The following is a 115,343-nucleotide window of genomic DNA, read 5'->3' as shown; positions in this document are numbered from 1 at the left end:
ACGCGTCGGCGTCGATATCGTCCAACGCTGCCCCGTTGTATTGCTGCGAGAGCTGATTGCCCAGATTCTCGAGATCGGCAATGTCCTGCAGGGCCCCGGTACCGTCGCCCAGACCCATTCCGTTCTCGCCGCGGAAGTTCTGCGAACCGTCCCAATCCTCACCGGGCCGGGCCTGCTGCAGATTCTGATCCAGTTGATCGAGCTGATCCAGCAGGTTCGAATCACCGAAGGCCTGCTGCGCCAACGCATCCAACTCGGCTCGCTGCTCGGGAGTCAGAGAGTTGCGTAGTCGCTGCGCGGCGGCAGCCCTTTCCGCCAGTGAATCGAGTAGCTCGTCGACATTCTTCGGATTCTCCGGAAAATGCTGACCGTGCTTGTTCATGAACTCGTCGAACTGCTCGTCGGTGTTCTCGCCCTTGTTGTGGGCGTCGAGCAGCTCGTTGAGGTCCTTCAGCATCTCGCTGATGGCCTGACGATCCTGCTCGGTGGCACCTTCGAGAGCCTGCTTCATGCCGGCGAATCGCTGATCGAGCATCTCGCGGCCGAGCAGATCCTTGATCTTCTCGTAGTTCTCGCGCCCCTCCGACGAACGCCAGTCGTAATCCGACAGCTCCTGCACCGCTTGGGCGGTGGACGGAGACAGATCGCCGATCTGCATCTCCTGGAACCGCGCATCGTCGTCGAGGGCACGAGCCAACGCCTTGCGCTCCTCGAGCACCGCCTTGTCCAGCAGCTCACGCACTTCCTGCAGCGTGCCGTCCAAGTTGTTCTTCTTCAACAGATCTCGGCGACGCTTGGCCGCCTGGGCAGCCAGGTCGTCGAGCCCACGCATGTTCTTCGTCCCACGCCGCAGCATCTCTTGCAATGCCCGACGCGGGGACGCCCCCTCGAGCACGTCCTCGCCGATGGCGTCGAGCGCCTCGCGCAGATCCACCGGTGGCGCAAGGGGATCCGGCCCGTCGTGATACGGCCCGTATCTGGAACGACGCATCAGCTGTACACCGTCTGGCCGTCGTCGTCGGGATCCTTCGAGATCCGACGCGCGAGGTAGAGACCTTCGAGTGCGAGTTCGACCGCGGCTGCTTTTTCGCCATCGGACGCGGCGTTCAGCCGTTCGTGGATGTCGCCGATGACCTCGACGTCGGGTAGCTCGTCGAGCAGAGCCTTGGCGGTGATGCGGTCGCCGGTGACGATGGGCTCACCGGTCTCGACTGCCGTTACCAGCGCGGCAAGGTTGATACCGCCGAGGTGTGCCCGGACGGTATCGGCGGTCGCGCGGCGCAACATGTGTTCGAGAACCTCGATCTCGCGGCCTTCCTCACCGGACTCGAATTCGACCTTGCCACGCAGCACCTCGATGATCGTGCCGAGATCGACCGGCCGGGCCACGGGCTCGGCCTCGCCGAGGATCGCGGCACGGTGAACGGCTGCGGCAGCGATGGTTTCGGCGGCTGCGATCGCGAATCGAGCGGACACGCCGGAGCGCTGATCCACCGACGGCGACTCGCGCAGCAGCCGAGTGAAGCGAGCGAGCACCTCGAGCAGGTAGGTCGGGACGGCGGCCTGAAGATCCGCTTCCTGATCGATGACGGCTACTTCGTCGTCCAGCTCGAGGGGGTAGTGCGTCCTGATCTCGGCCCCGAAGCGGTCCTTGAGCGGGGTGATGATGCGTCCGCGATTGGTGTAGTCCTCGGGGTTCGCGCTCGCCACCAGCATGACGTCGAGTGGCAGCCGCAGGGTGTAGCCGCGGACCTGAATGTCGCGCTCCTCCATGACGTTGAGCAGCGACACCTGGATGCGCTCGGCGAGGTCGGGAAGTTCGTTGATCGCCACGATGCCGCGGTGACTCCGCGGAACCAGACCGAAGTGAATGGTCTCCGGGTCGCCCAGGCTGCGGCCCTCGGCGACCTTCACCGGATCGACATCGCCGACGAGGTCGGCCACCGAAGTATCCGGGGTCGCGAGCTTCTCTGCGTACCGCTCGCTGCGGTGCCGCCACTCGATGGGCAGGTCGTCGCCCAGTTCCTTCGCTCTACGAATACTCGCAGGGGTGATGGGCTCGTACGGATGCTCGCCCAGTTCGGCACCGGCGATCACCGGCACCCACTCGTCGAGCAGCAGATTGAGGGTACGCAGCAAACGCGTCTTGCCCTGCCCACGCTCACCCAACAGAACGACGTCATGACCGGCCAGAATCGCGCGCTCGAATTGCGGCAGCACCGTCGACCCGAAGCCGACGATCCCCGGCCACGGATCTTCGCCGTCACGCAACGCCGTCAAAAGATTTTCGCGGAGCTCTTCCTTGATCGACCGCTGCCGATGTCCGGATGCCTTGAGTTCGCCGAGAGTGGAGATGCCAGGTTTGGTGGAGGTCACTTCTCCACGCTACGAGCGTTTGACGATTGCTGCCATCTAGTGGTCCGTTGTGGTTCCGCCGAGTTCGCACTTATGCCACCCGAACTGGACAAATGCCCTGCACAACTGCGATCTCGCTAGATCGGTGCTCCTGCCTCACGGAGCTTGGCCCGAACTCGGCGGACCACTTCGTCGGGACGACGGCGGAGTTGTTCGGAATTGACCCGAACGATATGCCAATCGCACTGCTGCAGGTCCTCGTACCGCTCGATGTCGCGGGTCCGCTGACGCTCGTCGAGCCAGTGCTGCACCCCCTCGTATTCCACCCCGACACGCCACCTCTCCCACCCCATGTCGATCCGCGCGACAAATCGACCACGCGCATCTCGAATGTCGATCTGGGTGGTGGGTTTCGGGAGTCCAGCATCGATCAGCAACAGTCGGGTGCGCGTCTCCTGCGGCGATTCCGCGCCTCCGTCCACCCGACCGAGGGCGTCGAGCAGCACCCGGATACCCCGACACCTCGGACGCAGTGACGCGAATGCACTCACCGCATCCCGCTCGAGGCCGGTCGCGGCCACGAGTGAATCGAGGAAGATCACGGACTGCGGTGGCGGAATCCATCGCCCGATATCGAACGCGGTCCGCACCGGGGTGGTCACCGCCACCCCGCCGACAACGAGCACATCGGCAGGCTCGATCGAGTCGCGCCGGAGGATCAGCCCTGGTATTCGATGTGATTTTTTCAGCGCAAGCACAGTGGGCGGCACCGAGGCGTCGACCCATCGCGCGCCATGTATGGCGGCCGCCGAAGTACCCGCGACAATTGCGCTGTTGCCGACGCACACAGATGCCGCCACAGCCAGGGTCCGCGCATCCAGGGTGGTTCCCGCGGGCACATACGTGTCACGGAACACTCGTACATAGTCGCGGCTCAGTCGATGACGACTCAATGCTCCCGACTGCACTGCAACCGACCCACGAAACGGTCCTGACTCGATCCCCATCGCTCAACCCTGGCAGGGTCGAGCCCCCCGAAACGGCCAGCAGCGCGATCTGTGGACAACTATTCGGTCATCCACAGATCGCCGAGATCGCAGTTATGCGAGCGGAAATGGTGTAAAAGGCTGCACAACTGCGATCTCGACGGAACAGCTAGTGCGCGAAGTGCCGCGAACCCGTCAGATACAGCGTCACGCCCGCGTCTTGGGCAGCAGCGATCACTTCGTTGTCGCGGACCGAACCACCGGGCTGCACAACGGCTTTGACGCCCGCCGTCATGAGGACCTGCAAGCCGTCGGGGAACGGGAAGAAGGCATCGGACGATGCGACCGAACCGACGACGCGATCCCCGGCACGCTGGACTGCGAGGTGGGCGGCGTCGACGCGGTTGACCTGGCCCATTCCGACGCCGACCGACGCGCCGTCGTGAGCGAGCAGAATTGCGTTGGACTTGACGGCTCGTCCTGCGCGCCAAGCGAATTCGAGATCCTTGAGGGTCTGCTCGTCGGCGGGTTCGCCCGCAGCCAGGGTCCAGTTGGCCGGATCGTCGCCGTCGGCGTCGATGACGTCTCTCTGCTGCAGCAGTGCCCCGCCGGAGATCGGCTTGAGTTCGACGCCCGACGTGGGCGGCGCTTCTGCGAGCAGAACTCGAATGTTCTTCTTGCGCTGCAGCACTCCCAGTGCGCCGTCGGCGTAGGACGGCGCGATGATGACCTCGGTGAAGATCTCGGCGACCTGCTCGGCCATCTCGACGGTGACCTCACGGTTGGCCGCGATGACGCCGCCGTAGGCGCTCACCGGATCGCACGCATGCGCCTTTCGGTGCGCCTCGGCGATGTCGGTGCCGACGGCGATGCCGCACGGGTTGGCGTGCTTGATGATCGCGACGGTGGGCTCCGAGTGATCGAACGCTGCCCGCCAGGCCGCATCCGAATCGGTGAAGTTGTTGTACGACATCTCTTTTCCGTGCAGCTGCTCGGCCTGAGCGATGCCGGCAGCAGCGGAGGAGTCGACGTACAGGGCAGCCTTCTGGTGCGGGTTCTCGCCGTACCGAAGTACTGCGGAGCGGTCCCAGGTGCCGCCGATCCACTCCGGGAAAACGGTCTCGGTGTCGGGGGTCAGGACGCTCGACATCCACGACGCCACTGCGACGTCGTACGCCGCGGTGTGCTGAAATGCCTGCGCGGCAAGAGATGTGCGCTCGGCGAGCGTGAATCCGCCACCGGAGACAGCGGTGAGTACGTCGTCGTACCGACTCGGGTCTACGACAACCGCGACCGAGGGGTGATTCTTGGCTGCGGCGCGCACCATCGACGGGCCACCGATGTCGATCTGCTCGACGCATTCGTCGGGTGTCGCACCGCTGGCCACGGTCTCGGTGAACGGGTACAGGTTGACCACGACGAGCTCGAACGCCTCGATGCCAAGCTCGTCGAGCTGAGCCATGTGCTCGGGCTTGCGGGTGTCGGCGAGGACCCCGGCATGGACGCGAGGATGCAGCGTCTTGACGCGACCCTCGAGGGTTTCGGGGAATCCGGTGAGGTCCTCGACCTTGGTGACCGGGATTCCGGCGTCGGCGATCTTGCTCGCCGTCGATCCGGTGGACACCAGAGCGACGCCCGCGGCATGCAAACCGGTCGCAAGTTCGATCAGTCCGGTCTTGTCGTAGACACTGACCAGTGCGCGGCGCACCGCTTTACGTTCACTCATCGGATTATCTGAGCCTTTCGTCCATCGGAGGTGACACCTTTGGCTGCGACCGCTGCGATCACGTCGACCAGCAACCGTCGTTCCACAGTCTTGATGCGTTCGTGCAATGCGGCTTCGTCGTCGCCGTCGAGTACAGGCACGGCTTCCTGAGCCAGGATCGGCCCGGTGTCGACACCGGAATCGACCAGATGCACCGTCGAACCGGTCAGTTTCACGCCGTGGTCCAGCGCGTCTCGAACGGCGTGCGCACCGGGGAACGACGGCAGCAGCGCGGGGTGCGTGTTGACGATTCGGCCGGCGAACGCGTCGAGAAATCGAGGACCGAGGATCTTCATGAACCCTGCGGTGACGATCAGATCGGGCTCGAACCCCAGGGCAGCGTCGGTGAGCGCCGCATCCCAGGCCGACCGATCGGCGAAGTCTCGCAAGCCGATACGAAAATGTGGGATCGCGGCATCGTCGGCATGACGAGCGGCCGCGCACTCTCGATCGACTCCGACGGCCACGATGCGTGCCGGGTAGTCCTCGGCAGTTGTCGCGGCGACGAGCGACTGCAGGAGCGAGCCGGTCCCCGACGCGAGGACGACGACCCGCGCGGGTGTCTCACGCAAGGCAGTCAGCGCACTACTCCTGAGGTATTGAGGGGATCGTTCGAGCCAGCAGAAAGCCTAGTCGCTCCGACCCGCGCCCCTACCGGGCAGGTCCGTCCTCCGCAGTGCTCGACGCGTCGTCCTGGGCCGGGGGCGGAGCGACGATCTCGGCCTCTAGCGGTTCCTCGGATTCGGCGTCTGCCGCGATCGGATCGTCTGCTTCCACTGTCGCGACCGGCTTCTCGTCGACGACCTCGGCCTCGACGACGGTGTCCGCGACAGCCTCGTCCGGCTCCGACGCAGGCGGTTGAATGGCCAGTTCTGCTGCGGGCACGGTCGCCGGCACGGGCTGCTCGGTACCGGATCGGTCGTGGGGTTCGTGGTCGGGTTCCGGGTCTGCTCGACGCCACACGACGAGGGCGGCCGAAGCGGATCCGACGACGCCGAGCCAGGCGAAGGTCAACAGTGCGAAGCTCCACACGGTTACTTCGACTGTTCCGAACGTGCCGAGGTTGCCGCCTGCGGCGTAGCCGAACACCGCGGCGAGGGCTCCGGTGACGGCGGCTACCGCCCACACCGAGGAGACCGCGACCTGGACGTCCACGCTTCGGATCGCGCAGTCGCGTCCCAGGAGTAGCCCGGCTGCGATGGGAACGACGAGCATGACGACCCAGATCGTCTGCGCGGAGCCCTCGGGGAGGACGGCGAGGATCGGGAGCGGTGGGAGCGGCCCGCCGGTCGTCGAGAACAGGCTGACCGATGCGTCTCCGAAGCTCGCCGAGGACCCCGTCGCGACGGCGAGGGCACCGAGGACGATGTTCGGCAGGTACAGCACCGACAGCACGGTCAGTCCCAGCATGCCGACGAGGGTGCGTCCGTTGTCGAGCAGTGAACCGGCGGTGTCCCAGGAGGCGAGCAGAGCCAACAGCACGATGGCGGCGCCGCCGGCCATCAGCACCGAAACGGACCGCACGAGCGGCGCGACGAGTGCGCGTACCCAGTCTGGAAGGTGTCGATCGATCACCAGAGTGTCCCAGCGAGCCAGGACCAAGCCGGTGCCCGACGCCGCTGCGTGTACTCCGGCCACCCACGAGAAGGCGACGAGTGCGTTGGGGCTCGACAGTCCGATAACCGTCGACGCATCCTTGGCGACGGCCAGAGCGATGGCCGTGACGGCGAGGGGTCCGGCCATCGACGCGGCGAACACCCACCTGACCATGCGACGGTCGGTGGTCTCGTCCACCGCGTGGTGAACCGTGCGTGCGACGGACCAGGCGACGACGAGGGTCGGAAGCATCGGGGCGACGCCCATCGACGTGCCACCGATACTCAGCGGCACCAGGTGCACCGCGAACCAGGAACCGGCGATGGCACCGAGGGTTCCGGTGAGATCGCTGTTGACCGAGACAAGGGTGATCAGAACCAGGGTCGTGGCGATGACCACCACCAACCCGGAGGTTTTGAAGGCCACTGCAGCGAGCGTTCGTGACTGATCGGGCGTAGGCCCGGTGCTCACACGGGAACTGCGTGCGGCCGCGCGTCGAGTATCTCGGTTCAATAGATCGCTCATCACTACGAGATTCGCATCAACGACGCGGCACGCCGGTCAGGCGCGCCGCGAAGTCGAGTGTGACGTGCGAAATCAGTCGCGCTTGTTGTCGTCTTCCGCGGGAGTCGCGCCGAACGATTGAGTCGGTGCGCCGTACGGCGTCGACTGTGCGCCCGACTCGGACTCGTCGGGTGTGCTCGACGGCTGACCGTAACCGGACGGCTGGCCACCGTACGGGTACTGGTTCGGCGGGTAGGCCTGCCCTGCGGGCGGACCGCTCGGACCGGTGTACGGCGGCGGTGAGTAGCCACCCTGCGATCCGGTGTTGGGCGCAGGCTGATTGCCGTACGGCGACTGTGCGCCGGGACCGTAGGAATGCTGTCCGGACGTCTGTCCACTCGGCGCTTGCCCGAAGTTCGACGAGCCCGCTGTGTTCGACGGGGCCTGACCGTAGGCCGGCGGGTTGCTGTAGTTCTGCGGTCCGGACGGTCCACCGAACGACGTCGTCGGCGCGTTGTAGGGATTCTGTTGGCCGTAACCGGACTGCTGACCCTGGTTCCCGAAGCCGGACTGCTTGGGTGCCGGGGCCTTGACGATGCCTGCATCGAGCAGCAGCGCAACCACAGCGGCCGCCGCCTGCACGAAGCCCAACACGAGCACCAGGATCGCGCCGATCCCCAGCGAACTGCTGGTGCTGGCGAACTCGTTGCCCTCGGCACTGGGCAGGCTGAACGACTGGAAGACGAGCACCAGGAATCCGGCGATGGCCAGTGCCGCGATCACGGCCTGGTTCCGGGCGTCTTTCTGCAGCAGCGACGCACCTGCGATCAGACCGGCGGCGAGCAGGAACGCGATCGACGCCGCACTTCCGCCGGACTCGAAGAAGTTGGTGCTGAACGAGGTCTGGATGCCGCTGGGCAGTTGCTCGGACGACGACACTTCGGCGGTGACGAAATCGAGCAGGCCGAGCAGGAAGTTGACGATACCGAGACCGAGCACCACGAAGGTCAGGATCTTCGGCAGATTTGCGAGCCCGGCACCGGACGTCTTCGTCGAGTGCCCGGACGTGCCCGGCGCGGACCCGCTCGGAGCGGAGGTTCCTGGCACGGGCGGGCCGAACGGGTTGGATACCGACGGCTGGTGGAACGGCTGGTTCTGACCGGGCTGTGTGTAGGCACCGGATGACGGCTGATTCGGCGTGGACTGATTCGGCGTGGACGGGGGGCCGTAGGACGGTCCGCCTCCGCCGTAGCCACCAGAGTTGGAGCCCCCGTTGTCAGGGCTGCCGGGCGAGTAGGTCATCGCGTCTCCTCATCCTGATAGTGCCGTACCCAGGCTGATAGTGCCGTACCCAGGTCGGTCGGGTCCGAGATCTCACGCTACTGCACGGACCCGACCGCTCGAGGAACTCCAGGTCAGTGGGACGTGACCAACTCGTGGTCGTTCGATTCGGCCGCTTCGAGCTCCCGCACCAGCGGCAGCACCTTCGCTCCGAAGTATTCGATTTCCTCCTGAAAGTGCAGGAAGCCACCGAGAACGAGGTCGACGCCGAGGCGTCGGTAGGCGACGATGCGTTCGGCAACCTGCTCCGGGGTGCCGATCAACTGCGTCTTGAACCCGTCGTTGTACTGAACGAGGTCCTCGAACGTCGAGTCGGCCCACATCCCCTTCTTGTCGGCCGTCGAATTGCCCGCCTGCTGCACCGCACCCCTGAAACCCTCGACGGCAGGCTTGTTGGCCTTGTCGATGATCTCTCGCAACGTATCTCGCGCTTCCTTCTCGCTGTCTCGCGCAATGATGAAGCCGTTGAGCCCGAACTTGACCTCACGTCGGTGATCGCGCGCGACCCGACGCAGGTTGTCGAGCTGCTCGGTGACGCCGTCGAAATCCTTGCCGTTGCTGAAGTACCAATCCGAGTACCGGCCGGCATTCTCCTGCGCGGCGGACGAGTTACCACCCTGGAAGAGTTCAGGATTGGGCCGTTCCGGGGTGTTGAGCGGCTTCGGCTTCAGCGTGAAATCGTGGATCCGATAGAAATCGCCCCGGAAATCCACGTCGTCCTCGGTCCAGATCTTGCGCAGTACCTGCAGGAATTCGGCACTGCGACGGTATCTTTCGTCGTGCTCGAGCCATGGCTCACCGAGGTGGGTGAATTCGTCCTTGAACCAACCACTGACGACATTGACCGCAAAACGGCCGTTCGAGAGGTGGTCGGCCGTCGCTCCCAGCTTGGCCAGCACGGCAGGCTGCCAGAGCCCGGGATGCACGGCGGCAATGACTTTCAGACGTTCGGTGGCCAACAGCAACGCGAGCGAGAAACTCGTCGACTCGTGCTGGAACTCGGCCCCGTAGCTCGCCTCGTAACGGACCTGACTGAGGGCGTACTCGAAGCCGTTGTTCTCGGCGGTCTGCGCCAGCTTCTTGTTGTACTCGTAGTCCCAACTGGTCCGTTGCTCGATGGTGCTGGTGACCAGGCCACCCGAGACATTGGGAACCCAGTACGCGAACTTGATTGCGTCGGCGATCTTTTCGGTGCTCATGTGTGCGTCATCCTTCATCGGATGAATGCGCCATCCACGCACTCAGATGGCGTGGATGGCACATTCATCCGGAAATCGGGGGTCGAATCGGGGCCGGAAATGTCGGGACTACGAGTACCAGGTGGGCTCGGGCAGCTCACCGGTGAGCACCCAGCGGCCCACTTCGCGTCGCTTGTAGGCAACCGGATCGTGCAGGGTGTGGGTACGGACGTTGCGCCAGAAGCGATCGAACCCGTACTTGCTGGCCGTGGCGCGGGCACCGAGGGCCTCGAACACGGTCGAGGTGATCTCGAGCGAGACGTCGGTGGCGCGAGCCTTGACTGCGGCCACCCGGACCTCGTGGTCACCGCGCTCCTCGGCGGTGACGTTCCACGCGTTGTCGTGAATCTTCTGTCCTTCCAACGCAACTGCGTCGGCCAGAGCTTCGACGGCCCACAGTTTGGCGGTCAGATCGCCGTAGATGTCGATGATGTACGGCTCGTCGACTGCTTTGTCCACCGTGCTGTGCAGCCACGCGCGAGTCTTGTCCTTGGTGTACGACGCGGCTTCCTCGAGAGCACCCCTCGCGATTCCGAGGTAGAAGTTGACGAACACCAACTGAATGGTCGGCACGTTGAGGGTGTTGTAGACGCGGGGCTGAAACACTTTGTCCACGAACCCCGCTGCACTTGCCCAGTCGACGCGAACCTTGTCGATCGTGACGCTGCCACTTTCGGTCTGACGCTGGCCGATGTTGTCCCAGTCGTCGTGGAAGGACAGACCCTCGATGTTCGACGGCACGATTGCGAACACGTGATCGGTACTGCCCTCGAGCGCACCTTCGAGCACGGTCACGTCCGAGACACGACTGCCGGTGGAGAACGTCTTGGAACCGTCGAACACGATGGTGTCGCCCTCGTCGGTGACCGACACGTCGTTGTCGCGTGGATTGACGGCACCGCCGAAGAACCACTTGTTCTTCGTGGCATCGGCTTCGACGGCCTCGATCTGCTCGGGAGTACCGACCAGACGCGCGGCCCAGAACCAGAGAAGGTGGTAGCCCAGCAGCTGACCGATCGAGCCGTCGGCCTTCGAGACGGTGCGAATCACCTGGTAGGCCGTGGGCCAATCCTGGCCGCCGCCACCGTGCTCGACGGGACCGAGCAGCGTGACGAGCCCGGCGTCCTTGAGCAACTGAACCTCGGCTGACGGAAGCTCGCGGCCCTTGTCGCGGGCCACGGCGTCGACAGCGAGAAGCTGCGCTACTTCACCTGCGCGAGAAACCCATCCGGCAGCAGTGGTGGGAGCGTCGGGCCAGTTCTTGGCGAGTGCACGATTTTCGGTAGTTGTCATGACGGACAGTGAAGTCCCGCGTCGAAGCAATGACCACAGTTCGATTCAGCGTGATTCTAACGGGATCACCCACGCAGAATTTTCTCCATCTTCTTGCCCTTGGCCAGCTCGTCGATCAGCTTGTCCAGCAATCGGATTTTCTTCATCAGGGGATCTTCGACATTCTCGACGCGGATGCCGCAGACAACTCCGGTGATCAGCGTCGCGTTCGGGTTCAGGTTCGCCGCCGCGAAGAAGTCCTCGAATGTCGTCTCGGCCTCGAGGTGTTCCTTCAGCGTCGCTTGATCGAACCCGGTGAACCACCGGACGATCTCGTCGACCTCCGCTTCGGTGCGGCCCTTTCGCTCTACCTTGTTGATGTAGAGCCGATGGACCGTCACGAAGGCGGTGGTGAAGATGTTGTGCACGGGGCCAATCTAGTCCACCGACGCGCCCGCGAAGTAGGCCCGCACACGAGGCGTGAACAGCAGCACTGCTACCGCCAGCAGGATGACCACTTGAATCGCTTGCACCACGTGGGTCCACGGAAGATTCGGGGTGAAGATCAGGTAGGAGTAGGCAGCCACTCCGAAGACGCTCCAGCTCAACAAGAGCCGATGTTCGGATGGACTGCGCCTGGAGAGTCGCTGGACAAGATACGAGTAGCCGAAGATCAGGCTGACCACAGTGATCACCCGCAGCGAGTAGGCCCCGTAGACGATCGCTTTCGCCGAGGCCGGAAGGGAGTCGTCGCCCATGCCCTGTCGATGCATCTGGAAATCCGCCAGCGACTTCGCCAGCGCCACCGAGGCGAGTGCATACAGACACGAGACCACCATGGCCGCGATCATCAACCGGCCGACCGGTCGTACAGCCGGGTCCGCGTGCCACCCCTGTCGATACAGACGGTGCAGAAATTCCGACATCAGCCCTCCCCGAACGGCGTCACAGAGATTGTGACATGATGTCGTTACTTTAGCTATTGACTCCCCTTTACCTTCATTGTGAGTTTCAATTACTATGCAACACAACACTTTTCAGGAAGAATGGGCAGCGACATCGTCGAACGGGAGGGCAAGACATGACACGCAAGAGGTTCGAGTACTTCAAAGTCGCGTTGTTTCTGATGTCCGCGATCGTCCTGGCATGGGCTGCAGGAACTTTCGAATCGCTCTACTACGCACTCGCGGCGGCGCTGTTCGGAGCGACGACAGTGTTCGTCCTGTGGCGAGTGGACAAGTTCGAGACCGAATAGCGCTGCCCATACGTCGTGCGCGTTTTGCGTACCTTCAGGTACGCAAAACGCGCACAAGGGATTGGGGCACGAAAAAGCCCGCCACCGAATCAGTGGCGGGCTTTCGCGTAGTGAAAGTTACTTCACGGACAGCGATTCCAGGATTTCGCGCGCGAGGGCAGCGGTCTCGGACGGCGTCTTGCCGACCTTGACGCCTGCGGCCTCGAGTGCGTCCTTCTTTGCCTGTGCCGTTCCCAGCGAGCCGGAGACGATGGCGCCGGCGTGGCCCATGGTCTTGCCCTCGGGAGCGGTGAAGCCTGCGACGTAGCCGACGACCGGCTTGGTCACGTTGGCCTTGATGTAGTCGGCTGCACGCTCTTCGGCGTCGCCACCGATCTCGCCGATCATGACGATGACCTTGGTGTCGGGGTCCGCCTCGAACGCCTCGATGGCGTCGATGTGGGTGGTTCCGATGACGGGGTCGCCGCCGATGCCGATGGCCGTCGAGAACCCGAAGTCGCGGAGCTCGAACATCATCTGGTAGGTCAGGGTGCCACTCTTGGAGACCAGGCCGATGGGGCCGGTTCCCGAGATGTTGGCGGGCGTGATGCCGACCAATGCCTCACCGGGAGTGATGATTCCGGGGCAGTTCGGCCCGATGATGCGGGTCTTCTTGCCCTTCTCCACGTTGTAGGCCCACGCGTATGCGGAGTCCTGCACGGGGATGCCCTCGGTGATGACGACGAGCAGCGGGATCTCCGCGTCGATCGCTTCGACGATGGCGTCCTTGGAGAATGCCGGCGGCACGAACGCGATGGACACGTCGGCTCCGGTCTTCTCCATGGCCTCGGCGACCGATGCGAACACCGGCAGTTCGATGTCGTTGCCCTGCGCGTCGACGTGCTTGACCGTGGTTCCGGCCTTGCGTGCGTTGACGCCACCGACGACCTGGGTGCCGGCCTTGAGCATCAGGGCGGTGTGCTTGGTGCCTTCGCCGCCGGTGATGCCCTGGACGATGACCTTGTTGTCCTTGTTCAGAAAGATAGACATTGTTTCCTCTACTTCGCTGCCAGCTCGGCGGCCTTGTCGGCGCCCTCGTCCATGGTTCCGGCGAGCGTCACCAGCGGGTGCGCGGCGTCGGCGAGAATCTTGCGGCCCTCTTCGACCTTGTTGCCGTCGAGACGGACGACCAGCGGCTTGTTGGCGTCGTCGCCCAGCTTCTTCAGCGCGCCGACGATGCCGTTGGCCACTGCGTCACACGCGGTGATGCCACCGAAGACGTTGACGAACACGCTCTTGACCTGCTCGTCACCGAGGATGACGTCGAGGCCTGCGGCCATGACCTCGGCCGAAGCGCCGCCGCCGATGTCGAGGAAGTTGGCCGGCTTGACGCCGCCGTGTGCCTCGCCTGCGTATGCGACCACGTCGAGGGTCGACATGACCAGTCCGGCACCGTTTCCGATGATGCCGACCTGTCCGTCGAGCTTGACGTAGTTGAGGTCGTTCTCCTTGGCCTTGGCCTCGAGGGGATCGGCTGCGTCCTTGTCCTCGAACTCGGCGTGGCCGGGCTGGCGGAAGTCTGCATTGGCGTCGAGCGTGACCTTGCCGTCGAGGGCGAGGATCTGATCGTCGGGGGTGCGAACCAGCGGGTTGACCTCGACCAGGAGAGCGTCTTCGTTGATGAAGACCTCCCACAGCTTCTGGATGGTCACCGCAGCGGCGTCGAGCACCTCGGCGGGCAGCTTGCCCTTCTCGGCGATCTCACGAGCGAACGCGAGGTCGACGCCCTTGACTGCGTCGACGGGGATACGTGCGAGTGCGTCGGGGTTCTCCTCCGCCGTCACCTCGATCTCGACTCCACCTTCGACCGAACACATCGCGAGGTAGGTGCGGTTGGTGCGATCGAGCAGGAAGGAGATGTAGTACTCCTCGGCGATGTCGGAGGCTTCTGCGACGAGAAGCTTCTTGACGACATGGCCCTTGATGTCGAGTCCGAGAATCGCTTCGGCGTTCTCGGTTGCTGCTGCGACGTCCTTGGAGTACTTGACGCCGCCGGCCTTGCCGCGGCCGCCGACCTTGACCTGCGCCTTGACCATTACTGGCTTGCCGATTTCTTCGGCAATCTGTGTTGCTCCGGCGACCGTGTCGGTGACACGACCGGCGGAGGTGGGTACGCCATGCTTGGCGAACAATTCCTTCGCCTGGTATTCGAAGAGATCCATCAGCTCACCGTCTCGTCTACGTTGACGCCCGCTCCAGGGGTGTGAGCGGGTCTGAGCATGGACTTTATCCAGGTGCCCCGACGGCGCATCGGGCGCATGGATGCTATGTGGTCTATCTCACCGCTGTGGCCGCAGTGAAACCGGCGTCACCGATCGGTGCGACGAGCCGAAAGTGCCGCCGCGACACCGAGAACGACGATTCCGGCGACCGATGGCACCACACCGGGTCCCATCTCCGGGTCGGCTGCGCGAGCGGACGTCAGTGGCCACGACGCGAGATGAACGACGCCCGCGACGGCCGCACCGACGAGCAGAACGCTGCCACGCGCGGGGCGGGCCCGGGCGGCAACGAGGGCGGCGACGACGACGCCGACAGCGAGCAGCAGCTGCCCCCAGGTGTCCCAACCCCACGGAAACTCGGTGATGGTCGCCGCGGTCAGATCGCTGCCTCGATACAGGGGCAGGGCCAATCCGACTGCCAGTAGAAGGGCCCCGACGAGCGCAGTTCCCAGCACCGGGAAGTAGGTGGCCGCATCCTCGGACGTGTCGACGTCGTCACGCTCGGCCGATCCGGCGAACAGGGCCAGCAGTCCGGTGACGGCCGCGAACACGACTCCCGCGATGATCAGCAGGGCACCCGTCCCGGTATCGACGCCCGCGAGGTCCTCGGCCAGCACCACCGACTGCAACACGGCCGCCGCGGCCGACACCGCGGCGAGCCAGAAGACGGACAAGAACGGACGAGCCGCCGCAGCGAACTCGGAGAACAGCAGCGGCACCGAGGCCAGAATCGAGACGAAGCCCGCTATGAGCACCACGCGGGTCGCCAGGATCGTGGGCGCAGTTCCCGCGGCGTCGGTCTCGAGAATCGGCAACAGCGACCCCACCACCAGCAGTACGCCGGCAAGTACGCCCGCACTGCCTGCTGCCGCATGCCACCTCGTGGTGCCGGGCCCGGCGACCCCGCGCGGACCCCGACCACCCTCGGCGACGGATCGCGCCGCCGCCAGAGCGCGGCGATCACGGCCGGAGGCAACAGGTGCGAGTACAGCGCCTCCGACGGTCAATCCGAGCCCGGCAACGGTGCCGAGGTATGCCCCGAGGCCGGCCTCGATCCGAGCACCGGTAGCCACTCCAGCGAGCAGACCGACACCCGCGAACGAGAGGACCCCGAGACCCGCGCCGACGGCGGCACCGGACGCGACCACCGGCGAGAGCGACGCCAACGCCGAGGCCGTGACCACGAGTGCGCCGATTCCGACCAGCGCGGACCCCACCGCCACGAACACCGGCGACTCCACCACCGCCGAGACGATCACCACCGGATCGGCCGACCGGTACAGCGAGGCGAATGCCGCTGCGGCGGCCACGACACCGAACGCTCCGAGCAGGATCGACAACAGCGGACCCACCCGGCCCGCCGTCGCCCGTCCCACATGCTCCGAGTAGACCGAATGGCCGTAGCCGTCACCGAGCGCTGCGCGATGCACTGCCGACCACCCCGCCGCACCCGCCAGAACCGACGCAGCGTGACCGGCGAGCAGAACATGAGAGCCGAGGGTGGCGTCGAGCATCGCGGCGCTCAGGGGACGGAACAGCTCGAGCCGGTTCGCATCGATCGGATCGGACAGCACAGCGAGATCGAGGATCGCGATTCCGAGCGTCACCGCGCCGAAGCCTGCGAGCAGAGCGGCACCGAATTCGACGCGTCGCATCGCAGCACTGACGGCGCCGGCAACCGCCACCACGACCGGGAGCGCAACGGCCAGCACAGCGGCCGACGAAACCCCGTCGCCCACCGGCGAACCGTCGACGGCCTGGACAACGCCGATCATCGGAGCTGCAGCGGCACACAGTGCGGCGACGACAGCGAGCACGACGGCGACGACGATGCGCGACGTGGGCGAATGATCCTCCACGCCGCCGCGGGCATCCTGCGGCGCTATACGTTGCGGTTCGGCTCGGTCGGAGCCGTGGGCGGACGAGTCGTCGAAGGTGGGGGTCGGCACCCGTAGGACGGTATCGGCTCGGTCGCGTCCCCAGCCGTCGGTCACGGTGCGTGCCGCATTCGTGTCCGATTACGGATGTGGCGTGTCACCACATAAACCCTGGTCACCCTGTGAGCCATCTCACATATTGCCCTGGTTTCGGCTGTTAACTTGCGCGCGCCGCAACCATTTCGTTACCGTCTGCCGAGTCTTTCAGTAACGGCCAGGTCACAGATATCGGAGGTTGTAGGTCTTGCAGCAGCACCGCGCGTCCTTTACTTCCAGCCGATTCTCTCGCCCGACGGCGGACGACGCGACCACGGTGTACAGCTACGAGCCCACCACCGAGCCGAGTGCATACGAGGCCTATTCCTACCCCACGTACGAGTACGTCGAAGCCGATTTCGCCGGTGCAGTAGCAGCCGACGAGACACCGACCGTCGTCACGACCTACGCAACCACCGCAGACGCCGCACCCGTGGCTCGTCGCGGCGGAGCACATCGCATCCCCGTTCCTCCGACTGCACTGAAGGGTCGCGCCGCCGTGCTGGCCGTGGCCGCCGGTGCCGTCGTTGCCGCAGGGCAAGCCGTCATCAACGACGATGCACCCACCGCAGTCGCCACCTCCGAGTACGCACTCGCCGCGGGTGAAGCACCGGCCGCCGCAGCACTCGCAGCCACCACCGCACCACAGGCCGACGAGCCGGTAGCCGACGGTTCGAGCGCAACTCCCTCGCAGGCACCGCAGATCCTCAGCGTCGCCGCACCGGTCGACCTCAGCCAGTTCAACGACCTGCTCGCCAAGGGCCAGCGTTTCAGCGAAGAGCGGGCCGCACGCGAGGCCGCGGCCCGTCGCCCGCTGTTCTCCCTCCCGGCTCAGGGCACGTACACCTCCAACTTCGGCACTCGATGGGGCGTCCTGCATGCCGGCGTCGACGTCGCCAATGCCATCGGAACCCCCATCTACGCCGTCGCCGACGGCAAGGTGATCGATTCCGGTCCCGCGTCGGGCTTCGGAATGTGGGTTCGCCTGCAGCACGCCGACGGCACGATCACGGTTTACGGCCACATCGACACCTCGACAGTCACTGTGGGCCAGAACGTCATGGCCGGCGACCAGATCGCAACCATGGGCAACCGTGGCTTCTCCACCGGCCCGCACCTGCACTTCGAGGTTCATCTCCCGGGTGAGGTCAAGATCGATCCCCTCCCCTGGCTCGCGTCCCGAGGAATCTCCCTCGGACCCGAAATGGACTGAGTCCTTCTCCACCGCTTCACAACAAAGCCGGACCCCGCTTTCGCAGGGCCCGGCTTTCGCGTTGTCGGGACTTTCTACAGCTTGGTCATCGGGACGCCGCCGATGAGCATCATCTTGACGCGACCTGCCGAGCCGAAATCGATCAGCACCATAGCCTTGACTCCGGCACCCGTGGATTCGAGCACCGTACCCAGTCCATACTTGTCGTGGCTGACTCGATCACCCACGGCCAGAACCAGATTGGAGTTTCGGCCCTTCGCGGCACCGAAGCTCGGAGACGAACTCTGGCCACGACTCGACGACCCGCCGTAGCTACCGGAGCCGTAGTTGCCCGAGCCGTAACCGCCGCCCGAGCCGTAACTGTTCGATCCGTAGCTGCCGGATCTACCGCCGCCGATTGCGCGGCCGCCGCCGGTGCCCGGGTCTTCGCGACGCCAGTCGATCAGATGTTGCGGAACCTCTTGCAGGAAGCGTGATTCCGGGTTGGCGATGGGCTGACCCCACGCCGACCTCATGATCGCGCGCGTGAGATAGAGCCGCTGCCGCGCGCGAGTGATGCCCACGTACGCCAGCCGTCGTTCCTCGGACAGCTCGTTCGGATCACCGAGCGCACGCATGTGCGGGAACTGGCCGTCCTCCCACCCGGTGACGAAGACGACCGGAAATTCCAGCCCCTTGGCGGTGTGCAGCGTCATCAACGTCACGACGCCGGTGCCCGAGTCGGGGATCTGATCGGTATCGGCAACCAGAGAAACCCGTTCGAGGAACGCGGCCAACGAACCGGGCTCGGCCAGACCGTCGACCCCGCCGTCGTCGTCGTTTCGGTCGTCACCTGTCTCGAGCGCCTCTTCCGCCACTGCGGCCTGGTTACGCGCCTCGGACGTGAACTCCCGTGCGACGCTGACCAATTCGTTGAGGTTGTCCAGGCGAGCACCGTCCTGCGGGTCGCTGCTGGCTTCGAGCTCGGCGCGATAGCCGGTGCGGTCCAGAACTGCTTCGACCACATCGCCGATATCGGCGATGTCGTTGCCGTCTCCGTCGGTGGCCGTCAGTACGGCACGCAACTCGTCGAGTAGTTCCATGAACTGAGCGATCAACTTCTGCTGCCGCGAGTTGAGCAACGCCACCTTGCCCGCGGCGGCGTCGTGCAGCGCTCGCGAGAAGCTGATGTCGCGTTGCTCGGCGTGTACGGCCACACACGCCTCGGCGCGGTCTCCGATGCCGCGTCGGGGGGTATTGAGGATGCGCCGCATGCTGACGGTGTCGTCTTCGTTGGACAGCACGCGCAGGTACGCAACGAGGTCACGGACCTCCTTGCGCTCGTAGAACCGGACGCCGCCGACGACTTTGTACGGCAGACCCAGACGAATGAAGATCTCTTCGAGCGCGCGCGAGGAGTTGTTCGTCCGGTAGAACACTGCCACCTCGTCGAAACGCACATCCCCGCTGTCGACGAGACGATCGATTTCCGACGCGACGAACGACGCCTCGTCGTGCTCGTTGTCGGCGACGTACCCGACGATCAGTTCGCCTTCACCGGTGTCGGTCCACAACTTCTTCTCGCGTCGTCCGATGTTGCGCGAGATGACGGCATTGGCCGCCGACAGAATGTTCTGCGTCGATCGGTAGTTCTGCTCGAGCAGAATGGTGCGAGCGTCGGGGTAGTCGCGCTCGAACTCCTCGATGTTGCGAATGGTCGCGCCGCGGAATGCGTAGATCGATTGATCGGCGTCACCCACCACGCAGAGTTCACCCGGCGCGACGGTGCCCTCGAGCGCGCCGTCTGCATCGGGCGTGCCGACGAGTTCGCGAACCAGCATGTACTGGGCGTGGTTGGTGTCCTGGTACTCGTCGACCAGTACGTGCCGGAACCGGCGTCGGTAGTACTGCGCCACCTGCGGGAAGGCCTGCAGAATTCCCACCGTTTCGCCGATGAGGTCGTCGAAGTCCATGGCGTTGGCTGCGCGCAGACGCTGCTGATAGATGCGATAGACCTTCGCGACGAGTCGGGGCAGCTCGGCAGGGTCGCCGTCGGCGTCCTCGGCGGCCTTGTCCGGGCCGATCAGCTCGTTCTTGAGGTTGGAGATCGCCGTCGAGAGCAGACGAGCCGAGAACTTCTTGGTGTCGATCTGCAGGTCTTTGGAGATCATCGTCAGCAGCCGGCGTGAGTCGTCCGCGTCGTAGATCGAGAAGTTGGAGTTCAATCCCGGCAACAATGCCGCCTGGGCGCGCAGGATGCGCACGCAGCTGGAGTGGAACGTCGACACCCACATGGCGTTCGCCCGCGGCCCCACCAGACCTGCCACTCGCTCGCGCATCTCGGCGGCGGCCTTGTTGGTGAACGTGATCGCCAGGACCTGCCCCGGCGACACCCCCCGCTCCGCGAGCAGATATGCGATGCGACGCGTCAGCACCGCTGTCTTGCCCGAGCCTGCACCGGCCACGATGAGCAGCGGCGATCCCGTATGTACGACGGCCTCGCGCTGCTGAGGATTGAGCCCCTCCAGCAGCGCGTCGGACGAGGAGTTCTTACGGGACTCGAGGCCCTGGAGGAATGTGTTCATCGTCTGGCCAGGCTACCGGCGCGTACCGACAAACCCACATCCCGTGGTCGTCGGCGTCATCTCCGACTTTTCAGGACGGTTACCCCGTGGCACACTGGATCGGTGATCGAAAAAGTCGTGCGTCATCGCTTGCGTCGGATCGGCCACTGCGCAGCCGGACGAGCGGGAGCCTGTCGACAGTCGTAACGCCCCAGCTTTCCCGGCGGGAATCTCGTCGATCTCGGTCCTTCGAGACGAAACCCAGCCGACAGCCGCTGCAGTTCCGAATACGAAAGGCGTAACGGTGCCGGACGACGCAACGATCCAAGATGTGACCCGAGGAGAGACGATGGCTATGACGACGAAGATCGATTCAGAGACTGCATTGCCTTCCAGCGAAGCCGAGATCAACGATCTGCGTCAGGAGATCGATCGTCTCGACGCCGAGATTCTCGCGGCAGTGCGGCGTCGCTCCGAGGTCTCGCAGATCATCGGACGCACCCGCATGGCGTCCGGCGGCCCGCGCCTCGTGCACAGCCGTGAGATGAAAGTTCTCGAGCGTTTCAGCAGCCTCGGTCAGGAAGGCCACACGCTGGCCATGCTCCTGCTCCGCCTCGGCCGCGGTCGCCTCGGCCACTGATCGAACCCCGGTTGGGCGCGCAGGATGCACGCCCAACCGATGCTCTACTTCAGTGCGATGTACTTGGTCTCGAGGTATTCCTCGATTCCCTCGGATCCGCCCTCACGGCCGAATCCGGATTCTTTGACTCCACCGAACGGTGCTGCCGCGTCCGAGATCACTCCGCGGTTGACACCCACCATGCCGCTGTCGATCGCGTCGGCCACCCGGAGCGCACGGTCCAGGCTCTCGGTGTAGATGTACGACGCCAATCCGTACTCGGTGGCGTTGGCTGCGTCGATTCCTTCCTGTTCGGTGTCGAATCCGACGATCGGGGCCACCGGGCCGAACACTTCTTCCTTCAGAATGCGGGCCGACGTCGGCATGTCGGTGAGCACGGTCGCCGGGTAGAAGTAGCCGTCGCCACCCGGTGCGCTACCGCCGAGCGCTACCGTCGCGCCCTTCTCCACGGCATCGTCGACGAGCTCCTGCACGGTCTCGAGCTGGTCTGCGTTGATCAGCGGTCCGAGCTTGGTGTCGGGGTCGACGCCGGGTCCGAGCTTCATCTCGGACATCTTCGCCACCAACTTGGTGGTGAATTCCTCACGCACGCTGTTGTGCACGTGCAGACGGTTCGCCGCCGTGCAGGCCTCGCCGCCGTTGCGCATCTTCGCCAGCATCGCGCCGTCCACCGCGTCGTCGATGTTCGCGTCGTCGAACACGACGAACGGGGCATTGCCACCGAGTTCCATCGACGTCCGCAGCAACCTCGTCGCGGACTTCTCGACGAGCGACTTACCGACGCCGGTGGATCCGGTGAAGGTGAGTTTGCGGAGCCTCGGGTCTTCGAGCAGCGGCCCGGTGACGTCGCCGGACTTCGACGTCGTCAGCACGGAGAGCACGCCCTCCGGTAGACCCACCTCGTCGAAGATCTGCGCGAGCAGCAGCATCGTCAGCGGGGTCTCTCGTGCCGGCTTGACCACGATTGTGCAGCCGGCGGCCAGGGCAGGGCCGATCTTCCTGGTGCCCATCGCCAACGGAAAGTTCCACGGCGTGATCGCCAGTACCGGGCCGACCGGAGCCTTTGTCACGAGAATGCGGCCGTTGCCCGCCGGGGCCGGAGTGTAGCGACCACCGATGCGCACCGCTTCCTCGGCGAACCACCGGAAGAACTCCGCACCGTATTTCACCTCGGCCTTCGACTCCGCGAGGGCCTTGCCCATCTCCAGGGTCATCAGCAGCGCGATGTCGTCGGCACGTTCGGTGACCTTCTCGAACGCCGCCCGCAGGATCTCGCTGCGCTCACGAGCAGGTGTTGCCGCCCAACCCTTCTGCGCTGCAGCAGCCGCGTCGAGGGCCTTCATCGCGTCGGCCGGGGATGCGTCGGCCACGTCGGTCAACGGCTTACCTGTAGCTGGATCGTTCACCGCGAACGTCTTACCGCCCTCGGCGTCGACGGCCTTACCGCCGATCCACAGTTTTGCCGGAATCGATTCGATCAATGCACGTTGGTCCATACCGTCCATGATGCCTCCGCAGTGCCCGATGCAAACGACAAACGACGCGCGCATGACTCGGCACCGGATTACTGTTGGTTCGTATGAGCGTCGATATCACCGGCACGGATGCCTGGCAGAAACTGACCGATCACCACTCCGAGATTGCCGATACTCATCTCCGAACTCTGTTCGCCGATGACGCCGACCGAGGGCGCACCTTCACCCTCGCCGCCGCGGATCTTCACATCGACTACAGCAAGCATCGCGTCACCAGCGAGACTCTCGCCCTGCTGATCGAACTGGCCCGCACCGCAGACGTCGAAGGCAAGCGCGACGCCATGTTCGCAGGCGAACACATCAACACCTCAGAGGATCGCGCTGTTCTGCACACCGCGCTGCGCCTTCCCGCCGATGCGTCGTTGACCGTCGACGGCCAGGACGTCGTAGCCGATGTGCACGAAGTCCTCACGGCCATGGGCGAATTCACCGATCGCGTGCGTTCGGGCGAATGGGTCGGTGCCACGGGCGAGAAGATCTCCACCGTCGTCAACATCGGTATCGGTGGATCCGATCTGGGCCCGGTCATGGTCTACAACGCACTCCGTCACTACGCCGACGCGGGGATCTCGGCGAAATTCGTCTCCAACGTCGACCCCGCCGATCTCGTCGGCGCGCTCGACGGACTCGACCCGGCGTCGACGCTGTTCATCATCGCCTCCAAGACCTTCTCCACCCTCGAGACGCTGACCAACGCCACCGCGGCCCGGCGCTGGCTCGTCGACGCACTCGGTGAGGACGCCGTCGCCAAGCATTTCGTCGCCGTGTCCACCAACGCCGAACGCGTCGCGGACTTCGGCATCGACACCGACAACATGTTCGGCTTCTGGGACTGGGTGGGCGGACGCTATTCCGTGGACTCGGCAATCGGACTGTCGGTCATGGCCGTCGTCGGCAAAGAGGCATTCGCCGAGTTCCTCGACGGTTTCCATCGGATCGACGAGCACTTCCGGTCGACACCGCTCGCCGAGAACGCACCGGTTCTGCTCGGCCTCATCGGCCTGTGGTACAGCAACTTCTTCGGCGCGGAAACCCGTGCGGTGCTGCCGTATTCGAACGACCTCTCCCGTTTCGCGGCCTACCTGCAGCAGTTGACCATGGAGTCCAACGGCAAGTCTGTCAAGGCCGACGGCTCCCCCGTCACCACCTCCACCGGCGAGATCTTCTGGGGCGAGCCGGGCACCAACGGTCAGCATGCCTTCTACCAATTGCTGCACCAGGGAACACGTTTGGTGCCTGCGGACTTCATCGGTTTCGCCGAGCCCACCGACGATCTTCCCACCCGCGACGGCACCGGCTCGATGCACGACCTGCTGATGAGCAACTTCTTCGCACAGACCAAGGTGCTCGCCTTCGGCAAGACCGCCGAGGAAATCGCCGCCGAGGACACCCCGGCAGATGTGGTGCCGCACAAGGTGATGCCGGGCAACCGACCGTCCACCTCGATCCTCGCCCCCAAACTGACCCCATCCGTCGTCGGACAATTGATCGCCCTGTACGAACACCAGGTCTTCGTCGAAGGCGTCATCTGGGGAGTCGACTCCTACGACCAGTGGGGCGTCGAACTCGGCAAGACCCAGGCACTCGAACTGACCCCGGTACTCACCGACGCCGAAGCCCCTGCCGTGCAATCGGATTCATCCACCGACGCCCTGGTGCGCTGGTACCGCGATCAGCGGGGTCGCGCGAAGTAGGTCGGTCGGCCTGAGGTCGGTCGGCCTGAGGTCGGTCGGGCCCGGCCGGGACGCAGATCTGCTCCCCAGTTTCGGATTTATGCCTCCGATCGGCGTCGGATATTCGAAACTGGGGAGCTTTTTCGCTGCATAAGGATCCGAATCGACGGTCGGCGCGTCCAAGCATCCATGGACCTACCTCACACCGACCTGTTCACCAGAGCTGACGCACTTACCTTCGGGTTGACCGACGACGACCTGAAAAGGCTGCGCCGCGCCGGTGAATTGTCGGTACTGCGACCGGGCTTCTATGTGCCTACCACGCTGATGGACGAGGCCAGCCCGACCGAACGTCATTTCCTGCTGGCGCGGTCGTATCTGATGTCCGCACCGGCGGACGAAGTGCTCAGCCACGTCTCGGCGGCCATCGCCTGGGGCTTCGACGTCTGGCAGCTGCCGCTCGACAAGGTGCACATGACACACGGTATCGATTACGCGAGCAAGCGTCGCCCGCTCCGAATTCTCCACGGGACTACATTGAACCCCGCCGAACGCACAACCGTCAACGGGTACCCGGTCACCACCGCGGCTCGAACGGTCGTGGACATCGCTCGAACCAGCAGTGTGGATCGATCGGTATGCGTCGGCGACAGTGCACTGAGATCCGGCCACACGGACTCGGACGCGCTGGCCCACGCGGTCGAATCCGCACGATTCCGAACCGGCATCGCAGCCGCCCGACGCGCGGTGTCTCTGATGAACGGGCGTAGTGAGAGCGTCGGCGAATCGCGCAGCCGAGTGCTGTTCGAAACCCTCCCGCTCCCCACACCTCTGCTCAACCAATGGGTGCACGACGGAGCCGGCCGCTTCGTGGGAAGAGTCGACTTCCTGTTCTGGGAGCTGGGTGTCATCGGCGAATTCGACGGCGAATCGAAGTACGACTCGAAACGCGTTCTGTTGGATGAGAAGTATCGCGAGGACCGACTTCGCGAACTGGGTTGGGTCATCGTGCGGTGGAACTGGCGTGAACTCGACGATCCCCGAGCACTGCTTCGCCGCTTCGAGCAGGCCTTCGCCCGCGCAGCTGCGCTACCGGCACCCCGCGGATGGTTCGGCGACCAGCGGATGGCGGCGGATCAGCTCCCCAGTTTCGGATAACCGACTCCGATCGGCGTCACATTTACGAATGTGGGGAGCTGATCCGCAGGACACGAGCCAAATCGTCACACCCGCGCCAACACAGCTGAGGTATCGACTCCGACGGGCAGGGTGCCGAAAGCAATGCCCCAGTCTCGGTCGAGTCGGCTCGCGCAGAAGGCGTCGGCCACTGCGGGGTTTCCGTGCATCACCAGTTGCGCGCCCTGGAAGGTCAGTGCCATCAGTTCGACGACGCGTCGGGCGCGATATTCCATGTCGGAGGTGTCGGAGAGTTCTTTCCCGACGCGGGCGATGGCGTCGTCGAGGCGAGAGTCCACGCCCGACGCCTTGCCGATCTCACCGAAGAAGGCCTCGACGCTGTCGGGTTGACGCGCGAGTGCACGCAGCGAGTCGAGGGCTGCGACGTTGCCCGACCCTTCCCAAATCGACATCAGCGGCGATTCACGGAACAACCGCGGCATGCCCGATTCTTCGACGTAGCCGTTGCCGCCGAGGCATTCGAGTGCTTCGGCGGCGTGGGCCGGCGCTCGTTTGCACACCCAGTACTTGGTGACGGCCAACGCAATTCGGCGTAGGGCGCTCTCCTGCTCGTCGCCGCGGGCGGAACCGTCGGTGGCCTGCGCCAGACGAATCATGGCGGCGGTGGCGGCCTCGGATTCGATGGTCAAGTCTGTCAACACGTTTCGCATCAGAGGCTGATCGATCAGTTGCGCACCGAAGGCAGCTCGGTGACGTGCGTGATGCACCGCGCGGACGGTGGCATTGCGGATACCGGCAGCAGAGCCGATGACGCAGTCCAATCTGGTCATGTTCACCATCTCGATGATGGTGCGCACCCCGCGGCCCTCCTCGCCGACGAGCCAGCCGGTCGCACCGTCGTATTCCAGTTCTCCCGAGGCGTTGGATTTGTTGCCGAGCTTGTCCTTCAAGCGCTGCAGCATCATTCGGTTACGGGTGCCGTCGGGCAGCACCCGCGGCAACATGAAGCACGAGAGCCCGCCCGGTGCCTGGGCCAAGGTGAGGAACATGTCCGACATCGGCGCAGAGGTGAACCACTTGTGGCCGACGATCGAATAGGTTCCGTCCGACGACGGGGTGGCCGTGGTGGTGTTGGCGCGAACGTCCGAGCCGCCTTGCTTTTCCGTCATCGACATACCGGCGATCAATCCGCGTTTGCTCGACGGTTCGCGCAGCCCGAAGTCGTACTCCCGGGACGCGAGCAGAGGCTCGAACTGCGCGGCGAGAGAGGGGTTGTGCCGCAACGCCGGTACGACGGCGTAGGTCATCGAGATCGGGCACATGTGGCCTGCTTCGGCCTGTCCCCATACGTAGAATTTCGCGGCGCGGGCCACGTGCGCACCCACTCGGTCGTCCGTCCACGGGCTGGCGTGCAGTCCGTGCTGCACCGCGACGGTCATCAGATCGTGCCAGTGCGGGTGGAATTCGACCTCGTCGACGCGATGGCCGTACCGATCGTGAGTCCTGAGCACCGGTGGGTTCTCGTTCGCGAGCCTGCCCCACTCCTGGGCCTCGACTCCGCCTGCGAGAGCGCCCAGTTGACGCACCTCCTCGCGCGCCCAGCCGCCGCCGGCTCGGTCGAGACCGTCCAGCAGCGAGGCGTCGTCGGACACGTCGTAGGGCGTCAGGTCGGTCGCCTGATTGAAGACCTCATGTGTGTTCATCTCGAACTCCTAACGCACGCAACGAATAAGCGACGAGACCGGGGACCACGTCCACGGACTCGTGCGAGGACAACGGACCGACCAGCACTTCGCCGACGGCACCCACGAGCCCGGCGGCCGAGATCGCCGCGTCCTGATCGGGAATTTCCCCGGCCGCGATTCCTGCCACGATCGCGTCGGAGAACGCAGCAGTGAATTTGCGCCGGAACACCAACCGCTCGGCGTCCACTGCTGGATCGACCGGTTCGGCGAGCAGCGCGTAGGCCATCGTGCGGTTCTTCAGGGCCCGCCCAGCGAAGGTCTGGACCACAGCGGCGACTCGCTCGGATGTGCTGCCCTGTGCGGCGACGGCGACCACCGCAGCCACTTCTCGGGTGCAGACCTGCCGGAAGATCTCGACGACCAGGTCGGACTTGCCGTCGAAGTGCGTGTAGACGCTGCCCGCGGACACGCCTGCGGCCGCGGCGACCGAGGCCACCGACAGGCCCGCGTATCCCTTGGTGGACAGGACCTCGACGGCGGCAGCAAGCAGTTTCGTTCGGCCGGCATCGAGCCGGGCCTGCACTGCGGGTGTTCGCCGGTAGGGCATTGAAGGATTGAAGCACTGATTCAGTGCTTCACGCAAGGGGACTCGAGTAGGTTCGTAACCATGCCGGTACGGATCGAACGATCAGGCCCCGTCACCACCGTGGTCCTCTCACGCCCGGAGGCACGCAATGCCGTCGACGGGCCCACTGCTCAGGAACTCACTCAGGCCTTCGAGGAATTCGACGCCGACGAATCCGCGTCGGTTGCCGTGTTGTGGGGCGAAGGCGGGACCTTCTGCTCGGGTGCCGATCTGAAGGCGCTCGGCACACCCAGGTCGAACCACGCGACCGAACACGGCGACGGTCCGATGGGCCCGACGCGAATGCGGTTGTCCAAGCCCGTCATCGCCGCGGTGTCAGGGTACGCCGTCGCGGGTGGGCTCGAACTCGCCCTGTGGTGCGACCTACGCATCGCGGAGGACGACGCCACGTTCGGCGTGTTCTGTCGGCGCTGGGGCGTGCCTCTGATCGACGGCGGCACAGTGCGATTGCCGCGCATCATCGGCACCGGACGAGCGATGGACATGATTCTCACCGGACGCGCCGTGGCCGCCCAGGAGGCGTTGGACATCGGCCTGATCACCCGGGTGGTTCCGGTCGGCCGTGCCCGATCCGAGGCCGAGGCGCTGGCCGCCGAACTGGCATTGCTGCCCCAGACCTGCATGCGCGAGGATCGGCTGTCCGTCCTCGAGCAAGACGGCCTCGACGAGGAAGCCGCGCTGAAGAACGAGTTTCGGCACGGTGCCATCTCGATCACCGCCGACGCGCTCACCGGAGCGAGTCGGTTCGCCTCGGGCGCGGGGCGACACGGTACCCCCAGTCCGTGATCTCGACCCGCCTGTCGGTGATCGACGAGATCTTTCTCCGCACACACCGCGGGTACGGCACACCGATTGCACTGCAGGGCATTTGGCGTACTGCCGAGTCGGTGACCCAGGACGAACTCGATCGGGTACACGCTGCGCTCGCACGTGGGCAGCTGGGTCGGCAGGTCGGCGTGCCTCGCATCCCCGGTGCCCGGCTCCGATGGGACGTCTGTTCCACCTCGCTGCCGCTGACGGTCGCCTCCGAGCCGGTCGACGACGCCATCGAGTGGGCCGACCACCAGGCCGATGTGCAGTTGGATCCGCAATACGGACCGGGCTGGCGGTTGACGGCAGCTCCGCTGGCTGACGGCGGTACCGTCGTATCGCTGGTGTGCTCGCATGCGCTCGCCGATGCCCGTGGCCTCATCGACGCTGCCGCACAGTCGTTTTCAGGCTCGGTAGAAAACGAACCGATCGCCTCCCCCGGTTCGGACGCAGCGGACGCTCTGCGCATGATCGTCACCGTGCTCGTGCGGTCGATCGTCGCGACCGCTCGACTGTGGGTGAGCGCGAAGGCTCGGGCCGAGCTGCGCGCGTTCACGGCATCCGACTCGAATCGCACTCGCCCCCACCGTGTTCGACGGGCTTTCTCGGTGGTCGTGGACGTCGATGCAGCGTGGTGGGATTCGGCTGCCGAGCTCGGTGGTGGCTCACCCAATTCGTTGTTCGTGTGCGTCGTCGCCGCGACCATGGCAGAACTCGGCTCACCCACGGTGACCGTCGACATCCCCTTCCGCACCGGATCCGGCGACGCGAACTCGATCGGGATGGCCACCGTCGACGTTCGCGGAGACGATTCACCGGCGGCAGTGCGCGCGGCGTGCAAAGCTGCCTTCGCCGCGCCCGTCGGAGCGCCCGCGGGGTACCCGCCCGAGGTTGTCCAACTGCTCCCCCACCGCCTTGCGGCGAAGTTGACCTCGACGCCGGGGCGCGGAGAAGTGTTGTGCTCCAACATCGGCGACATTCCGCATGCGCTGACGACCCTCGGGCCGCATCGATCCTGCGGTCTGGCCACCCGCGCGATCCACCCCGCGCCGACGGGACCGATCCCGCTGTCGACGATCAGGCTGTCGACCTACCTGTCCCGGATGGACGGGCGCTACACACTCTCCCTGGTGTGCACCGACGACGCGCTGGTCGGATCGGCGGCAGAGCTCACTGCAGCGGTGCACCGCGCTCTGGCGCGGCGAAACCTGGCCGGTACACCCTGGTAGGTCTACCGTTGCAGCCATGAACGAGCACGATATCCACACCAAGATTCAGCAGCTGATCGCCACCGAGCACAAGCTGCGCACCGACACCCAGGCCGGGGAGATCGACCCCGACACCGAGAAGGCGCAGCTCGCGTCACTCGAACACGCTCTCGATCAGTGCTGGGACCTGCTCCGGCAGCGCCGCGCACGCATCGACGCAGGCAAGGACCCCGACTCCGCGACGGCCAACAGCGTCAACCAGGTCGAGGGATACCTGCAGTAGTTCCGGTCATTCCGCAGGCTCCACTCCTGCGCTCAGACCATTCGATCCGTCAGCACGTTCGGCAGGAACCGCAGCGCCGCGTCGATGCCTCGCCATTTCAGGCCGGGCAGCGCGGCGCGGCGCGTTTCGCTCTCGATGGCACGGACCATCGCGGTGACACCTTCGTCCAGAGTGGCTGTGAGAGCAGCACTGTCGCCTGCGCCGGCCGACATGTCGGTGGCGATGAAGCCCGGCAGCAGCGTCGTGACGACGATGTCGGTTCGAGCCAACTCGGTGGCCAACGATTCTCCCAGAGAGGCCACCGCCGCTTTGCTGGCCGAGTAGGTCGCCTTGGCACCGGGCAGACCTCGATCGGCGCTGATGGACGAGACGAATACCAGGTGTCCGTGTTTCTGGGCCCGGAATATCGCCAACGCAGCCTCGGCCTGCGACAGCGCACCGACGAAATTGGTGCGTGCGGTCTGCAGATTGGCGTCCGCGCGACCGGATCCGATTTTCGCACCCTTGCCGAGTCCGGCATTGACGACAACTCGATCCAGGCCGCCCAACTCGTCGCGCAGTTCGCCGAACACCGTCACCACGGCATCGTGATCGGTGACGTCGAGGGCGCGCACCGCCACGGTGATCCCAGGATGCTGCGTCATCAGTTCGGAACGAAGCTCGTCGAGCCGCTCGACCCGTCGCGCACAGAGCGCGAGATCACGGCCCATGGCTGCGAAGCGGCGCGCCATCTCCTCACCGAGTCCTGAACTCCCGCCGGTGATCAGAATCTTGCTCCGAGTGGTCGCCATAAGCGGGGAGCCTATGTCACTGTGGAGCAATGGCCCCAGAGAGCTCGGAATTCGATGTGATCGTCATCGGCGGAGGACCCGTCGGTGAGAATGCCGCGCAGTACGCGATACAAGGCAGCAGCCGCACCGCCGCCATCGTCGAACACGAACTCGTCGGCGGCGAATGCTCGTACTGGGCATGCATGCCCAGCAAGGCGCTCCTGCGGCCGAGCGAGGTGCTCGATACCGCCCGAAACATGCCGGGTGTGAAAGAACTGGTCGGCGATCAGCCCCTCGACGCCGACGCCGTACTGGCCCGACGCGAATCCTTCACCCACGGCCTCGACGACTCGTCGCAGGTGTCGTGGGCCGAGTCCGCGGGCATCTCGGTGATCCGTGGCCACGGACGGCTCAGCGGGGTCAAGACCGTCGAGGTCGACGGCAGAACGCTCACAGCTCGGCATGCGGTGGTGCTGGCCACCGGCACCACCGCGTCGGTGCCGAACACGCCTGGCCTTCGCGATGCCCGACCGTGGATCTCCCGCGACGCCACGAACATTCACGAGACCCCCGGCCACGTGGCCATCATCGGCGGCGGTGTCGTGGCGAGCGAGGCAGCGACGTGGCTGCTGTCCCTGGGGGCGAAAGTCACGATGATCGTGCGCGGCTCGTCCCTGCTGGCCGGCTCCGAGCCGTTCGCCGGGCAGCTCGTCGCCGACGCACTGAAACAACGCGGCGCAACGATCATGCTCGACGCGTCCCTGACGGCCGTGTCGCGGCAAGATCCCGCCGACACCGGCGTCGGCCGAATCCACGGTGGTCCGGTCACTCTCACGGTCGGCGGCGAGGACCTCGTCGTGGACGAGGTGCTGGTCGCGGCGGGCCGCTCCCCGGCGAGCTCGGATCTGGGACTGTCCTCCGTCGGTCTTCCCGACGGCAGATACGTCGACGTCGACGACCACCTCACTGTGGGGGACCACGACTGGCTCTATGCCGTCGGCGATCTCAACGGCCGGGCACCGTTGACGCACATGGGTAAGTATCAGGGACGGGTGGCCGGTGACGTCATCGCCGCCCGGGCCGAGGGAAAGCCGCTCGATCACAAGAAGTTTCGCGCCACCGCCGACCACGGACAGATTCCCCAGGTCGCGTTCACGCCCCTCGAGGTCGCCTCGGTCGGGCTCACCGAGGCCAAGGCGCGCGAAGCCGGTATCGACGTCGAGATCGCGGCCCAGGACATCGCCGTCGCGGGTTCCTCCCTACATCAGGACGATTACTCGGGTCGTGCGCAGTTGGTGATCGACAGGGCCACCGACACTCTCGTCGGGGCGACCTTCGTCGGGCCGGGGGTGGCGGAATTGGTGCACGCGGCCACCGTTGCCGTGGTCGGGAAGGTATCGCTCGACGATCTGTGGCATGCGGTGCCGTCGTACCCGACGGTCAGCGAAATCTGGCTCCGACTACTCGAATCGCGCCGGTGACAGGTTCAGCTCCGCGCATATGCCGCAGCTATGCCTGCGTAAGTTGTCGGGTTGGTTCGCCTCAGGCGTAGAGCCACCAGGACCCCGAGGATCGCTGCGAGGATCAGCACCACCGGTACCGCGTTGACGACGGCAGAATCGGATCCGGTGAGCACGCTGTAATGCGTTCCGGCGAGGATCAATCCAATTGTGAACCCGAGAAATCCGATGCCCGGGGCAATCGCGGTGCGCCACACGGATCGATCGGGATGGCCGATGAAGAACACGACCACCGACAGTGCCGCGGCGGCCTGCAGCGCGATGACACCCAGAGTGCCGAGGCCGATGGCACCGGCCGCATAGCTCAGGTAGGGGTCGGCACCGGCCACCGCGAAGCCCGTCAGCGATACCGCTGCCACCACCGATGCAGTGATGCTACCGATATGCGGGCTCGCGTGCCGCGGGTGAATTCGGCCGAGCCACACCGGAAGTACACGCTCACGCCCCAGCGCGAACAGATAACGACTGGCGGCGTTGTGCACCGCAAGATACGACGCGAGCACGCTGGTGCACAGCAGCACTGCGGTGCCGTCGTACAGCACGGTTCCGCCGTACTCGCGCGCCAGCGTGAACAGTAGGTTGCCCAGTTCGGTCTGGGCCAGCGCCGGAGCGTCGACACCGCCTGCCGCACCGACGACGATCCAGCTCGTCGTGACGTAGAAGACCGCGATGATCGACACCGCAATGAACGTCGCACGCGGGATGCTCCGCCGCGGGTCCTTGGTCTCCTCCCCGTACAACGCTGCGGATTCGAACCCGATGAAGCTCGAGAAGGCGAACATCATGGCGATACCGAGCGAACCGGAGAACACCTGAGTGGGTGTGAACGACTCCAGTGGCACTGCGGCAGCGCCCTTCTGCCCGACGACCAAGCCGTCGAACACCACCAGAAAAGCGAACTCCAGCACCATCAGTGTCCCCAAGACCTTGGCGGAGAGGTCGGCATTTCGGAACCCGAGAATTGCCACGATCACCACGGCAACGCCGGTGAAGACGTACCACGGAATATCGATGCCCGAATCGGCGAAGACCAGATGGGTGAAATAGCCGAATGCTCCCGAAAGCCCGCACGCAAGTGACGTATACGCGACAACTGCGACATATGCGGCAGCAATTCCGGGCGGTTTACCCAACGCGAGACCGATGTAGGTGTAGAACGCACCGGTACTGTAGACCTGCTGCGCGATCGCCGCGAACCCCACCGAGAAGCAGAGCAGCACAACGGAACTGATCGCGTACGCGGCAGGCAACCCAGCCCCGTTTCCGCGAATCAATGCCAGTGGCACATTACCGATCATGGCCGCCATCGGTGCTGCGGCAGCAACCACCAGAAATACCACTCGCCCGGTGGTCAGAGTACGTCGCTCGGACATCGTTGGGACGCTACCCGTACTGGGAGCACAATGCTGACACCGAACGCGATCGCTCGGGTCGCATCCCGCGTTGCCGAGTAGATTGGTCGAGTGACCGAGAATTCGCCGAAGCAGCAGCCGCTTCTCGTGCTGGGCAAGATCACCGAGATTCTCGATGCGTTCTCGTTCGATCGCCCGGCCATGACGCTGGGCGAGATTCAGCAGAGCACCGGGCTGCCCACCTCGACGGTGCAGCGTCTGGTCACCAACCTGGTTCAACAGGGCTTTCTGGATCGAGGCGGCGATCGCATCCGCATCGGGGTGCGGATGGCGTACTGGGCCGCGACCGCGACCAAGGATCTCGACGTGTTGTCGGTCGTCAATCCGATCCTCAAGGACATGCGCGATCTGACGACCGAGACAGCGTGCTTCTTTCGGCCCGAGCAGAACTACCGCGTGTGCGTTGCCATTGCCGAGACACGGCATGCGTTGCGACGAGACATGTACGTCGGCAAGGTCATTCCGCTCAGCGCAGGATCGGCCAGCCGTGTCCTACTGGCCTGGGACTCGGAACTGGCCGAGCGTGTTCTGTCCCGCGAACTCGAATCGTTGACCGAGCAGACGGTGACCGAGGCCGAGACGATGCGGGAACTGTTGGCGCAGACAAGGTCCGACGGCTACGCGATCACCACCGGTGAGCGCGAAACCGGCGCATCGGGGCTGTCCGCTCCGGTGTTCGATTCGGCCTCGGACATCGTCGGTGCCGTCACCATCAGCGGCCCGACATTACGGATGCCGCAGTCGCAGTGCGAGGCCTGGGTGGACCTGCTGATCTCGCATGCCGAACAGATCACCCGGACCCTCGGCGGCCGCTACCCCGCCTGACCCCAGGCCTCGGGATTGACCGGGTGCGGCGGGAGCTCACCGCGCAGCATCGCCACGGCATTGGTGGCGCACAGGCGCGCCATCTCCGAGCGCACCGAGACCGTCGCGCTGCCCACGTGCGGCAGGAGCATGGTATTGGACAGTTCGGCCAGGCCCGGCTCGAGCGCAGGTTCGCGTTCGTAGACGTCCAATCCTGCTGCTGCGATCGATTTCTCACGTAGAGCAACCACCAGCGCTGCCTCGTCGACCACCGGCCCACGCGCGGTATTGATCAGAATCGCCGACGGCTTCATGGCCTCGAACACGGCAGCATCGACCAGATGCCGGGTGGAGTCCGACAACGGGACGTGCAGCGACAGAAAGTCACTCGTTGCGACGATCTCGTCCCACGCCGCATGTTCGACGCGGCCGGCGAACTCACCGAGTTCGTCGTCGGAGACCTCGCGGTAGCCGGGCGGCCGGGGGCAGAACTTCACCGTCATGCCGAAACCCAGTGCCCGCCGAGCGGTGGCCCGCGCGATCCGGCCGAAACCGGCAAGGCCGAGCACACGGCCCGAGACATCGCTGCCCAGCAGCAGTTCGGGCTCCCACCCGGTGAAGGATCCGGACCGAACGAAGGCATCGGCCTCGACCGCGCGGCGGGCCGTGGACAGAATGAGGAGCATCGCGATGTCTGCGGTCGAATCCGTCAGCACACCTGGAGTGTTCGCGGCGGTGATTCCGTGGCGTGTGGCGGCCGAGATGTCGATGTTGTCGAATCCGACGGCGTAGTTGGATATCCCGACGAGTGATGCCGAGGCCAGCAGCTTCGCATCGAACCGGTCGCGTAGCTGGGAGACCACGACGGAGTAGTCCCCCGAAGCGCATGCCTCGACCAACTGCTCGTAGTCCAACGAGCGGAGGTCGACCTCGCCGGCGGCCCGCAGAATGTCCATGCCGGGAGCCGGGATTTCCGACGTGACGAGAATGCGGCTCATACGACCCACTCGAACACGTGCGCCTCGGACCTGGCACCCTGCACGGTTTTCGATCGCATGGGCTCCTCCAGTTCGGCCAGCAGGCCCTCCGACAGAGAGACCATGCGTGCCAGCGTCTTCGGCTCGAACCAGTCCGGCCTCGTCGCGAAGAGAATGTCCTCGGACGAGGTGTTGCCACTGGCACCGGGGGCGAAGGGGCAGCCGCCCAGTCCGCCGAGCGAACCGTCGACCATCGCGGCTCCGGCCGCGATGGCGGCCAGAGTGTTCGCGACGCCCAGACCCCACGTGTCGTGACCGTGGAACACCACCCGGCGGTCCGGAGTTTCCGCGCGTACCCGTGAGATCAGCGACGACACCTGAACCGGCACCGCCTGTCCGAGGGTGTCGCAGATGACAATATCCGTTGCGCCCGTGGCTCGTTCGTCGTTGGCGATCTCGATGACCCGATCCGGCGGTACCTGTCCCTCGAAAGGACAGGTGAACGACGTTGCGATACACAGCTCGATCTGTCCGCCCACCGAGCGTGTGATGTCGACGGCATCGGGCATCGCGGCCAGCGATACCTCGGTGGTGCGCCCGATGTTGGCCTGGTTGTGCGAGTCCGACGCGGAAAAGCAGTACTGGAAGTTGCGAGCGCCTGCAGCAGCGGCCTTCTCGACGTGGCGTGGAGTGGCGACCCACACCCAGCATCGCTCGAGTTCCTCGGCGGTCAGCTCGCCGATGACCTCGAGGGTGTTGGCCATGGGCGGCACTTTGTCGCCGCGTGCCATCGAACCGATCTCGAGGGCCGGCACGCCGAGTTCGATGAGGGCCCTGACGATCTCGAGTTTGCGTTCGGTGGAGAGCATCTTGCCGGTGAGCTGCAGTCCGTCGCGCATCGTGACGTCGCGTAGCTCCGTGGTGGGGGTGAAACGGTACATCTACAGGCCCATCTCTTCGTCGGTCCGGCCGAGCAGCGTCGACAGTACTTCTCTGGTGTGCTCGCCCAGATCCGGCCCGACCGAACGGATCGGCAGGGATGCATCACCGATCACCGGGACAACTCCGACGAACCCGACGTCGGTGGGCTCTCCCTGGCCGGTGTCGACCGGAAAGTGCTGAATCATGTTGCGGGCCGCGTACTGTTCGTCGGCGACGATGTCCGCAGCGGTGTAGATCGGACCCGACGGCACCCCCGCGGCATCGAGTATCTTCAATGCCTCGGCGCGCGAACGCAATCCGGTCCAAGCCGAGATCGCGGCGTCCAGCTCGTCCCGGCGACGCCACCGGCCGGCGTTGGTCGCCAGGTCCGGATCGGCTCCCAGATCGGGTCGGTCGATGGTCTCCATGTAACGCTGGAAGATGGCGTCGCCATTACCGGCGATGATGATCGAGTGACCGTCGTTGCACGGGTACGCATTCGAGGGCGCGATGCCCTCCATCCGGCCGCCCGTCCGTTCGCGTTCGACGCCGTACGCCAGATAATCCGGGATCAGAGACTCCATCATCGACAGGATGGATTCGTTCAAGGCCACATCGATGGAACGCTGTTCGAGCGACAACGGGTCCGATTTCTCTGCTGCGCGCTGCGTCTGTCGTTGGAACAACGCCATGACACATCCGAACGCCGCATAGAGACCGGCGATCGAGTCACCGATCGACACACCGACCCGCACGGGCGGCCTGTCCGGATCACCGACGAGGTTGCGGAAACCGCCGTACGCCTCTGCCACAGCGGCAAATCCGGGTCGCTGCGACATCGGACCGGTTTGCCCGAATGCCGAGATACGCGTGATGATCAGCTCCGGATTGGCGGCACTGAGCACCTCGGGCGAGATGCCCCATTTCTCCAGCGTGCCGGGCCGGAAGTTCTCCAGCACGATGTCGCATTTGGCGGCGAGATCGACGACGTCCTTGCGACCTTGTTCGGTACGCAAGTCCAGCACGATCGATTTCTTGTTCCGGTTGATCGTGCGGTACAGCATCGACGTCGTACCGGAATACAGCCGCCAATTGCGCAATTCGTCGCCGGTACCCGGCCTTTCGACCTTGATCACCTCGGCACCGAAATCGGCGAGCATCCTGGCCGCCGTGGGTGCGGCGATGTAGTTGCCAAGTTCGAGAACTCGAACTCCACTGAGCGGCAATGCCATTGTGTTCCTTTCGGTATTCGCGGAAGAGGTCACAGGATCCAGCTCATCGGCACGATCAAGGCGATGGCGATGACCGATGCCACCGACACGCCCACCGAGCACGTCTTGAGTGTGCCCCTCGTCGACTGGCCCATCAAGGACTGCAGCAGCCAGAACGTGTTACTGGTGACGTGCACGGCGAGCAGTGATCCGGCACCGGCGGCAAGCGCGATGAACACCGGGTCGAGACCGATCAGCGGCGCGACAGGCGCGAGGATGCCGGCCGAGGTGATGGCCGAGATCGTCACCGATCCGACGGCGATGTGCAACGCGGCAGCGATGACCCACACCATCAACAGTGGTGCCGCGGTACTGGCCGTGAAGTACTGGCCGAGTATGTCGCCGATACCCGCCTCGTTGATGACGGCTGCGAGCGATCCGCCGACACCGGTGAGGATGAGGATCTGACCGCTCTCGGCGAAACCACGAGCGAGAGCTTTCTCCACCCGCTCCTGACCGACGTGGTAACGGCCGATGAGGCACGTCCCGACCAGTCCGAGGAGCAACGCGATGACCGGGCTGGCGATGAATTCGACCACCGGAACCGAGATCTCGGCGACTTCGAGAACGGCACCGATCGCGATCAGGACGAGCGCGAGCAGCAACGGCGAGAGCAACACCAGCAGCGAGGTCTGTTTCTCGGTGCGCACCTTCTGGGCCACGCCGCCGCCGGCTTCGAGTGGCTCGTCGTCGGTTTCGACAGGCTCCGGGCCCCCGGGCCCAGTGACTACGGTGATCTGTTGCTCGTCCTTCTCCTCGTTCCACCAACCGTGCCGGAAGACGAACGACATGATGGCCACCGACAGCACGACGACAGGAACGATGAGGATCAGTCCGTAGATCATCATCTTGCCCAGCGGCACGCCGAGCAATCCGGCCAGCGCGAGCGTCGCGACTCCGGGAACCATGAACACGATGCCGCACTCCAGGGCGATGGCCAGCGCCGTGGCCATCCTCGCCGTGCCGTACTTGCCGATCTTGGGGGCGAGGTTGCGAGCGAGCGGTGCGGAGATCACGAGCAACACGTCGAGGAAGATGGACTGCAACAGAGTCGCGATGGTCAGCGACAGCGCGTACGGGAGCCGCTTGGGGCCGAAGGCTCTCAGCAAGGTGCCGACGAGACGCTGGATGGCGCTCATCTCCTGCAGCACCGAACCCATCAGGACGCCGAACGCGATGAGCAATCCGACCTCGGCCATGATCTCGCCGAATCCGCCGGTGATCGTGTCGACAGTGGTCGACACTCCCAGCTTGGTCGCCAGGCCCAGGTACGCAGCCCCGAGCACCAGCGAAATCACCGGGTTGAAATGGAAACGAACGATGAAGACCACCACCGCCAGTACTGCGACGACGGTGTTGATCACGATCCACAAATCGGACATCGGTAGGTCTTTCCACCAGAGAGTGACCGCCGCCATGCATGACGGGCCGGTGTGATGCGTCGCACCATTGCTCACATTATGGGCACAGATTTACTTCGTGAGCAAGAGCGACCCCCGGCTTCGCGTCAGATGGGCTGCGCGCGCCGAATCGACAGCGCAGCTCGCGAGGCATCCAGTTCGACCGGGGAACGCACCGACATCGGCCCGACTCGCAGGATTCCGTCCGAGAGCGGCTCGACCCGCAATCCACCGCGACCGATCAGTGCCTTGCGAGCGCCGTCGACCACCATGCGGTCCATCCACGCGCACGGATGGGCAGGTCGGCCGCCCCGGAAGCGAATCCAGCCGTCACCGGAATCGAGCTCGAATTCCAGTCCGCGCAGTGGGTCGAGTTCCAACCCGCGGACCACAACGTTCCGTCTGGCCACGGCCGGGTCGGGAACGTCGACGCCCAGTACCTCGCCGACGGCGTCCCAGGCTTCGAGTGCCAGAAAGCTCACCGCTGCCTCGGTATGAGCCTTGACCCCGAAGAACCGATCGCCGCGGATGCCCTTGTGGGCGACGATCTCGACGCTGTCCGGCAATTCGGTCGGCACCTCGGCTGGGCCGTCCTTGGACCTCCCGAAGTACGCGTGCGAGGGCGCTCGCAGCAGCTCCACTATCTCGGCTCGATACTCGAAAGGCATGCTTTCGAGTCTGCCCGGTACCCGACCCTGCCGGTTCTTACCACCGGGTAAGAAGCGCCCGGTAGTATCGCGAAATGGCTGTGAAAACACGCGTGACCACTACGGACGGCATGATCGAGGGAAAGCCGGTCGGCAATCTCACCACCTGGCGGGGCATTCCCTACGCCGCCCCTCCCGTCGGTCCGCTTCGGTTTCGCGCACCTCAACCCACCCAGCCGTGGCAGGGCGTGCGCGACGCGACCGAGTGGGGCAACGCATCCGTTCAGCACAAGCGGGGCACGATGCTCGCAATCGGCAAGTACCAACCGTCGAGCGAGGATTGCCTGACACTCAACGTCCTGGCACCGAGCACGCCGAGCACGACACCCAGACCGGTCATGGTGTTCATCCACGGCGGTGCGTACACCCTCGGCACGTCGGCCACCCCGCTGTACGGCGGAGGTTCGCTGGTCCGGCGCTCGCTGCAGGACGGCGACGGCATCATCTACGTGTCGGTCAACTACCGACTCGGCGCTTTGGGCTACCTCGACATGTCGCGATTCTCGACCCCCGAGCGGCCGTTCGATTCCAACCTGGGACTACGCGACCAGGTGGCGGCATTGGAGTGGGTAAAGCGCAACATCGCCGAGTTCGGCGGAGATCCCGACAACGTCACCGTCTTCGGCGAGTCCGCAGGCGGCAATGCCGTCACCACCCTGATGACAGTGCCCGCCGCGAAAGGCCTTTTCGCCCAGGCAATTGCCGAAAGCTCGGCACCGGGCATGACGACCGCCAAGCATCGTGCGGACCAGTGGGCGAGCGAGTACGTCGGGTACCTCGGAGGCACCGCCGAGACCGCGGTGGAAACCCTGGAGAACGCCGAGGTACTGGCACTCGGCCGAGCAGGCACCAAGCTCGGACTCACCACGCTGCACCGCACTCCCGGCCTGCTCCCCTTCGGCCCGGTGATCGACGGCGATTTCCTTCCTGTCGATCCGGTCGAGGCGTACGCGAACGGCACCGCACACAATGTGCCGCTGATCATCGGCACCAACGCCCGTGAGGGAACACTTTTTCCGAAGTTTCTGGATGCGTTGCCCACCAACCCCGAACGCATTTCCAAACTCTTCTCCCTTACCGATCCCGCGGCAGAACCGGTTGTCACCGGCGGATACCGGGGATACCCGAGCGAGCGGGCTGCCATCGACTTCGGCGGGGATTTCACGTTCTGGAAGCCGTCTCTCGAAGTGGCCGAGGGACATTCGCGTCACGCACCGACGTACTTCTATCGCTTCGACTTCGCCCCTCGGTCGATGAAGTTGCTGGGCCTCGACGCCACCCACGGGTTCGAGTTGTTCGCCGTCTTCGGCATCAACGAGACGTTGTTCGGCAAGGCTCTGACCGCGACAGGGGGACGAAAGTCGTTCGCGGAGGTCACCGAGCAGGTGCAGTCACACTGGATTGCGTTCGCCACCAACGGAAAGCCGTTGGAATCGTGGCCGGCATACGACGAAGCCGAGCGCAAGACATTGATCTTCGACACGCGCACTCGGGTGCAGAAAGATCCGCGCAGCGATCGCCGCAAAGCGTGGGAAGGCTATCGCGGCTACGCCAGCCAGACGCTCGAACCCGCTACTTGAGCAACCGCGACATCCGGCGGTCGGCAAGAATCTTGCCGGCCGTCTGGCACGTCGCGCAGTACTGAAAAGAGCGGTCCACGTAGGCGACCTCGCGCACCGGATCTCCGCAGACCGGGCACGGCAGCCCGGTTCTGGCGTGCACCCGCATGCCGGATCGCTTCTCCCCCTTCAGACGCGCCGCATCCTGCCCGGCCGAGCGGTCCACCGCGTCGGACAGGACCGAACGCATCGCGGCATAGAGGACCGCGACGGATTCCGCGTCGAGCTTGCTCGACGACGCGAACGGCGAGAGCTTGGCGACGTGCAGAATCTCGTCCGAGTAGGCGTTGCCGATTCCGGCGAGCAACGATTGGTCCACCAACGAGGTCTTCAGACGAGCTGTGGTGCTGCCCAGTATCTCGGCGAATTCGAGCTCGGTGACCGTCATCGCGTCCGGCCCGAGCCGGGCGATGCTCGCAACCTGCTGAGGATCACGGACCACCCAGACCGCCAATCGTTTTTTGGTACCGGCTTCGGTCAGGTCGATGGCGGGCGTCGCGCCCTCGGGAGTAAAGAAGTGGATCCGCAGCGCCAGCGGCCCCTTGCCCGGTTTCGGCGGAGCAACACTGGGGTTGTCCACCCATCGCAGCCAACCCCCTCGCGACAGGTGGGTGATCAGCCACAGGTCACCCGCCTGCAGCGCCAGATGCTTTCCGAACCGCGCGGCATCGGTGACGTCGCGACCCTGCAGATCGGTGATCGGCGGATCGAAGGTCTTGAGAACACTGAGTGCCGCGATGTCGATGCGGCCTATCACGGCACCGACGGCATGCTCGCGCAAGAAGCCGGCAAGGGCCTCCACCTCGGGTAATTCCGGCATGCGTCCAGTATGCAGCTACGATGGCCGTCGTGATGGTTCCGACTCCGTACGAAGATCTGCTGCGCCGCATCCTCGACACCGGTACAGCCAAATCCGACCGGACGGGAACCGGGACGACCAGCGTGTTCGGGCATCAGATGCGCTTCGATCTGGCCGCGGGCTTCCCGTTGATCACCACCAAGAAGGTCCATCTCAAGTCGATCGTCTACGAATTGCTGTGGTTTCTGCGCGGAGACTCCAATGTCACGTGGCTGCAGGAACACGGCGTCAGCATCTGGGACGAGTGGGCAGCGCCGGACGGCGAACTCGGCCCCGTCTACGGAGTGCAGTGGCGTTCGTGGCCGACCCCGTCGGGCGAGCACATCGACCAGATCAGCCAGGTCATCGAGACCTTGAAGACCGATCCGGATTCGCGGCGAATGATTGTCTCGGCGTGGAACGTCGGCGAAATCCCGCAGATGGCCCTGCCGCCGTGCCATGCGTTCTTCCAGTTCTATGTCGCCGACGGCAAGCTCTCGTGCCAGTTGTATCAACGCAGCGCAGATATGTTCCTCGGCGTGCCCTTCAACATCGCCAGCTACGCACTGCTCACCCACATGGTCGCCGCACAGACCGGCCTCGACGTCGGCGAGTTCGTGTGGACCGGGGGCGACTGCCACATCTACGACAACCACCGCGACCAGGTTGCCGAGCAGCTCTCCCGCGAGGCGTACCCCTACCCGACTCTGAAACTGGCACAGCGGGATTCGATCTTCGACTACACCTTCGACGACGTCGAGATCGTCGACTATCAGCACCACCCTGCAATCAAGGCCCCGGTAGCGGTGTGAGTGCATCGAGAGAAGTCGGCCTGATCTGGGCGCAGAGTTCCAACCTCAAAATCGGCGAAGCCGGCAGGATTCCGTGGGAAGTACCGGAAGACATGGCCCGGTTCAAAGCCGTGACGATGAACCACCCGGTCATCATGGGACGCAAAACCTGGGAGTCTCTGCCCGAAAGATTTCGACCGCTTCCGGGCCGACGCAATATCGTGGTCACTCGCAACCGCTCGCTGGAGGTGCCGGGTGCCGAGACATGCGGCGGGGTGGACGAAGCCCTGGCCCTGGTCGAAGACGAGACCGTGTGGATCATCGGCGGCGGTGAAATCTACCGATCGGCAATGCGATTCGCCACAACCCTGCATGTGACCGAGATCGATGTCGAGGTACCGGGCGATACGGATGCGCCATCGGTGGAAGGCGATTGGATCAAGAAGACGGGCGACTGGCTCACCAGCAGAGTGGACGGTAGGCAGTTCAGATATGTGGAGTACGGGAAGCCTACCCAAACTGTTTGAGCGCGTTCATGATTCCCCCATCGCGGCTGCGGGTGGTGCGTCATACTGGCGGCTATGGACAAGAAGTCACTCACCGCACTTGCCCGTCAGCAACTCAAGCTCGCAGTCGGCGCGTCGAGTGGCCGCAGTTCGCAGACGGTGTACGGCGGCCACAGTCGCAAATTGAGGCAGACCGTCGTGGCGCTGGCCGCAGGCAACAAGCTGGCCGAACACGATCTCAGCGGCGAGTCGACCGTCCTCGTCCTCAGCGGCAAGTTGGAGCTGATCAGCGGTGAGAAGACCTGGAAGGGCTCGACCGGCGATCTCCTCGTCATCCCCGACGCACGGCACAGCGTCGAAGCTCTCGAAGACGTCAGCTTCTTGCTGACCGTCGCTATGTGACCGCTTTCCTGACGACCAACACCGGGCAATCTGCGGTGTTGACCAGAGCGAAGCTCGTCGACCCGAGCAGCATTCCCCCGAATCCGCCGCGCCCCCGGTTACCCACCACGATCACGGCTGCCGTTTCGGACAGTCCGCTGAGCACTCGAACGGGGCGATCCTGGGCGACGACGCGTTGGACGTCGACCTCCGGGAACCGCTCTTGCCACCCGGCGAGACTTTCCGCCAGCAACGCTTCCTCGGTGTCGGCGATGGCCTGCCAATCAGCAGGCGCGCGACCGAACGAGCGCGTCAGATCCACGTCGGACCACACGTGTACCGCGATCAACGGAGCGTCACGTGCCGAGGCCTCGACGAACGCCCACTCGACCGCTGTCTGATTGACGTCGGATCCGTCCACGCCGACGACGACCGGGCCCTCGGCGACGGGACGGCCGTCGATGTCCCGGCCGCGTACGACAGCCACGGGTGACACGCTGTGGGCGGCCAGAGAGAGTGTGACAGCGCCCGTCTCGCTCGCTCCGATCACCAGGAGCTCGGCTTGGGCCGACACGCCGATGAGTACGTCCATCACGCCGCCCTCGACGGCACTCGAGGTCACCTCGAACGTCGGGTCGTCGACGACCGACACGGCCAGCGTTTCCGCGGCCGCGAGCCGCGACTTAGCAGTGGCGACGAATTCCGTTGCCTCGCCTGCAAATTCGCTCAGATCGACAACGCCTGGCATGTCGACGGCCGTCACGATGTGCAATCGCCGATCCCGTCGCCGAGCGCACAGGGCCGCCCAGATCACAGCCTTGTCGGCCGCAGCGGAACCGTCGATGCCGACGATGATCGGTCGATGCCCTGTCACGTGTCGGCCTCCGGTAGTAGCCCCGAGCCCGGTGGCTCGGTGAATGACGAACAGGGGTTCAGGCTAGTCGATGAATGGTCGCCGAAGGCGTGATGCACTCACGTCAGCTGGCGCGCAGCGCGTCTGCGTACCCCTGAGTTCGGGTGCGGTTCGCCTCGGCTGCCGCGGCCCGGGTGTCGAGATGGACCAGGTAGTCGGCCAATTGGTCGCGGCTGCGGACACCGACGCCCAGGTCGGTCCGCTCGAAGACGCGCCACCGCGCGAGCGTCGGCAGCAGCACCTCGTCGAGATGACGTCGAAGATCGAAGATCCCGTCCCGCTCGATGAGCATGGCGCTCCGACCGAAGCCGGGCAGGTTGGTACCCGGCAACTGCGCGTTCATGACTACTTCGGTGATCGCCGTGACGGTCGGAGCGGGGGCGACGTCGAGCGCTGCCGACACCAGATTCGCAAAGAAGGTGACGTGCAGTTTCTGGTCGTCGACTATCCGGCCGAGCAAGCGATCGGCAACCGGATCGTGGCACTGGTGCGCGGTATTCGTATGGCAGACGCTACTGATCGTTTCGTCGAGGGTCACCTGTGCCAGAGAACGAAGGAGGTGAGCGCCGTTCATCGGGGAGTCGAATCCCACCGTCTTGCACTGTGCGCGAGCTCGACCGAGTGCCGTCGGATCGACGCTGCGCGTGGCGACCAAATAGTCGCTGACGGCTGCAGCATGCCGGGTGCGCTCGGCGCTCCACTCGGCGAGCCAGGCAGGCCACGAGCCGGTACCCGACGCCGCGACCTCGCACCGATACAGCGGAATGTTCTGCTCGGTGAGGAGATCGGTGACCAGTGCCGCCTTGGCGGCTTCGGTCAGCGGTGACGTACGCGTTCCCCAGTACATCTCGGTCCGGACGAAATCCGTGGGCTGCCAGGAGACAGCTGTCGAGCGGTGGCGCGCGAGGTTGTCGTCGATCGTCGGCTGCAGTTCCCGTAGAACCGTGAACTGCCCGATGTCGCTGCGCATACTCGTCCTCTCACCCCGCTCGTCCGGACCGATCCGAGATCAAAGTAGGCGTGTAGCGCAGGCGATGGGACCGCCTTCTGCATTGTTTAGGGCAAGTCGCAAGGCCTCTCGTGGCCCGCTCGAGATAAATCACAACGAGTTTTGCCGAAACCATGGATCACACGTAGATAACAACCTATGATCGATCCTGTTAGAGGCCAGGAAACAAACTCGAAGTTTGAAAAACCTGCCATTTCGGCTGAAGTTGCATAGATTCACGACAGGAAGCGCGTTTCTACGCGTGAGTACGTTAGCTCTCTCAAAACCTGAAGAATCCAACACGAAGGGTTGATCTGTGACCGTTCACAACTCGACTGGCCTCGGAATCATGGTCGCAGGGCAGCCTGCTTCGGCTCCCCTTCGCGATTTTCGCGCAGTGGCGCGCCTCCTGGTAGGCCACTTCGCCGCCAATACTCCCTGCGGTTCACTTCCCGGTGAACAACTCCACGGAGACGTCACCGAATTCACCGTCAAATGCATCAGCATCGCCGTGCAGATGCTCGACGAGCGGCGCGCACCTGCCGAGTCCGACTTGGCCGAACTGCGCGCCAAGGCCAGTCAATGGGCTCGTGAGGGTGTCCCGCTCGAGTCCGTCCTCAGCGTCTACCACGAGGGCATTCAGATCGGTTGGAATCTGGTGTCCAAGCGGGCAGGAGAAGGCGACGCCGCCCAGTTGATCGAGGCTGCGCGCATGTTCGTGCTGCTGTCGGAGAAGGTCTCGATCGCGGCCAGCAAGAGCTACGTCGAAGAGCTTCAGGCGGTGGCGAGCGAGCATCACACAGCCGCGCACACGCTGGTCACCTCGTTGCTGAGCGGACACAACGCCGTCTCGATGGCCCGCCAGTCGGGCATCGAACTCGCCGACAGTTACCTCGTGCTCGCACTGTCGGTACCGCCGCACCCCGACGAGAACGACCCCAACATCCAGAAGACGGTGGCTGCACGACGCAAACTGCGTCGCGTGCAGGCCGAACTGGCCACCGTCTGCGGACGCACTCCCCTGTCGCTGCTCAGCACCGAGGGCGGAACCGTCCTGATCCCCGGCGTCCACGACGACGAGTGGGTCGAGGCGCTGGTGCACCGCATCGGTACCGCCGCAGAGGTCCCCGTCACCGCCACCGCCGAGCAGGCTGCGACAGCCGACATTCCCACCGCAGCAGACCAGGTCCACGAACTGCTGTCCCTGGCTCATCAGCTGCACCGCCCGTCCGGGTTGTACCGGATGGACGACCTGGTGCTCGAGTACCAGCTCACTCGTCCCGGACCGGGTCGACGCCACCTCACCCAGATCCTCGAGCCACTCGATTCGTCACCCGAATTGCTCGAGACCCTCGAGATCCACATTTCGCACGACCTCAACCGTCAGCGCTCCGCCCGGCAACTTCATCTGCACACCAACACCGTCGACTACCGCCTCAAGCGAATCGCACAACTGACCGGGTTCGACCCGACTCGTCCGTCCGGTATCCGCCACCTCCAGGCGGCACTGGTGGCCAGACGGCTCGAATCCTCGCGCGGCGCAGCGTGATCTGAGAACTCCGACCGGTTTCTCGACCCGACGGCAGGTAGCGTCGGAAGTATTCGAGAAGCAGGGGATCATGCATGACGAAGTTGAAGCTCCAGTTGTCCGGCGTGGTCAAGGAGTACCCCACCGGCGAACAACCGGTCCGTGCGTTGGACGGCATCGATCTCACGATCGACGGTGGGCAGTTCGTGTCGCTGGTCGCGCCGTCCGGAGCAGGTAAGTCGACACTGCTGCACATGCTCGGCGCGCTGGACACCCCGACGGCCGGGTCCATCCGATTCAACGACGTCGAGGTCACCACCCTCGACGACAACGCACAGTCCGATTTCCGACGCCATCAGGTGGGCTTCGTCTTCCAGTTCTTCAACCTGCTGCCGACCATGTCGGCGTGGGAGAACGTGGCCGTCCCGAAGCTGCTCGACGGCACCCCCATCAAGAAGGCGAAAGCCGACGCGATGCGGCTGTTGGACATGGTGGGGCTGGCGCAGCGGTCCGAACACCGCCCGGCGCAACTGTCGGGCGGCCAGATTCAACGTATCGCCATCGCCCGAGCCCTGATGATGGACCCGGCGCTGCTGATCGCCGACGAACCGACGGGCAACCTCGATTCCAAGACCTCCCACAACGTCCTCGAGATTCTTGCCGACGTAGCCCACGGCAGCGAGGGACGTCGGGCAGTGGTGATGGCAACCCACGATCTCGAGGCGGCTCGGTCGACCGATCGCGTCGTCAGCATGATCGACGGCCGCGTCGATACCGTCACCGCTGGTACACCTCGGTGATCGGTACCGCGCTCAGCAGATTTCGCGTCATCAGCCTCCGAGACCTCCGAATGCACTGGGTGCGTTCGCTGGTCTCGGCGGGAGTCGTGGCCGTCGCCGCGGGTTTGCTCATCGCCGTCCTCGGCACCTACGGATCGCTGACCGGATCCGTCGAACGTCTGGCGGTGTCGATCGCAGGCAACGCGCAGTACGAAGTGGTCGGCGTGACCGATTCCGGATTCGACCAGAACGAACTCGACGTCGTACGCGGTGTTGCGGGCGCCGATGCGGCGGTACCTCTGCTCCGCAGCATCGTGCGATCCGATGTCGGCGAGCTGACGGTACTGGGTGTCGATTCATCGATCACGGCACTGCAGTCCGATCTGCAAGGTGCCGTGGGCAGCGCAGCGGGTCTGCTGTCCGACCCGTCGGGCGTATTGGTCGGAGCAGCAACGGGATTGACGCAGGGTGCCACGGTCACGATCGCCGACCGACCCACTGCGGTAGTGGGCGTGATCGACGGCCCTGGCACGCAGCGCATCGGTGGGGGCATGTTCGCCGTCACGTTGCTGCCCACCGCGCAGACCTTGACCGACCGGCCGGGCCAGCTCGATTCGATCTTCGTTCTCGGTGGCGGGGACGACCTGCGATCGGACCTCGACGCGGCGTTGGCCGGCCGAGTGTCGGTGATGAATCCGGAATTTCGGGCCGACAGAGCCGATCAGGCCATGAGCCTGACGCGCAATGCGACGCTGATGGTCTCCCTCATCGCGTTCGTCGTCGCGGCGTTCCTGGTGTTCAACGTCATGAACATGGCCATCGCCAAGCGTCGCCCCACCATCTCCCTGCTCCGAGCAGTCGGCGGTCGGCGCGCCGACATCGTCCGCGACCTGTTGTTCGAGTCGGTGCTGGTGGGTCTCGTCGGCGGTGCCGTCGGGGTACCTCTCGGAATCATCATGGGCCGCATCGCCATCGAGAGCCTGCCACCGTTCCTGTCGCAAGCATTCGATGCGCGAATCGAATACGTGTTGCCGAGCTTCGCCATTCCCGTCGCGATCGTGGCCTGCGTGCTGGCCTGCGTCGGCGCGTCCGCTCTGGCTGCCGTTCAGGTGTATCGCATCTCGCCGATCGAAGCATTGGCGGTCGGCGGCGGAGAAACAACCGGCGGTCCGAAGCTGTCGTTCACGCTGGCCGCCACGGTGTTCGGTCTGCTCGCCATCGCCGGATCGTTCGTGTTCGCCGTCAACGTGGACGGGCAATTGACCCTCGGTGCCGGTGCCCTGTTCATGTTCGGAGTCGTCGCACTGTGCGTCGGCGGAACCGGGCCGATCGTCTGGGCCACCGGCGCTGTGCCCCGCCGATGGGGTGGTGCCGGACGCCTCGCCACCGCGACCATCGAACGCGCTCCTCGGCGCATCTGGGCGACGGTGATGACCATCGTCATCGCCGTGGGAGTCAGTGTGGGAGTGTCCGGTTCGTTGACGAACATGACCGACTCCGCCGCCGAGTCACTGTCGTCGCTCGCCGACACGGACCTGTACGTATCGATGAGCTCACCCGACGCCATACCGTCGGGCCCGATCGTTCCCGCCGCGGTAGACGAGGCCGTGCGGGCGACGGCCGGTGTCTCCCGCGTCGTCGAAGGGCAGTGGGCCTACGCGACCATCGACGACGAGCTGGTTTCCATCCAAGGCGTCGCCGACGGGAGCAACGCGGTGACGCTGGCCTCGCTCCCCGCAGACGTACGCGCGGGATTGCTCGCGGGCGACGGGGTGGTGCTCTCGAAGGCGCTCGGTACGACGCTGGGAGTGACGGCGGGAGACTCCATCGATCTACCGACGCCGACCGGAGTGCAGAACGTACGCGTGCTCGATCTCGTGGACTACATCAACGCCGCCGGCGGCACGATGGCGATCTCGCTGGAATCGATGCAGCGCTTCTACGACCGCCCGGGTGCGACGTACCTCGAGATCACCGTCGACGGAGACGTTGCAGCCGTACAGGATTCGCTGCGGTCGACGCTGCCGCCCGAGGCATTCGTATACACGGGCGCCGCGGCACTCGAGGGCACCAGCGCGGCCATCCGCCAGTCCGGTGCCCTGGCCATCGCACTGCAGTGGATCGTCGCACTCGTCGCTGCCGTCGCATTGCTGAACACGTTGACGCTGTCGGTACTCGAACGTCGACGTGAACTCGGAGTACTGCGCGCCATGGGCGGCGGCCGAGGAACGCTGGCACGAATGGTGTTGGCGGAGGCACTGTCCGTGGGCATCGTCGGCGGCGTGCTCGGCTTGATCATCGGTGCCGGCCTGCAATACCTGAGCACACTGATCCTCGGTGCCAGCATCGGAATTCCAGTGCAGTACAACGCCAGTTGGACGGTGCTGCTGTACGGACTCGTTGCGTTGGGCCTCTCGCTGCTGGGATCAGCTCCGCCTGCGGTGCACGCATCACGCCTGAACATCGTGGATGCTATTGCCGCGGATTAGGTGGTGGGGATCGGGCTCGTTCTGCGGTGCTGGGGCCTAGGGATCCGCAAACGCGCGCGCGTTTGTCAGGTGCGAGCGAAATAGACAGCCAGCGGCTGACGACTCTGCGCGCGTCTGGCACATGCGCGCGCGTTTGTACGAGGATGACCGACGTGGCCACATTCAGCGTCGAAGTAGAGAAGTACGCGGTCGAGACTCTGCGCGACTGTGTGGGTGGTCCCGAGTGGGAGTTGCGGCCCGAGCGCGCGGCACTTCTGGTCCACGACATGCAGCCGTACTACCTGAACGTGCTCCACTCCTCGGTTCGTGCGCGGGTGGCCGCAGAAGCGTCGGCGGTGCTCGCGTGCGCCAGGTCTGCCGGAGTGCCGATTCTGGCGAGCGGTCCGCGGGCGGCTGAGGCGATCGAACAGCGTGGACTGCTGGGGCCGATGTGGGGGTTGGGCCCGTCTGCCGAGGACGTGGCGGTCACCGAATCGGACTTCGTTCCGATCGCGAAGCGCAGCTACAGCGCGTTCTACGCGTCCGATCTCGAGGTCGAACTACGCCGACGAGGCCGTGACCAGCTGGTCATTGTGGGTGTCTTCGCCTCGGCGGGAATTCTCGCGACGACGTTCGACGCTTTTGCCCGCGACATTCAGTGCTTCGTCGGCATCGAATCGGTCGCCGATTACACCGCCCACCAGCACCGCACCGCCCTGAATCTGATCGCATCACTGACCGGTGTAGTGACCAGCAGCGCGAACCTGCTTCACGATCTGCGGTGCGGACCGCTAGACTGACGACCGCGACGTGGGCCCCCTGTGCAGTACGACAGCGACCCACCCGCAACCCGATTGTTCGACTGATCGAAAGACCTTGTTGCACAGGGACTTTGGAGCACTCGTTCGATCACCAGCCTTCGTAGCTCAGGGGATAGAGCAACCCTCTCCTAAAGGGTAGGTCGCAGGTTCGAATCCTGCCGAGGGCACCAGCCTCGCTTTTCGGCGCGCACTCTCAGATTTCTTACCCCGCCCTATTGCCCTCCCCTCCAAACCGGCGTACATTCGAACATGTATTCGAGTACTGGGGAGGGACTCGTGGTCACAGCTGTACAGAAATCACCGCTCACATCCGCTGAGGTGTTGAGGTTCGTTGCACGTCTTCAGGCGTCCGACATAGTCGTCGACGCAGCAGCGGGCATCGATCTCATCTCTGCTCTAGAAACGATCAAGTGCGTCAGCGTGGCAACCCAAGCCGTGGTGACCGATGCCGTTGCAACCGTGATCAGCACCGAACGTCGTGAACGTGGCAAACCGAAAGCGCAGTGGCGCACAGGAATTGCGTCGCAGATCGGCCTGGCTCGACGAGAGTCACCCAACCGCGGCGGCACTCATCTCGGGCTTGCTCGTGCGCTCGTTCACGAAATGCCACACACCCTGGCCCGCCTGAAAGCCGGCGAACTCAACGAGTGGCGCGTCATGATTCTCGCCCGCGAAACCGCGTGTCTCACCGTCGACGATCGCCGAACCATCGATGAACGCCTGTGCGCAGACCCCGCCACCCTCGCCGGTGCAGGAGATCGCACCATCGAGGGTCGCGCCCGCGCACTCGCCAACGAACTGGACGCCGCCTCCCAGGTCAAGCGACGCGCAAAGGCATACGCCGCACGCCGAGTCAGTACGCGCCCCGCACCCGAATCGATGGGATTCTTCACCGCGCTCACCTCGATGGAGAAGACCGTCTGCATGTGGGCGACCCTGCGGCGCGACGCCGACACCGTCATCAACGCAGGTGGCGACACACGCAGCCGCGATCAGATCATGGCCGACCTGGTGTTCGAGAGAGTCACCGGCGCATCGGCCGCTCAAGGTCCACCGGTCACCGTCGACATCGTCATCTCGGATTCGACCCTGCTCGCCGGTGGCGACACGTCCGCATATCTGCACGGCTACGGCGACATCCCGTCGGACGTCGCACGCCAACTCGTGCGCGACGCACTCGACGATGCGCAGGGCAATGAGACGCGCGTCGCATTACGTCGCCTCTATGCCCACCCGAAAACCGGCGCACTGACAGCCGTCGAATCCACATCCCGCGCCTTTCCCACCGCATTGGGACGCCTCATCGATCTCCGCGATCGCACGTGCCGCACCCCGTGGTGCGACGCGCCCATCCGGCACCACGACCACATCACCGCACACACCGCGGGCGGAGCGACCAGCGCCGAAAACGGCGCAGGCCTGTGTGCCGCATGTAATTACGCGAAAGAAGGCGAAGGCTGGACGGCCGAAGCGCTGCGAGACAAACGGAACGCGCGACATCGCTACAGGCTCATCTCACCCACCGGGCACACGTACGATTCGAGCGCGCCGTCGATGCCGGTGGTCGAGCTCTACAGCTCGCCGGCGGAGAACGTCTACATCGACGGACTGTTCGGCTCCGACGCCGCGTGACCGTCGACCGCGGGAAGAGATCGGGTCCGCACTCGGTTACACTCGGTATCGACGCGCGTAACTGCACGTCAGACGTCGTGGAATGCTCCCGAATCACCATGTGCACCCCGCACAGGCTTCTCTTACGGCGATCGAAACTGCCCACCGGCAGTCTCGCCACCTTGCATCTCGGCCCGAAGGCCCGCAGGTGCAACACCCTGCCCGAAAGGCACTTTTCATCACAATGACGACCCCACAGACTTTTGCTGCACTCGGAGTACCCCAGGCCATCGCAGACGTACTCGCGAGCCAGGGCAAGACCGAGGCCTTCCCCATCCAGGCCGACACGCTCCCCGACACACTGCAGGGACGCGACGTACTCGGACGCGGAAAGACCGGCAGCGGAAAGACACTCGCATTTTCCATCCCCATGGTCGCGCGCCTCGCCGGCCAACTCCCCGGCAACCGCAAGCCCGGCCGCCCGCGCGGACTGATCCTTGCGCCGACGCGTGAGCTCGCCACCCAGATCGCCGTCGCGATCGAACCCCTCGCCGCCGCATACTCGTTGAAGGTCACGACGATCTTCGGTGGTGTCTCGCAGGTTCGTCAGGTGTCCGCACTCAAGTCGGGTGTCGACATCGTCGTCGCCTGCCCCGGACGCCTCGAAGACCTGATGAAGCAGCGCCACCTGACGCTCGACGGCGTACAGATCACCGTCCTCGACGAGGCAGATCACATGGCCGACCTCGGGTTCCTGCCCGTCGTCACCCGGATCCTCGCCGCTACCCCCGACAAGGGTCAGCGCATGCTGTTCTCGGCGACCCTGGACAACGGTGTCGACAAACTGGTCAAGCGCTTCCTGCACAACCAGATCACGCACTCCGTCGACGAGGCGACCTCGCACGTCGAGGCCATGACCCACAGCGTGTTCGAGGTCGACGGCGTCGAAGCCAAGAAGAAGCTGGTTCACCAGCTCGCCTCCGGCACCGGACGCCGCATCCTGTTCATGCGCACCAAGCACCAGGCCCGCAAGCTCGCCAAGCAGCTCACCGACGCCGGAATCCCGTCCGTCGACCTGCACGGCAACCTCTCGCAGGCCGCACGTGACCGCAACCTCGCGGCCTTCTCCTCCGGCCAGGCCCGCGTGCTCGTCGCCACCGACGTCGCAGCCCGCGGCGTCCACGTCGACGACGTTCAGCTCGTCGTCCACGTCGATCCCCCGGCCGAGCACAAGGCATACCTGCACCGCTCCGGCCGCACCGCGCGCGCCGGCAGCGCAGGCGACGTCGTGACCGTGGTTCTGCCCGAGCAGCGCAAGGACACCGCAGTGCTGCTGCGCAAGGCCGACATCAAGGTCACCCCGATCCGCGTCACCGCCGACTCGCCTGCAGTGGCGAACCTCGTCGGCGAGCAGGCCCGCTACGTCGAGCCTGCACCGAAGGCAGAGCCGGCACCGGCCCGCACCGGAGCCCCGCGCAACAACAACGCGCGACGCGGCGGCCCGGCCCGCTCGGGTGGACAGCCGCGCAGTGGTGGACAGCCGCGCAGTGGTGGACAGCCGCGTTCCGGCGGTGGCGGCCACAGCCGTCGCGCAGCAGGCCCGGCCACGAGCCAGCGCAGCCGCTGACCCGAACTTCGGAAACAGGAAAGCCCTCGCTACGAGGGCTTTCCTGTTCTGATGCTCACCACGGCAGCAACCGCGCACAAGCCGGCCGCACCGAACCACGCCATCGTGTACGCACCGGTGGCGTCCCGCACGACGCCCGCGACGACGGAGGCGATGCCCGCTCCGATCTGGTGTGAGGCGAAGACCCACCCGAACACCAGAGAACCCTTGTCGCCGAACACCTCTCGGCACAGTGCAATCGTGGGCGGGACCGTTGCCACCCAATCCAATCCGTAGATCACCACGAAGATGACGATCGACGGTTGGATGGTCGCCGACAACAACCACGGCAGAAACAACAGCGAGATTCCGCGAAAGCCGTAATAGGCCGCCAACAGATACCGCGGATTCACTCGATCGGTCAGCCAACCCGATGCGATCGTCCCGACGATGTCGAAGATTCCCACCACCGCCAGCAGACCCGCTGCGGTGGTTTCGTGCATTCCGTGGTCGTGCGCCGACGGTATGAAGTGAGTTCCGATGAGCCCGTTGGTCGTTGCGCCACAGATCGCGAATCCGAGCACCAACGCCCAGAAGGTTCGTACTCGGCTCGCGTCGCGTAGCGCCTGCACCGCTGCGCGCGCGGGGTTCACGGTCGACACCTCCGCCGGCGGGACGTAGTCGGCGGGTGCGCCGTACGGAGTCACGCCGACATCGGCCGGCATGTTGCGCAGCCACCGCAACACGAACGGCACCACGATCAGCGAGCCCCCGGCGATGAGGAACGATGCTGCGCGCCAACCGGATCGGTCGACCAGCTGAGCGATCAACGGCAGAAAGATCAACTGCCCCGTCGCGCTGCCCGCGGTCAACACGCCCGAGACGAGCCCGCGACGCTGTACGAACCATCGATTCGTCACCACCGCCGCGAACACCAGAGCCATCGACCCGGTGCCCAACCCGATCATGACGCCCCACGTCAACACCAACTGCCACGCCTGGGTCACGAACACACTCAGAGCGCTGCCCGCGGCGACGACGACCAACGCCGTCGACGTCACAGCTCGGATCCCGAAACGCTCCATCAACGCCGCGGCGAACGGTGCCGTCAGACCGAACAGCACCAGGTTGACGCCCACCGCCAGCGACAGCATCGACCGCGGCCAACCGAACTCTTCCTGCAGCGGCACCATCAACACACTCGGTGCGGCCCGGAACCCCGCCGCACCGACGAGAGCGAGGAAGGCCACCGCGGCGACGATCCATGCCGGATGAAGTCGCCTGCGGGTCGCGATCTCGGAAGTCACGCAGACAGTGTGCCTCAGTCGAGCTGGCACACTGGAGCGGTGACCGTCAGCGCTGCCCACCGTCCCGAGTCCGGGCCCCTCGGTCCGCAAGAATTGGCGACCGCTGCGGTAATGAGCAGCTTCACCGTCGCGCTGACGGTGATCGGCGTGCTGGTGCCCATGGCAGCGATTCTGCAGGTTGTCGCCGCTATTCCGATGTCGGTGGTGGCCCTGCGCTATCGGACGCGAGCATTGGTCACCTCAGCGGTGGCGGGCATACTCGTAGGATTCGTCGCGGCCGGCACTCAGACGGCGCTCACCGTGGCCAGTGCGGCATTGCTGGGCGGTCTGGTCGGCCGGGCGAAGCGCCGGAAACAAGGCCTGTTCGGCGTGCTCTTCACGTCGGCAATCGTCGGACCGGCACTCGGAGCCCTCGCGGTGCTGTTGCTGCTGATCCTCGTCCCGCTACGGCAGCTGTTTCTCGAGACGCTCCGCAACACCATCGAAGGCATCTCCCGACTGTTCGAGCGCGTATCCGCCCCGCAGGCCATCCCCGATGTCATTCGCAGCAGCAGCACAGCGGTACTCGACAACTGGTGGTGGTGGGTCGGCGGGTCCATCGCATTCGGCATCGTCACCGGAACTCTGTTCGCGTGGCTGATCCTCACCGCCATCCTCGATCGCCTCTCGGCCATCCCCACACCGGAGCCGTTCGTCTCGGGCATCGACGACGAGATCGCGCCACTGCCCGTCACCCTGACCGCCGTGGGCTACCGATATCCCGGCAGTAGATCGGCAGCGTTGAGCGGCATCGACCTGCACATCGAACAGGGTGAATTCGTCGCGATCGTCGGCCACAACGGATCCGGTAAATCCACGCTGACGCGCATCCTCGCAGGCCGTGAACCCTCGGAGGGCTCGGTGACTCGTCCCGGCTCCACCGGACTCGGCAGGTACGGCGGCACCGCAGTGGTGTTGCAGCGACCCGAAAGTCAGATCCTCGGCACCCGCGTCGCCGACGACGTCGTATGGGGACTGCCACCCGGCGACTCTCGCCCCGACGTCGACGCCTTGCTCGACGAAGTGGGGTTGAGCGGCATGGGTGCTCGCGACACGGCCTCGCTTTCCGGCGGCGAGATGCAGCGACTTGCCGTCGCCGCGGCCCTGGCTCGTCGCCCCGCTCTGCTGATCGCCGACGAGGCAACCGCCATGATCGACGCCTCGGGCCGAGAGCATCTGGTCTCGCTACTCGCGGCACTGCCCCGTCGGCACGGGATGTCGGTCGTACTCGTCACCCATCATGTCTCGGAAACTGTTGCCACTGATCGCGTCGTACATTTACACGAGGGCATGCAGGTGGAGCACGACACTCTGTGGATGCAGACCAGGACCGGCAACGCTGCTGTTCTGCACGACAATTCGAGCCCGCGCCTGCTCGAACTACGCGACGTGCGGCACGTCTACAACAGGCGCACCCCGTGGGCACAATCGGCGTTGAACGGCGTCGACATCACCGTCAAGCGAGGCGAGGGAGTTCTCGTTCTCGGCGGAAACGGTTCGGGCAAGTCGACTTTGGCGTGGATCATGGCCGGCCTGACCGGGCCCACCACCGGCGTCGCGCAGCTCGACGGCAAGGCGATGACGTCGCGAGTCGGCGACGTCGGGCTGGCCTTTCAGCATTCGCGCCTGCAGTTGCAGCGGCGCACCGTCTCCGAGGACATCGCCGCGGCCGCGGGGCCCGAAACCGGTTCTGCCACAGTGTCGGCCGCGATGGATGCCGTCGGCCTCGACCGGTCACTGGCCGCACGCGACGTCGACTCGCTCAGCGGCGGACAGATGCGACGCGTGGTGCTGGCCGGTCTGATCGCTCGTCGACCCCGCATCTTGGTGCTCGACGAGCCGCTGGCCGGACTCGACCCGCCCGGACGCGACGACATCATCGGCGTCCTCGCCGGCCTGCGTGAGCGCGGCGTGTCGATCGTGGTCATCTCGCACGACGTGGACGGTATGGACGCCGTCTGCAGTCGAACCATCACGATGGCCGACGGCCACATCGTCTCCGATTCGATTCATGGGAGCGTGCATTCGTGACGACCGTCGTACTGCGCCAGGTTCCACGGTTCTCACCCATTCATCGACTGTGGGCGGGCACCAAGCTCATCGTAGTGTTGCTGCTCAGCATCACCCTCGTCGTGGCTCCGACGTGGCCTGCCCTCGGCATCGTGTTCGCGCTGCTGATCGTCGCGGCTGTCATCGCCCAGATTCCGATCACGGCTCTACCTCGGCCACCATGGTGGATCTGGGCGCTCTTCGGTGTCGGAGCACTGATCAATCTGCCCATCGGCGGCGCAGCGGTTCTGCTGTACTTCCGTGCCACGCTGTTCGTGTTCGTTCTGCTCGGCGCATCGATGATGATCGGGTGGACGACGTCGATGAGCGACATCGCTCCGGCGGTGTCGAAACTCGGTGCACCGCTGAAGAAGCTGAAGCTGCCGGTGGACGAGTGGGCGATCGCCGTGGCGCTCAGCCTGCGGTCGCTTCCGCTGCTCATCGAGGAGATGCGCACCCTCAACGCCGCCCGGCGGCTGCGACCGAAACCCGTGGTCAACAGTGCGTCGGACAATTCGCTGGTCGACATCGTGACCACGGTGATGTCGGTGGCCATCAGGCGCGCGGACGAAATGGGTGAGGCCATCACCGCACGCGGGGGCACCGGCATGATCACCGCCACCGAGGCACGTTTCAAGGGCTCGGACGCGGCGACACTGGTGGTGGTGACGCTGGCCTGCGCGGCCGCGATCACGATCAGCTTCCTGCTGCGGTGAGCTACTCCCCCGCGAGACGCTCGGTGCGCGAGTTCAACGCCTTGACGAACACGTCCGGGATATCGCGGGGATCCTCCGCGACATAGCTCGTACCACCGGTGGCCGCGGAGATCTGCTGCAGCGCAACCGGATCGGCATCACTGGTGACACCGACCGTGATGATCACGATGGGACGCACCGGATCCTGCTCCTTCTGCAGGGCGGCGAGAAGCTGATCCAGAGAAATGCTGCCGTTGTCCTCGTTCGCGCCGTCGGTGAGAATGATGACGCTGTTGACGTAGTCCGGGTCGTAGCCCTCCTTGACACGTCGGAACGCCGCAAGAGTGGTGTCGTAGAGCCCGGTTCCGCCTCCGACCAGAGCCGGTAGCCCACGGACCGCATCGAGAATGGCCTGACGCTGCGGCTTACCGTCGAACGTGTTGCTGACCGGGCCGAGCGGCACCAGTTCTCGATAGTCCTGCTTTCCACCACCGAGTCCGATGGAGAAGGCCCACAGCCCCATCTGCGTCTGGTCGCTGAACAGATCGTTGGCACCGAGCGAGGCATCGACGGTCAACGCGATGCGGGTGGAGTCGCCGGATTTCGCCGCCATCGAACCCGATACGTCCTCGACGACGAGGGTCCGGAGCGGCAACGCGAGCACCGCCCAGTCGCGCAGCGTCGTCTCGATCGACAGCGGATTCTTGATTTCCAACGCGGCGACCGAGCCGACGCCTCTGCCGTCGGCCAAGGGGGTTCCACTCGACGTTCGGAAGCCGGCTGCAACGAGTGTGTCCGTCGCCGACTGCGAGGCCAGCACCGACGCCAACGCGGCCCCGGCGGCCTTGACGCGGTCGTACTCCGGCCCGGCCGGAGCCGTGACGGCGAGGGGGTAGTTGAGGAAGTAGCTGCCCGTCGGCGGCACCGACTCGGTGAGCGACGATCCGGGGTTCGCTGCCTCGTAGGCCAGCACGGCCTGTTCGGTGGCGACGCTGGTTCCGCCCTCGGTCGCCACCTGGGCGACGAGGTCCGGGGTGTCGTGGGGCGTGTCGGCTATCCGGCCGAAGTCCTGTGCCATGGGCACCAGAGCGGCAGACACGGCTTTGGCGTCGGAGATCGCGACCTCGGACTCGGCCAGCGCACCGAGGATCGCAGCGTTGGACGCACTACTGGTGAGCGGATCGCCGATGCGTTGGCCCGGCATCTGCAGCACGCTGAGCCAGGTGTCGGTCACCGGGGCGGTATCGGAGGCCGACACCAGCACGGGCAGTGTGTTCGCCACCGACGTCTTGGCGAGTTCGGGCAGGGCTCCGGTCGAACGCAAAGTCTTGAGCAGCCACAACGTCGAGTCCGGGATCCACAGGTCGGGGCGGTTCTCGTCGGTACCTGCGATCTCGGTCGCCGTGTCGGTGGGGCGCTCGGCCCGCACCTCGAAGTCGACGCAGCCGCGGTCCACCTCGCCCGCCTGGGCCAGGATCTGCTGCACCGGTTCGGCGATCGAGGTGTCCACCGCGAGCGAGACCGTGTCCAGCGAATCGCACGAGTCCGAACCCGCTGCGCGTACGGCCTGGACGCCGAACCAGCCTCCGGCCGCGGCCACGACTACTGCCAGCGCGGCCGCGCCCCAGGTCACGACAGGACTGAACCTGCGACTACTGCCGCTGTGACGTCCTGACATCGCTGACTCCCCTACTTATACCCCCGACACGACTGTGTTGCGGGACTTCTCCGCACTACCCCACGTGACGGAGAGCACGCGGCGCACAGCATAGCCGCTCCCGTCAGCGACCGGAACGGCTTCTCAGTGCATTGACGAAGACGTTCGGTATTTCGGCGGGGTTTCGCGCTACGAAGCTGGTGCCCCCGGTGGCAGCAGAAATTTGTTGCAGCACACCCGCATCGGCGTCGTCGGTGATACCGATGGTGACGATGACGACCGGACGAGACGGGTCCTGTTCGGTACGCAGTGTGGCCAGCAGTTCGTCGAGCGAGATGCTGTTCGGATCCTCGTTGGCACCGTCGGTGAGGATGATGACGCTGTTCACCGCATCGGGGTCGTAGCCCTGCTGCACGGTGCGGAACGCGGCCAACGTGGTGTCGTACAGTCCGGTTCCACCACCGACCAGGGACGGAAGGGTGCGGGTCTGCTGCAGCAGCACTTCACGCTGGGTCGTGTCGCCGACCTTCTCGTCCATGCGCCGGATCGGTGCCAGCTCACGGTAATCCTGATCGCCGCCGCCGAGCCCGATGGAGAAGGCCCACAATCCCATCGACGCATTGTCGGGAAACAGTCGATTCCCGGTCTCGCTGGCCTGCACCGTCATCGCGATCCGGGTGTTCGCCCCGGCGCTGTAGTTCATCGAGCCGGACACGTCTTCCATCACGAGCGCTCGCGACGGGAGCGCGAGCACCTGATATTGACGCAGCACCGATTCGGCAGCCTGCTGGTCGCCGATCGCCAGACTCTCGACGGCACCGATACCACGATCGGACTCGAGGGGCGCGTTGTCTTCCGACCGAAAACCGGCCTCGGACAACATCTCCCGACCTCGATCGGATTCGATGACCGCGGCCAGCGCGCTGCCGACCGACTTCGCGCTGTCGTGCCGCTCGCCTGCAGGCTCGGTGACGGCCAGCGGGAAGTTCAGAAAGATGCTGCCCGTCGGCGGCACCGTCGCACCGAGTTCGGCACCGGTGTCGTTTCGGTACTCCAACATGGTCTGCTCGGACACCACGGCCACGCCGCCGTCGGCCACCAGATCGTCCAACCGGGTGGTGGGATCGGCTTCGCCGCGGGTGGCGGCCTGAGCCTGAGCGATCGGCACGAGCGCCGTCGACACCGCATCGAGGGCCTTCTCGTCCTCACCCGCCTCGGCCACCGCCCCGAGGATCGCCGCGTCGGAGATGGTGTTGGCCAACGGATTACCGATGCGCAAACCTTCGAGCTTCAGTGCGGTGAGCCACGTGTCGAAGAACGGAACCTCGTCCTTGCGGGTTGCGAGGACGGCCGGGGTGCTCGCCACCGACTGGCTCGCCAGGTCGATCAGCGACGCGGTCGATCGCACGGTCTTGCCGACCCACAGCGACGAATCGGGAATCCAGAGCGAGGGAACGTCGTCGCCTTTGGCCACTGCGGCCGACACCTGACCCGACTCCATCGCCGTCACCGCCACCTCGGCACAACCGAGATCCTCGGGCGCGGAGTCGTCGACGATCTTCTGCAGTACCGGCGCGATCGCGGGGTCGGCAGCCAACGTGTAGTTCGACGGGTCACCGCAGTCGCTGCCGAAGACCTTCTGCGCCACGAACACTCCGCCTGCGACGATCAGAAGCAGGACGACGGCAACGACGACGTACTTGGCGAACCCTCTGTTGCCCGTCGCGGACGACGGCGCACTGTGCCTACCGGGCATGCATCTCCACTCCTACACCGTCAGGCGTAGATCTTGACGAACGTCTTCAGCGAGTTCTCGATGTCGCCCTTGAGTGCGCGAGCGACACCGGCCCCGATGGGTCCGAACAACGGGGCACCGCCCAGGTTGACGTCGATCGTGATCTCGGACCCGTCACCCTTGGACTTCACAGACAGGTCGAGACCGATCTTCACTCCGCCCTTGCCGTTGCCCTTGAGCTCGAGCTTCCGGGGCGGATCGTAGGACTCGATCTTCCACGAGACGCGGTTGCGCATGCCCTTCACGCTGGCGATGGAGTCCAGGGTGGTGCCGACGGCCAGCTGCTCGGGCAGCTCACCGCGCCACGCTTCGTGGATGGAGAGCCACTGCTCGTAGCCGGACAGATCGGACGCATGCGCCCACGTCTGCTCGGGGGTCAGCGGGACGTCGAGGGAAACCTTCAGCTTGGCCACAGCAGGGATGGTAACCGCTGGACGAAAAATGCCCGTGTGAGGCCTTGCTCACACGGGCACTTCGCGGACGGTTCTACAGGTGAATCAGTGTGCGCTGGCCTTCTCCGCACCGATGCCGGTGAGAGAGCGAACCTCCATTTCGGCCTGCTTGTCGGTGTTCTCGGTGTCCTTCGAGATCAGCGTTCCGACGATGCCGAGGATGAACGCCAACGGAATCGACACGATGCCGGGGTTGGACAGCGGGAACCATGCGAAGTCCGAGCCGGGAATCATCGACGTCTTCGATCCCGACACGGCCGGGGAGAAGATGATCAGCACGATCGTCGAGATCAGGCCGCCGTACATGCTGAACAGTGCGCCGGTGGTGGTGAAGCGACGCCAGAACAGCGAGTACAGGATGGTCGGCAGGTTCGCGGCCGCTGCGACGGCGAACGCCAGCGCCACGAGGAAGGCGATGTTCTGCCCGTTCGCGAGGATGCCGAGGCCGATGGCCAGGATGCCGATGACGACGGCCGTGATGCGCGAGACCTTGACCTGCTTCTTGTCGTCGACCTGGCCCTTCTTGATGACGCTCGCATAGATGTCGTGAGCGAACGACGCCGACGCGGTGATCGTCAATCCGGCGACGACGGCGAGGATGGTCGCGAAGGCGACCGCCGAGATGACGCCGAGCAGAATGACGCCGCCGAGCTCGAAGGCCAACAGCGGAGCCGCGGAGTTCTGGCCGCCTGCGGAGGCCAGGATGCGGTCGGGTCCGACGATCGCTGCGGCGCCGTAGCCGAGCACGAGGGTGAACAGGTAGAACGCACCGATGAGCGCGATGGCCCACACGACGCTGCGACGAGCTTCCTTGGCGGTGGGCACCGTGTAGAAGCGCATCAGCACGTGCGGCAGACCTGCCGTACCGAGGACGAGTGCGATGCCGAGCGACAGGAAGTTGATCTTCGAGGTGGCGCTGCCGCCGTACTGGGCACCGGGCTCGATGACGTCACGTGCGGCCACGGCATCGGTCGCCGAGCTCGACACCATCGCCTGCGCGCTGCCGAGAAGCTCGGAGAAGTTCAGGCCGAACTTGGCGAGCACGAGCACGGTCATGAATGCGGCACCGGCGATGAGCAGAACCGCCTTGATGATCTGCACCCACGTGGTGCCCTTCATGCCGCCGATGAGCACGTACGCGATCATCAACACACCGACGATGGCAATGACGATGGACTGCCCGGTGCGGTCGGAGATGTCGAGCAGCAGTGCGACGAGTCCGCCTGCGCCTGCCATCTGAGCCAACAGGTAGAACAGCGACACCGTCAGCGTCGACAGTGCGGCCGCGGTACGAACCGGGCCTTGCTTGAGCCGGAAGCTCAGCACGTCCGCCATCGTGAACTTGCCGGTGTTCCTGAGCAATTCGGCGACGAGCAGGAGCGCGACGAGCCAGGCGACGAGGAACCCGATGGAGTACAGGAAGCCGTCGTAGCCGTAGACGGCGATGGCACCGGCGATACCGAGAAAGCTTGCGGCCGAGAGGTAGTCACCGGCAATGGCGACGCCGTTCTGCGGTCCGGAGAATCCGCCGCCCGCGGTGAAGAACTCCGCAGACGTCGCGTTCTTCTTGGAGGCGCGAATGACGACGGCCATCGTGATGAGGACGAACGCGCCGAAGATCGCGATATTGACGAGCGGTTCACCGACGGTGGTGTCGGCGGCCTGGGCTAGTACATTCACGGCTTCTACATTCACGGCTTCGCTCCCTGGGAGGCTTCCATCTCGGCGCGCAGGGCTGCGGCGCGAGGATCGAGTTCACGGTTGGCGAACCGCACGTAGATGCCGGTGATGGCGAACGTGGTGACGAACTGGCCGAGGCCGAGCAGCAGACCGACGTTGATGTTGCCCCACACCTTGGTCGACATGAAGTCGACGGCGTAGGTGCTGAGCAGCACGTAGATGACGTACCAGACCAGGAAGAACCCGGCCATCGGGAACACGAAGCTACGCAGGCGGTGCCGGAGTTCCTGGAACTCGGGACTGGCCTGCATGTCGACGAACGCTTGCGCGTCCGGTGGCGAATTGGTTTCCGGTGCGGTCACCTTGGACTCCTGAAGTTGATGTGAGCTGTAGCTGACTCGGAACAGTAGTGAGAGTCAGGTCACAACATCAGGGGGTGGCGTCGATCACACGACGGGCTGCGGGAGTGTGCGACGAGCGGTAGCGCAGACCCGACGAACGGCCTTCTCTCACTACAGCTCGCGCTCTCGGTCTTTGCCCATGTCGAGGCCTTCGGGCAGGTGCAGTCGGGCGAAGATTCGGGAGATGTCCGACGGCACTGTTCGCCGGGTGGCGAGGCTGACGACGATCATCGCGGCGAAGGCCACGGGAACGCTGACCGCGGCCGGGTAGCCGAGTATCGCTGCCGCCCAGCCCCCGAGGACGCCGTCGGAGATGGGGGTGACGACGGAGATCGACGCGGCGACGAGGGAGAGTCCGCCGCCGAGGAACAGCCCGGCCGCGGCTCCTGCTGCGGTGAGTCCGCGCCACCAGATGCCCAGCACGAGCAGCGGACACAGCGTAGACGCGGCGACGGCGAACACGAGCCCGACGGTACGCGAGAGATCCAGTGAGACAACGCCGATCGACAGTGCGAGTGGCACTGCGCCGGCAAGGACGGCCGCGACACGGAAGTCTCGGACCTTGCCCGAGAGCACGTCGGTGCTCAGGACGCCCGCGATGCTGACCAGCAGGCCGGACGACGTGGACAGGAAGGCGGCGATGGCTCCGGCCGCGACGAGTGCGGCCAGCAACTGGCCGGGTACCCCCGACAGCACGGAGCCGGGCAGCAGCAACACTGCGGCGTCGGAGGCACCGGTGATCAGCAGTTGCGGCACGTAGAGCCGGGCGAACACTCCGAGGACCGTCGGGAACAGATAGAACGTGCCGAGCAGCGCCAGCACGGTCAGCGAGGTCAATCGCGCCGCTCGGCCGTCGGGGTTGGTGTAGAACCGCACCAGCACGTGCGGCAGCCCGAGGGTGCCGAGGAACGTGGCCAGGATCAGCGAATACACCTGGTAGAGCGGGTGCTGACCGCCCAGTCCCCCGCCGGGCATCGCCCAGGCGCGGTCGGTTGTCGGTGCGCCGGCGACCACCGGAACCGGCGAGCCCGCGTCGAGGGTGAGCAGTGTCCCGGACCCGAGCCGGTGTTCGCCTGCATCGAGATTCACACGTCCATCGACGCTCTGCTCGTCCAGGGTTCCTGTCACGGACACCACGACCGGCGAGTCGACCTGCACGAGCACGTCGGTGGTGATGTCGACCCGGGTCTGCTCGGCGACGGTCGGCGGGGCCGCGCTACCGACGCTGCGGTCGTCGGCGACGAAGTGGACGGTCAGCACCAGTGCGGGGATGGCGATCGCGGTGAGCTTGAGCCAGTACTGGAACGCCTGCACGAAGGTGATCGAGCGCATTCCGCCGCCGACGACGTTCGCAATGACGATCAGACCGACCGCGAGTGCTCCCACCCAGCCCGGCACTCCGAGAAGGATGTTCAGCGTCAGGCCCGCGCCCTGGAACTGCGGCACCAGATACAGCGCGCAGATCACCACCACCACGAGCATGGCCACGGTACGCAACCATGGTGCGCCGAGCCGGAATTCGACGAAGTCGGGCACCGTGTACGCACCGCTCCTGCGCAGTGGAGCGGCGACGAACAGCAGCAGACCGAGATAGCCTGCAGTGAAGCCGACGGGATACCACAGCGCATCGGCACCGTACTTGGCGATGAGACCAGCGACACCGAGAAAGGATGCGGCAGAAAGGTATTCACCCGAGATGGCCGCGGCGTTCCACCGCGGTCCGACGGTCCGCGAGGCCACCAGGAAGTCGGACGTGGTGCGGGCCAATCGAACTCCGTAGACACCGATGCCGACGGTGGCCACCGCGGCCACGATCAACGCAATCAATGTCGCGACGGGTATCGATCCGTTCACCAGCGCCTAGTCCTCGACCAGGCCGACGAACTCGGCCTCGTTACGCTCGGCGCGGCGCACGTACGCGCGGCCGACGCCGAACAGCAACGGATAGATGGCCACCCCCAGCAGCAACCACGGCAACCCGATACCGAACGGCGCGACATCGGTGAAACGGGTGAGCAGCATGCCCAGCAGGGGAATCGCGAACAGGATCGACAACGTCATCACTGCCAGGCGCAACGACAGCAGGAGTTGCGCACGCACCAGGCTTCGCACGAGCGCGTCACCCACCTCGGTTTGCTCCTGCACCTCGACGCGGGTGCGCACCAGGCGCGCGCCGCGGCGCTGCGAGAGCACCACCCGCTCCCGGTGCGGCTGACTCACCGCGCACCTCTCGTCACCGCGACGACCACGACTGCAGCGGACCGCGCACGAGCCGGTCCTTGAGTTCTCTGGTGTGCCGCCGGCTCACCGGTAGCTCGCAGGCCGGCAGCGCGCCGGTGGCGCGCAGACACACCACCAAGCCCGAACCGACGCTTCTGATTCCGGTGACCAACGGAAGCGACACCAGATACGAACGATGCACTCGCAGGAAACCGGCATCGGCCCAACGACTTTCGAGAGCCGAGATGGGAATGCGCACCAGGTGCGAACCGGTGGCGGTGTGCAGCCGCGCGTAGTCACCGTCGGCCTCCACCCACGCCACCGACGACCGGTGTACCAGCGTGGTGGTTCCACCGAGCTCGACAGGGATGACCTCGTCGGCAGCCGATTCGGCCGACTCGGCGGGCCGACGACGGGCGAGCAGAACCCGTCGGACGGCCTCGGCCAAGCGGTCGTCGCGCAACGGCTTGAGGAGGTAGTCCACCGCGCCCAGATCGAAGGCAGCAAGTGCCCGATCGTCGTGAGCGGTGACGAACACGACCGCAGGTGGCCGAGCGAACGCCGACAGGATTCCGGCGAGCTCGAGGCCGTCGAGGCCGGGCATGTTGATGTCGAGGAACACTGCATCGACCACGGATTGACCGGAGGTCTGCTTGAGTTGGCGCAGGGCGGTGGTCGCGTCCTGCGCGGTGTACACCTCGGCCACGGCCTCCTGCTCGCGCAGCAGGAAAGCCAGCTCGTCCAGGGCAGGCCGCTCGTCGTCGACCGCCAGCACGACCAGCCCGCGCGCCGAACTGGAGTTCGCTGGATGCGTCATGCCCGCACCCCCGGCCTGAACTTGGGCACCCGCATGCTCACTTTCGTGCCTGCTCCCGGTGCGGTGTCCACGACGAGACCGTAGTCGTTTCCGAAGGCCGCCCGCAGCCGATCGTCCACGTTCGCCAGTCCGACGTGGGCCGCATCCTCGGTGTGCAGGCTGCCCGATCGCAGTACCTCGGGGTCCATTCCCACTCCGTCGTCCTCGATGCTGATCACGGCGTCGGTGCCCTCGTCGGCCGCGATGATCGTGACGCGACCGCCGTCGGCCTTGCCCGACAACCCGTGCCGGACGGCATTCTCCACCAGTGGCTGCAGCGCCAGAAACGGCAGGGCCACCCCGAGCACCTCGGGAGCCACCTGCAGGGTGACCTGCAGCGAATCGCCGAACCGGGCCCGTTCGAGCGTCAGGTACCGATCGATGTTGCGTAGTTCGTCGGCGAGCACGGTGAATTCCCCGGCGTTGCGGAAGGAGTACCGGGTGAAATCGGCGAATTCGAGCACCAGTTCCCGTGCCCGATCCGGGTCGGTACGGACGAACGACGCGATGGTGCCCAGCGCGTTGTAGATGAAATGCGGGCTGATCTGGGCCCGGAGTGCACGCACCTCGGCTCGGTCCAACCGCGCCCGCGATGCGTCCAGTTCGGCGAGTTCGATCTGACCGAACGCGTAGCGTGCGACCTCGGCGATGGCCCCGAGCATGCCCGGCCCTGGTTCGGCCACCACCGCGGCACCGAGCACCCCCGCCACCGGCGAATCCTCGTCGATCAACGGCTGCACCACCAGCGCTTTGACCTCGTGAATCGAGCCGAGCGGAAGCCGCACGAGCACGCGGCGCTGCCCGTCGACGGCGCGTCTGGCCGCCTCCACGAACGCCGGCGTCAACTCCGGCCACGGCCCGTCCCAGGCCAGCAGCGACGCACTCGGATCGCAGATGCCCAATGCATCCGCCCCGGTCAGGACTCTGAGATGGGGAGCAGCGGCGGCAGCCGAGCGGGCATCGAGACCGTTCCGCAGCGGCTTCGCCGCCAACGACGCGGTATGCAGGGTGGCGTGCACCGCACGCTCCTCTGGAGTGGTCAGATCGCGTCGCCCACGCAGGCTGATCAGCGCAATGGCGGTGACGATCGCCGCCACGATCACCGCCATCCACGCCAGCGCCGCGGTCATCGTGCGCAGGTCCCGGTGGTCGGAACGTTCAAGAAGCGCTCGACGAGCCAGTCGACGCCGATAGCGTTGGCGGCCAGATCCGCGTGCCCCTGCTCGGGTTCCGAACGCAGTTCCACGTCGTCGCCGAGTTCGCAGGCTTTCGCCACGGCGTCGCGAGTCCACTGCGGATCGATCAGGTCGTCGCGCTCGCCGACCAGAACGAACAGCGGAACATCGGTGCGAGCCGTCGGCAGTGCGACCGTTCCGAGCCAGTCCGCCATCCGATTCGCGGCCCGGTCATCGGCCGGGACGGCATCGGCCGGATCGATGACGGCTCCGGCGTCGGCCTTGGAGAATCCGAGCAGGTCGCTGCAGGCCGTCAGCGCGGTCACGTTGTCGGCGAAGGTGCCACGGATGTAATCCGAGCGCTCGACGCTCGGATCCGTGACGTGCAGACCCTCGTAGAGAAACGGCACCAGCAACTGGCGGGACAGGGTCTGTTCGGTGTCGGCTGCGAAGTACCGCGTCAGATCGGCTGCAGGCGACAGCGCGGCGACTCCGACCAGTTCCAAACCGTCGCCGTACTCCGCATTGCGCTCGGCAGCGGCCCAGACCGCTTGTCCCCCTTGAGAAGTGCCGATGGCACCCCATCGGGATCCGACGTCGGGCACCACTGTACGCGCGGCGCGCACGGCATCGATGACGTCGTAGGCCGCAGCATCGCTGTTCAGATACGCCGGATCTCCCGGAGTCCCCAGACCCTGGTAATCCGTCACCACCACGACGGTGCCGCGCTCGAGGAAGGGCGTCACCAGGCCGATGGTGCCCAACAGGTTCGGATACAGCGAGGGCGCACACTCGTCGGTGACACCGGTGGTGCCGTGACCGACCGAGACGATCGGCCAGCCACCGGCAGGCGCAGAACCTTTGGGCACGAACACCGTTGCCGATGTCTCGGTTCTGCCACCGGTGACGCCGTCGGTGGTGCGGTAGACGATCTTCGTGGCAGACCCGCCCAGAAAGGCGACACCGATGTCGACCTGACCGAGCGGCATCGACGACACGATCGAACCGCGGTCGGAGCCCTCGGGTGCCGGATTCGACGTGGGTGCCGGAGCCACGGGAGGCACGGCAGGCGAACTGCACGCGGCGAGGGCGAACACGAGTGCCGCGGCGGCCACCAGTCCGGTCGACCTCACTGTCTCAGCGCTCCCACTGTGTTCGTCGTCTACGTCGTGCGTCGTTCGATGCGTGCCTCGGCCGCGATCTCTTCCACGTCCAGACCATTCAACACTGCGCGTAGGGCTTCGTCGTCCAACTCCCCCGAGTCGCGGGCGGCGATCAGTGCGGCCCGCTGCGCGACCAGGACATTGTGCCGCAGGGTGTCGAACAGCGCGCCGGCCGCCGCGATTCGCTTCTCGCGGTCCTCGGTCTCGTCCGCGTCCATCCGGGCCCGCACCGACCGTCGCACGCGGGCGATCACCTCGGCTACCCGGTCACTGTCGACGCCGGAGATGCCGTCCTTCGCGGCCCGCTCGAGGTACGTCTCGGCAGCCGTGCGGGCGATGGCCTGCGAGAGCAATCGTTGATTGTCGTTGCGTTGCTGCTCGAGTGGATCGGCGACGTCCAATCGGCGAATCAGCAGCGGGAGCGTCAGGCCCTGCAGCAGCAACGTTCCGACTGCGACGACGAACGCGACGGCTTGAATCACCGCCCGCCCGGGAAATTCGTCGCCGAGCACGGTGGTGAACGGGACACCCGCGGCTGCGGCGAGAGTCACCACCCCACGCATCCCGGCCCACGACAGCACCAGATTCTGCTGCCACGTCAGGCCGTCGGACACCCCCTCGCGGCGAAACACCGTGCGAAAGAGCAGGTTTCTCCCCGAGTTGAAGAAGATCCAGGCCGGACGAACGACGATGACCACGAGCAGCACCAGCAGCGCGTACCCGAAAATGTGATGCACCGGAAGACCCTCGCGCTGCACCTCGGAGATGACGAACTTCAGCTGTAAACCCATGTACGCGAACACGAATGCTTCCAGCAGCAGGTCCACCGTGGGCCACACCTGGCGCTCCTGCACCCGGGTCGAGACCGACACGTCGGCCGTGACACGGCCCAGTACGAAACCTGCGGTGACGACGGCCAACACGCCGGACGCGTGGATCTCTTCCGCTGCCAGATACGCCGCGAACGGCAGGACGAGTCCGAGCACCGTCTCGAGCGCCGAGTCGGCGATCCGGTTTCGCACGAAACGAACGATGCGCGAGAGGACGAATCCGACCAGCACGCCGCCGACGATCTCGTACAGAAAGAACAGAACCGGTGAGCCGAGTTCGATACGACTGCCCGTGACCGACGCAACGGTCAAGGTGAACAGGGTCAACGCAGCCGCGTCGTTCACCAGGCTCTCCCCGGTGAGGATGGCCATCATTCTCGCGGGCAGGCCGAGCTTGCGGCCGACGGCGATCGCAGAGACCGCGTCGGGTGGGGCCACGACGGCACCGAGCACAAGGGCCGCACCCAGAGTCAGCTCGGGAACGAGCAGGTTGGCGAAGTACCCGACGGCCACGGTCGTCACGACCACCATCACCAGACCGAGGCGCAGGATCTGGCCGATGTTGCGGCGAAAACTGACGAAGGAGTAGTTCAGCGCCGCGGAGTACAGCAACGGCGGCAGCACGACACCGAGGATGAGCTGGGGCGAGAGACTGATGTGCGGTACGCCGGGCACGAACGATGCGATGGATCCGACGGTCACCAGAACGAGCGGGACCTGCAGGTCCAGACGCTTGGCGAATCCCGCGACCGCGATCGCGAAGATGACTACGAGAAGAAGTACCGGTCCGTCCACCCGCCCGATTCTGCCGCCCGCAGCGCCCTACGGCACCACCGACGACCCGAACACCGGGTGGACGGCCCGAATCGACCTACTTGTCCGGAATTGCCTTCTTGGCGGCTTCCTGCACCTTGTCGATCTTGTCGGCGTACTTGCCACCGGTCTTGTTGTCGATGAAGTCCCCGGCCTTCTCCACGACGTCGTCGATCTTGTCCGAGTTCTCTGCCGCAAGGTTCTTGCCCTTGTCGACCATGCCCTTCAAATTGTCTGCGAAGCCCATGAAACTCTCCTGCCAGTCGGGTGAAACGGAACACCTGCAGTTTACGTTCGCTCCTGCCGGTTGCGCAGTACCGATCCGAATCGGTGGGCGACCTCGACGAGTGCGATACCGACAGCGCCGATGATCAACGCGCTCGTGGTGGCACCGACGTTCGAGGGATCGAGCTTGAAGAAGGTGCGGCAGAACGGGATTGCGAACAACAGCAGGTATCCGCCGACGGATCCCGCGAGCAGCACCACCTTCCACCAGGTGTACGGCCGCGCGACGACGGCCAGTACCCACAGCGCGATCATGATCAACGTGATCAGTGCGGTGGTGCTCGCCTGGGTCACCTGAGTCTCGGTGGCGTTCGGACCCGCGTAGGCCAGCAGATACGACACGAACGTGCACGAGCCGACGATCAACCCGGACGGAACGGCCAACCGCATCACCCGCGAGACGAACCCGCTGCGTGCCCGTTCGTTGTTCGGGGCCAGCGAGAGCACGAACGCCGGAATGCCGATGGTGAACCACGCGGCGATGGTCACGTGCCTCGGCAGGAAGGGATACGGAATCGGCTCGAAATGGAAGACCTGCGACAGCACTCCCGAGAGCCCGATGAGAAACGCCAGCAACACCGAGTACACGGTCTTGGTCAGGAACAGGTTGGACACGCGCTCGATGTTGCCGATGACGCGTCGCCCCTCCCCCACCACATAGGGCAACGTCGCGAACTTGTTGTCCAACAGCACGATCTGTGCGACGGCACGCGTGGCCGCACTACCCGAGCCCATCGAGACACCGATATCGGCGTCTTTCAGTGCGAGCACGTCGTTGACGCCGTCACCGGTCATCGCAACGGTATGACCTCGAGACTGCAACGCGCCCACCATCGCACGCTTCTGGTCCGGCCGAACGCGGCCGAACGTCGTCGAGTTCTGCACGGAGTCGGCCAGTTGCTCGGAATCCTCGGGCAGGTCACGTGCGTCGATCGGGGCGTCGCCACCGGGAAGTCCGAGCGAGCCGGCGACCGCGCCGACCGACACGGCGTTGTCCCCGGAAATGACCTTGACCTGAACGTGCTGACTTGCGAAGTACTCCAACGTGTCTCGGGCGTCCTCGCGCACCTTCTGCTCGAGAATCACCAGAGCCCGCGGGGTGACGACTCCCGGCGCCGCGGTGTCGTCGACGGCGAGGTCGCTGCTGGCAAGCAGCAGTACCCGCAGACCCTTGGAGCCGGCATCTTCGGCCTGTCGCGCGGTCTCCGAGGTCGGGTCGAGCAACACGTCCGGGGCACCGAGCAGCCAGTTACCGTGCTCGCCGTACGACAGACCGCTCCACTTCTTGGCCGAGGAGAACGGGGCCACCGCGCTCTGCGTCCACCCCGGCGCGTCGGGGTACGCCTCGGCTACGGCCTGCACACTGGCATTGGGCCGCGGGTCGTCGTGCGCCAGAGACGCCAATACTTTTGGCACCGAGTCGGAGTCGTGCTCGTCGATCAACACCAATTCCGAGAGCCGCATGCCGTTCTCGGTGAGAGTGCCGGTCTTGTCGGCGCACACCACGTCGACGCGCGCGAGCCCCTCGATGGCAGGCAATTCCTGCACCAGGCACTGCCGTTGCCCGAGCCTGATGACACCCACCGCGAACGCGATCGACGTCATCAGCACCAGACCCTCGGGGACCATCGGGACCAGGGCCGCGACCATGCCGTTCAGGGCCGGCTTCAAAGCCTGCCCGCTGGAGAACAACTGGTTGTAGATGATCAGCGCCCCGGCCGGAATCATCAGGTACGTGATGAATTTCAGGATCTTGTCGATACCGCTGCGCAGCTCGGACTTGACCAGGGTGAACTTGCTGGCCTCTTCGGCGAGCTTGGCCGCATAGGCGTCGCGTCCGACCTTCGTTGCCCGGTAGGCCCCGCTGCCCGAGACGACGAAGCTGCCCGAAAGTACCTGCGCTGCTTCGAGTTTGTGCACCGTATCGGCCTCGCCGGTAAGCAACGACTCGTCGATCTCCAGGCTTGCCGTCTCGATGACCTCGCCGTCGACGACGATCTGATCACCCGGTCCGAGTTCGACGATGTCACCGAGGACGACCTCGTCGGGCGGAATCTGTTGCGAGACACCGTCACGTCGCACCTGCGGCTTGTTCTGGCCGACGATGGCCAGCCGATCCAGCGTGCGCTTCGCGCGGATCTCCTGAATGATTCCGATGCCACTGTTCGCGACGATCAACAGCCCGAACATGCCGTCGATCACCGAACCGGTCGAGAGCACGATGATCAGCAGCACACCGAGAATCGCGTTGATTCGGGTGAACACATTGCCCCGCACGATGTCGCGAACCGAGCGTGAAGCGCGAGCGGGAACGTCGTTCGATTTCCCCTCGGCCCGCAGTGCGGCGACCTCCGCCTCGGTCAGCCCGGTATCCCGCTGTGCATCGGCGTCGATAGACATGGGTGCAGCCTAGTTGGGTCGTTCCTGCAGGCTCCACTCCTTGTCTAGTGCGGCCTCAGCCCAGACGGGTCCACCAGCGATCGTCGGGCACGGCCCTCGTACCGTCGACGCGTTGACCCGGCATCGGTACCGCAACCTGCACACCCACGTCCTGAGCGGCGGCGTGCAGTCGCACGATCGGCTCGGACCACGGGTGAAAAGCCAGGTTGAACGTCGCCCAGTGAATGGGCACGAAGATGCCCGACGTCGTCAGATCGACGTGCGCCGTGACAGCCTCCTCGGGATTCATGTGAATGTCCGGCCAGCGCACGTCGTAGGCCCCGACCGGAAGAAGCGTCAGGTCGAACGGTCCGTAGTTGCTGCCGATCTCGGCGAACTTCGGTGTGTAACCGGTGTCGCCGCCGAAGAAGACACGCCGCACCGGACCGGCGAACGCCCAGGACGCCCACTGCGTCGAATCGCGAGTCAGGCCGCGGCCGGAGAAGTGACGAGCCTCGGTACACGTGACGGTGAGGCCACCGATCGCCGTCTGCTCGTCCCAATCGAGTTCGATGATGCGTTCCTCGGGCACCCGCCACTTGCGCAGGTGCGCGCCGATGCCCAGAGGCACGACGAAGGGAGCCGACTGCGTGCTCGCCAGCTTCTGTACCGTCGCCTTGTCGAGATGGTCGTAATGATCGTGGGAGATCACGATGGCGTCGACCCGAGGTAGGTCCGTCAGGTCGACCGGCGTCGGATGCAGCCGTGCCGGGCCCACCACCGAGGACGGGGACACGCGATTGCTCCACACCGGATCGGCGAGAATGCGATATCCGTCGACCTCGACGAGCACACTCGAATGTCCGTACCAGGTGACCGCCAGCTCGCCCGCGTCCACCGGCGCGATCGGCGGTGCCAGTGGGATCGGCCGCTGCGGCCTGCCCTTACCTCGCTCGGTGAACAGCGAGACGAGCATGTTCTTCTGCCCCTTCTCGCCGCGACCCGGGACGTAACTCGAACTGGGGTCGGAGTTGTGGAACCGGCGATCGCGGTATCGCGGCGACCCGGCCGCGTAGGGAGTGATGTGCACGCGTCTGGCACCGATGGCCGACGGAAGACCCCACAGCGCACGCGCCAACCATGCCCCGCCCAACGCTGCGGTTGCTCCTGCTGCCAACTTCGTCTTCGTCACGGGCACCACAGTAGGCGGCGCCGACGTCTTCGCAGCTCACCCGTAGCCTTGCCGTAGAATATTCGCGTCGGTTTTGCTGCTAGAAGGGGAGACATTGAGTACCGAACAGCTCGAATTCCAGGCGGAGACGCGTCAGCTCCTGGATCTGATGGTGCACTCCATCTACTCCAACAAGGACAGCTTTCTCCGTGAACTGATCTCGAACTCCTCGGACGCGCTGGACAAGCTGCGCCTGGAGTCGTACCGCAACAAGGATCTGGACGTCGACGTCTCGGATCTGCACATCGAGATCGACATCGACTCCTCCGCTCGTACCCTCACCATCCGGGACAACGGCATCGGCATGTCGCGCTCGGAGGTCATCGACCTCATCGGCACACTCGCCAAGTCCGGCACCGCAGAAGTTCGCAAGAAGCTCAAGGAAGCCAAGGACGCCGCCGCCTCCGAGGAACTGATCGGCCAGTTCGGCATCGGCTTCTACTCCACGTTCATGGTGGCCGAGAAGGTCACGCTGCTCACCCGCAAGGCCGGCGAGAGCACCGCCACCAAGTGGGAATCCACCGGCGAGGGCACCTACGAGATCACCGACGTCGACGACGCCCCGCAGGGTTCCTCGGTCACGCTCGCTCTCAAGCCCGCCGACGAGGAAGACCACCTCCACGACTACGCGTCCGAGCGCAAGATCAAGGAATTGGTCAAGAAGTACTCCGACTTCATCGCCTGGCCCATTCGCATCGACGTCGAGAAGCGCGTCAAGAGCGAAGAGGAGGGCGGCGAGGACACCGTCACGATCGAGACCGAGACGATCAACTCGCAGAAGGCGCTGTGGACTCGCTCCAAGGACGAAGTGTCCGAGGAGGAATACAAGGAGTTCTACAAGCACGTCAGCCACGCCTGGGACGAGCCGCTCGAGGTCATCCCGTTCAAGGCCGAGGGCACGTTCGAATACCAAGCGCTGCTGTTCATTCCGTCGCAGGCACCGTTCGACCTGTTCATGCGCGAGAGCAAGGCCGGCGTACACCTGTACGTCAAGCGCGTGTTCATCATGGACGACTCGCAGGAACTGCTGCCCGAGTACCTGCGCTTCGTCAAGGGTGTCGTCGACGCAGCGGACCTCTCGCTCAACGTTTCTCGCGAGATCCTGCAGCAGGACCGGCAGATCCGCGCGATCCGTCGTCGCCTGACCAAGAAGGTGCTCTCGACCGTCAAGGAGCTGCAGAGCGAGCAGCCCGACAAGTACAAGACGCTGTGGTCGCAGTTCGGGACGGTCCTCAAGGAAGGCCTGATCTCCGACTCCGACAACCGCGAAACCCTGTTGGGCATCTCGTCGTTCGCGTCCACCCACTCCGAAGAGGGTCTGACGACCCTTGCCGAGTACGTGGACCGGATGAAGGACGGCCAGCAGCAGATCTACTACATGACGGGCGAATCGCGTCAGCAGATCGAGAGCTCGCCGCACATGGAGGCGTTCAAGGCGCGCGGTCTCGAGGTGCTGCTGCTCACCGACTCGGTCGACGAGGTGTGGGTCGGCAACGTCACCGACTTCGACGGAAAGTCGTTCCAGTCCATCGCCAAGGGCGAGGTGGACCTCGACACCGAGGAAGAAAAGAAGGAGTCTGAGGCCAAGCGCGAGGAGCAGGACAAGGAATTCGCCGACCTGCTCACCTGGCTGACCGAAACGCTCGGCGAGGACGTCAAGGAGGTACGTCTGTCGACGCGCCTGACGACGTCACCGGCCTGCGTCGTCGGCGACGAGTTCAGCTTCTCCCCGCAGCTCGAGAAGATGTACAAGGCGTCGGGCCAGTTCGTGCCGACCTCCAAGCGCATCCTCGAACTCAACCCGAACCACGACCTGGTGACGGGACTGAACAAGGCCCGCGAGGATCGCAGCGACGATCCGCACCTCGCCGAGACCGCCGAATTGCTCTATGCGACGGCACTTCTCGCCGAGGGAACCGAGCTGAAGGATCCGGCCAAGTTCTCCAAGTTGCTCGCCGATCGGTTGACGCGCACCATCTGAGTGCCTGCGGCAGTGGTGTGGTTAGGTGCCCCAGGCGGCACGTAACCACACCACTGCGGCGCAGCCGCACTCACTGCGGCGGGAGAATGTGCTCCCCCGTCTTGTCGGTGCTCAGTGACAGTGAACTGATGTACTGCTTCTCCCCGTTGGGCCCCGGCACGTTGGACGCGATCATGTCGGGTCGCTCGAATTCCATGCCGCTGATGTGGCACATCACGAGCTCGTCGGACGGGTTGCCGTGCTCGTCGAACATCGGCAGATCGATGCCGTCATCGGTGCGTCGAAGGTAGTACTTGCCCTTGGTCGCAACCGCCAGGATCGGCGGAAGCACCAGTGCGAGAACGAGAGCCACGATGGGCGAATACGGTTTGATCGCAGACCCGAATGCCCCGAAGAACACCAGAATCGACAGGATCGCCGACACCGCCATCGATCCGAAGCCCACCGGGTTGATGTTGTACAGCATGCCGCGTCGGAACTCGGGCACCTTGGGCGAGAGCTTCAGGATGTACTTGTTGAACACGATGTCCGACGCCACCACCGCGATCCACGCGATACCGCAGTTGGCGTAGAAGCCGAGGATGCTGTTGAGGAAGTCGAACATGTTGGCTTCCATCAGGATCAGCGCGATGGCAAGGTTGAACAGCACGAACACCATGCGGCCCGGGTACGTCTTGGTGAGGCGAGTGTAGGAGTTCGTCCACGCCAGCGATCCGGAATATGCGTTGGTCACGTTGATCTTGATCTGGCTGATGACGACCAGGATCACCGCGAGGGTCATCGCGAGCCAGCCCGGCATGAAGTTCTCGTAGATCTCCAGGAACTGGTGTACCGGCTCGTTGGCAATGCTGGATCCGTCGACGACGTTGGCGATCAGGTACACGGCGAGGAAGAGGCCGACGACCTGCTTGAGGGCACCGAAGATGACCCAGCCGGGGCCGGCGAGAAGCACTGCAGTCCACCAGCGTCGGGAATTCTCGGGAGTCTTGGGCGGCATGAATCGCAGGTAGTCGATCTGCTCGGCGATCTGCGCGATGAGCGAGAGACACACGCCTGCGGCGAGCATCACCGATCCGACGTTGACGCCCTTGCCGTCGGCCCCGTCCTGACCGCCGTAGGCGAAGAACTCGCCCACCGAGTCGGGATTGCTGATCACCAGGTACACGAACGGCAACACCATCAGGACGAGCCACAGCGGGGTGGTCCAGACCTGAAGTTTGGCAAGGGCTTTCATGCCGTAGATGACCAGTGGGATCACCATGATCGTCGAGACCGCGTACCCGATCGGCAACGGGATGCTCAGCCCGAGTTCGAGTCCCTGCGCCATGATCGAACCTTCGAGCGCGAAGAAGATGAACGTGAACGTCGCGAAGATGACGTTGGTGACGACCGACCCGTAGTAGCCGAAACCGCTTCCACGCGTAATCAAGTCGAGGTCGATGTTGTAACGGGCCGCATAGTAGGCAAGCGGAAGGCCGGTCAGGAAGATGACGACAGCGAACACCAGAATGCCCCACAGTGCATTGCCGGTTCCGTACGAGATTCCGATATTGGCACCGATGGCGAAATCCGCGAGATACGCGATGCCGCCGAGCGCGGACGTCGCGACAACACCGGTCCCCCATTTACGGTAGCTACGCGGCGCGAAGCGCAGCGTGTAGTCCTCGAGCGTCTCTTTCAGCGCGGTATCTGTCGGCGCTGGCTGTACGGCGGTCATGGATCAACAACGTAGAACCGCCAGGTTGCCGACGTGTCTTGAGCCGATGTAGCTGGTGTTAATCGAACCGGCTTATCGGACATACGTCTCGGACGCCCATCCACCGGGCGGTGTCAGGCAGCTGTGCGGGCCGCCAGTAGCGAGAAGTTCGACAGTTCGGCGCGCAGCATGTTCATCGCCCGGTGCTGGGCGACCCGCACTGCACCAGCCGTCATTCCCAGAGCTTCGCCGGTCTGCGGTGCCGTCAGGCCCCACACCACTCGCATCAGGATGATCTTGCTGTACTTCGGGGGCAGGGTGTTCATCAGGGCCTGCGCATGGGAGCGGAGTTCGTCGCCGAGCGCGACCTGCTCGGGACCGTCCTCACCCGACACTTCCTCGGGCAGCTCGGCCGTCGAGAACGTCTGCCGCAGAGCCGATCGTCGGCCGGCATCGGCCAGTTTGTGAGCAGCGATGCCGTAGACGAAGGCCATGAACGGTTTGCCCATGTCGCGGTACTTGGGTATCGCGGTGACCAGAGCGAGGCAGACGTCCTGCACCACGTCGTCGGCCGCGACATCGAGATTGCCGATCCGAGAGGCGCAGTAGCGGCGAATCGGAGGCTGGATCAACACCAGTACGCGTTCGAGTGCGGCGCGGTCACCCGCGACGGCCCGCGGTACGACGTCTTCGAGCGTGTCCATGGAAGTGCTCATGGCCGATCTCCTTCTTGGCAACGCGCGCCCTCACCTGAACGCTCACCAGTACTTCGAGGCAGCCGACCGTTCGGCTTGGTCGGATCGGCTACCACAATCGAGGAGAATGTGACTCAGGTAACACGGCGTGTCGTCCGAGCGACGTACCGGACAACATCCACGTCGCGTCACGTGACCCTGACACCGCGGAGCGCACATGAGTACGAGTGAGCAGAACCACCTGGTCGGTCGCCGGAGCACCGTCGCCGCAGGGGACGGCACCACGCTCGCAGTGCGCGAGTTCGGACGGCCCGATGCGGCTCTGACCGTGGTGTTCGTCCATGGACACTGCCTGCGGATGCAGTCGTGGACCGAGCTGCGCACCCACGTCGAGGATGTCTGGGGCGAGGACACGCGAATCGTTCTGTACGACCACCGCGGCCACGGCGAATCCGGTGCCGCAACGCCCGACAGCTGCACCATCGATCAGCTCGGCGAGGACCTGGCCGACGTGATCCGCGCTGTCGTCCCGGTCGGGCCGTTCGTTCTGATCGGCCACTCGATGGGCGGCATGACGGCGCTCTCCTACGCGCGTCAGTACCCGGATGCCGTCGGCTCGCGCCTCGTCGGGGTCGGGTTGATCGCGACGTCCGCAGGCGGGATCACCGACGACGGGCTCGGTCGCTGCCTCGCGCATCCGGCCGTGTCGGCGTTTCAGGCAGCTGTTCGACGGGCCCCTCGATTGATGTCGGGTGCCAAGAGGCTCAGTCGCGGGGTGTGCGCGCCCATCGTCAGGACGGCGGGATGCGGCTCCCACAAAGTCAGCCCGCGGGTGGTCACTCTGGCGACGGCGATGCTCGGCGACACGTCCATCGTGACGATGGCCGGCTTCCTCGGCGCGTTCCGCGGACTCGACGAGGTGGCCGGTCTGGCCGCGCTGGCCTCGATTCCCACGCTGGTGCTGTGCGGTTCGGACGACCTGATGACGCCGATGCGACACTCGGAAACCCTTGCATCCCACCTGCCCGATGCACGGTTGGTACGTATCGCGCAGGCCGGACACATGGTGATTCTCGAACGAGCACACGAGGTGGCGGACGCCATCGTCGAACTCGTGACGGCAGCTCGGCGAGCTCACGTGGGGGATCTCGCCTTGGCTCGCTAGACCTTTCGACGACTGTGGCCCGCACCGGATATCCGATGCGGGCCACAGCACTGTTGTCGAGGCGGTGTTACTTCTTCACTGCGGGAGGAGCGTTGAGCAGCTGGATGAACTGTCCGGCGTTACCGATGACTGCGCCGAGGCCACCGGCAGAGGTGCCGGCGAGCGATCCGATGGCACCGAGGGCGATTGCGCCGATGACGCAGCCGCCGATGGGGCCTGCTCCGAGAAGAGTCGCGACCGGTGCGGTCACGACGACTCCCGTGATGATTCCGAGGATGCATCCGCCGACGATTCCGGTTGCAGCACCGAGGAATCCACCGACGGAGGCGGTGAGGCTGAGGTTGTCCTTGACGCCTGCCACTGCGGCGGGCAGGTCGACCTGCTGCAGGCCGGGAAGGGAGGTGGAGACCGGGGTTGCCGCGGCAGGCGAGACATCTGCGGTCAGAGTGGCGTGGTTGCCGTCGATGTCGGCAGCGACGGGGTGCGAGAATCCGTCGGCGGCGATGGCGAGCGGTACGGAGTCGACGAGTGCGCCGTTGGCGTCACGGACGACCAGGTGGTTGTCTTCGTTGCTCAGGGTGCCGGCCGTCGTGTCGACGAGGACCTGGTTGCCGGCCTGGGTGACGTTCCACCCGACGGCAGCGGCGGGAGCCGGTGCCGGATCCGCATAGGCGGTGCCCATGGCGGTCGTCATCGCTGCAATGACCAATGCGGACGTTGCCGCGAATCGAGTCAGCTTCATGTTCCTCAGTCTTTCGTCGTGTCCATCTCTCGATACCGAGCAGCGAAAAGCTATGGGCACAACGAGCGTGAAGAGCGAACCGAAGATGAACGAGAGGGGTCGAACCGAACAACGATCGATCGCATCAACGCGAAAGGGACAGAACGACTTTCAGCGACCGATCGGTTCGTAAAGGACGCGCAGGGTTTGCCCCTACTTACCGAAAAGACCAGGCTTGTTGCTGCCTCCGTGGCCCACTCCGAAGTCGTAGGCGGACTCGGCGTGCTCGTGCTCGTCCAGGCCGTCGGCCTCGTGCTGCGCGTCGGCGCGCACGCCCATGACGGCCTTGATTGCGAACGCGATAGCGGTGGTGACGACTGCCGTGTACGCGAACACCGCCACGACGGCGATGGCTTGCACCCAGAGTTGATGCAGACCGCCGCCGTACAACAAACCGTCCTTGCCCGCCGGCATCTGCGCACTGGCGACGAGTCCGATCATCAGCGTTCCGACGACACCGCCGACGAGATGCACACCGACGACGTCGAGTGAATCGTCGTAGCCGAAGCGATATTTGAGGCCGATCGCCAACGCGCACAACGCACCCGAGACGATGCCGATCGCGGCTGCACCGATCGGTGTGACGGCAGTACACGACGGCGTGATCGCGACGAGTCCGGCCACCACTCCGGACGCCGCGCCGAACGACGTCGCGTGCCCATCCCTCCATTTCTCGACGACGAGCCACGCCGCCATCGACAGCGCGCCCGCGCCCATCGTGTTCACCAGCGCCACTGCGGCGACGCCGTCGGCCGCCAACGACGAGCCCGCGTTGAAACCGAACCAGCCGAACCAGAGCAGTCCGGCTCCGAGCATGACGGCCGGAAGATTGTGCGGACGCATGGGATCTCGCGGCCACCCGCTCCGCTTGCCGACCACGAGGGCCAGCACCAGCCCGGCCACACCCGCGTTGATCTCCACGGCCGTGCCACCGGCGAAGTCGATCGCGCCGAGCCTGTTGGTGATCCACCCGCCGAACTCACTGGTGAGCCCGTCGAGCGAGAAAACCCAGTGCGCCACAGGGAAATACACCAGCGTGGACCACAGGGCCGCGAACAGCACCCACGGCACGAAACGCATCCGGTCTGCGACGGCACCGGAGATCAGCGCGACCGTCACCATGGCAAATCCTGCCTGGAACGCTGCGAACACCAACGCCGGAACGGTCCCCACCAACGGAATCGACACCGTGCCCGCCGCCGAGGTGTACACGCCGCCGAGCAAACCCTCGAAACCGGCGTACTGCAACGGGTTTCCGATCCAGCCGCCGATCACGTTGTCGCCGAACACCATCGAGAACCCGAACACCAACCACAGCAGCCATACGACGGCGATGGCCGACAGGCTCATCATCATCATGTTCAGCACGCTCTTCGAGCGCACCATGCCGCCGTAGAAGAAGGCCAAGCCCGGCGTCATCAGCAAAACCAGCGCGGTGCTCGCCAGCAACCAGGCCGTGTCGCCCGCATCGGGCGCTCCGTTGATCACTTGCCCACGAATTTCGGTGCGCGCTTCTCGGCTCTCGCGCGGCGCGCTTCCTTCATGTCCGCACTGCTCCACGCGGCCTCGAATGCCGCGCGCTGTGCGGGCGTCGGATCGTCGTGCGCGCCGTCGTCGTTGAACACCAGTTTGAGGTGTCGCAGCGCCAAGGGGGCAAGGGCAGTGATCGAGTGCGCCCACTGCACGGCAACATCGCGATCGCCGAGCTTGTTGGCCAGACCGCATGTATACGCCTGATCGGCGTGCACCCGTTCGCCGCCGAGCAGGATCGTGCGCGCCACGCCGCCGCCGGCCAATGCCGCCAGCCGCTTGATCGTCCAGTTGCTCACTGCGATTCCGAGACGCGTGGAGGGAATCTCGAAGAATGCCTCGGGTGCGACCACCCGCAGGTCGCAGGCAATGGCAAGTTGCGTCCCCGCTCCGACGGCAGGCCCGTTGATCGCCGCCACGACGGGAACGGACACTCGCTCGATGGCGGTGAGCATGCCTTCCAGCGTCTCGCCGAACGCGTCGGGAAACGCATCTCCGGTCAGGTCGGCACCGGCGCAGAAGCTACTGCCCTGCCCGGTGATCACCACGACCCGCGCGCCGTCGGCATCCGCCTGCTCGACTTCGCGTCGTAGCGCGACACAGAGATCCGTGCTCAGCGCATTGCGCTTGTCCGGTCGCTGCAATTCCAGGATGACGACATCGCCGTCACGAGTGTGTCCGATCACGCCGAGCAGGTTACCGGCTGGTAGCGGCGGTCACAGGGCGGGGCCTGATCTACTGATACTCGTGATCGACACTCGGGTTGCTGTCATCGGTGCCGGCCAGGCCGGGCTCTCGGCCGGCTACCACCTCAGGCGGGCCGGACTTGCCGCAGGTGCGGGCTTCGTCATGCTCGACCGCTCCCCCGGACCTGGCGGTGCCTGGCAGTTCCGGTGGCCGTCGCTGACGCTCAGCACCGTCAACGGAGTGCACGATCTGCCCGGGATGCCGTTCGCCGACACGCTGGGAGACGAGCCACCCGAATCCATCGCGGCAGCCGACGCGGTTCCCCGCTACTACCGCGCGTACGAGAAACGGTTCGAACTGAATGTCCGACGCCCCGTCACGGTGACGGTCGTGTGCGACCGCGAACCACTCTTTCGGGTCGAGGCCGGGGACACGGTCGTCATGGCCGAGGGCCTCATCAATGCGACCGGAACGTGGGAGAAGCCATTCGTTCCGCACTACGACGGAGCCGAGACCTTCACCGGTAGACAACTGCACACCAAGGACTACCGAACCGCGGACGAGTTCGTCGGCAAACACGTCGTCGTGGTCGGCGGCGGAATCTCGGCCGTGCAGCTACTCGACGAGATCTCGCAGGTCACCACAACAACATGGGTGACGCGTCGACCACCGGTGTTCCGGGACAGCCAGTTCGACCACGACGCCGGACGCAAAGCCGTCGCCATGGTCGAGGAGCGGGTGCGTGCGGGCCTGCCGCCGGGCTCGGTCGTCTCGGTGACCGGCCTGTTGCTCACCCCGTCGCTGGCTGCCGCCCGCGAACGTGGCGCTCTCGAACGCAAGCCGATGTTCTCCTCGATCACCGCCGATTCCGTTGTCTGGGAGGACGGTTCGACCCAGCACGCCGACGTGATCCTGTGGGCCACCGGATTCCGCAGCGCCCTCGATCACCTTGCCCCGCTGCGACTGCGCGGGCACGGCGGCGGAATCGTCATGGACGGCAGGCTGACCACCCGGGTGGCCGCGAACCATCGCGTCCACCTGCTGGGGTACGGCCCGTCCGCGAGCACGATCGGGGCGAACCGGGCCGGGCGAGCAGCGGTGACGGAGTTGCTCGAGACTCTGGGTTAACCCAGCTGCTCGACGACGAACTTGGCCAGGGAGCCGAGACGCGCACGGTCCGGCATCGACGTCGGAACGCCCAACGCATCCAACGGGGCCGACGTCACCGGCCCCACGCAGATCGCGGCGACGGGGCCTCGAAGTGCGGCGAGGAAGGCGTCGAGCATGCCGTTGTCCTTGGCCGTCGACAGCAGGGAGGCGACGGCGGGAGCGCTCGTGAACGTCACTGCGTCCACTCGATGCTCGATGATCTGTGCCAACAAGTCCATGAGCGGGGCCTGATCGACGGGGCGGATCCAGCGGTACACGGGGATCGGGCGTACATGCGCGCCGAGTTCGCTCAGAGCATCGCTCAGGTGAATCGTCGGTTCCCATTCGGTGATGACGCCGTGCAGTTGCACGGCGATGTCGGCACCGGAAATACCCTGGGCAGCAAGATGATCGGCGACTTCCTGCGATGCTTCGGTGGCGGGCGACCATTCATCACGCAGCCCGGCACCCCGGATCGCACCACGCGCTTTGGGGCCACGCGCAATGATTCGCGTGTGCCCGAGCGCTGCCAGGAGGTCGTCGCGCACACCCCATTCGGCCGCCGCGTCGAGCCAGCCACGGAAGCCGATACCGGTGCTGATCACCACGATCTTCGGGGGACGATCGACAATGCCTTCGGTAGCCGACTTCAGCTCCGAGTCGTCGATCAGGGGTAGAACGTGAATCGCCGCGGCGTGAACGATGTTCGCGCCGCGGCGTTCGAGCATGGTGGCCAATTCGTCTGCACGCCGCTCGGCGGTGAGGGCAACGGTCTTGCCTGCGAGCGGTTCCGACATGGGTACAGACTAGGCCCCCATGTGCGCACTGTGCCCGCGGTCGTTCCGCAGGCTCCACTCCGAACTTCGTAGTCCACTACGAAGTTCCACTCACATGGCGGGTCAGCTGCTGAACTTGTCCGGGTCCGGGCCGGTGCGGCCGTCGGCGGTGTCCAGAGCGTTGATCTGCTGAATCTCGTCGTTGCTCAGCTCGAAGCCGAACACGTCGAAGTTGCTCGCGATCCGCTCCGGGGTGACCGACTTGGGGATCACGACGTTGCCGAGCTGGATGTGCCAGCGCAGAATGACCTGGGCCGGGGTGACGCCGTGTGCCTCGGCGATGGGCGCAAAGGCCGGATCGTCCAAAACGGTGCCGGAGCCGAGCGGGCTCCACGCCTCCGTGGCGATGCCCTTCGAGGTATGGAAAGCGCGCAGTTCTTCCTGGATGAAGCGCGGATGCAGCTCGATCTGGTTGACCGACGGGACCTCACCGACGGCGTCCATCAGCTTCTCGAGCGTGGGGATGGTGAAGTTGGAGACGCCGATCGAACCGATGCGGCCGTCCGACTTCAGCTTCTGGAACGCCTTGAACGTGTCGATGTACTTGTCGCGATCGAGCTGCTGCCAGTGAATCAGGTACAGGTCGAGGTACTCGAGGCCCAGACGATCCATGCTGGCGTCGAAGGCCTTCAAGGTGGAGTCGTAGCCCTGATCGTCGTTCCACAGCTTGGTGGTGACGAACAGTTCGTCGCGCGCGATGCCGGACTCCGCGATGGCCTTGCCGGTGCCGGCCTCGTTCTCGTACACCTTTGCGGTATCGATGCTGCGGTATCCGACCTTCAGCGCCTCGGCCACGGCGGCCTGCGCACCGTCGTCGGGAACCTGCCACACACCGAACCCGAGCTGGGGAATCGACGTGCCGTCGTTGAGCACGATGGTCGGGACAGTACTGGTCTCGGCTGAATACGTCATACGAATGCCAACGGACGGCGCTGTGAATCTGTTCCCGGTCCCGGGGATACTGGTCCGGTGACTGCCACGCTCCGCATCGACGATCTGGCCGCCTTTCACGGCGATCGGACCCTGTTCTCCGGCCTCGATCTGACGGTGACCGAGGGTGATGTGATCGGGTTGGTCGGTGCGAACGGTGCCGGTAAATCGACGCTGTTGACGCTGCTGGCGGGCGTGGGAACGGCCGATCACGAGGGTGAGATCTACACCAGCCCGCCCGACGCAACCGTCGGTTATCTGGCGCAGGAGCCCGAGCGCATCGCCGGGGAGACGGTGTTGGATTTCCTCGGCCGGCGGACCGGGGTCACTTCGGCCGAAGCTTCCATGAACGCAGCCGCCGAGGCGTTGGGTGGCAGCGACTCCGGTCACTCCGCAGGCTCCGCTCCTGCCGACGAGGACCTCTACACCCCTGCGCTCGAGAAGTGGCTGGCGCTCGGCGGCGCAGATCTGGCGGAACGCACGACGAAGGTGCTCGCGGATCTGGGCCTCGATGTCGACGGCAGCGCATTCATGACGGACCTATCGGGTGGGCAGGCCGCCCGCGCCGGACTGGCCGCGATTCTGCTCGCACGCTACGACATTCTTCTGCTCGACGAGCCCACCAACGACCTGGACCTCGCAGGCCTCGAGCAACTCGAACAATTCGTCGTCGCGACGCGGGCGGCCATCATCGTCGTCAGTCACGATCGCGAGTTTCTGGCGCGGACGGTGACCGGTGTCGTCGAGCTCGATCGAGTGCAGCGGCGCATCGATGTGTATGACGGCAGCTACCAGTCCTATCTCGCGGAACGTGAAATTGCGCGCCAGCATGCACGGGAGAAGTACGACGAGTTCGCAGACACCAAATCCGCGTTGGAGTCTCGCGCGCAGATGCAGCGGAACTGGATGGAATCGGGCGTCCGCAATGCGCGACGAAAGGCGACCGACAACGACAAGATCGCCCGCAGGACCCGCGCCGAGTCGACCGAAAAGCAGGCCGCGAAAGCCCGTCAGACACAGCGCCGCATCGAGCGACTCGAGGTGGTCGAGGAACCCCGTAAGGAATGGGAACTGCGGATGGAGATCGCGGCGGCTCCTCGCAGCGGGACCGTTGTCGCGGTGTTGGGCGGAGCCGTCGTTCGCCGATCGGAGTTCACCTTCGGTCCGGTGACGACGCAGATCGACTGGGGCGATCGCATCCTCATTACCGGACCCAACGGCTCCGGCAAGACGACGTTGCTCTCGGTACTGCTGGGCCGGCTGGAACCGGACGAGGGCTCGGCATCATTGGGTTCGGGTGTGGCAATCGGTGAAATCGATCAGGCGCGAGCATATTTCGTCGGTGACGGCACGGTGTCCGACGCGTTGAGTGCAGCAGTTCCCGAATGGCCCGACGCCGAGGTCCGCACACTGTTGGCCAAGTTCGGGCTGCGCGGCGACGACGCACTGCGGCCGGCGTCGTCCCTGTCGCCGGGTGAACGAACCCGTGCGGCACTCGCATTGCTACAGGCCCGCGGCGTGAACCTGCTGGTGTTGGACGAGCCCACCAACCACCTCGACCTGCCCGCCATCGAACAACTCGAACGCGCGATGGAAAACTTCGAGGGCACCCTGCTGCTGGTGACGCACGATCGCCGCATGCTCGACACCGTCCGCAGCACTCGTCACTGGACGATGAACGATGGGCAGCTGAGCGAGAAGTAGGTCGCGCTGAATCGGGTGCAGCTGAGCGCGGCTAGCTGCACCCGATTTTCGTCAACTGAGAAGAATTTCGTTCACCTCGGCGGCGGGACGCATCGGCAACGTGTGATGCGTGGCTCCGTCGAGTATCACGGTCCGCGCTGCAGGCAGGACGGTTCGGACCGCCGATTCGATCCGAGCGGCATTGTGCACCTTGCCATTCCCTGCCAGTACCACGGTTGTCGCTACACCGAAGTTCGCGAACGCAGCAGGTTTCGGCCGTTTCGGAACGATGGTTTTCGACGTCGGAGCATGCGCGGCTCCCAGAGCAAGTACGTCGAGCCAATCCGGATCCAACTGCGCGCCATCGGTTTCCCATCGGACGAAAGCACGCTGCCGTTTCTCGTTGCGAGACAGCAGTATCGGTAGGGCGTGCAGCAGGTAGCGCGGACTCATGGAGCCGAAGCATGCGTTGGGATCGAGTAGGGTCAACGCATCCACGCGGTTCTCGTGACGTAGCGCATAGGCCAGTGCGATAATCGCGCCGTAGGAATGGCCGCACAGTGCCACGGTCGGCAGGTTCGACTCGTCGAGGACGGCCGACAGCCAATCCAGTAGCTCCTCGACAGAGTCGATGGCGCGTTCACCGGGCACGCTCCGTCCGACGTCGCCCATCAGGTCCACTGCGTACACCCGATAGTGCCTTGAGAGCGCGTTGACATTGGCGAACCAGACGGTCGACGTCGCACCCGCGCCCGGCAGCAACACCAGCGCCGGACCGTCGACGGGCCCGCAAGCGTTGATTCGTGTGGCACCGTGCACCGTGTTCACGTCGATGGCTTGGGTATCCGCCGGCCACTTCTGCAGCACCCGGTCGTAGGCGGAGAAGAATTCGTCCAGCGTCACTGCAACCCTCCATTCTCTCGATGATCGAGATAGTAGACAATGGAGAGACATCTCGTCCAGCATCTCCCGAGGGATCAGCACATGACCGAGCCCGCCTCCACCGTCCATCAGCTACGCGTACTGACGGTCGACCTCGATCTTCTGGGCGCAGAATTCGCGCAGAGACATGCGCTCCACCCGACGGATATCCGGGCGCTGATCTGTCTCCTCGACGCGGACCGAGCCGGAACGCGCGCTACGCCCGGTTGGCTAGGAACCCAGCTGGGCCTGGAATCCGCGTCGGTCACGGCCCTGATCGATCGAATGACCAAGCGTGACTTGGTGTTACGCGAGCCCGACCCGTCCGACCGCAGGCGAGTACTGCTGCGCGTGACTGCGCACGCGTCGGAACTCGGGACAACGTTCTTCGGCCCCGTCATCGGCCAGGCCGTCGACGAGCTCGCCCGCTTCACGCCCGAGCAGCGGGCAACGATCGATGAGTTTCTGACCACGATGCGCGCCATCGTCGCCTCCACTCGGGAGCAGCAGACACCGTAGACAAATCAGCAGTTTTGTTATGAACGGTTGACACATCGTTGGGTTTATACAACACTTCATTGTCATGAGCCCCGTCAAGCGCGGTACCGCGCTCCCGATCTACAACAGGGTGGGTGTTCTGCGGGCAGAACGAAAGATGAGCCGCGCGCAACTGGCCGAACTCGTCGAAGTGAATCCCCAGACGGTGGGAGCCCTCGAACGAGGCGACCACTACCCGAGCTTGGACCTCGCGATGCGCATCTGCGACGTCTTCGATCTGCCGATCGAAGCGGTGTTCTCACGCACCGAACTCGGACCACTCTCGGCCGAACTCTTCCGAAAGGAAAAGGATCGATGAACACCAGCCCCAGCATCTTCGGCAGATATCAGGAAGCCCGGACGAGAGTATTCCTGGAGAACGAAAAGACCTATGCGAATTGGCTACCGGGACTGCGACCCCAGAAACGACGCCGAGCCTTCGTTGCGTTCCTTCTGGTACTGCTCGCGGCATCTGCGGGATTCGCACTCTCGGAACCGGTGTTCGACTGGGCGATCGGATCCTGGGGAATCTGCTACATCGTGTTCACGTTCGCGGCAATCGTCCTCGGCATCGTGTCGAATCGGCGCGCCGAAGCCCCCGTGGATGCGCTCGACGAGCTCGAAGTCCAGCTCCGCAACGAAGCCCGATCCATCGGCCTGACGGTCACTCAGGTCTTGGGCACCGCGACTGGAGCGTACTTGCTCATCGGATCCGCCTTCGGGGCAGCGAATCTCGGCATCTCTGGTGGAGCACTGGTCCTGACTGCACTACTCACCGGAGGGACGACCCCCGCAATGCTTCTCGCGTGGACCACCCCCGACCCCGACCCCGAGGACGGCTGAGACCATGACCCCGCAACCCGACATCCTCACCCGCTATCAGGCCTATCGCACCCGGCGATTCCTCGAGAACGACGCCAACACGAGACACTGGCTTCCGAAATGGCGCACGCAACATCGACGCCGCATTCTCGCCATCGCAGTGATGGCTGCCGACCTGACGTTCCTCGTCATAAGCATCTCGACGCTGTTCTTCTCGTGGGCCGCAATCGCCTGGATTCCCGCCGCACTCATCTTCATACCGATCTGGACCGCTCTGCAAACGGTCTCCGGCCGCCACAGCGATGCACCCGTCGGAGCATTGGACGAATGGGAAGTGCAGCAGCGCAACGAAGCTCGCTCCATCGGCCTCACCGTCACGCAGGGGTTGGTCATGGTCGCGGCCTTCGCCCTGATCGTCCTGTCCTCGACCTTCCCCGACCTCCCCCGTCTCGCCTACGCCGGCGGCGGTTGGACTCTCGCGGGACTGATGATCGGAATATCGACCCCGGCAATCATTCTCGCGTGGATAACCCCCGACCCCGAACCAGAAGACACCGAAGAGTTCGACCAGCAGTAACGACCGAAAGGGCACCATGAGCACCCTCACGATCGACTCCGTCTCCAAGAGATACGGCGACAAGATCGCCCTCGACAACCTGAGTTTCGACGTCCGGCCGGGCGAATTGTTCGGCTTCGTCGGCAGCAACGGCGCGGGCAAGACCACCACAATGCGCATCGCGCTGGGCGTGCTGTCGGCAGATTCCGGCCAGGTTCTGTTGGGCGGCAAGCCCGTCGACCTCGATGTTCGCCGCACCATCGGTTACATGCCGGAGGAACGCGGGCTGTACCCGAAGATGAAGGTCGGCCCGCAATTGGCGTACATGGCCGAGCTACACGGCCTCTCGTCGAAGGATGCCAAAGCCGCGGTGATCCGCTGGACCGAACGCCTCGGCATCGACGAGCGCGTCAACGACACCGTCGACGCATTGAGCCTGGGAAATCAGCAGCGCGTGCAGTTGGCAGCAGCGCTGGTGCACGACCCCGCAGTGCTCGTGCTGGACGAACCGTTCTCCGGCCTCGACCCGATCGCCGTCGACGTCATGAGCGAAGTTCTCCGCGAAAAGGCCGCTGCCGGAGTGCCGGTGGTGTTCTCGAGCCACCAACTCGATCTCGTGCAACGCCTGTGCGACCGCGTCGGCATCATCGCCGCCGGCTCGATGAAAGCCGTCGGAACCGTCGACGAACTACGCGGATCAGGAGATTCGCACCTGCACGTCCACGCACCGAACGCTGCCCCCGGATGGGCGTCGGGCATCGCCGGAGTGAGCACACTCGGGCACAGCGACGGCGTCACCGTTCTCGGGCTGGCACCGGGAGCCGATGATCAAGAAGTCCTGCGGGCCGCTCTCGCGACCGGACCGGTCCACGAATTCTCGATCCAGAAACCTTCCCTGAGCGACCTGTTCCGAGAGGCGGTAGTGGCATGAGCTCCCAACTGAACTCCTTCAGCGCAGTGTCCTTGATAGCCAAGCGCGAGTTCACCGTTCAGGTGATGAAGAAGAGCTTCGTCATCAGCAACGTGATCATCCTGGCCGTCATCGTCGGCGGCATCATCGCATTCTCGATCTTCTCCGGCAGCGGTGACGAAGAGCGCGACGTGATCGGCGTCGCCGGGGACCAGTCCATTGCAACGGTATTGGAGGCGACCGGCGACGCCGTCGGTAGCCCCGTCGAAGTCCGTGACGTTGCCGACGCGGCGGCCGCGCGCAGTGGCGTCGAATCCGGGGATCTCGATGTGGCGCTGGTTCCCGACGGGACTGCGGGCGCGTACACGGCCGTCACCGAGTCCGATCTGACCGGCACGTTGCGCGCCGTCGTCGAAGGCAGTGTCGCGACGCAGGCCACGAATGCTGCACTGGCGCAACAGGGTGTCGACCAGAACGAGCTCGGGGCAGCGACGAGTGCCGCGACGGTCACCGTCGACGCGATCGATCCGCCCGACCCCGAGGCCGGTCAGCGGACCGCCCTGGCCCTGTCGGCCGTGTTCCTGTTGTACGCACAGATCATCGGCTTCGGCATGTACGTCGCGATGGGCGTCGTCGAAGAAAAGTCCTCGCGCGTGGTCGAACTGTTGCTCTCCACCGTTCGCCCCCTGCAGTTGCTCTGGGGCAAGATCCTCGGCATCGGTGCGGTCGGCATCCTGCAGCTCGCTCTGTACGGAATTGCCGGTGTGGGAGCAGGATTGGGCACAGGCGTACTCACCGTCACCGGTGCCGCGGTGAGTGTCTTCGCGGCCACACTCGCGTGGTTCATTCTCGGCTTCGCGTTCTTCGCAGTGCTCTATGCAGCGGGCGGATCCATGGTCTCGCGGCAGGAGGACGTGAACTCGACGACCATGCCACTGCTGATCCTGATCATGGCCATGTTCTTCGCGGCCTTCTATTCCGTCAGCGATCCGGAGAGCACTCTCGCCAACACGCTGAGCTGGATTCCTCCGTTCTCCGCGATCATGATGCCGCTGCGGATTGCGGCCGGCGTGACCTCGCCGGTGCAGATCGTCGGCTCGGCGGTCCTGATGATCGTCACCACCGCAATTCTGGCCATGGGCGCGGCGAAGATCTACCAGCGTTCCATTCTCCGAATCGGCAAGACCGTCTCGTGGAAGGAAGCATTCGCTCGATAGAGTTCGCGCCATGAGCCCACGGACATCCGCCGCCGAGATTCTCGATTCCGTTCTCGACGGCGGATCGTTCGTGTCGTGGGACTCCACGCCCGTGGACGTCCATCCTGGGGAGTCCTATCTGAAGGATCTGGCCAAGGCTCGCGAGAAGAGTGGCGTCGACGAATCGGTGTTGACCGGCGAGGGCACCATCGACGGCCGACGCGTCGCGATCATCGCCTGCGAGTTCGCGTTTCTCGCCGGATCGATCGGCGTCGCGGCGGCCGAGCGCATCACCTCCGCCATCGAGCGCGCCACTGGAGAGGGCCTGCCACTCATTGCCTCCCCCACCTCCGGCGGCACGCGCATGCAGGAGGGAACGTTGGCCTTCGTGCAGATGGTCAAGATCGCCTCCGCCGTCACCGCACACAAAGCGGCGCACCTGCCGTATGTGGTGTAACTCCGCAATCCGACGACGGGAGGCGTTTTCGCATCCTGGGGTTCACTGGCCCACGTCACCGTCGCCGAACCCGAGGCCCTCATCGGGTTCCTCGGCCCGCGGGTGTATCAGGCCCTGTACGACAAGCCATTTCCCGATGATGTCCAGACCGCCGAGAATCTGTACCAGCACGGTGTCATCGACGGTGTGGTGCCGGTCGAGCAATTGCGTCACTTGCTGATCCGCACGCTGCGAGTGATCGTCGACGCATCCGTGTGGACGGACGTTCCCGAAGTCGGACGTACGAGCATTCCCGAGCACTCGGCCTGGCACTCGGTGCAGTCTTCTCGCCGCGCCGATCGCCCAGGGATTCGGCAGATCATCGAACATGCTGCGGCCGAGCACGTTCCGCTCAGTGGCACCAGTCAGGGCGAAGCCGACACTTCGATCCTGTTGTCACTGTGCCGCATTCGCGGTGTCTCCTGTGTGCTGTTCGGTAACGACCGAAGCAGCAGCACCGCCACGGCAACGATGGGTCCTGCAGCACTACGAGAAGCTCGGCGCGGCATGCGTCTGGCCGAGGAACTCCGGCTACCTCTGGTGCTCGTCATCGACACATTCGGCGCAGCGCTGTCCAAGGAAGCTGAGGAGGGTGGTCTCGCACCCGAGATCGCGCGCTCGATCTCCGACCTGGTCACCGTGAACACCCCGACAGTGTCGGTACTACTGGGCCAGGGCACCGGCGGCGGAGCACTCGCACTGCTGCCCGCGGACCGCGTCCTGTGTGCCCAGAATGCCTGGCTCGCACCGCTTCCACCCGAGGGAGCCAGCGCAATCGTGCACCGCGACACCGCCCATGCACCGGACATGGCCGAGGCTCAGGGCATCAGGTCGGTCGACCTGCTGCGAGACGGCATCGTCGACGCCATCGTTCCCGAACTCCCCGACGCGGCCGACGAACCGGCCGCGTTCTCCGGTCGCATCGCCGATGCCATTGTCCGCGAACTACGCGAGCTGTCGACCCTCGAAGCGGCAGCTCGGACGAGTGCGCGACTCGGCCGCTACCGCACTCTCGGGGTCGCCTTGTGAGTGGAAACTCAACCCCTGCTACGAGACCGGAGTGGAGCCTGCGGAACGACCGCAGGCTCCGCCGTGCACGTGCGAGGTCACGAGCGCCAACACATCGCCCGCCCGAAGGTCCGCGGGCAACTCGACCGGACTGACGCAGCAGCGCCCCGGACCGTGCACGTCGACCTTGACCACCGGGCCCACCGAATGCCGATTGACCACGACGGCCTGCAGCAGATCCCCGAACTCGGCGTCGACGCCCACTTCGCCTGCGATCACCGAACGCACCCGAGTCACCAGAATCGAGCCCCACTGCACCGGAGTGCCCTCGGCATCGGCCACATCCTCCAACGCAACGCCGTCGACGGTGATGCGACCGCACACACAGTGAGTGTCCGCCGGCCAGAGCGCTGGATCGCACCGCGAGACGTAGGCGGCACCGAGAGACGGAAGTATGTCCACAAGAGTCATGAGAAGAAGTCTTGCGCCGGGCGGTGGCGTCGAACAGGGGTGTTGACGCAATCTTGACGCCCCAGCGGTGAATCTTGACGGCGTGTGGGCACCGATGCACATTCCGACCGCCGGTCGACGGGATTCCGCCGGTCGTCGCCGGTAGTGCGCAACCCGGCCCGGACCACCCCACCTCGAACTACGCTCGCAGACATGAGTGGCGAGTATCGGCAGGCGTTCGACAGCAGCATCGACAACCGCGAGGACTTCTGGCTGGCGGCCGCGTCGGGAGTCGACTGGGACACCCCTCCCACCACGGCGTTCGACGGTTCGCAATGGTTTCCCGAAGCCCGTCTCAATACATGCGTCAACGCACTCGATCGGCACGTCGACGCCGGCCACGGCGATCGCACCGCGCTGATCTACGACTCGGCGATGCTCGGGCTCACCCGGAGCTACACCTACGCCGAACTTCTCGACGAGACCGCGCGCTTCGCCGGGGTGCTGCGCGCGCAGGGCGTCGGGCCGGGCGACCGCGTGGTCATCTATCTGCCGATGATTCCCGAGGCCGTCATCGCGATGCTCGCGTGTGCGCGACTCGGTGCGGTGCACTCGGTGGTGTTCGGCGGATTCGCCGCCAAAGAACTCGCCGCGCGCATCGACGACGCCGAGCCGGTGCTGCTGATCACCGCGAGCGGTGGGTTCGAACCGGGGCGCGTCATCGAGTATCTGCCGTTGGTGCAGCGCGCCCTGACGCTCACGACCGCGAACACACCGGCCGTGATCGTGAAATCACGAGAGGGCATTCCCGGCGAACACGAGTGGCTGGATTGGGACACCCTCATCGCCGACGCCTCGGCGGCACAACCGGTTTCGATGGCGGCGACGGATCCGCTGTACATCCTCTACACGTCGGGTACGACGGGGAAACCCAAGGGCGTGGTGCGCGACAACGGCGGTCATGCCGTCGCGTTGACGTGGTCGATGCGCAACATCTACGACGTGGATGCCGGTCAGGTGATGTGGACGGCCTCCGACGTCGGATGGGTGGTGGGACACTCGTACATCGTCTACGGCCCGCTGTTTGCTGGTGCCACAACGGTTCTCTACGAGGGCAAGCCCGTCGGGACTCCCGATGCAGGCGCGTTCTGGCGGGTGATCCAGGACCACGGTGTGCGGGCTCTGTTCACCGCACCGACCGCGCTACGCGCTATCCGCAAGGTCGATCCGCACGCCGCCGAGCTCGAGAAGTACGACACCTCATCACTGGAGACACTGTTCGTCGCCGGTGAACGCCTCGATCCCGATACCTACGAGTGGATTTCACGCACCCTCGATCGACCCGTCGTCGACCATTGGTGGCAGACCGAGACCGGGTGGGCCATCTGCGCCAACCTTCGCGGGCTGGAACCACTTCCGATCAAACCCGGATCGCCGACCGTACCGGTACCGGGATTCCAGGTGGGCATCCTCGACGCGTCCGGTAATCCTGTGGACGCAGGCTCGGAGGGCAACATCGTCGTGCAGCTGCCACTGCCGCCAGGTGCACTGGTTGGACTGTGGAACGACGAATCACGTTTCCAGCGTTCGTATCTCGATACGTTCCCCGGTTACTACCTCACCGGCGACTCCGGTTACATCGACGCCGACGGTTACGTCTACGTACTCGGTCGCAGCGACGACGTCATCAATGTCGCCGGCCACCGCCTGTCCACCGGGTCGATGGAGGCGGTGCTCGCGGGCCATCCCGCCGTCGCCGAATGCGCCGTCATCGGTATCCACGACGACCTCAAAGGCCAGCGCCCCAGCGGATACGTAGTACTCAAAGCCGGCGAGAACATCTCCGAGGAGCAATTGCGTACCGAACTGGTGGCCATGGTCCGCGATCAAATCGGTGCACTGGCCACCTTCCGCGATGTGACGATCGTCGGAGCTCTACCGAAAACCCGCTCGGGCAAGATACTCCGAAAGACGATGCGACAGATCGTCGCCGGTGAGCAGTACGGGGTCCCGTCGACCATCGAGGATCCCGCGGTCCTCGATGCGCTGGAGAAGCTCCTCGGCAGATAGGCGGAAACAGAAGCAACCATGGCCGAAACCCGCGCGCCATGGGGCACTCCCGCACGATAGCGTCCTCGGCATGACAGATCTCGACACTCGCCCCGCCGTCGACTGGCTCGCCCTCGGTGCGGTCACCGTCACGGTGATCTCGTGGGCCTCGGCCTTCGTCGCCATCCGCGGCGTCGGTGAATCGTTCGGTGCCGGCCCACTCGCTCTGGGCCGGCTGCTCATCGGATCGTGCGCACTCGGTGTGATCGTGTTGATCAGGAGACAGTGGGTCAAGCCGAACCGCACGCAGTGGTTACAGATCGCCAGCGTCGGCGTGTTCTGGTTCGGCGTTTACAACGTCGCCCTCAACGCCGCCGAGCAACGTGTAGACGCCGGAACGACGTCGATGATCATTCAGATCGGCCCTATCCTGGTGGCCCTGTTCGCCGGTCTGCTTCTGGGCGAGGGCTTTCCGAAGTGGTTGGTGATCGGTGCCGGTATCGCGTTCGCCGGTGCTGTCATGGTCGGCGTCGTCACCGCCGTCACCACCACCTCGACCACCAGAACGGACGCCGACTTCCTCGGCATTGCACTTTGTCTCGTATCCGCGGTGACCTATGCGATCGGAGTACTCAGCCAGAAGCCGGTGCTGCGCACGATTCCCGGCCTGCAGGTCACCTGGATGGCCTGCACCATCGGCGCGGTCTGCACGCTGCCGTTCGCGCCCGCTCTGCTCGACGACCTGTCGACCGCCTCGGCCGGAGCCACCGGCGGACTGATCTACCTCGGCCTGGTTCCCACCGCACTGGCGTTCAGCACCTGGGCCTACGCGCTGACGCGCATGAACGCAGGCAAGCTAGGCATCACCACGTATGCGGTGCCGCCGATCACCATCACTCTGGCCTGGTTGTCGCTCGGCGAGATACCGCACATTCTCGCCGTCGTCGGCGGTGTCATCTGCCTCGTCGGGGTCGGGTTGTCCCGCAGGAAATAGCAGCCGTTACAGCGCCTTGAACCGAGCGATAGCAACCTCACGCTCGTGCTTGTGGTCGACGATCGGATCCACGTACTCCCTGGGTCGGCCGAACTTCAACGTGTGCACGGCTTTTCCCTCCTCACCGCGTAGCTCCGGCACCCAGCGCCGGACGTAATCGCCTGTCGGATCGAATTTCTCACCTTGGGTGATCGGGTTGAACACCCGAAAGTACGGCGAGGCGTCGGTACCGGTGCCCGCGGTCCACTGCCAACCGTGCTGATTGTTGGCCAGATCGCCGTCGACGAGATGCTGCATGAAATAGCGGGCACCTCGCCACCACGGCAGGTGCAGGTCTTTGACGAGGAACGACGCGACGATCATACGGACCCGGTTGTGCATCCACTTCTCCGAGTTCAGTTGCCGCATACCGGCATCGACGATCGGAAAGCCGGTCTCGCCCTTGCACCAGGCCTCGAACAGCTCGTCGGCGTGCTTGCCCGAGTCCAGTTCGATCTTGTCGAACTTCTTGACGTAGTTCTCGCGCGCACTGTCGGGGCGCTGAAACAGGATGTCGGCGTAGAAGTCTCGCCAGCAGATCTGCCGCCGATACGCGGCAGCACCCTCGTTGCGGAGCTTGCCCAGGTCGGCCAGCATGGTTCGCGGGTGAATGGTGCCGTACTTCAGATGCACCGACATCCGGCTCGTCGAATCGAGGTCGGGGCGGTTGCGTTCGTCGTCGTACTTCGAGACGTCGTCGAGAAAGTCTTTCCACTGCGCCAGTGCGGCCTTCTCCCCTGCATCGGCGTCGGAGGTCTCCTTCTCGCTCGGAACTTTCGCCCTCTTCACGCCTTTCACGTCGTCGGGGTCGATCCACGTCACGGTTTTCGCGGACGTATCGGCTGGTCCACGCCAACCGTGTTCCATCCACTGCCGCGAGTACGGCGTGAACACCTTGTACGGCTCACCGTCGTCCTTGGTGATTCGTCCGGGCGCAACGGCATACGGCGACCCGGTCTCGACCAGCGTCACCTTCTCGCCGACGCGCTGGTCCCGCTCCCGGCCGTACGGACCGTAATCGGCGCTGATGTGGACCTCGTCGGCGTCGATTGTCTTCGCCACCTTCGGCACCACCGTCTCGGGTTCGCCGTGCACCACCATCAGTCTGCCGTCGAGCTGCTCGTTCAGTGCCTCGAGCGACCGGAACAGGAAGTCCTTGCGCGGACCGCCGGAGGGCTTCAGCAAACGGTCGTCCAATACGAAGAGCCCCAGTACCGGATCCCCGGACTCGGCAGCGGCGGTGAGGGTGGGCAGATCCCCCAGTCGGAGATCACGGCGAAACCAAACGAGCGACATGCCGTCAGTCTTACCCAACCCGGCTACGAGCAACCCCCATCGCTGTTTCGGGGATTCTCAGAGAATCGCCAATCCATGCTCACCGACGCCGCAACATCGCCCCCTACCTTGGGAAATACGCCGATCAGCCGCGAGCAGAGGAGAGAACATCATGACGAACATCCGCCCCTTCCCCGGTGCCCTCTCCCTCGTCGAGAGCACCTGCACGTTCGAGAAGTACTACGAGCAGCTCTATGCCAAGGCACCCGCCCTCGCCTGGACCCTCGACGCCGACGTCGATCGCCGCACGGCCCTCGAGGAATTCTTCGCCAAGACGCCCGAGGAGCGGCGTACCACCGTCGACAGCTGGGTTGCCTAGCATTGGGAGGTGACCGAATCGCCGAGCACCCCCGCCACCGTCCTCGTCGTCGACGATGACACCGATGTGTTGTCGTCGCTGCAGCGCGGCCTGCGCCTGTCCGGCTTCACGGTCATCACGGCGTCGGACGGGGCCGAGGCGCTCGGCGTCGTGTCGCGCACCTCGCCCGATGCGATCGTGCTCGACATCAACATGCCGGTGCTCGACGGCGCAAGCGTCGTGACTGCGTTGCGCGCCATGGGGAACGACATTCCGATCTGTGTTCTCAGTGCCCGCAGCTCCGTGGACGATCGCATCGCCGGTCTCGAATCCGGTGCCGACGACTACCTCACCAAACCGTTCGTGCTCGCCGAGCTGGTGGCCCGCATCCGGGCCATGCTCCGACGGCGCGGCACCAGTCCGGTCATTCCCGCAGTCGATCCCGGTATCCCCAATTCGGCTGTCGCCGTGGGCACTTTGGTTGTCGATATCGCGGGGTACCGAGTGCACCGCGGCGGCGTCGACATCGATCTCACGAAGCGCGAGTTCGAGTTGCTGGCCATTCTTGCTCGCAACAAGGGCGTCGTACTGACGCGTGAGCGACTCCTCGAATTGGTCTGGGGCTACGACTTCGTCGCCGACACCAACGTCGTCGACGTGTTCGTCGGCTATCTACGCCGCAAACTCGAGAGCGACGGCTCGCCGCGCATCCTGCACACCGTCCGCGGTGTGGGCTTCGTCGTGCGGGAGTCGGTATGAGTTTCTCGCTTCGCGCCCGGGTCGCGGCGGCGACGGCCCTCGGTGCCACCCTTGTCGTGGCGGCCCTGGCCGTGGTGACGTCGGTGGCCATTTCCCGCAACAACGTCAACCAGCTCGACGAGCGTCTGACGACGGCATCGCAGGTGCTGGTCCCGAACTCGTCGACGCTGGAAGCCTTCATCGATCAGCTGTCCGGAGCGTTCGCTGTCACCATTCGCAGCGGAGACATCGTCGTCGCCTCGACTCCTACGCGGTTGCCGGCCCTCGACACCGGTTCTCAGACAGTGGATGTGGACGGTCAGCGGTTTCGGGTCTACACCGCGACCTCGACCGTGGTCTCGTCCGTGTCCATCTCCATCGGTGTCCCGGCCATCGAGGCGCAGCAGGTGACCGACGAGCAACAGAGACAGGTGATCCTGCTGGGGCTGGCTGCGGTCGCCGTGTCGACGGGCCTGGGTTGGCTGTTCGGAGGACGTGCCGTCAGACCGCTGGTGACGCTGACGCGGCAGGTCAGCGCTCAGCCTCCGTCGGCGCCGCAGACCCGAACCGGAGTCACCGAGGCCGACGAGCTCGCGGTCGCGATCGGGGGCATGCTCACCCGACTGAACGAGGCACAGGAACGCACCAATGCCGCCCTGGACACGGCACGCGATTTTGCGGCCGTGTCGGCCCACGAGCTGCGCACCCCGTTGACTGCGATGCGTACCGACATCGAAGTGCTGCGCACCCTCGATCTCGAGCGCGCGCAGCAACAGGAAATCCTGACCGACCTCGAACGCACTCAGGGCCGAGTCGAGACGACCCTGACCGCGCTCGAACGATTGGCATCGGGTGAATTGTCCAGCGAGGGCGACCGGGTCGAGACCGACATCATCGACATCTGCGACGTCGCCGCGCAGGACGCGCAGCGTCAGCACCCGGGTCTGGACGTTCGGGTGGAGTCGGAACCGGAGTGCGAGATCACGATTCGCGCACTCCCCACCGGAGTTCGACTCGCGGTGGACAACGCGATCGGCAACGCCGTCCGGCACGGCGGGGCGAGCACCGTCGTCATTCGCGTCGAGCGCGCGGACGCGCTGGTCCGAATCCTGATCGACGACAATGGATCCGGCGTTCCGGTGGACGAACGCGAGTCGGTGTTCGGACGCTTCGAGCGTGGAGCCGGAGCCGCGAAGGGCGGCTCCGGCCTCGGTCTCGCGCTGGTGGCCCAGCAGGCCGAATTGCACGGTGGCCGCGCATATCTGGCAGACAGCCCCCTCGGGGGTGCCCGATTGGTGCTCGAGCTACAGGACCGCTGACGAGAGATCTGCTACTTGACGTCGAGCAGATCGATGACGAAGACGAGCGTCTTGCCGGACAGACGGTGACCTGCGCCGGCGGGGCCGTATGCGAGCTCCGGCGGGATGGTGAGCTGGCGGCGTCCGCCGACCTTCATCCCGGGGATGCCGTCCTGCCAGCCCTGAATGAGGCCTCGGAGCGGGAACTGGATGGACTCGCCGCGGTTCCAGGACGAGTCGAACTCCTCGCCGGTGTCGAACTCGACGCCGACGTAGTGCACCTCTACGTTTCCGCCCGGTACTGCCTCTGCGCCGTCACCTTCGACGAGGTCGACCGTCACCAGATCCAACGGTGCCGGTCCGGCTTGAAATTCGATCACTGGCTTCGTCACTGAAGTCTCCTGCGGTTGTGCCGGCCCGCCGACGCCGACTGCGGTGTTCTGGGCATGGTCGGCACCAATTTTACGTCGTCACGGTCAGCCGATCGGAGCTGGCATCAACATCGTCTTGTATTCGCAGGTCAGCGTATTGCCGGTTGCGGGGTCGGACATCTCGACCTTCCAGGTGTCGGCGAACTGGTTCACACCGGGGTGCATCGAGATGGTGCCGGAGATCAACACGGTTCCACGGGTGAACAGTCCACGGCCGGCGAGCACGTCGAGCCAGTAGTGCGGAGCGAGAAGATCACCGAGTGTTCCGGTCTGAATTGCGACGCCGTCCGCCCACGCGGTCAAGGTGATCTCGTCCAGCCGATCGGCGACCTCCGACAGACGCCACGCGCCGGCGCCGAGCACATCGGGAGCCGCGTTCTTGCTCCACGCGACACTGTGGACTTCGAGGTCACGGTCGGTGTGATCGCAGGCGACCGTCAGCAGCACGTCGTCGATCGTGTCGCCCAGGATCACCAGCGCCCACTCGGCCTCGCCCGACGTACGGCCGTGCTGGACGGCAACGGCGTCCGTCTGCTGCGCCAGGTATGGCGAAATCGGATACAGCGCGGGCGTCACCGTCGGGGCAGGGACGCCCAGTTCGGCCAGCTCCGCGATGTGCGACGCCACCTCCCCCTGGTTGCGTCCGGCGTACCCGGCGTTGAGCAAGGCCTTCACCTCGACCGATTCGAATGTGCCGTCGGGCAGCGTGAATGTGAGCATCAGTAAGGACCCTCTCCTCGTAAATTTTCTGTTTCCGATGCGCCCAAAGGCTTGCGCATACGTCTTGTATACAGCAAGTATGGAGCACGTACAACGGATAGAGTGATCCCAGGCACACGAAGGAGTCGTCATGACCGAACCTGTTTCGGTAGATAGAAAAGGCCTGGCCAAGGCCTTCGCGGCCAGCCTCACCGGAACGGCATTGGAGTGGTACGACTTCGCGGTCTACTCGGCCGCCGCAGCTCTGGTGTTTCCGCTGGTCTTCTTCCCGGACAGTGACCCGCTGACCGGGACTCTGCTGGCTTTCTCGACATACGCCGTCGGCTACGTCGCCCGTCCGGTCGGAGGGTTCGTCTTCGGACGGCTCGGCGACGTCATCGGACGAAAACAACTCCTCGTCATCACCCTGATGTTGATCGGCGTCACGACGTTCGCCATCGGCCTGATCCCCGGATACGACTCCATCGGCATCGCGGCACCGATCATTCTCGTCACGATGCGTTTCTGTCAGGGCGTTGCCGTCGGCGGCGAATGGGGCGGAGCCGTTCTCCTGTCGAGCGAATACGGCGATCCCCGCAAACGCGGATTCTGGTCCTCGGCAGCACAGATCGGACCACCCGCAGGCAACCTGCTCGCCAACGGCGCACTTGCCGTTCTGACGCTGACATTGACCGACCAGCAGTTCGAGTCCTGGGGATGGCGCGTGGCGTTCCTGTTCTCCGCGGTACTCGTCGGATTCGGTCTGTGGATCCGGTTGAAGCTCGAGGACACCCCGGTGTTCAAGGCGCTGCAGGAAAGCGGCGAACGATCCGAGGCACCGATCAGCGAAGTGTTCAAGACCGAGCTACGACCCCTGGTGGCTGGCATCATGTCTCGTGTCGCACCGGACGTCATCTACGCGCTGTTCACCGTCTTCTCGATCACCTACGGCACACAGAAGTTGGGCTTCGAGCGCAGTGAGGTACTGACCGCCATTCTGATTGGGTCGGCATGCCAACTCGGCCTGATCCCGCTCGCCGGAGCGGTGTCCGATCGCATCAACCGACGCCTCGTCTACGGCGTCGCAGCCGTGGGCGGTGTCGCGTGGAGTGCGATCTTCTTCCTCGTCATCGGCGGAGGATCGCTACCGCTGCTGATCCTGGGTGTGGTTGTGGGCCTGGCGTTCCACTCGTTCATGTACGGGCCACAGGCAGCATTCGTCACCGAGCAGTTCAGCGTTCGGTTGCGCTCCACCGGCAGCTCGTTGGCGTACACGATCGCCGGTGTCTTCGGTGGTGCGATGGCCCCGCTGATCTTCGTCTACCTGTTGGACAAGACGGACAGCTGGGTGCCGATCGCCGGGTACATCGTCGTCGTCGGTGCCGTGACACTCGTCGGCCTCGCCCTCGGACGCAACCCGGACCCCACCGAGGACGAGCACTACGTGCTGCTGGGCCAGCAGCACGAAAACGCTACGCGCGCAACAGAGTCTGAAGCGTGACCTCGAGGTGAGCGTCGATCTTCTCGTGCACCAGGCCCTCGTCGCCGGCACTCAGTGCGTCGATGATGGCCTGGTGCTCGGCGCACACTCGGTGTTGCCGGTTGGCGGCGGTGAACAACGCACTCAAGCCCACTCGGAGCTGACGCGCCCGCAAACCGGCATACGTGCGCGAGAGCAGATCACTGCCCGCCGAATCGATCAAACTCTGATGGAACGTCCCGTCCCAGTCGATGAATTCCTTGGGAGCGTCGGTGCTGTCGGAGTTCATCAGCAGCTCCTGCTGATGCAACGCATGCTGCATCGCCGCGATCGGAGCGTCACCGGCACGCAACGCCCGCGACGCCGCGTGCCGTTCCAGAACGCCGCGCAGATCCATCAATTCGCCGATCTGTCGTCCGGACATCGCCGGCACATGGGCACCGCGCTTGGGCACCATCTCGACCAGACCCTCGGACTGCAGCATCAGCAACGCCTCACGCACCGGCGTGCGCGATACGCCGATTCGAGTCGCAAGTTCCTGTTCGTTCAGAAAAGTGCCGGTGGCGGCCGGTGACGACAACACCTGATCACGGACGAACTGGTACGCCTTGTCCCTCCCCGACAGTGGTTGCATACGATATGTATACCTGTCTTCCCCCGACGAAACCAGGAGTCACACCGTGAGCTCGACTATCCGCATCAGCCTGGCCCAGATCACCAGTGGCGAAAACCCCACCGAGAACCTCGAACTCGTCGAGACCCACACCCGCGCCGCGGCGCACGCAGGCTCGGACCTCGTCGTGTTCCCGGAGGCGATGATGCGCTGCTTCGGCGGACCCATCCGAAAGTTCGCGCAGCCACTGGACGGCGAATGGGCACAGACCGTTCGTCGGATCGCGTCCGACGCCGGCATCACCGTCGTCGCCGGAATGTTCACTCCCGCGCCCGACGACAGGGTGACTAACACACTGCTCGTCACCGGCCCGGGCGTCGATGCGAGCTACGACAAGATTCATCTGTTCGACGCGTTCGGATTCGCCGAATCCGATACCGTCGCACCGGGTTCCGACCCGCTCGTGCTCGATATCGCGGGAGTCCGCGTCGGCTTCGCGACCTGCTACGACATTCGCTTCCCTGCCCTGTTCCAGAAACTCGGCGACCTCGGTGCCGAACTCGTCGTGGTACCCGCGTCCTGGGGATCGGGTGACGGCAAAGTGGAGCAGTGGACCCTGCTCGCCCGCGCACGCGCCCTGGACTCGACAACATTCATCGCGGCCTGCGATCAAGCCGAACCTGCTGCCGCCGAGGGCAATGCCCCGCTGGGCGTCGGCCACAGCATCGTCTGCTCCCCCACCGGCGAGATCCTCGGCCAACTCGACGCGACACCCGGAATGCTGACGATCGACATTCATACCGAGTTGGTCGACGCCGTGCGCAAGAACCTGCCAGTGCTGAAGAACCGCAAGCACTTCGACGCCTGAGCGCGCCGCGAACTCGAAGTTATGGACGAATTCCGGCCGAATCTCGTCCATAACTTCGAACTCGACGCGCGCACTCGGCCCTCACGCAGCGAGATCGCAGTTATGCAGCCAAGAGTGGCCATATCACCTGCGTAACTGCGAACTCGGCGGGATACGCAGGCGACAACGACAACGCCGCCGGCTCCCGAGAGGAGTCGGCGGCGTTGTCGTGCAGCAAGAGCTAGCGGGAGCTGACGTCCTGGTAGTCGCGCTCGGTGTAGCCGGTGTAGATCTGGCGCGGACGGCCGATCTTGCCGGTGGTGTCCTCGTTCTGCTCGCGCCAGTGCGCGATCCAGCCCGGGAGACGGCCCATCGCGAACAGCACCGTGAACATGCGCGGCGGGAAGCCCATCGCGCGGTAGATCAGGCCGGTGTAGAAGTCGACGTTGGGGTACAGCTTGCGCTCGACGAAGTAGTCGTCGGTCAGCGCGGTCTCTTCGAGCTTGAGTGCGATCTCGAGCAGTTCGTCGCCGTTGCCCAGCTTGCCCAGGATCGTGTGTGCGGTTTCCTTGACCAGCGTCGCGCGCGGATCGAAGTTCTTGTACACCCGGTGTCCGAAGCCCATGAGCTTGACGCCGTCTTCCTTGTTCTTCACTCGACGCAGGAAGTCGGTGGCGTCGCCGCCCTCGGCCTTGATCTTGTCGAGCATCTCGAGCACGGCCTGGTTGGCACCGCCGTGCAGCGGGCCCCACAGCGCGTTGATGCCGCCGGAGATCGAGGTGAAGAGGTTGGCCTGCGAGGATCCGACGAGGCGAACCGTCGACGTCGAGCAGTTCTGCTCGTGATCGGCGTGCAGGATGAGCAGCATGTCGAGTGCCTTGACGATCTCGGGATCGACCTCGTACGGCTCGGCGGGGAAGCCGAACGTCATGCGCAGGAAGTTCTCGACCAGGCTCTTCGAGTTGTCCGGGTACAGGAACGGCTGACCGACCGACTTCTTGTAGGCGTATGCCGCGATGGTCGGCAGCTTGGCCAGCAGACGGATGGTGGAGAGCTCGACCTGCTCGGGATCGTTGGGCTCGAGCGAATCCTGGTAGTAGGCCGACAGTGCGTTGACCGCGCTCGACAGCACCGGCATCGGGTGGGCGTTGCGCGGGAAGCCGTCGAAGAAACGCTTGAGGTCCTCGTGCAGCAACGTGTGGCGACGGATGCGGTCGGTGAACGTCTCGAGCTCGTCCTCGGACGGCAGCTCCCCGTAGATCAACAGGTAGCTGACCTCGATGAACGACGACTTGCCCGCAAGCTGTTCGATCGGGTAACCGCGGTAGCGCAGGATCCCCGCGTCACCGTCGATGTACGTGATGGCCGACTTGGTGGACGCGGTGTTGACGAACCCGCCGTCCAGCGTCGTGTAGCCGGTGGTCGCCAGCAGCTTTCCCAGCTCGATACCGTTGTTGCCTTCACTGGCCTCGGCAATCGACATGGAATATTCGCCACCGGGGTAGGTGAGGGTGGCTTTGGCATCATTCTCAGCGGGCACGAATGGTCCCTCTCGAACTCGTGTAACGGACACGTACTTAAAACGGACAGTTCTAACGTCGCTAGTGAAACTAGTCTCTCGGTGCCTCGGACGCCCAGGGAGGGTCGGCACCGGGTCGTGAAACCGTGATCGCGGCTGCCGTGGCAGCGAACGAAAGAGCTTGCCGCCAATCCTCCCCGGTCATCCCCTGTACCGCTTTCGATGTGATAATGGTCTCTTTTTCCAGGTAGCTCAACAGTGCGCCGTGCACGGTGTCACCAGCGCCGATCGTGTCGACGACGTCGACGGCAACGCCCGGTACCGACACCTCCTCGGCTGCTGTCACTCCCGTGGCCGTCGTCTCTCCGGACGCGGTGAACACCGAGATACCGTCCCCGCCGCGGGTCATGACCACCGCGGTCACCCCGGCGGCGAGCCAGTCGTCGACGGTGGTGCCCTGCGTGCCCAGCCCCAGCCAGTACGAGTCGTCCTCGGACACCTTGAGAATGTCGATGCTCGGCAACCACGAGCGAAAGCGATCGCGGAATCCGTCGGCGGTGATGTCGCCGCTGGTGCTGTCGATGGCGGCCGGGCGAATGTTGGGGTCGAGCATCGTCAGCTTGCCCGCGGACCGAGCTCGATGCAGCAGTTCGGCGTACACCGACGCGCCGGGCTCGTACAGCAACGACAACGTGCCGAAGGACAGGACACTGATCTCGTCGGGCAGATCACCGGGATCGGCAACAAGTCGGTCGGCCGTGCCATCGGCGTAGAACGAGTACTCGGCGCTGCCGTCCTCGGCGAGGGTCGTCATCGCCAACGTCGTCGGCTCGTCACCGCGCTGCACCCACGAGATGTCGACACCGGCATCGCGCAGACTCGCCAGGATCTGCTCGCCGAACGAGTCGCGAGAGATGCGGGAGAGATAGGCAACCGGCGACCCCAACCGACCGATCGAGATGGCGACGTTGAACGGCCCGCCGCCGAGTTTCGGTGAGAGCAGCGGCCCCTCGTGCACCGGCACCAGATCCACCAATGCTTCGCCGCACACCAGAATCGTCACTTCTCGTACTCCATTCCCCAGCTGCCGGACCAGGTCTGCCCCGGGTCGAGCACGATCAGATCGATCTCGGAATTCAACGCGTCGGGCGGGCAGGTCATCGGTTCGATCGCCAACGCACGTCCCCGATCCGGGTACGCCTGATCGTTGGCGGGATCGGCGGTGAACACCTGCACCCACCCGAAGTTGCTGTCGGTCCACAGCACCGTCGCGGTGCCGTCGGGGCCACGCAGTGTGTGCTTCGCGCGTCCGTCTACGTCCGGCACCGAGGCACTGAACGGAGTGTCGAGCTGCACGCCCTCGAGGTTCCGAGGCTGCCGAAAGTCGTACTCGGTATCGGCCGTCGGCACCGAAAGCCCTACGGGCAGATTGCGTACCGGATCGAGCGGCAGCCGCGTACCCGCGGACAGTTCGAGCGTGCATTCGTCGAGGGGTACGTCCCCGACACGCACGTAGGTATGGAATCCCATTCCGTACGGCGCAGCCGATTCGCCCGTGTTCGTCGCCGACGCGGTCACCGTCAGACCGTCGTCGGACAGCTCGTGTGCCACCGTCAATCGCAACGAGAACGGCCAACCCTCGTGCGTGCCGATGTCCACGCTCTGCTCGACGCGAGACTCGGTGTGCTCGTCGAGAGTCCACTCCACCCGTCGGACGAAACCGTGGCTCGCGTTGTTGCGGGCCGGTTCGGTGATCTCCAACCGATGTTCGACGCCTTCGAACGTGAACGTTCCGTCGGCCGTTCGATTGGGCCACGGGGCCAACACCAGTCCCGCCGACAGCGGCGGCTTGGTGCCCGCCTCCCACGTTTCGGTGAGCGGTGAGCCGTCGTACTCGAGGACCCGCAGGCCCGCTCCGACAGCAGCGACGTCGGCGCGATACTTGCCGCTCGTCAACGAATACGTCTGCGCCTCAGCTGTGGGAGCCATGCGAGCCATTGTCCACGACGGTGTCGTCCACCGTCTTGCTACCGACGATTGCGCCGACCCGGTAGCGAATGAATGCCGGTAGCGCGAGGGCTGCGATCGAGACACCGATGACCACCAGCACACCACCTCCTGCGGCGGCCGCGGCCGTCCCCACCGAGGCCGCTGCCGCGCCGTGCAGAACATCGCCGATCCGGGGCCCTCCCGCGACGACGACGATGAAGACGCCTTGCAGTCGGCCGCGCATCTCGTCGGTCGCCACCGTCTGCAGCATCGTGCTGCGGAACGCCGCCGAGATCATGTCGGCACCGCCACCGAGCGCCAGAAACGCCAGTGCGAACCACAGGGCAACCGTCGTCGCTCCGTCGGTCGCCGCACCGACGGCGAGCCCGAATCCGATCATCGCCACGCCCCAGACGACGATGCAGATCAACACCGCAAGGCCTTGACGCCGCACGCGCGGTAGCCAACCGGAGAACACTCCACCGAGCACAGCTCCCGCGGACATCGCCGCGAACAGCATGCCCAGCACCGGCCCACCCGAGGCCGGGTCCCCGAAACTGTCGTGGGCGATCTGCGGGAACAGCGCCCGAGGCATCCCGAACACCATGGCGATGATGTCGACGACGAACGACGCCAGCAGCACCTTCTGGGTAGCGAGGTACGCGAAACCCTCGAACACCGAACGTAATCCGGCGCGTTGACCGGACTTGGCCGGCGGAATGCCCGGCAGCCTGATCACCGCCCACAGCGTGGCGAACAGTGCGATGGTGTCGATCAGGTAGAGCGTCTCCAGTCCGATGTAGTAGATGAGGATGCCTGCACTGAGCGGACCGGCGATGGCACCGAAGTTCATCACCGTCATGTTCAGAGAGTTCGCGGCGGGCAACTGCCCCGCGGGCAGGATTCGCGGCAGTATCGCACTGCGGGTCGGCTGATTGACGGCGAAGAAGGCCTGCTGAACTGCCAACAGCACCAACACGATCCACACGTTGTTCAGTTGCAGGAACGCCTGCAACCAGAACAGGGCCGATGTTCCGATCAAACCGAACGTGGTGATCATCAACAAGGTTCGGCGGTCCATCACGTCGGCGAGCGCCCCGCCCCACAGCCCGAACACGATGAGGGGCACCAGGGCGAACACGCCCGTCAAGCCGACGTAGGCCGAGCTCAAGGTGATCTGATAAACCTGTTGCGGCACAGCGACGATCGAGAGCTGCGCGCCGATGACGGTGACGATGTTCGCCAGCCACAGGCGGCGATATGCGGGAGTCTTCAGCGGGGTCGTGTCGGCCAGGATGCCGCGCAGCCCGCTCACGGTTGCAGTCGCTCGATCACACCGCTCGCCGGCATCACTCGAATTCTGTTGTGCATCCGGCTGGTTCGACCCTGCCAGAATTCGACGATCTCCGGTTCGACGCGGATGCCGCCCCAGTTCGGCGGTACCGGCACCTGGCGTCCGTCGAACGTCGCGGTGACCTCGGCCAGTTGCGCGGCGAGAGCGTCGCGAGACACGACGGTTCGCGATTGCTCCGACGCCCATGCGCCCAGCTGCGAGCCGCGCGGTCGCGTCCGCCAGTACGCCTCGGTGGTGTCGCGGTCGACTCTAATGACCGGTCCGCGGACGGTGAGCTGACGGGCGATGCCGATCCACGGAAAGGTGATGGACGCGTACGGCGTCGACGCCAATGCTCGGCCCTTGTCCGAGTCGTAGTTGGTGTAGAACACCACGCCCTCGGCGTCGAGGTCCTTGCACAGGACGGTTCGGGTCGCGGGCCTACCGGCAGCGTCGACCGTCCCGAGCACGATCGCGTTGGGCTCGGGCAGATTCGCAGCAACGGCGTCCGAGAGCCACTGCCGGGCCAGTGGCAACCAGCCGTCGCTCAGGGCGTCGACGTCGAGATCCTTGGGCTCGCCGTAGTCCACTCGCATGGTGGCCAGGCGCTGTTCGTCTGCAGACACGAACCCAGACGCTACTCCCGCGTAAAAGCTCGCTATGGTTTCCGCAAGCACGCCCGGATGCGGCGCAGAGCCGGGCGCAGTCGCGACGAGGGAGTCCACAGACCATGGCTGTTCAACACGTTCCCGAAGATTTCGTTCCCGGTCTCGAAGGTGTGGTCGCCTTCACCTCCGACATCGCCGAGCCCGACAAGGACGGCGGCGCACTGCGTTACCGCGGAGTCGACATCGAGGAACTGGTTGCACAGGGCGTCACCTTCGGCGATGTGTGGGCGCTGTTGGTCGACGGGGAATTCGGCCGCGGCCTGCCACCGGCCGAGCCGTTCCCCCTGCCCATCCACACCGGTGACGTCCGCGTCGACGTGCAAGCAGGCCTGGCGATGCTCGCTCCGATCTGGGGGTATCAGCCGGTACTCGACATCGACGACAGCACCGCCCGCGACAACCTGGCCCGCGCCTCGGTGATGGCGCTGTCCTACGTCGCGCAGTCCGCTCGCGGGATCTACCAGCCCGCTGTGCCCCAGAGCCGCATCGATCAGGCGGCCACCGTGACCGAGCGCTTCATGGTCCGCTGGAAGGGCGAGCCCGACCCCGCCCACGTCGCCGCCATCGACGCCTACTGGGTCTCCGCCGCCGAACACGGCATGAATGCGTCGACGTTCACCGCCCGAGTCATCGCCTCCACCGGAGCCGACGTCGCAGCATGTCTCTCCGGTGCCATCGGCGCGATGTCCGGCCCGCTGCACGGCGGCGCGCCGGCCCGCGTACTGCCCATGATCGAAGAAGTCGAGAAGACCGGCGACGCCCGTGCGCTGATCACCGGGATCCTCGACCGCAAGGAGAAGCTCATGGGCTTCGGGCACCGCGTGTACCGCGCCGAGGACCCCCGAGCCCGCGTGCTGCGCGCCACCGCCAAGCGCCTGAACGCTCCGCGCTACGAGGTTGCCGCCGCGCTCGAACAAGCCGCGTTGACGGAACTGCGCGAACGCCGCCCCGATCGAGCCATCGAGACCAACGTCGAGTTCTGGGCCGCCGTGATCCTCGACTTCGCCGAGGTGCCCGCGCACATGATGCCCGCAATGTTCACCTGCGGGCGTACCGCCGGCTGGTGTGCTCACATTCTCGAGCAGAAGCGCCTGGGCAAGTTGGTGCGCCCGGCTGCCCTCTACACCGGCCCCGAACCGCGCACCCCCGACTCCGTCGACGGCTGGGACCTGATCCGGTAGTCGACGGTGTCATGACACCCGACTAGCCTGTGGAGGCCATATTCCATCGACGCTAGGACGCGCTACTCCATGGCCGATTTGCCGATCATTCCCGCCGATCTTCTTCCCGCCGACGGACGCTTCGGTTGCGGCCCGTCCAAGGTTCGCCCCGAGCAGCTGCAGTCCCTGGTCGACGTCGGTGCGTCCGTGTTCGGCACCAGCCACCGGCAGAAGCCCGTCAAGGACGTCGTCGGTCGCGTACGCAGTGGTCTGAAAGACCTGTTCTCGCTCCCCGAGGGCTACGAGGTCGTGCTCGGCAACGGTGGTACCACCGCGTTCTGGGATGCCGCTGCGTTCGGTCTCATCCGGGAGAAGTCGCTGCACCTGACCAACGGTGAGTTCAGCTCGAAGTTCGCCTCGGTGGCCAAGAACAACCCGTTCATCGGCGATCCGATCGTCGTCAAGGCAGAGCCCGGCAGCGCGCCCGAGCCCACGTCGGATCCGTCCGTGGACCTCATCGGTTGGGCCCACAACGAGACCTCGACGGGCGTGGCCATCCCGGTCAGCCGTCCGGCCGGCTCGGAGAACGCCCTCATCGCGATCGACGCCACCTCCGGTGCCGGCGGACTGCCGGTGAACGTCGCCGATTCCGACGTCTACTACTTCGCTCCGCAGAAGTGCTTCGCCGCCGACGGCGGCCTGTGGGTCGCGCTGATGAGCCCGGCCGCTCTCGCCCGCGTCGACGAGATAGCCTCCAGTGGCCGGTGGGTTCCGGACTTCCTGTCGTTGCCGATCGCCGTCGACAACAGCAGCAAGGACCAGACCTACAACACCCCCGCAGTGGCGACGCTTCTGCTCTTCGCAGACCAGATCGAGTGGCTCAACAGCAAGGGCGGCCTGGATTGGGCCACGAAGCGGACTGCGGACTCGTCCTCACGCCTGTACGACTGGGCCGAGAACAGTGAATTCGCAACGCCGTTCGTGACGAACCCGGATCACCGCAGCCAGGTCGTCGGAACCATCGATTTCGACGAGAAGGTCGACGCGGCCCAGGTTGCGAAGATCCTGCGCGCCAACGGCGTCGTCGACACCGAGCCGTACCGCAAGCTCGGCCGCAACCAGCTGCGTGTCGGTATGTTCCCGGCCATCGAGCCGGACGACATCACCGCACTGACGAAGAGCATCGACTGGGTCGTGTCCACGCTGAGCTAGTCGGCAGCCAACTCACAGCTACAGCGCTCCCTCCGAGGCCTACACTTGCTATCAATTACGCAAGCGTAACGACCTCGGAGGGAGCGTTCGTATGTCCAGGCTCCTGTCCGTTGCTCTACGACTGCGGGTGACGCTCGTGTTCTGCCTGCTCACCGCCGCAGGAACCGTCACTCTCGGGCAGATCGGGCCGCACGATCGTTGGCATGTGCTGCACGCCGCGAGCACCAACCTGCACAATCTCACCGACGGTCATCTCGCCACGCTCGTCACCAGCGCCTTCCTCACCGAAGGCCGGCCCGATTGGTGGTGGCTCGCCTCGGTCGCCATCCTGTTCGCCGTCGCCGAGTGGGTCTCGGGGTGGCGCCGGTTTCTGCTCACGTTTTGCGCCGGGCACATCGGCGCGACGGCACTGGTGGCTGTCGGGTTGTTCGTCGGCATCCACGTCGACTGGTTTGCCGACTCGTTGGCCGTAGCCGTCGACGTCGGGGTCAGTTATGCCGCAGCTGCGGTGGCGGGGTCCTTGATTCGATACCTGACGATGCCGTGGCGCGCAGTATGGGGCGCATTGTGGATCGCCGTTGTCGCCGCCGGAGCCATCACGGATCCCTCGTTCACTGCTGCCGGCCACGCCCTGGCGCTGACCATCGGACTCGGACTCGGCGTGTTCTTTCTTCGCCGAGACGCAATGCCGTTGTCCCGCAATCGAATCGACTCGACTTCGGCCGATCGGGTGCAACCGAGCGCGCAGCTGTCTACTCTCTGAGAAAGAAACCGACGCCACCGCCGCGAGGCGTGTCGGACACCCGCCGAATACGGTAGGTGAACTAGGCTCGAATTCGACGGTATCGCGAGCCGGCGCGATGAGGAGGTCAAGGTGCGAGACTTACGTGTGGTGGGTCTCGAGGCCGACGGAAAGTTCGTCGTGTGCGCAGATCCCAAAACCGGCGACAGATTCCGGCTTCCAGCCGACGACAAACTCCGCGCAGCCTCACGCGGAGACATCGCTCGACTAGGACAGATTGAGATCGAAATGGA

General features: G+C 65.0%; 104 protein-coding genes, 1 tRNA gene and 1 pseudogene (2 of these 106 only partly in view). 45 read left to right on the top strand and 61 right to left on the bottom strand.

The window, feature by feature from the left end:
* From RFA01S_RS10715 to RFA01S_RS10665, 11 genes are all read right to left on the bottom strand, one after another.
* Positions 1-991 carry the 5' portion of a vWA domain-containing protein gene (locus tag RFA01S_RS10715; RefSeq protein WP_032407588.1) on the bottom strand. 956 nt of this gene lie to the left of the window's left edge, so only the first 991 of its 1,947 coding nucleotides appear in the window; the start codon lies at positions 989-991; its stop codon lies beyond the left edge, outside the window.
* Positions 991-2,376: a sigma 54-interacting transcriptional regulator gene (locus RFA01S_RS10710; RefSeq protein ID WP_032407589.1), complete on the bottom strand. Its 1,386-nt coding sequence runs from the start codon at positions 2,374-2,376 to the stop codon at positions 991-993. The genes RFA01S_RS10715 and RFA01S_RS10710 overlap by 1 nt, the downstream gene beginning before the upstream one ends.
* Positions 2,377-2,492: 116 nt before the next feature.
* Positions 2,493-3,362 carry an endonuclease domain-containing protein gene (locus RFA01S_RS10705; RefSeq protein ID WP_032407590.1) on the bottom strand — a complete coding sequence of 290 codons (870 nt, stop codon included), beginning with the start codon at positions 3,360-3,362 and terminating at the stop codon, positions 2,493-2,495.
* A 148-nt stretch (positions 3,363-3,510) separates the two neighbouring features.
* Positions 3,511-5,067, bottom strand: coding sequence for a bifunctional phosphoribosylaminoimidazolecarboxamide formyltransferase/IMP cyclohydrolase (purH, locus tag RFA01S_RS10700; protein ID WP_032407591.1), 1,557 nt, complete (start codon positions 5,065-5,067; stop codon positions 3,511-3,513).
* Entirely contained in the window at positions 5,064-5,678 is a 615-nt protein-coding gene (purN, locus tag RFA01S_RS10695) for a phosphoribosylglycinamide formyltransferase (protein ID WP_032385691.1), read from the bottom strand. The genes purH and purN overlap by 4 nt, the downstream gene beginning before the upstream one ends.
* A 79-nt stretch (positions 5,679-5,757) precedes the next feature.
* On the bottom strand, positions 5,758-7,128 hold the full coding sequence (locus RFA01S_RS10690; protein ID WP_032407592.1) for a cell division protein PerM: 1,371 nt from the start codon (positions 7,126-7,128) through the stop codon (positions 5,758-5,760).
* A gap of 171 nt (positions 7,129-7,299) precedes the next feature.
* Positions 7,300-8,508 (bottom strand): DUF5336 domain-containing protein, encoded by a 1,209-nt coding sequence (locus RFA01S_RS10685; protein ID WP_052060764.1) that lies wholly within the window; start codon positions 8,506-8,508, stop codon positions 7,300-7,302.
* Positions 8,509-8,621: 113 nt separating this feature from the next.
* Entirely contained in the window at positions 8,622-9,746 is a 1,125-nt protein-coding gene (gene sfnG, locus RFA01S_RS10680; protein WP_027496019.1) for a dimethylsulfone monooxygenase SfnG, read from the bottom strand.
* A gap of 108 nt (positions 9,747-9,854) precedes the next feature.
* Positions 9,855-11,078 carry an acyl-CoA dehydrogenase family protein gene (locus tag RFA01S_RS10675; RefSeq protein ID WP_027496018.1) on the bottom strand — a complete coding sequence of 408 codons (1,224 nt, stop codon included), beginning with the start codon at positions 11,076-11,078 and terminating at the stop codon, positions 9,855-9,857.
* A gap of 65 nt (positions 11,079-11,143) precedes the next feature.
* Entirely contained in the window at positions 11,144-11,485 is a 342-nt protein-coding gene (locus RFA01S_RS10670; RefSeq protein WP_027496017.1) for a DUF2200 domain-containing protein, read from the bottom strand.
* Between the two features lie 9 nt (positions 11,486-11,494).
* Complete coding sequence (locus RFA01S_RS10665; protein WP_032407593.1) at positions 11,495-11,983, bottom strand: hypothetical protein; 489 nt, start codon at positions 11,981-11,983, stop codon at positions 11,495-11,497.
* 155 nt (positions 11,984-12,138) lie between these two features.
* Between RFA01S_RS10665 and RFA01S_RS27725 the strand changes: the two genes are divergently transcribed.
* Positions 12,139-12,312 carry a hypothetical protein gene (locus tag RFA01S_RS27725; RefSeq protein ID WP_155290490.1) on the top strand — a complete coding sequence of 58 codons (174 nt, stop codon included), beginning with the start codon at positions 12,139-12,141 and terminating at the stop codon, positions 12,310-12,312.
* Positions 12,313-12,429: 117 nt separating this feature from the next.
* On the opposite strand, the gene sucD is transcribed toward RFA01S_RS27725, so the two are convergent.
* The 3 genes from sucD to RFA01S_RS10650 all read right to left on the bottom strand — a co-directional run bounded on the left by sucD (position 12,430) and on the right by RFA01S_RS10650 (position 16,522).
* Positions 12,430-13,341, bottom strand: coding sequence for a succinate--CoA ligase subunit alpha (gene sucD / locus RFA01S_RS10660; protein WP_032385696.1), 912 nt, complete (start codon positions 13,339-13,341; stop codon positions 12,430-12,432).
* Positions 13,342-13,349: 8 nt separating this feature from the next.
* Positions 13,350-14,513 (bottom strand): ADP-forming succinate--CoA ligase subunit beta, encoded by a 1,164-nt coding sequence (gene sucC / locus RFA01S_RS10655; protein WP_027496014.1) that lies wholly within the window; start codon positions 14,511-14,513, stop codon positions 13,350-13,352.
* A gap of 146 nt (positions 14,514-14,659) precedes the next feature.
* Positions 14,660-16,522: a TrbL/VirB6 family protein gene (locus tag RFA01S_RS10650; RefSeq protein WP_139278428.1), complete on the bottom strand. Its 1,863-nt coding sequence runs from the start codon at positions 16,520-16,522 to the stop codon at positions 14,660-14,662.
* Positions 16,523-16,754: 232 nt separating this feature from the next.
* On the opposite strand from RFA01S_RS10650, the gene RFA01S_RS10645 reads away from it, so the two are divergent.
* Positions 16,755-17,759: a M23 family metallopeptidase gene (locus tag RFA01S_RS10645; RefSeq protein WP_032407594.1), complete on the top strand. Its 1,005-nt coding sequence runs from the start codon at positions 16,755-16,757 to the stop codon at positions 17,757-17,759.
* A gap of 74 nt (positions 17,760-17,833) precedes the next feature.
* Here the strand turns inward: RFA01S_RS10645 and pcrA are convergent, their stop codons facing one another.
* Positions 17,834-20,323 (bottom strand): DNA helicase PcrA, encoded by a 2,490-nt coding sequence (pcrA, locus tag RFA01S_RS10640; RefSeq protein ID WP_032407595.1) that lies wholly within the window; start codon positions 20,321-20,323, stop codon positions 17,834-17,836.
* Between the two features lie 328 nt (positions 20,324-20,651).
* Here pcrA and RFA01S_RS10635 point away from each other — a divergent pair, with 328 nt between their 5' ends.
* A complete protein-coding gene (locus RFA01S_RS10635) occupies positions 20,652-20,942 on the top strand; it encodes a chorismate mutase (protein WP_027496010.1) in 291 nt (96 codons plus the stop codon).
* A gap of 44 nt (positions 20,943-20,986) precedes the next feature.
* Here RFA01S_RS10635 and RFA01S_RS10630 read toward each other — a convergent pair whose 3' ends face one another.
* The gene (locus RFA01S_RS10630; RefSeq protein ID WP_032407710.1) at positions 20,987-22,438 is read right to left on the bottom strand and encodes an NAD-dependent succinate-semialdehyde dehydrogenase; all 1,452 of its coding nucleotides are present in this window, start codon (positions 22,436-22,438) and stop codon (positions 20,987-20,989) included.
* 83 nt (positions 22,439-22,521) lie between these two features.
* On the opposite strand from RFA01S_RS10630, the gene pgi reads away from it, so the two are divergent.
* Entirely contained in the window at positions 22,522-24,171 is a 1,650-nt protein-coding gene (gene pgi, locus RFA01S_RS10625; RefSeq protein WP_032407596.1) for a glucose-6-phosphate isomerase, read from the top strand.
* Positions 24,172-24,339: 168 nt separating this feature from the next.
* Positions 24,340-25,308, top strand: coding sequence for a type IV toxin-antitoxin system AbiEi family antitoxin domain-containing protein (locus tag RFA01S_RS10620; RefSeq protein ID WP_048319418.1), 969 nt, complete (start codon positions 24,340-24,342; stop codon positions 25,306-25,308).
* Positions 25,309-25,373: 65 nt separating this feature from the next.
* Here RFA01S_RS10620 and RFA01S_RS10615 read toward each other — a convergent pair whose 3' ends face one another.
* Together RFA01S_RS10615 and RFA01S_RS10610 are read right to left on the bottom strand one after the other, a co-directional pair.
* Positions 25,374-26,990 (bottom strand): acyl-CoA dehydrogenase family protein, encoded by a 1,617-nt coding sequence (locus RFA01S_RS10615; RefSeq protein WP_032407597.1) that lies wholly within the window; start codon positions 26,988-26,990, stop codon positions 25,374-25,376.
* Positions 26,977-27,579, bottom strand: a complete 603-nt coding sequence (locus RFA01S_RS10610) for a TetR/AcrR family transcriptional regulator (RefSeq protein WP_032407598.1) — start codon at positions 27,577-27,579, stop codon at positions 26,977-26,979. Before RFA01S_RS10610 ends, RFA01S_RS10615 begins: the two co-directional genes overlap by 14 nt.
* Positions 27,580-27,639: 60 nt before the next feature.
* Between RFA01S_RS10610 and RFA01S_RS10605 the strand changes: the two genes are divergently transcribed.
* The 3 genes from RFA01S_RS10605 to RFA01S_RS10595 are packed head-to-tail and all read left to right on the top strand — an operon-like array spanning position 27,640 to position 29,919.
* Positions 27,640-28,404 (top strand): crotonase/enoyl-CoA hydratase family protein, encoded by a 765-nt coding sequence (locus tag RFA01S_RS10605; protein ID WP_027496004.1) that lies wholly within the window; start codon positions 27,640-27,642, stop codon positions 28,402-28,404.
* Entirely contained in the window at positions 28,401-29,657 is a 1,257-nt protein-coding gene (locus RFA01S_RS10600) for a hypothetical protein (protein ID WP_052060766.1), read from the top strand. The genes RFA01S_RS10605 and RFA01S_RS10600 overlap by 4 nt, the downstream gene beginning before the upstream one ends.
* Positions 29,658-29,673: 16 nt before the next feature.
* Positions 29,674-29,919 carry a DUF2630 family protein gene (locus tag RFA01S_RS10595; RefSeq protein WP_027496002.1) on the top strand — a complete coding sequence of 82 codons (246 nt, stop codon included), beginning with the start codon at positions 29,674-29,676 and terminating at the stop codon, positions 29,917-29,919.
* 32 nt (positions 29,920-29,951) lie between these two features.
* On the opposite strand, the gene RFA01S_RS10590 is transcribed toward RFA01S_RS10595, so the two are convergent.
* Positions 29,952-30,710: an SDR family oxidoreductase gene (locus RFA01S_RS10590; protein ID WP_032407599.1), complete on the bottom strand. Its 759-nt coding sequence runs from the start codon at positions 30,708-30,710 to the stop codon at positions 29,952-29,954.
* A gap of 29 nt (positions 30,711-30,739) precedes the next feature.
* On the opposite strand from RFA01S_RS10590, the gene RFA01S_RS10585 reads away from it, so the two are divergent.
* Positions 30,740-32,170, top strand: coding sequence for a dihydrolipoyl dehydrogenase family protein (locus tag RFA01S_RS10585; RefSeq protein WP_032407600.1), 1,431 nt, complete (start codon positions 30,740-30,742; stop codon positions 32,168-32,170).
* 5 nt (positions 32,171-32,175) lie between these two features.
* Here RFA01S_RS10585 and RFA01S_RS10580 read toward each other — a convergent pair whose 3' ends face one another.
* Positions 32,176-33,582 carry an APC family permease gene (locus RFA01S_RS10580; protein WP_032407601.1) on the bottom strand — a complete coding sequence of 469 codons (1,407 nt, stop codon included), beginning with the start codon at positions 33,580-33,582 and terminating at the stop codon, positions 32,176-32,178.
* A 90-nt stretch (positions 33,583-33,672) separates the two neighbouring features.
* Here RFA01S_RS10580 and RFA01S_RS10575 point away from each other — a divergent pair, with 90 nt between their 5' ends.
* The gene (locus tag RFA01S_RS10575; protein WP_228139160.1) at positions 33,673-34,446 is read left to right on the top strand and encodes an IclR family transcriptional regulator; all 774 of its coding nucleotides are present in this window, start codon (positions 33,673-33,675) and stop codon (positions 34,444-34,446) included.
* On the opposite strand, the gene RFA01S_RS10570 is transcribed toward RFA01S_RS10575, so the two are convergent.
* From RFA01S_RS10570 to RFA01S_RS10550, 5 genes are all read right to left on the bottom strand, one after another.
* A complete protein-coding gene (locus tag RFA01S_RS10570; protein ID WP_032407602.1) occupies positions 34,434-35,423 on the bottom strand; it encodes a 2-hydroxyacid dehydrogenase in 990 nt (329 codons plus the stop codon). The two genes, RFA01S_RS10575 and RFA01S_RS10570, sit on opposite strands and share 13 nt — an antisense overlap.
* Entirely contained in the window at positions 35,420-36,343 is a 924-nt protein-coding gene (locus RFA01S_RS10565) for a hydroxymethylglutaryl-CoA lyase-like TIM-barrel protein (RefSeq protein ID WP_032407603.1), read from the bottom strand. The genes RFA01S_RS10570 and RFA01S_RS10565 overlap by 4 nt, the downstream gene beginning before the upstream one ends.
* Entirely contained in the window at positions 36,344-37,555 is a 1,212-nt protein-coding gene (locus RFA01S_RS10560; protein WP_094650547.1) for a CaiB/BaiF CoA transferase family protein, read from the bottom strand.
* A gap of 29 nt (positions 37,556-37,584) precedes the next feature.
* Positions 37,585-38,976, bottom strand: coding sequence for a GntP family permease (locus RFA01S_RS10555; RefSeq protein WP_032407714.1), 1,392 nt, complete (start codon positions 38,974-38,976; stop codon positions 37,585-37,587).
* 125 nt (positions 38,977-39,101) lie between these two features.
* A complete protein-coding gene (locus tag RFA01S_RS10550; RefSeq protein ID WP_032407604.1) occupies positions 39,102-39,662 on the bottom strand; it encodes a molybdenum cofactor biosysynthesis protein in 561 nt (186 codons plus the stop codon).
* A 74-nt stretch (positions 39,663-39,736) separates the two neighbouring features.
* Here RFA01S_RS10550 and RFA01S_RS10545 point away from each other — a divergent pair, with 74 nt between their 5' ends.
* The gene (locus RFA01S_RS10545; protein ID WP_032385706.1) at positions 39,737-41,281 is read left to right on the top strand and encodes a carboxylesterase/lipase family protein; all 1,545 of its coding nucleotides are present in this window, start codon (positions 39,737-39,739) and stop codon (positions 41,279-41,281) included.
* Here the strand turns inward: RFA01S_RS10545 and RFA01S_RS10540 are convergent.
* On the bottom strand, positions 41,274-42,140 hold the full coding sequence (locus tag RFA01S_RS10540; RefSeq protein ID WP_027495990.1) for a DNA-formamidopyrimidine glycosylase family protein: 867 nt from the start codon (positions 42,138-42,140) through the stop codon (positions 41,274-41,276). The two genes, RFA01S_RS10545 and RFA01S_RS10540, sit on opposite strands and share 8 nt — an antisense overlap.
* Before the next feature lie 29 nt (positions 42,141-42,169).
* Between RFA01S_RS10540 and RFA01S_RS10535 the strand changes: the two genes are divergently transcribed.
* From RFA01S_RS10535 to RFA01S_RS10525, 3 genes are read left to right on the top strand one after another with little or no spacing between them, the layout of a single operon-like run.
* Entirely contained in the window at positions 42,170-42,970 is an 801-nt protein-coding gene (locus tag RFA01S_RS10535) for a thymidylate synthase (protein WP_027495989.1), read from the top strand.
* Positions 42,967-43,476 (top strand): dihydrofolate reductase, encoded by a 510-nt coding sequence (locus RFA01S_RS10530; RefSeq protein ID WP_032407605.1) that lies wholly within the window; start codon positions 42,967-42,969, stop codon positions 43,474-43,476. The genes RFA01S_RS10535 and RFA01S_RS10530 overlap by 4 nt, the downstream gene beginning before the upstream one ends.
* A gap of 54 nt (positions 43,477-43,530) precedes the next feature.
* Positions 43,531-43,857, top strand: coding sequence for a cupin domain-containing protein (locus RFA01S_RS10525; protein WP_027495987.1), 327 nt, complete (start codon positions 43,531-43,533; stop codon positions 43,855-43,857).
* Here RFA01S_RS10525 and RFA01S_RS10520 read toward each other — a convergent pair.
* Positions 43,850-44,710 carry a universal stress protein gene (locus RFA01S_RS10520; RefSeq protein WP_032390787.1) on the bottom strand — a complete coding sequence of 287 codons (861 nt, stop codon included), beginning with the start codon at positions 44,708-44,710 and terminating at the stop codon, positions 43,850-43,852. The genes RFA01S_RS10525 and RFA01S_RS10520 overlap by 8 nt on opposite strands.
* A gap of 103 nt (positions 44,711-44,813) precedes the next feature.
* Entirely contained in the window at positions 44,814-45,719 is a 906-nt protein-coding gene (locus RFA01S_RS10515) for an acyl-ACP desaturase (RefSeq protein WP_032407606.1), read from the bottom strand.
* A 334-nt stretch (positions 45,720-46,053) separates the two neighbouring features.
* Here RFA01S_RS10515 and RFA01S_RS10510 point away from each other — a divergent pair, with 334 nt between their 5' ends.
* From RFA01S_RS10510 to RFA01S_RS10480, 7 genes are all read left to right on the top strand, one after another.
* A complete protein-coding gene (locus tag RFA01S_RS10510; protein ID WP_027495984.1) occupies positions 46,054-47,286 on the top strand; it encodes a PucR family transcriptional regulator in 1,233 nt (410 codons plus the stop codon).
* A gap of 74 nt (positions 47,287-47,360) precedes the next feature.
* Entirely contained in the window at positions 47,361-48,065 is a 705-nt protein-coding gene (locus RFA01S_RS10505; RefSeq protein WP_174557235.1) for an ABC transporter ATP-binding protein, read from the top strand.
* A complete protein-coding gene (locus RFA01S_RS10500; protein WP_032407607.1) occupies positions 48,062-50,533 on the top strand; it encodes an ABC transporter permease in 2,472 nt (823 codons plus the stop codon). Before RFA01S_RS10505 ends, RFA01S_RS10500 begins: the two co-directional genes overlap by 4 nt.
* Positions 50,534-50,685: 152 nt before the next feature.
* Positions 50,686-51,312, top strand: coding sequence for an isochorismatase family protein (locus tag RFA01S_RS10495; RefSeq protein ID WP_162182896.1), 627 nt, complete (start codon positions 50,686-50,688; stop codon positions 51,310-51,312).
* A 115-nt stretch (positions 51,313-51,427) separates the two neighbouring features.
* A tRNA-Arg gene (locus tag RFA01S_RS10490) sits at positions 51,428-51,503 on the top strand.
* 106 nt (positions 51,504-51,609) lie between these two features.
* Positions 51,610-52,965, top strand: coding sequence for an HNH endonuclease (locus RFA01S_RS10485; protein ID WP_139278427.1), 1,356 nt, complete (start codon positions 51,610-51,612; stop codon positions 52,963-52,965).
* A gap of 223 nt (positions 52,966-53,188) precedes the next feature.
* Positions 53,189-54,571: a DEAD/DEAH box helicase gene (locus RFA01S_RS10480; protein ID WP_027495978.1), complete on the top strand. Its 1,383-nt coding sequence runs from the start codon at positions 53,189-53,191 to the stop codon at positions 54,569-54,571.
* A gap of 29 nt (positions 54,572-54,600) precedes the next feature.
* On the opposite strand, the gene RFA01S_RS10475 is transcribed toward RFA01S_RS10480, so the two are convergent.
* Positions 54,601-55,857, bottom strand: coding sequence for an MFS transporter (locus RFA01S_RS10475; RefSeq protein WP_032407608.1), 1,257 nt, complete (start codon positions 55,855-55,857; stop codon positions 54,601-54,603).
* 39 nt (positions 55,858-55,896) lie between these two features.
* Between RFA01S_RS10475 and RFA01S_RS10470 the strand changes: the two genes are divergently transcribed.
* Positions 55,897-57,927 carry an ABC transporter ATP-binding protein gene (locus RFA01S_RS10470; RefSeq protein WP_238325133.1) on the top strand — a complete coding sequence of 677 codons (2,031 nt, stop codon included), beginning with the start codon at positions 55,897-55,899 and terminating at the stop codon, positions 57,925-57,927.
* Complete coding sequence (locus RFA01S_RS10465) at positions 57,924-58,661, top strand: energy-coupling factor transporter transmembrane component T family protein (protein WP_032407609.1); 738 nt, start codon at positions 57,924-57,926, stop codon at positions 58,659-58,661. Before RFA01S_RS10470 ends, RFA01S_RS10465 begins: the two co-directional genes overlap by 4 nt.
* Position 58,662: 1 nt before the next feature.
* Here RFA01S_RS10465 and RFA01S_RS10460 read toward each other — a convergent pair whose 3' ends face one another.
* From RFA01S_RS10460 to RFA01S_RS10395, 14 genes are all read right to left on the bottom strand, one after another.
* Positions 58,663-60,273, bottom strand: coding sequence for a VWA domain-containing protein (locus RFA01S_RS10460; RefSeq protein WP_238325134.1), 1,611 nt, complete (start codon positions 60,271-60,273; stop codon positions 58,663-58,665).
* Positions 60,274-60,421: 148 nt separating this feature from the next.
* On the bottom strand, positions 60,422-62,053 hold the full coding sequence (locus RFA01S_RS10455; RefSeq protein WP_032407611.1) for a substrate-binding domain-containing protein: 1,632 nt from the start codon (positions 62,051-62,053) through the stop codon (positions 60,422-60,424).
* 20 nt (positions 62,054-62,073) lie between these two features.
* Positions 62,074-62,505, bottom strand: a complete 432-nt coding sequence (locus tag RFA01S_RS10450; protein WP_032407612.1) for a type II toxin-antitoxin system Rv0910 family toxin — start codon at positions 62,503-62,505, stop codon at positions 62,074-62,076.
* Positions 62,506-62,589: 84 nt separating this feature from the next.
* Positions 62,590-64,224 (bottom strand): monocarboxylic acid transporter, encoded by a 1,635-nt coding sequence (locus tag RFA01S_RS10445; RefSeq protein WP_032407613.1) that lies wholly within the window; start codon positions 64,222-64,224, stop codon positions 62,590-62,592.
* 11 nt (positions 64,225-64,235) lie between these two features.
* A complete protein-coding gene (locus RFA01S_RS10440) occupies positions 64,236-64,535 on the bottom strand; it encodes a DUF485 domain-containing protein (protein ID WP_063216896.1) in 300 nt (99 codons plus the stop codon).
* A 201-nt stretch (positions 64,536-64,736) separates the two neighbouring features.
* On the bottom strand, positions 64,737-66,482 hold the full coding sequence (locus RFA01S_RS10435; RefSeq protein ID WP_174557244.1) for a sodium/solute symporter: 1,746 nt from the start codon (positions 66,480-66,482) through the stop codon (positions 64,737-64,739).
* A gap of 3 nt (positions 66,483-66,485) precedes the next feature.
* Positions 66,486-66,845 (bottom strand): hypothetical protein, encoded by a 360-nt coding sequence (locus tag RFA01S_RS10430; protein ID WP_027495968.1) that lies wholly within the window; start codon positions 66,843-66,845, stop codon positions 66,486-66,488.
* Between the two features lie 13 nt (positions 66,846-66,858).
* Positions 66,859-67,662, bottom strand: a complete 804-nt coding sequence (locus tag RFA01S_RS10425; protein ID WP_032407614.1) for a LytR/AlgR family response regulator transcription factor — start codon at positions 67,660-67,662, stop codon at positions 66,859-66,861.
* Positions 67,659-68,831, bottom strand: a complete 1,173-nt coding sequence (locus RFA01S_RS10420) for a sensor histidine kinase (protein WP_032407615.1) — start codon at positions 68,829-68,831, stop codon at positions 67,659-67,661. The genes RFA01S_RS10425 and RFA01S_RS10420 overlap by 4 nt, the downstream gene beginning before the upstream one ends.
* Positions 68,828-70,009: an alpha/beta hydrolase family protein gene (locus RFA01S_RS10415; RefSeq protein ID WP_032407616.1), complete on the bottom strand. Its 1,182-nt coding sequence runs from the start codon at positions 70,007-70,009 to the stop codon at positions 68,828-68,830. The genes RFA01S_RS10420 and RFA01S_RS10415 overlap by 4 nt, the downstream gene beginning before the upstream one ends.
* A gap of 29 nt (positions 70,010-70,038) precedes the next feature.
* Positions 70,039-71,664 carry a Na+/H+ antiporter gene (locus RFA01S_RS10410; RefSeq protein ID WP_032407617.1) on the bottom strand — a complete coding sequence of 542 codons (1,626 nt, stop codon included), beginning with the start codon at positions 71,662-71,664 and terminating at the stop codon, positions 70,039-70,041.
* A 76-nt stretch (positions 71,665-71,740) separates the two neighbouring features.
* Complete coding sequence (locus tag RFA01S_RS10405; protein WP_027495963.1) at positions 71,741-71,929, bottom strand: antitoxin; 189 nt, start codon at positions 71,927-71,929, stop codon at positions 71,741-71,743.
* Between the two features lie 41 nt (positions 71,930-71,970).
* Positions 71,971-74,367: an HAD-IC family P-type ATPase gene (locus RFA01S_RS10400; protein WP_032407618.1), complete on the bottom strand. Its 2,397-nt coding sequence runs from the start codon at positions 74,365-74,367 to the stop codon at positions 71,971-71,973.
* A 55-nt stretch (positions 74,368-74,422) separates the two neighbouring features.
* A complete protein-coding gene (locus tag RFA01S_RS10395) occupies positions 74,423-75,538 on the bottom strand; it encodes an MBL fold metallo-hydrolase (protein ID WP_032407719.1) in 1,116 nt (371 codons plus the stop codon).
* A gap of 94 nt (positions 75,539-75,632) precedes the next feature.
* Here RFA01S_RS10395 and htpG point away from each other — a divergent pair, with 94 nt between their 5' ends.
* A complete protein-coding gene (gene htpG / locus RFA01S_RS10390; protein ID WP_032407619.1) occupies positions 75,633-77,558 on the top strand; it encodes a molecular chaperone HtpG in 1,926 nt (641 codons plus the stop codon).
* A gap of 70 nt (positions 77,559-77,628) precedes the next feature.
* On the opposite strand, the gene RFA01S_RS10385 is transcribed toward htpG, so the two are convergent.
* Positions 77,629-79,275, bottom strand: coding sequence for a purine-cytosine permease family protein (locus tag RFA01S_RS10385; RefSeq protein WP_032407620.1), 1,647 nt, complete (start codon positions 79,273-79,275; stop codon positions 77,629-77,631).
* Positions 79,276-79,388: 113 nt separating this feature from the next.
* A complete protein-coding gene (shbA, locus tag RFA01S_RS10380) occupies positions 79,389-79,970 on the bottom strand; it encodes an RNA polymerase sigma factor ShbA (protein ID WP_027495956.1) in 582 nt (193 codons plus the stop codon).
* Between the two features lie 196 nt (positions 79,971-80,166).
* Here shbA and RFA01S_RS10375 point away from each other — a divergent pair, with 196 nt between their 5' ends.
* On the top strand, positions 80,167-81,114 hold the full coding sequence (locus tag RFA01S_RS10375; protein WP_032385719.1) for an alpha/beta fold hydrolase: 948 nt from the start codon (positions 80,167-80,169) through the stop codon (positions 81,112-81,114).
* 67 nt (positions 81,115-81,181) lie between these two features.
* On the opposite strand, the gene RFA01S_RS10370 is transcribed toward RFA01S_RS10375, so the two are convergent.
* The 3 genes from RFA01S_RS10370 to RFA01S_RS10360 form a co-directional block, all read right to left on the bottom strand.
* Positions 81,182-81,856: a DUF8020 domain-containing protein gene (locus RFA01S_RS10370; protein ID WP_027495954.1), complete on the bottom strand. Its 675-nt coding sequence runs from the start codon at positions 81,854-81,856 to the stop codon at positions 81,182-81,184.
* Between the two features lie 192 nt (positions 81,857-82,048).
* Entirely contained in the window at positions 82,049-83,383 is a 1,335-nt protein-coding gene (locus RFA01S_RS10365) for an ammonium transporter (protein WP_032375364.1), read from the bottom strand.
* Positions 83,380-84,111: an enoyl-CoA hydratase gene (locus tag RFA01S_RS10360; protein WP_032371283.1), complete on the bottom strand. Its 732-nt coding sequence runs from the start codon at positions 84,109-84,111 to the stop codon at positions 83,380-83,382. The genes RFA01S_RS10365 and RFA01S_RS10360 overlap by 4 nt, the downstream gene beginning before the upstream one ends.
* A gap of 55 nt (positions 84,112-84,166) precedes the next feature.
* Here RFA01S_RS10360 and RFA01S_RS10355 point away from each other — a divergent pair, with 55 nt between their 5' ends.
* Complete coding sequence (locus tag RFA01S_RS10355) at positions 84,167-85,240, top strand: NAD(P)-binding domain-containing protein (RefSeq protein ID WP_032371564.1); 1,074 nt, start codon at positions 84,167-84,169, stop codon at positions 85,238-85,240.
* On the opposite strand, the gene RFA01S_RS10350 is transcribed toward RFA01S_RS10355, so the two are convergent.
* Both RFA01S_RS10350 and RFA01S_RS10345 read right to left on the bottom strand, forming a co-directional pair.
* The gene (locus RFA01S_RS10350; protein ID WP_032375363.1) at positions 85,237-86,058 is read right to left on the bottom strand and encodes a uroporphyrinogen-III synthase; all 822 of its coding nucleotides are present in this window, start codon (positions 86,056-86,058) and stop codon (positions 85,237-85,239) included. The genes RFA01S_RS10355 and RFA01S_RS10350 overlap by 4 nt on opposite strands.
* 102 nt (positions 86,059-86,160) lie before the next feature.
* Positions 86,161-87,009, bottom strand: a complete 849-nt coding sequence (locus RFA01S_RS10345; protein WP_032381819.1) for an aldo/keto reductase — start codon at positions 87,007-87,009, stop codon at positions 86,161-86,163.
* Between the two features lie 57 nt (positions 87,010-87,066).
* On the opposite strand from RFA01S_RS10345, the gene RFA01S_RS10340 reads away from it, so the two are divergent.
* Positions 87,067-88,731, top strand: a complete 1,665-nt coding sequence (locus RFA01S_RS10340) for an ABC-F family ATP-binding cassette domain-containing protein (protein ID WP_032407621.1) — start codon at positions 87,067-87,069, stop codon at positions 88,729-88,731.
* A gap of 51 nt (positions 88,732-88,782) precedes the next feature.
* Here the strand turns inward: RFA01S_RS10340 and RFA01S_RS10335 are convergent, their stop codons facing one another.
* Positions 88,783-89,664, bottom strand: a complete 882-nt coding sequence (locus tag RFA01S_RS10335; protein WP_052060777.1) for an alpha/beta fold hydrolase — start codon at positions 89,662-89,664, stop codon at positions 88,783-88,785.
* Positions 89,665-89,694: 30 nt separating this feature from the next.
* Between RFA01S_RS10335 and RFA01S_RS10330 the strand changes: the two genes are divergently transcribed.
* From RFA01S_RS10330 to RFA01S_RS10300, 7 genes and pseudogenes are all read left to right on the top strand, one after another.
* Positions 89,695-90,150: a MarR family winged helix-turn-helix transcriptional regulator gene (locus RFA01S_RS10330; RefSeq protein WP_032407720.1), complete on the top strand. Its 456-nt coding sequence runs from the start codon at positions 89,695-89,697 to the stop codon at positions 90,148-90,150.
* A gap of 64 nt (positions 90,151-90,214) precedes the next feature.
* Positions 90,215-90,487, top strand: a complete 273-nt coding sequence (locus RFA01S_RS10325; protein ID WP_032365905.1) for a helix-turn-helix transcriptional regulator — start codon at positions 90,215-90,217, stop codon at positions 90,485-90,487.
* Positions 90,484-91,011, top strand: coding sequence for a hypothetical protein (locus tag RFA01S_RS10320; protein WP_032407623.1), 528 nt, complete (start codon positions 90,484-90,486; stop codon positions 91,009-91,011). Before RFA01S_RS10325 ends, RFA01S_RS10320 begins: the two co-directional genes overlap by 4 nt.
* Before the next feature lie 4 nt (positions 91,012-91,015).
* Positions 91,016-91,567: a hypothetical protein gene (locus RFA01S_RS10315; protein ID WP_032407624.1), complete on the top strand. Its 552-nt coding sequence runs from the start codon at positions 91,016-91,018 to the stop codon at positions 91,565-91,567.
* Between the two features lie 16 nt (positions 91,568-91,583).
* Positions 91,584-92,477, top strand: a complete 894-nt coding sequence (locus RFA01S_RS10310; RefSeq protein WP_032381681.1) for an ABC transporter ATP-binding protein — start codon at positions 91,584-91,586, stop codon at positions 92,475-92,477.
* Entirely contained in the window at positions 92,474-93,673 is a 1,200-nt protein-coding gene (locus RFA01S_RS10305) for an ABC transporter permease (RefSeq protein WP_032407625.1), read from the top strand. The genes RFA01S_RS10310 and RFA01S_RS10305 overlap by 4 nt, the downstream gene beginning before the upstream one ends.
* A gap of 10 nt (positions 93,674-93,683) precedes the next feature.
* Positions 93,684-95,177 (top strand): annotated as a pseudogene (locus RFA01S_RS10300) (carboxyl transferase domain-containing protein).
* 18 nt (positions 95,178-95,195) lie between these two features.
* Here the strand turns inward: RFA01S_RS10300 and RFA01S_RS28510 are convergent.
* Positions 95,196-95,627: a type III PLP-dependent enzyme domain-containing protein gene (locus tag RFA01S_RS28510; protein ID WP_027495939.1), complete on the bottom strand. Its 432-nt coding sequence runs from the start codon at positions 95,625-95,627 to the stop codon at positions 95,196-95,198.
* A gap of 192 nt (positions 95,628-95,819) precedes the next feature.
* Between RFA01S_RS28510 and RFA01S_RS10290 the strand changes: the two genes are divergently transcribed.
* Both RFA01S_RS10290 and RFA01S_RS10285 read left to right on the top strand, forming a co-directional pair.
* A complete protein-coding gene (locus RFA01S_RS10290; RefSeq protein ID WP_032407626.1) occupies positions 95,820-97,676 on the top strand; it encodes a propionyl-CoA synthetase in 1,857 nt (618 codons plus the stop codon).
* Positions 97,677-97,746: 70 nt separating this feature from the next.
* Positions 97,747-98,649, top strand: coding sequence for a DMT family transporter (locus RFA01S_RS10285; RefSeq protein ID WP_032407627.1), 903 nt, complete (start codon positions 97,747-97,749; stop codon positions 98,647-98,649).
* Between the two features lie 6 nt (positions 98,650-98,655).
* On the opposite strand, the gene RFA01S_RS10280 is transcribed toward RFA01S_RS10285, so the two are convergent.
* A complete protein-coding gene (locus tag RFA01S_RS10280; RefSeq protein WP_032407628.1) occupies positions 98,656-99,984 on the bottom strand; it encodes a cryptochrome/photolyase family protein in 1,329 nt (442 codons plus the stop codon).
* Between the two features lie 151 nt (positions 99,985-100,135).
* Here RFA01S_RS10280 and RFA01S_RS10275 point away from each other — a divergent pair, with 151 nt between their 5' ends.
* The 3 genes from RFA01S_RS10275 to RFA01S_RS10265 are packed head-to-tail and all read left to right on the top strand — an operon-like array spanning position 100,136 to position 102,378.
* Complete coding sequence (locus RFA01S_RS10275; RefSeq protein ID WP_032365896.1) at positions 100,136-100,342, top strand: hypothetical protein; 207 nt, start codon at positions 100,136-100,138, stop codon at positions 100,340-100,342.
* Between the two features lie 9 nt (positions 100,343-100,351).
* Positions 100,352-101,080, top strand: coding sequence for a response regulator transcription factor (locus tag RFA01S_RS10270; RefSeq protein WP_032388603.1), 729 nt, complete (start codon positions 100,352-100,354; stop codon positions 101,078-101,080).
* Entirely contained in the window at positions 101,077-102,378 is a 1,302-nt protein-coding gene (locus RFA01S_RS10265) for a sensor histidine kinase (RefSeq protein ID WP_027495933.1), read from the top strand. Before RFA01S_RS10270 ends, RFA01S_RS10265 begins: the two co-directional genes overlap by 4 nt.
* Before the next feature lie 11 nt (positions 102,379-102,389).
* Here RFA01S_RS10265 and RFA01S_RS10260 read toward each other — a convergent pair whose 3' ends face one another.
* Both RFA01S_RS10260 and RFA01S_RS10255 read right to left on the bottom strand, forming a co-directional pair.
* Positions 102,390-102,749 carry an FKBP-type peptidyl-prolyl cis-trans isomerase gene (locus RFA01S_RS10260; protein ID WP_027495932.1) on the bottom strand — a complete coding sequence of 120 codons (360 nt, stop codon included), beginning with the start codon at positions 102,747-102,749 and terminating at the stop codon, positions 102,390-102,392.
* An 84-nt stretch (positions 102,750-102,833) separates the two neighbouring features.
* Positions 102,834-103,508, bottom strand: coding sequence for a DUF2848 domain-containing protein (locus tag RFA01S_RS10255; protein ID WP_032407629.1), 675 nt, complete (start codon positions 103,506-103,508; stop codon positions 102,834-102,836).
* Positions 103,509-103,638: 130 nt separating this feature from the next.
* Between RFA01S_RS10255 and RFA01S_RS10250 the strand changes: the two genes are divergently transcribed.
* Positions 103,639-104,988, top strand: a complete 1,350-nt coding sequence (locus RFA01S_RS10250) for an MFS transporter (RefSeq protein ID WP_027495930.1) — start codon at positions 103,639-103,641, stop codon at positions 104,986-104,988.
* Here the strand turns inward: RFA01S_RS10250 and RFA01S_RS10245 are convergent.
* Positions 104,960-105,601 (bottom strand): GntR family transcriptional regulator, encoded by a 642-nt coding sequence (locus tag RFA01S_RS10245; RefSeq protein ID WP_027495929.1) that lies wholly within the window; start codon positions 105,599-105,601, stop codon positions 104,960-104,962. The genes RFA01S_RS10250 and RFA01S_RS10245 overlap by 29 nt on opposite strands.
* Before the next feature lie 46 nt (positions 105,602-105,647).
* Here RFA01S_RS10245 and RFA01S_RS10240 point away from each other — a divergent pair, with 46 nt between their 5' ends.
* Positions 105,648-106,448, top strand: a complete 801-nt coding sequence (locus RFA01S_RS10240; RefSeq protein ID WP_032407630.1) for a carbon-nitrogen hydrolase family protein — start codon at positions 105,648-105,650, stop codon at positions 106,446-106,448.
* Between the two features lie 220 nt (positions 106,449-106,668).
* On the opposite strand, the gene RFA01S_RS10235 is transcribed toward RFA01S_RS10240, so the two are convergent.
* The 5 genes from RFA01S_RS10235 to pdxH form a co-directional block, all read right to left on the bottom strand.
* Positions 106,669-107,967, bottom strand: a complete 1,299-nt coding sequence (locus RFA01S_RS10235) for a citrate synthase (RefSeq protein WP_027495925.1) — start codon at positions 107,965-107,967, stop codon at positions 106,669-106,671.
* Positions 107,968-108,037: 70 nt separating this feature from the next.
* Positions 108,038-109,009: a carbohydrate kinase family protein gene (locus RFA01S_RS10230; protein WP_032388599.1), complete on the bottom strand. Its 972-nt coding sequence runs from the start codon at positions 109,007-109,009 to the stop codon at positions 108,038-108,040.
* Positions 109,006-109,935, bottom strand: coding sequence for an aldose 1-epimerase family protein (locus RFA01S_RS10225; RefSeq protein WP_032385849.1), 930 nt, complete (start codon positions 109,933-109,935; stop codon positions 109,006-109,008). Before RFA01S_RS10225 ends, RFA01S_RS10230 begins: the two co-directional genes overlap by 4 nt.
* The gene (locus RFA01S_RS10220) at positions 109,919-111,241 is read right to left on the bottom strand and encodes an MFS transporter (protein WP_052053171.1); all 1,323 of its coding nucleotides are present in this window, start codon (positions 111,239-111,241) and stop codon (positions 109,919-109,921) included. Before RFA01S_RS10220 ends, RFA01S_RS10225 begins: the two co-directional genes overlap by 17 nt.
* 5 nt (positions 111,242-111,246) lie before the next feature.
* Positions 111,247-111,864 (bottom strand): pyridoxamine 5'-phosphate oxidase, encoded by a 618-nt coding sequence (gene pdxH, locus RFA01S_RS10215; protein WP_032407631.1) that lies wholly within the window; start codon positions 111,862-111,864, stop codon positions 111,247-111,249.
* Between the two features lie 134 nt (positions 111,865-111,998).
* Here pdxH and RFA01S_RS10210 point away from each other — a divergent pair, with 134 nt between their 5' ends.
* From RFA01S_RS10210 to sepH, 4 genes are all read left to right on the top strand, one after another.
* Positions 111,999-113,117: a citrate synthase 2 gene (locus RFA01S_RS10210; protein ID WP_027495921.1), complete on the top strand. Its 1,119-nt coding sequence runs from the start codon at positions 111,999-112,001 to the stop codon at positions 113,115-113,117.
* A gap of 69 nt (positions 113,118-113,186) precedes the next feature.
* The gene (gene serC / locus RFA01S_RS10205; RefSeq protein WP_027495920.1) at positions 113,187-114,308 is read left to right on the top strand and encodes a phosphoserine transaminase; all 1,122 of its coding nucleotides are present in this window, start codon (positions 113,187-113,189) and stop codon (positions 114,306-114,308) included.
* Between the two features lie 91 nt (positions 114,309-114,399).
* Entirely contained in the window at positions 114,400-115,071 is a 672-nt protein-coding gene (locus RFA01S_RS10200; RefSeq protein WP_032407632.1) for a rhomboid-like protein, read from the top strand.
* A 111-nt stretch (positions 115,072-115,182) separates the two neighbouring features.
* Positions 115,183-115,343: the beginning of a septation protein SepH gene (gene sepH / locus RFA01S_RS10195; RefSeq protein ID WP_032372953.1), read on the top strand. Its footprint extends 739 nt past the window's final position; 161 of the gene's 900 nt are visible here — the first part of the coding sequence; the start codon lies at positions 115,183-115,185; its stop codon lies beyond the right edge, outside the window.

It is taken from the genome of Rhodococcoides fascians NBRC 12155 = LMG 3623, from assembly GCF_001894785.1.
Taxonomy (GTDB): Bacteria; Actinomycetota; Actinomycetes; order Mycobacteriales; family Mycobacteriaceae; genus Rhodococcoides; species Rhodococcoides fascians.
This window is presented reverse-complemented; position numbering and strand designations above follow the sequence as displayed.

Coding starts and splice junctions, on each gene's coding strand:
- RFA01S_RS28510 (WP_027495939.1), bottom strand. CDS start 95,627: ATGACTCTTGTGGACATACTTCCGTCTCTCGGTGCCGCCTACGTCTCG.
- RFA01S_RS10425 (WP_032407614.1), bottom strand. CDS start 67,662: ATGACGCATCCAGCGAACTCCAGTTCGGCGCGCGGGCTGGTCGTGCTG.
- RFA01S_RS10350 (WP_032375363.1), bottom strand. CDS start 86,058: ATGTCGGAACCGCTCGCAGGCAAGACCGTTGCCCTCACCGCCGAGCGG.
- RFA01S_RS10405 (WP_027495963.1), bottom strand. CDS start 71,929: ATGGGCTTCGCAGACAATTTGAAGGGCATGGTCGACAAGGGCAAGAAC.
- RFA01S_RS10635 (WP_027496010.1), top strand. CDS start 20,652: ATGGCTATGACGACGAAGATCGATTCAGAGACTGCATTGCCTTCCAGC.
- RFA01S_RS10585 (WP_032407600.1), top strand. CDS start 30,740: ATGGCCCCAGAGAGCTCGGAATTCGATGTGATCGTCATCGGCGGAGGA.
- RFA01S_RS10245 (WP_027495929.1), bottom strand. CDS start 105,601: ATGCAACCACTGTCGGGGAGGGACAAGGCGTACCAGTTCGTCCGTGAT.
- RFA01S_RS10250 (WP_027495930.1), top strand. CDS start 103,639: ATGACCGAACCTGTTTCGGTAGATAGAAAAGGCCTGGCCAAGGCCTTC.
- RFA01S_RS10285 (WP_032407627.1), top strand. CDS start 97,747: ATGACAGATCTCGACACTCGCCCCGCCGTCGACTGGCTCGCCCTCGGT.
- RFA01S_RS10225 (WP_032385849.1), bottom strand. CDS start 109,935: ATGGCTCCCACAGCTGAGGCGCAGACGTATTCGTTGACGAGCGGCAAG.
- RFA01S_RS10610 (WP_032407598.1), bottom strand. CDS start 27,579: ATGCCCTACCGGCGAACACCCGCAGTGCAGGCCCGGCTCGATGCCGGC.
- RFA01S_RS10480 (WP_027495978.1), top strand. CDS start 53,189: ATGACGACCCCACAGACTTTTGCTGCACTCGGAGTACCCCAGGCCATC.
- RFA01S_RS10210 (WP_027495921.1), top strand. CDS start 111,999: ATGGCTGTTCAACACGTTCCCGAAGATTTCGTTCCCGGTCTCGAAGGT.
- RFA01S_RS10550 (WP_032407604.1), bottom strand. CDS start 39,662: ATGCCTTTCGAGTATCGAGCCGAGATAGTGGAGCTGCTGCGAGCGCCC.
- RFA01S_RS10525 (WP_027495987.1), top strand. CDS start 43,531: ATGGACAAGAAGTCACTCACCGCACTTGCCCGTCAGCAACTCAAGCTC.
- pcrA (WP_032407595.1), bottom strand. CDS start 20,323: ATGAACACATTCCTCCAGGGCCTCGAGTCCCGTAAGAACTCCTCGTCC.
- RFA01S_RS10705 (WP_032407590.1), bottom strand. CDS start 3,362: ATGGGGATCGAGTCAGGACCGTTTCGTGGGTCGGTTGCAGTGCAGTCG.
- RFA01S_RS10505 (WP_174557235.1), top strand. CDS start 47,361: ATGACGAAGTTGAAGCTCCAGTTGTCCGGCGTGGTCAAGGAGTACCCC.
- RFA01S_RS10335 (WP_052060777.1), bottom strand. CDS start 89,664: ATGTCTCTCCATTGTCTACTATCTCGATCATCGAGAGAATGGAGGGTT.
- sucD (WP_032385696.1), bottom strand. CDS start 13,341: ATGTCTATCTTTCTGAACAAGGACAACAAGGTCATCGTCCAGGGCATC.
- RFA01S_RS10665 (WP_032407593.1), bottom strand. CDS start 11,983: ATGTCGGAATTTCTGCACCGTCTGTATCGACAGGGGTGGCACGCGGAC.
- RFA01S_RS10275 (WP_032365896.1), top strand. CDS start 100,136: ATGACGAACATCCGCCCCTTCCCCGGTGCCCTCTCCCTCGTCGAGAGC.
- RFA01S_RS10605 (WP_027496004.1), top strand. CDS start 27,640: ATGCCGGTACGGATCGAACGATCAGGCCCCGTCACCACCGTGGTCCTC.
- RFA01S_RS10375 (WP_032385719.1), top strand. CDS start 80,167: ATGAGTACGAGTGAGCAGAACCACCTGGTCGGTCGCCGGAGCACCGTC.
- RFA01S_RS10200 (WP_032407632.1), top strand. CDS start 114,400: ATGTCCAGGCTCCTGTCCGTTGCTCTACGACTGCGGGTGACGCTCGTG.
- RFA01S_RS10555 (WP_032407714.1), bottom strand. CDS start 38,976: ATGTCCGATTTGTGGATCGTGATCAACACCGTCGTCGCAGTACTGGCG.
- RFA01S_RS10370 (WP_027495954.1), bottom strand. CDS start 81,856: ATGAAGCTGACTCGATTCGCGGCAACGTCCGCATTGGTCATTGCAGCG.
- RFA01S_RS10675 (WP_027496018.1), bottom strand. CDS start 11,078: ATGACAACTACCGAAAATCGTGCACTCGCCAAGAACTGGCCCGACGCT.
- RFA01S_RS10400 (WP_032407618.1), bottom strand. CDS start 74,367: ATGTCTATCGACGCCGATGCACAGCGGGATACCGGGCTGACCGAGGCG.
- RFA01S_RS10265 (WP_027495933.1), top strand. CDS start 101,077: ATGAGTTTCTCGCTTCGCGCCCGGGTCGCGGCGGCGACGGCCCTCGGT.
- RFA01S_RS10620 (WP_048319418.1), top strand. CDS start 24,340: ATGGACCTACCTCACACCGACCTGTTCACCAGAGCTGACGCACTTACC.
- shbA (WP_027495956.1), bottom strand. CDS start 79,970: ATGAGCACTTCCATGGACACGCTCGAAGACGTCGTACCGCGGGCCGTC.
- sucC (WP_027496014.1), bottom strand. CDS start 14,513: ATGGATCTCTTCGAATACCAGGCGAAGGAATTGTTCGCCAAGCATGGC.
- RFA01S_RS10310 (WP_032381681.1), top strand. CDS start 91,584: ATGAGCACCCTCACGATCGACTCCGTCTCCAAGAGATACGGCGACAAG.
- pgi (WP_032407596.1), top strand. CDS start 22,522: ATGAGCGTCGATATCACCGGCACGGATGCCTGGCAGAAACTGACCGAT.
- RFA01S_RS10540 (WP_027495990.1), bottom strand. CDS start 42,140: ATGCCGGAATTACCCGAGGTGGAGGCCCTTGCCGGCTTCTTGCGCGAG.
- RFA01S_RS10320 (WP_032407623.1), top strand. CDS start 90,484: ATGAACACCAGCCCCAGCATCTTCGGCAGATATCAGGAAGCCCGGACG.
- RFA01S_RS10440 (WP_063216896.1), bottom strand. CDS start 64,535: ATGCAGGCCAGTCCCGAGTTCCAGGAACTCCGGCACCGCCTGCGTAGC.
- RFA01S_RS10570 (WP_032407602.1), bottom strand. CDS start 35,423: ATGAGCCGCATTCTCGTCACGTCGGAAATCCCGGCTCCCGGCATGGAC.
- RFA01S_RS10420 (WP_032407615.1), bottom strand. CDS start 68,831: ATGACCGCGGCGCTGGCGTGGATGGCGGTGATCGTGGCGGCGATCGTC.
- RFA01S_RS10315 (WP_032407624.1), top strand. CDS start 91,016: ATGACCCCGCAACCCGACATCCTCACCCGCTATCAGGCCTATCGCACC.
- purH (WP_032407591.1), bottom strand. CDS start 5,067: ATGAGTGAACGTAAAGCGGTGCGCCGCGCACTGGTCAGTGTCTACGAC.
- RFA01S_RS10345 (WP_032381819.1), bottom strand. CDS start 87,009: ATGACGTATTCAGCCGAGACCAGTACTGTCCCGACCATCGTGCTCAAC.
- RFA01S_RS10515 (WP_032407606.1), bottom strand. CDS start 45,719: ATGCGCAGCGACATCGGGCAGTTCACGGTTCTACGGGAACTGCAGCCG.
- RFA01S_RS10305 (WP_032407625.1), top strand. CDS start 92,474: ATGAGCTCCCAACTGAACTCCTTCAGCGCAGTGTCCTTGATAGCCAAG.
- pdxH (WP_032407631.1), bottom strand. CDS start 111,864: ATGCGAGTGGACTACGGCGAGCCCAAGGATCTCGACGTCGACGCCCTG.
- serC (WP_027495920.1), top strand. CDS start 113,187: ATGGCCGATTTGCCGATCATTCCCGCCGATCTTCTTCCCGCCGACGGA.
- RFA01S_RS10615 (WP_032407597.1), bottom strand. CDS start 26,990: ATGAACACACATGAGGTCTTCAATCAGGCGACCGACCTGACGCCCTAC.
- RFA01S_RS10560 (WP_094650547.1), bottom strand. CDS start 37,555: ATGGCATTGCCGCTCAGTGGAGTTCGAGTTCTCGAACTTGGCAACTAC.
- RFA01S_RS10545 (WP_032385706.1), top strand. CDS start 39,737: ATGGCTGTGAAAACACGCGTGACCACTACGGACGGCATGATCGAGGGA.
- RFA01S_RS10565 (WP_032407603.1), bottom strand. CDS start 36,343: ATGTACCGTTTCACCCCCACCACGGAGCTACGCGACGTCACGATGCGC.
- RFA01S_RS27725 (WP_155290490.1), top strand. CDS start 12,139: ATGACACGCAAGAGGTTCGAGTACTTCAAAGTCGCGTTGTTTCTGATG.
- RFA01S_RS10330 (WP_032407720.1), top strand. CDS start 89,695: ATGACCGAGCCCGCCTCCACCGTCCATCAGCTACGCGTACTGACGGTC.
- sfnG (WP_027496019.1), bottom strand. CDS start 9,746: ATGAGCACCGAAAAGATCGCCGACGCAATCAAGTTCGCGTACTGGGTT.
- RFA01S_RS10590 (WP_032407599.1), bottom strand. CDS start 30,710: ATGGCGACCACTCGGAGCAAGATTCTGATCACCGGCGGGAGTTCAGGA.
- RFA01S_RS10280 (WP_032407628.1), bottom strand. CDS start 99,984: ATGTCGCTCGTTTGGTTTCGCCGTGATCTCCGACTGGGGGATCTGCCC.
- RFA01S_RS10595 (WP_027496002.1), top strand. CDS start 29,674: ATGAACGAGCACGATATCCACACCAAGATTCAGCAGCTGATCGCCACC.
- RFA01S_RS10455 (WP_032407611.1), bottom strand. CDS start 62,053: ATGCCCGGTAGGCACAGTGCGCCGTCGTCCGCGACGGGCAACAGAGGG.
- RFA01S_RS10385 (WP_032407620.1), bottom strand. CDS start 79,275: ATGACCGCCGTACAGCCAGCGCCGACAGATACCGCGCTGAAAGAGACG.
- RFA01S_RS10255 (WP_032407629.1), bottom strand. CDS start 103,508: ATGCTCACATTCACGCTGCCCGACGGCACATTCGAATCGGTCGAGGTG.
- RFA01S_RS10290 (WP_032407626.1), top strand. CDS start 95,820: ATGAGTGGCGAGTATCGGCAGGCGTTCGACAGCAGCATCGACAACCGC.
- RFA01S_RS10630 (WP_032407710.1), bottom strand. CDS start 22,438: ATGGACCAACGTGCATTGATCGAATCGATTCCGGCAAAACTGTGGATC.
- RFA01S_RS10325 (WP_032365905.1), top strand. CDS start 90,215: ATGAGCCCCGTCAAGCGCGGTACCGCGCTCCCGATCTACAACAGGGTG.
- RFA01S_RS10685 (WP_052060764.1), bottom strand. CDS start 8,508: ATGACCTACTCGCCCGGCAGCCCTGACAACGGGGGCTCCAACTCTGGT.
- RFA01S_RS10580 (WP_032407601.1), bottom strand. CDS start 33,582: ATGTCCGAGCGACGTACTCTGACCACCGGGCGAGTGGTATTTCTGGTG.